Consider the following 115,343-nt stretch of genomic DNA (forward strand, 5'->3'; position numbering starts at 1 on the left):
CCTTACTCCTCTCTTTTGTTCTTTCTGATTAATAGCTAAATGTAGAAAATGTAAACTTAAGGCGGTTTGGCACAATAGCTACATTTACAATAAATAACAACGTTCGATTTTCCGCTGAAAAATCTTATCTTAGCAAGAAATAATCGTTCACGCAGCCGCTACTGCGCCAAGCCGCGGAACGTTAGCTGTAATTTTACACAAAAATGGGACTAGACTACTCAATTTTGACATACATAAAAAAAGAAAAATTAAAAGATTCTTTTAATTGGCTTTTAAGCAATACTGATGATGATGAAAAAGAAATATCTTTGAATCAAGATTCTTTATTAATAAAAGGTCACAACTTTTCAAGCAACGTTGAAGACAACAGAGTTAACTATTCTACTTCAATTATTTTTGATATAGACCTACCAATAATTGAAACACTATATGAAAAATACTCGACACGTAAAGTTGAAATTTTCAAAGAAAACTTTGTTTCAACATATTTAGGAAACGGTAAAATCAGAATTGGAAATTTCGACGTAAGTATTACATATTTAACTGAAAAAGAAATATACAAAATTGAATTTACTGCTGTTACTACAGCTATGAGCTGTATGCTAGACGAATCTGAATCAGTAAAAAACTGGATAAATGAATTTTCACAAATATCAGACTCAATTCTAAGTTGCATTAATGAGGAAAATAATGCATACATAATACTTTTTGAAGGAGGCAATAAAACTTATGAAAAGTTAACCGATGATAAATATATTGATGACATTGTAATAAAACTAATTGATAAAAAAAACTACAGCTAACAGGCGTTTGGCAAGATTCCTAAGGTAGTCGCTGCGCTCGTGTGCGAATTTTATAGTAAATACACGTTTATTTCTCGCAAGAAATTTTATCTTTAATAGAAAATAATTGGTTCCGTAGCTCGCAACCTCGCCAAGCGCCGGAACGTTACAAGCAAGCTTCACAAACATTCTGCAAAAAATGAAAACTGACAAATCGATAAAAGAAATAACTATTGCAGCGATAAACCGAAGTGTAATGAATCCTGAAAATTGGTTGTATTCGAAAGTTTGTGTGGAAGATAAATCTACAGAATTTGTCTTGGAAGAAAATGAATTGCCAATCTTTGAAATAAAAAGCCAGAAAGCAAAAACAATAATTACAACTCGACGCATAATTGAAAAAGAGAATGGAAATCTAAACTTTGTGAGTTTTGAAGAAATTGATGACGTAGTTTACGGAGATTTTAAAAAGCAAGTAAACAAACCTGAATTGTCGAAATTCAGAATTGTAGATATGTATGGAGACGAATTTGATTTTCAAATGGAAACTGGAAAAGCATCAATTGGACTGATTAAAAGTGTAAATACGATGTTGAGATTAAAAGCCAGCTTGTAACAGCCATTTGGCAAGATTGGGGTTTCAGGCTGAATTTAAAGATGGTTTTGCATTTGTGAAATTTGTGTTTAACCGAAAAATCTCGCATCTTTAATCCCCAACCTCGCCAAGTGGCGGGACGTTGTGCGACACCTTGAGAAAAAGTATGAAAGAAACTTATGAATTAGAAATGGGATATATTGAAATTGATGCTTACTTTTCCAAAATGGGTGTTGATTCCGTAAAGGAACTTGTTATAAAACGTTTCAATAATCGCGAAAAAAACCAATCTTATTATAACTTTATCAATTGGCAGAAAAACGAAAGACAGATTCTGGTCGCAACTTTTCGAGTTCCCCAACAATTACTCATACATCAATTATTAGATTGTACATTTAATATAGATAATCCTGACGAATCAGTAATTAAAGAATATAAAATAATTCATTCTTTGGTTAATGGCTGGATTCCTGCCGAAGAAATAGAACAAGGAAGAAATCATCTATTTGTGTTAGAATTTTTTGAAGAAATCCCAAATATATTTTTAAAACTTTATGAAGAAAATCAATATTCTCCAACTGCACATATCAAAGGTAACCGTTTAGGATTATGCTTGAGAAATGAATTCTCATCAATATCAACTAAAATCAAAAAATACATAACCGAACGAGATAAATAAAAAAGGTGATCGCACAACAGCGGTTTCACGAAACAGCGAGATGTTTAAATGCCTCATGTTTTTTCTTCACGAAAAAACAGTAAATTTAACCGAAAATAAATCGTTCGCTAAATCGCCACTTCGTGAAGCCGGCGGCACGTTGTATGCTATGTTACCATACAGAACTTAATAGATGAATTGGATAATTAGAAATACAAAAAAAATTAAACTTCATACTAATTTAAGTGAAACTTTAAAACCCATTTTGGAGATTATAGAAAACTATAACTGGTTTTTATGTGATTTAGATTTTATGGCTGACAAATCTTTGCCGATAAATTTTGACGAGGATTATTTTAAATTAAACAATGAAGAATTTCTAAAAATTGTTAATTCTCAAACTCAAATAATTTGGGGTGTAATATCAGCTGTTCCGAAAAATACTGAAATTGAAATTGATGAGAATAACTTACCATTCGTTGAGGGAAATGAGTTGATATGGAAAAACGATAATTTTCAAGTTAAAAATTCTGAAATAGAAATAATTGCTTTTGATAGTTCATACACAATCGTAAAGTTTAAAACATACTTTGACGAAGCAATTGAATTGGAGAAATTCAAATAAACACAGCATACAACAAGCGTTTGGCAAGATTCCTTCGGCAGTCGCTGCGCTCATGTGCGAGTTTTGTAGTAAATTCACGTTTACATTTCGCAAGAAATTTTATCTTTAACAGACCCGAGGCTGAGAGCCGAACCGATGAAATAAAATAATCAGTTCCGAACTTCGCAGCCTCGCCAAGCACCGGAACGTTAGTGGCAATATTACAAGCAAATCGGTTAAAAATTGAAATTGAAAAATGACAGAAATCAAACTCTATAAAAAACCATTAAAAGGACTAAAAATTTTTGCCCTGTCAATTCCTTTCATTACAATTGGAATTTTTGCAATAAGTAAAGAACCTTTTGGAACAACAGATTATATAATGGGCTGGATTTGTACTTGTTTTTTTGGACTTGGTATTCCAATTGGACTTTTTCAAACTTTTGACAGACGACCACAAATAATTATAACCGAAAATGGTATTTGGGACAGAACCACAAAACAGGACGAATTCAAATGGGAGCAAATTAAAAGTGCCTATCCATTAAACATTCATCAGCAAAAATTTGTGTCGCTCAAACTTGACAAGTCTTTTGTCATGAAGAAAAAGTTATATAAATGGGCTGCTAAACTCAATAAAGCGGTTGGAGCACAGAATATTAATTTACATGTTAGTCAACTTAAAATAGACGAAAACAAAATGACTGACTTTATCACTGAAATGATCAATGCCGAAAGAGAAAACAGAGCTAAAATCATAAAAAAGCACTTTAATTAAAATAAATACTACCACTAACAAGCGTTTGGCAAGATTCCTTCGACAGTCGCTGCGCTCGTGTGCGAATTTTGTGGTAAGTTCACGTTTATTTCTCGCAAGAAATTTATCTTTGATAGACCCGAGGCTAAAAGCCGAACGGATGAAATACAATAATCGGTTCCGAACTTCGCAACCTCGCCAAGCGCCGGAACGTTAGCCGTTATTTTGCCTTGAAAATAAAATATGAAGAAAACCGTTAAAATAATTCTAATAATAATTCTGATTTTTATAATCGGCCTTTTTATTCGTCCTCAAAAGGTTTTTTATGAAGCAAAAGTTATTGGGAAAGTAATTGATGAAAGTGGAAATCCAATTTCTGACGCAATTGTTTATAGAATTGAAGAAGAATATTTTAAAAACAAAGAAATTGGCGCAATAGAATCTATAGAATTCAGAACGCAAACTGTCAGAACTGATAAAAATGGCAACTTTAAACTAGACGAAAAGTCACGAATTGAATGGTTCCATACACCATTAGATTTGCCATTTGCTTGGTGTTTTGCTGACTTTGAGATAATTAAAAATGGTTATAAGCCTTACCGAACAGAGTTTGATGAATTTCAAGAATTTCATAAAGAGAATTGTTATGCTTGCGAAAAAATCGAATTTAAACCCATTATAACTCTGAAAAAAAAGGAATAGAAAAACTGAACAGAGAAAAAACAACAGCTAACACACGTTTCAATCGATTTGCGGATTTAGTGGAATTACCGTATTCAGGTTAAGCAGAAAACACTCTGCTTCTAAGCCCACAAACCGCTTAAAGCGTGGAAACATTGTGTGCTATTTTCGAGCGAATAAGATTTAAAAAATGAAACTATTTAACACAATCGAAATAAGTCCATATGCTTACTCTGATAGTGAGTATGAGTATCCTAATGGTAGCTCATCTGAACTTCCGGATGAATGGAATGAATTTTGGATAAGATGTATTTCAGACAAAAGATTAGGAAATTTAAGTGCAATTAGAAAAGGATCTTATTTAGTTGACATTGAAACAATTAACGACAACGAGCTTGAAGAAATAATTAGAAATGAGCTAAAAGAAGTTGATTTGGATGATTTTGAGGAACAAGTAACCAGAATATACGGAGGAATTGTTGTAAGTGACGATAATGTTTTACTTATTGAACCTACTTGCTGCGGAGATATTGGGAATATTAAAGAGTGGGAAAGCATTTTTGATGAAAAATCAAATGGCTGGATACAATTATGGATTGGTCATCCTTGGATATTTTACAAAAAAGAAAATGGCAAAGTTGAGTTTTCTGACTATACTGATTTAAATCTTGAAGATTTTAAGGATATAAAAAGTAAATTTCAATTTTCAGAAGAAAAACTAAAAAAAGAAATAGAAAAAATTAGAAGCCAACAAAACAAATTTGAGCTTAGAATTCGTAAAACCCTTGACAAAATAGGGATAATTAATTCTGAACGTATAGCAAAATTAATCACAGGAAATGATTAAAGCAGCACACAACAGTGGTTTGGAAAAAGGGGTTTTAGTCATTAATTTAAACATTGTTTTGCATCTTTGAGTTCAGTGATTAATGGAAAGTTCTGGATTACTAAATTCTCAACTTCTTCAAGCCGGCAGGATTACCAGCAATGATAGAAGACCACACAAACAAATAAGACAACGTGTAAATGTTTGACAAAACTAACATTGGCAATTTATATGATAAAGACTGTAAATAAGATTATAAAACAATTATCCTCAGAACCAAAAAAACTTTTCTTAATAGACAGTTTAGGTGCTTTGACTACTGCGTTTTTATTGTTTGTAGTATTGGGAAATTTCAACGAATATTTTGGAATGCCTAAAAGAATATTGACTTATCTTTCTGTGATTGCAGTTTGTTTCTGTATTTACTCAACGACTTGTTTTTTTGTCATTAAAACGAACTGGTCACCTTTTATTAAGGGTATTAGTATTGCTAACCTACTTTATTGCGTCTTGACTATTGGTCTTACAATTTTCTATAACCCTCAACTTAAAACTATTGCTATAGCATACTTTTTAGGGGAAATAGCCATTATTTTCGGGCTTGTATATATTGAAATTAATGTTGCAACTGAAATTAACAAAAGTAGAATAGATAACAACACGAATGACTGACAAGGTAACACAGCTTGTAACAATGGTTTTGCGTCAGGCGGTCTGACGTGCAAACTTGGAGCTTTGTACATCTAATGAACTTTAGTAATAAATTGAAGCTTTGTACTCCGAACGCAAAGCCCGAAACCGTTATACGACATAATTTCAAAACACTTACAATGAAAAACATAATCATCCCAACTCTTCTCCTATTTGTTTCTTGTAAAAAAAAAGAAGTGGAAAAGTTAGAAAAATTAGACGTAGCAATGAAAATTGAAAACGTTGTAGGAACTCCTAATTTTCATAAAATTGATTACAACTTAAAAGAAAATTATTTGGACAGTTTAGCGAAATATATAAAACCTAATCGAAACTATCAATATTGGCAATACGCTACCTACAATCAAAACTCAAGTTCAGAAACCTATACTGTTTTAAAACAAGGAGGAGATTCTTTATTAAGAAAAAAAATAAATGAAAAACCAAGACCAAATTATACCATTGGAATTTTCTTTGGAGGGCATCCAAATTTTCGTTGTAATTATGTTGTGACAATTGATAATGGCAAAGTAAACAACTTAAAAACTGAAGAAGAATTCCGTGATTTTTTAGGGACAATTGACAATCTTGAAGAAGCGATGCTTTTAGCAAGAACTTATGGTTATCAGTTAGATAATGATATTAGAGGAAGCGAGTACAGAAACTTGCAAAATGGTTTCGAATTGCATCTAATGAAATACCATGAATTTCCAACTCGAAGAGAGTCGGTTGAAATAAAAATTAGTAGAGAAGGATTTATTAAGACAAAGAGTCTTGGAATATACTGCGAAGGTTTAAATTGCCGTTGAAAAAATATTACGTTGCATAACAGCTACTACTTCGGATTTGGGCATTTGGCTTAATGGGATGTTGGTTTTGTATTTGTCAGTTTAGTGATAACCGAAAAATAAATCTTAATTTAGTCCCAAACCTGTTATGTTACCAGAACGTTAGAAGAAATTTTACAACCGCAAAATCCTAAAATAAAATAAAGAAAGAAATCAAAATAGTGAAAGTCAAAAACCTTGAAATTGATAAATTAGTAACTGATAGATTAATCCTAATTCCATTCACAATACAAATTTGTAGAAATTTATTAAATGACGACTTTAGTGATTTGGACATATTGAATTTAAAAAAAGGGAGAAGTTGGCCAGATGCTGATGTTGTTGAAACATTGCCAAAAATAATTAATAACTTATCAAAAGTTGAAACACCAACTGGCTATGAATCTTGGATGATAATCAAAAAAGAAACATTAGAAATAATTGGAGATTTGGGTTTTAAAGGATTTAATTATAATGAAGGAAACATTGATATTGGTTATGGGATAATTAAAGAAGAAAGACGAAAAGGTTACGCTGAAGAAGCTGTAAAAGAAATTATAAAATGGGCTTTCTCAAATGAAATGGTAAAAGAAATCACAGCTAACTGTTTGGTAGAAAATACAAACTCTATAAATCTACTAATTAAATTTAATTTTACAGAATTAAGAACTGAAAATGGAATGAAATATTGGACTTTAGTAAACAAGAATTTAAAAAAGAATTAATATAAACTACTGCTAACAGCAATTTGCCCTATTAGCCACTTATCAATAAATTTAACTTTCGATTTTGCTTAGCCTGTTCGCAATTCTTGCTTGAATCTGTTGGAAAATCTTATATTAGTTAGAAATCAGTCTATCTAAATCTCCAATTTCTTCAATTATAAATATTGAAAATCGACATTAATTAGGAACTTTAAAATTTTAATTTTTTGTTAATTTTAAAATTCTGAAACGATTATTCCAAAATATAATTATATTTGCATTGTAAATTTAGATTTCATGGCACGTTGTGTAGAATTTAATGAGAGCGAGAAAATAGATGCGGCAATGAATGTCTTTTGGGAAAAAGGATATAATGCCACTTCTATGCAAGATCTTGTTGATGCTATGCAAATTAATCGAAGTAGTTTATACAATACATTTGGTGACAAACATAATCTTTTTTTGAAATGTTTGACAAGCTATTTTGACAATGCCATGGTTGAATTGAAAGAAAAAGTAGCACTTGAAAAATCTGCCAAACAAGCACTTATTAACATCATTAGAGATAAAGTTTCTTGGATTGTAGATTGTGAAAAAGGTTGCTTAGGGATGAAAACAATTTTTGAAATTGCACCTGAAGATTTACAAGTTAGAAATCAGATGCAAAAGAATAACGAAATTTATCTTCTTTTTTTGTCGGAAGTTGTTCAAAAAGCAATTGATAACAAAGAATTGGATGGAACTTCAGATGCAAAATTAATTGCAGAATACATTGTGACTTCGTTTACTGGATGGAAGCAATCTTACATATTAGAGAGAAATCCAATTCGAATCAAAAAAATGTCTGAGTTTTTAATTAAGACTATTTTACCATAGTTTTTTTTTACTTTTTTTCTGGAATGATTGTTTCAGAAAAAGTTTCGTAAAATATAATAAATACAGTCTATTACAGATTTAATTCTGAAACGATTATTTCAAAATAAAACATAAGTACTAACCATTTTTAATATAAAAAGCAGCATGAATTCTGAAACGATTATTCCAAAAATAAAGAATGATTTCCCCTTTAAATTAATAATAACAAATAAAAAAACGATTATGAAAAAGATCATACTATTTAGTGTATTGTCTATCCTATTAATTAGTTGCTCAGGAAAAAATAATGAAATGCCTCCTGTTGTGGCACCAACATTACCTGTTTTAAATATAGCGGAATCTGATGCACAAACTTCAACAGAATTTCCTGTAGCAATTCAGGGAAAAGCAGATATTGAAGTACGACCACAAGTGAACGGTACTTTAGAAAAAATATTTGTTGATGAAGGCGCTTATGTTACTAAAGGACAACCCTTGTTTAAAATCAATGACAATGTATATCGTCAACAATTCAATACTGCTAAAGCAAGTTTAAGAGCAGCTGAAGCTTCATTAATCAATGCACAAATTGAAGTGGATAAATTAGTCCCATTGGTACAAAGTAAAATGTATTCTGATTATCAATTAAGAACGGCCAAATCCAACTTAAGTATTGCAAAATCTAATGTTGAACAAGCCAAATCAGTGTTAAATAACGCTCAAATTAATTTGGATTATACTTTAATACAAGCACCTATTAATGGTTATATAGGTAGATTACCGAGAAAGCAAGGCAGTCTTGTTGGTCCTCAAGATCCAGAAGCATTGACAAAATTATCCGACATCAAAGAAGTATATGCCTATTTCTCTTTAAGTGAAAATGATTTTTTGCACTTTAAAAAACAATATGAGGGAAATACTATCGCTCAAAAAATCAAAAAAATGCCAGCAGTTTCTTTAGTATTATCTGACAATACTGAATATGATCATAAAGGAAATGTTGATATGGTAGATGGTCAATTTGATAAGACCACCGGTGCAATTACTTTAAGAGCAAAATTTCCAAACAATAATGGCTTATTACGTTCGGGTAATACTGGAAAAGTTAAAATAAATGTAAATCACGCCAATGCAATAGTGGTTCCACAAGAAGCTACAATTGAAATACAGGATAAAGTATATGTCTTTTTACTGGATAAAAACAATAGTGTTATGCGTCAACCAATCGTTGTTTCAGGCAAAAGCGGAACCAATTATTTAGTAGAAGAAGGTATCAAAACCGGAGACAGAATTGTATTAAAAGGTTTTGAAAATTTACCGGATGGAGCAAAAATTATTCCTGACCCGAGCTTTAGCGAACAGGCGAAGCAAAATACTAAAAAAGAAGTGGCAAAAATTTAATTTCTAAATCCAACTCATTCAATATGTTACAAAAATTTATTGATAGGCCAGTACTATCAACAGTCATCGCTATACTTATAGTTATCCTAGGAAGTATAGGATTATCTACCCTTCCCCTGCAACAATTTCCTGATATTGCACCACCAGCGGTTCAAGTTGTTGCTTTGTATCCAGGAGCAAATGCAGAAACTGTACTTCGTTCTGTTGCGCCTTCATTAGAAGAGGCAATTAATGGAGTAGAAAACATGAGCTATATGAGTTCAACTGCCAGTAATGATGGATCATTGGTTATTACGGTAAATTTCAAATTAGGAACTGATCCTGATCAAGCTTCGGTAAACGTTCAAAATAGAGTTTCTCAAGCTACGAGTCAGTTGCCAGCCGAAGTAGTTCAAGCTGGAATTTCTACAACCAAAAAGCAAAATAGTCTTTTAATGGTAGTGGATTTATATACTGAAAATGAAAAACAATACGATCAAACTTTTTTGGCTAATTATGCGCAAATAAATATCATCCCTGATCTTAAAAGAATACCGGGTGTGGGTCAGGTTGTGACTTTTGGAGGTAATAAAGATTATTCAATGCGTGTTTGGTTGAATCCTGCAAAGATGGCTGCTTATAATTTGACACCAAAAGAAGTTATGGGTGCAATTCAGGATAAAAACCTTGAAGCTGCTCCAGGTAGATTTGGTGAAGCGAGTAAAGAGGCTTTTGAATATGTTATCAAATACAAAGGAAAATTAAACAATCCGGGAGAATACGAAAATATAGTAATTCATTCTAATGCTGATGGATCAGTATTGCGTTTAAAAGATGTAGCTCGTATTGAATTGGGTTCTTACACTTATGCCAGTAGTACTAGAATTGATGGAAAATCAGGTTTAAATATTGGTATTTTCCAATTACCAGGATCCAATTCAAGTGATGTTCAGATAGCGATCAAAGCAATGATGGAAAAAGCTTCAAAGGATTTTCCTAAAGATGTGAAACATTTGATTTTATACAATACCAAAGATTCTTTGGATATGTCAATATCACAAGTAAAATCGACTTTAATTGAAGCTTTCCTATTAGTTTTTATCGTTGTATTCTTATTTCTTCAAGATTTCAGAGCAACTTTAATTCCGGCCATTGCAGTTCCAGTATCTATTTTAGGAACGTTCTTTTTCATGCAAATATTTGGATTCTCAGTAAACTTATTAACTCTTTTTGCTTTAGTATTAGCTATTGGTATAGTTGTAGATGATGCAATTGTTGTAGTGGAAGCCGTTCATGAGAAAATGCATAGTAAAAAACTGAGTGCAAAATCAGCTACAACATCTGCAATGAGTGAAATTACTGGAGCGATTATCTCGATTACTTTAGTGATGTCGGCAGTATTCTTGCCAGTAGGTTTCATGGAAGGTTCAACAGGAGTTTTTTATCGACAATTTGCCTTTACGTTAGCAATTGCCATTGTAATTTCGGCAGTAAATGCGTTAACATTAAGTCCGGCTTTAGCGGCATTGTTTTTAAAAGATGTACCACATGATGACCATCATCGTGAGGATGAAAAGCCTAAAAACTTTAAGGAAAAATTCTTCATCGGATTTAACACCGGGTTCACTAAATTGACAGATAAATATGTAAAAAGTCTTCAGTTTTTAATCCAAAATAAATGGTTGAGTTTGGGTGGATTAGCGGTTGTGATAGCAGCAACCTTTTATATGGTAAAAACAACTCCAACCGGTTTTATTCCATCTGAAGATCAGGGATTTATTGCCATTTCACTTTCAATGCCTGCTGGAGCTTCTTTAGAAAGAACACAGGATGTAATGAAAGAAGTTGAAGGAAAATTGGGGAACCTACCCTCTAAAAAAGTATTGAATGTCATTTCTGGATTTAATATGCTCACTTCATCTACCAGTTCTTCGGCAGGCGTAGCTTTTATATTATTGAAACCAGCAAAAGAACGTGGAGATGTTCAAGACATCAATGCGATTATGGATGATGTTCGCGGAAGATTGTCAGGTATAAAAGGAGCCAATTTCTTTGTATTTACCTTTCCAACTGTACCTGGTTTTAGTAATGTAGATGCATTGGATATTGTATTGAAAGATAAAACCGGTGGAAGTATCAGCAAATTTAGTGGTATCAGTACTCAGTTTATTGGGGAGTTAATGAAAAGACCTGAAATTGCTTTTGCTTTTACAAGTTTCAAAGCTGATTATCCTCAATTGGAAATGGAGGTTGACGATGTGAAAGCAGAGCAGCTAGGTGTGAATGTAAGAGATATTCTCCAAGCAATGCAAACCTATTATGGAAGTGCTCAGGCTTCAGATTTCAATCGTTTCGGAAAATATTATCGTGTTATGGTTCAAGCAGAAGCCGCTTCCAGAAATACTCCTGAAACCATGAATGCTATCTTTGTAAAGAATAGAAATGGAGAAATGGTTCCGGTGAACTCATTAGTGAAACTAAAATCTGTAAATGGTTCAGAAACTGCTTCGAGATATAATCTTTTTAACTCAATTGGTGTTAATGCAATTGCAAAACCCGGATTTAGTTCTGGTGCAGCAATCAAAGCGGTTCAAGAAGTAGCAGAAACAAAATTACCAAAAGGCTATACGATTGAATTTTCTGGGTTGACCAATGAAGAAATCACTTCTTCAGGACAATCGGCTATAATTTTTGGATTGAGTTTACTATTTGTATTCTTCTTGTTAGCAGCACAATACGAAAGTTATATTTTACCCGCCGCCGTATTATTATCTATACCAACTGGTATTTTAGGTGTGTTTTTAGCCATAGGTTTTGCAGGAATTGAAAACAATATTTATGTGCAGGTTGCCTTGATAATGCTAATTGGATTATTGGCTAAAAATGCCATTCTAATTGTAGAATATGCAGTTCAAAGAAGGAATGCAGGAAAATCACTGTTGGCCTCAGCATTAGAAGCAGCCAAATTACGCTTACGACCAATTATTATGACCTCATTTGCATTTGTAGTTGGATTGATTCCAATGATGCGAGCAACTGGACCATCAGCCTTAGGAAATCATTCAATAAGTATTGGTGCAGCTGGCGGTATGGTTACTGGTGTTCTTTTAGGAATTTTTATAATTCCGGTATTGTTCATTCTATTTCAGTATTTACACGAAAAAGTTTCCGGTAAGCCATTGGCTGTAATTCATAATGAAGAAAAACAATCCCACTAATTTATAATTGATTACTATGAAAATTTTAAAAATAACAATATATACAGTTCTCACACTTTTAATTAGTGTGAGGGCTTTAGCTCAAAATAAAACTAATATAGAAGTTCCACAAACTTATAGGAGTGTTTCGAATACAGACACAACTTCTATAGCATCAATCCAATGGAAAGATTATTTTAAGGAAAAAGAATTAATTCAATTGATTGATGAGGCTTTAAAAAAGAACAATGATTTATTGATTGTCGAAAAGACTATTTCTATTGCCAATCTGCAATACAAACAAACTAAATGGGGTAATGTTCCACAAATAAATGCTTTTGTCAATGCATCATCGAATAGATTATCAGAAAATAGTTTGAATGGTGTTAGTACTAATTTGTTTTTGGGCCAAAACCACATTGAAGATTACTCAGCAGGTGTAAATCTTTCTTGGGAAATAGGAATTTGGGGTAAGGTAAAAAATCAGAAAAAAAGAGCTTTAGCCCAATATTTACAGTCCGCAGAAGCTAAAAAAGCACTTCAAACCAGTGTGGTTGCAAATGTTTCTAAAAGTTATTATAATTTGTTAATGCTAGATGCTCAGTTAGAAATAGCTAAAAAAACGGTACAGTTAAATGATAGTATTTCTCGTTTTGTGACACTACAATATGAGTCTGGTATGACAAGTTTATTGGCTAAAGAACAAACAGAAGCACAACGTTTAATTGCTGCAAAATTAGTTCCTCAAATTGAACAGAATATCCAAATTCAAGAAAACACTTTAAGTATTTTATCCGGTAATTTTCCCTCTGAAAAAACTAGAATTGAAAAATTAAATTCAATCGTAACTGATGCAAATTTATCAGTAGGTATTCCCTCTCAATTGCTTGAAAGAAGACCTGATGTTAAAAGTGCAGCATTGGCTCTAGATGCAGCTAATGCGAAAGTCGGAATTACAAAATCTAATTTTTACCCAACATTAAATATTACAGCAATTGGAGGTGTAAATTCTTTTGAAGCAAGTAATTGGTTTACCATACCTGCGTCATTATTTGCAAATTTCGCTGGTAGTTTAACAGCGCCAATTCTTAATAGCAAAAAAATCAGAACACAATATGAAGTTTCAAAGCTTGAAAGGGATCAAGCCGTCGATCAATTCAGACAAACTGTAATGGTTGCTGTTGGAGAGGTTAGTAATGCTTTGGTCAGTATTGATAAATTAAAAATGCAATATGAATTAGCTAATGAAAGACAACTCAAATTAGAAAGTGCGCTCAAAAGTGCAACAATGTTGTTTAAAAATGGTGAGGCTTCTTATTTAGAAGTAATTGTTGCCCAAAGTAATTTGTTACAAGCGGAACTTGAACTTGTAACAATAAAAAAAGATTTACTATCTGCTTATGTTGATTTATATAGAGCTTTAGGTGGTGGATGGAACTAATTGATTATTAATTAAAATCTATTTTTATGAAAAACAACCAAATAAATGAACTCGAGGAATTTATTGTAAACCTTGTCATTGTAATTGATTTTATTGCAATTGTATCGATGAGTTTAATTTACATGATGTAATAGTATTTGAATTATGATTTATGCAGTTTTGTATTTACTGTCATTGCTTCCTTTAAGGATACTGTATTTTTTTTCTGACTTGACTTCTTTTATTTTATTCTACATAATAAGGTATCGAAGAAAAGTAGTGAGAGCGAATATTGAAAAATCATTTGCCTATCGAAACAACATTGATAGAACTAAAATTGAAAGGGAGTTTTACACGAATTTTTGTGATAATATTTTTGAAACCATAAAATTGTTATCAATAACTGAAAATGAATTGCAATCCAGAATAGAGTTTAATTATTCTGATTTACAACAACTCATTAAAAACAAACAAAACATTCATATTTACTTAGGCCATCAATTCAACTGGGAATGGGCAAATGCTCATATTGCATCAGTTCTTAAGAGCGTAAATATAGTCGTTGCATATAAGCCTTTGAGAAACAAATCGTTTAATAAATTTATGCTGAAATTGAGAAGTAGATTTGGTTCTAAGATGGTTTCTTCTAAAAACATGAAAAAAGAAATTGAAGACTTGAAAGTTAAAGAGCATATTTTAATAATGGTTGCCGATCAAAATCCCAAAACCCCCGAAAAAAGTTTTTGGACCTCATTTTTGTCACAACCTACAGGTTTTATAAGTGGTTCTGAACTTTATTCTGCCTCAAAAAATACACCTACCTTCTTTGCCAAAATTGTTCGCATTAAAAGAGGCAAGTACAAATTTGAAGTTGCTCCAATTTTCAATTTTGAGGAAGAGTATCATTTAGGGAAAATTACGAGTATTTTTACTAGTAAACTTGAAGATGCAATTATTCATAATCCTGAAAATTACCTTTGGAGCCATAAAAGATGGAAACATAGTTATAAAGAACAGTATAAAAAACGTTGGATAACTAACTTTGAGTTGTCGAATTGAAACCAAATTTATAGTAAATAAAATCATGATATTTAGTACAACAATTTTAATTCTAATTGCTTTGATTGTTGCTTTTACAATTCTTTTCTTAAAGCAACCTCAATTTGGAAAAAAGCCTTCAGACGAGAGATTGGAGAAGATAAAAAAATCTCCTCAATTCAAGAACGGTAAATTTGAAAACATTTCTTTTACACCTACATTAACTGAGGGGCATTCTATGTTGGGTATTCTTTACAAGCAATTATTTGGCAATAATCCCAACACAAGCCCATCAGTCAAAATTCCATCAGTAAAGACTAATTTGAAAGAGTTAAATCCTGAAGATGAAGTTTTGGTTTGGTTTGGACATTCGTCTTACTTTTTTCAAATTGAAGGGGTCAGATTTTTAATTGATCCCGTATTTAGCGGTAATGCCTCACCTATTCCTGGTGTCGTTTCTTCATTTGATGGAAGTAACCCTTATCAAGTTTCAGATTTGCCGGATATCGATTATTTATTGATTACTCATGATCACTATGATCATTTAGATTATAAAACAATAAAGGAATTAAAAGGTAAGGTCAAACTTATTGTTTGTGGCTTAGGAGTTGGTTCTCATTTTGAACATTGGGGATTTAACAAGGAAATGATTGTTGAAAAAGATTGGAATGAAACCGTACATTTAAACAAAAAAATAAAACTACACACAACACCTGCACGACATTTCTCAGGAAGAGGATTGAAGAGAAACAATACACTTTGGTTATCATTTGTAGTAGAAACCTCAAATAAAAAAATATTTTTAGGAGGTGATAGTGGATATGATAATCATTTTAAAGAAATTGGAGATAAATTTGGCCCTTTGGATTTAGTTCTTTTAGAAAATGGACAATATAATGCTGCTTGGGAAGCTATACATTTACTGCCGGATCAAGTTTTAAAAGCGGCTACCGATTTAAAAGCAAAACAATTAATCCCAATACATTCATCAAAGTTTAAATTAGCAATGCACCCATGGGATGAGCCTTTAGAAAAAGTATCCAAATTGTATCGAGAAGGAGAATTTAATTTTAAGCTTCTAACACCTAAGATTGGAGAAAAAGTTGTTTTGGGAACTGAAAATCGAAATTTTGAAGAATGGTGGAAAATGGTTTTTTAAATTGAAAAATTAAAGAAGAAAGAAGAATTTGAAAATAGGTTGTCCAAAAAGTTCAACTCAATACGAAGTTTATTTTTTAAAATATTTGATGAACTCTTCTTCAATTGATACAGGATACTATTTTTTTAAAATGGATACTAACTATCTCTGCGTTAATTTCATTTTATATGTTACTCTTGCGGCTCATAACGGCGGCTTCATAAAATGGAAGGAATATTGCTAAATTCATATTCCTTTTTCGCTATTATATTTTAGCTTTGTGTAAAATATATTCAGCTAAAAGTGAGCCACTTCATGAAGCCGGAGTAACGTAGTACAACATTATGAAAAAAATATCCCTATTTCTAGTTTCAATCATTATTGCATTCACTCAAACCTCTTGTGACCAGAAAAAAGAATCGAAAATTAGCTTCAAAGATTTTCAAGTTGACTTAGCTAAAGATGAGGAGCCACCATTAATTTTTGAACTAACTTCAGAGAATAGAACCGAATACTTTATAGAAAATCAATCCAAAAAATGGACGGGTTTAGATAAAGGAACACCAACAATAATTAGTGTTTATGATTGGAAACTGTTCCCCCACAATAATATTCAATTTGAATATCCAAGAAACTATACTTTCGAAGCAGATTTATCAACCACCAATGACATTTGGACTTTATCAGGCAACGATTTTAAAATTATGATCATACGACCACTAGTTGAATTGGACGTGAAAACATATGTCAATGAAATGATAAGTCAATTCGGAGAGTCGAACTGCTCAACAAAAAAGATTACTAAGAAAATAAACACCTATAGATTAGATGGAATGAAGTTATCTGCAATGCTTTCTGGTGTTCCCATTGAAATAGACGTTTTTGAAATAATTGACAAAAGCGGAAACAAGAGTTTACTTGTATTTCAAGATGCACTGACCGATAATAACGAGAATAGTAACGAATCTAGAAGCACAATGAAAAGAATAGAGCAGACTTTACAAATCAATTAGTACCATTTAAAAAAATGCTATATGTAATTACTTCTACTCACCTTCATTTGAGAATCCTAAATAAGTTAATCGATTTCAGCATACTTATTTCTGGAAACCTAACTTTTGACTAAACAGAAAAATGCTAACACTCTTTTCACTATTTTTACTATTCATCCCATCAATTTTTCAATATAAAGTTGGAAATAGATCATTGAATAAATCTCTAAAAATTAGATTTATCATTGTGTGTATTATTAGTTTACTTCTACAGTTCGCCATAACCATTTTAAGTTTTGTTCTCTCTATATATTCATTAAAAGACACTGGAAATAATTGTGCTTCTGGTGCCGTTGCAATTTTCTTCTTTAGCTTAATAATAACCGTATTAATGCTAATTATAATGCTATTTCAATTTTTTAGCAGAAATAAATTCAATATAAAATAAATACATCATCCGAAGCGGAACAGTGGTATGGCACAATAGCTACAAATCAGTATATGATTCGCCTATTTTGCTTCAACTTTTTGCAATTCTTGTTCATGTATGACAGAAAATCTTATTTTAGCCAGAATTAATCCTTCAGAACATTCGGCTACTACGTTAAGTTTCGTAATATTAAGCATTCTTTAAAAAAGACCACAACAATGAAAAACTTACTTCTAATCATTACATTTTTACTGACAACATTGATTGCAAGGTCACAAGAAGAATCTCAAAAAGCATTTAGCGAAGGGATAACTCTTCTGAAAGCAGAAAAATATAGTGAAGCAGAGAAACACTTTTCAATCGCAATACAAAATGGAAAAACGAAGAACGGACTTAAAATGTCCTACATTTACAAAGCATTTTCCTTAAATGGTCAAGGAAATTACGACAATGCAATCTTGTGTTTTAATCAAGCAATCAAACTTGATTCAATTGATCCAGCTACTTATATTGACAGAGCTAAGTCGTATTCTTATTTAAACAATTATGACATTGCCATAAAAGATTACAACAAAGCATTGGAACTTGACCCTAAAGGAAAATCAGCAGAAGCGGCATTCTACTACTTAGGTCGAATAAAAATGTTACTTCATAAGAACGAAGAATCTATACACTATTTTGACAAGTTATTAGAATTAGTTCCCACCGACTTTGAAATCTACTTTTTACGTGGCACCGCTAAAAGTAACATTATGGACGTTGATGGTTCAATTAAAGATTTTGATCTAGCAATACATTATAATCCAGATTATAAGGAAGCATATGCCAATCGGGGTGTTCAGAAAATTAATAAAATACCCGCAAGTGAAAAGCTAAATAAGAAAACCGATTGTTTTGAAAACCCATGTGCTGACCTTTTGAAGGCAAAAAAATGGGGGACAATAACGTTGACGAAATGATTTATTTATACTGTAAGAAATGTAAATAAAAAAAATTACCCCCTAGCAAAACAGCATGGTTATGAAATAACCATTGCAAGTCCAAAAGGTGGAAATACACTGATCGTCCTTGAAACTTTAAAACCAATGGTATTGGATAAAGTAACCAAAAGGCATTGAGTTGATAGTTCTTTAAGAGAGTTGTTGAAACATACAAAAGTGAAAGCGAAATTTTAAGTAATCAATATGATTATTTGTATTTAGCTAGTGGACAGGGCTTGATCTTGACTTATAATACAACTTCAAACAACATTTTTCTTTACTAATAACACTATGTTTGATAATTTGAGCAATCATTTTGTATTTTTGCATTCTCTCCTATTGAAAAGTTCGAAATCAGAATTTCAGCTTCATAAAATTGGTGTAATAATAACACTATTCGCATAAAACTAAATTTTAAATAATGCCAAAAAAGAAGAAAAGAAACTTTATTTTAATAGTAATGTTGGTATGTACTAACTTTATTTTTGCTCAAAACTATCTGTTACCTAACGAACAATTGATTTACAGTTTCGAAACTCAAAATGGAAAAAAAATGGTTTTGGCAAAAGATCAAAACCATAAATACATTATTTATAGATTTGGAACTAAGTCAAAAGTGGACTTTGAATTTCCGGATAAAACAAAAGAAAGTTGGAACAAATTTACTTATTCATTTTATCTTCGAGGTGGTGGTAAACAAAATGAAGGAATGGATTTGAATTATGTAACCTTCACTAATGAAAACTTTAAATATGTCATATACAACACTTATTATGCCGTTGAAAATCATACATTAATAGGGATAAAAGTGACCGATCTAATAGAAAAGAAAACAATTGATATTAAAGGAAAAAAAAATACTCGAAAAGGAAGTTTGGTTGATTTTAGATTTGATAAGTTATTGAAAATTGAAGATCAGCTTGAAGAATAATTTCGATACTACATTCTAGCCTCAAGTAAAATATAATTCTTCTTTACACGCATCTGAAGAGTCAATTCCAATTTTGCCTCCAATCCTTTCTAAATAGTTTCAAAGAAAAATTTTCTTTACGGCATAAAACCATCTCATCTTACCTCAAATTTAACCCGATTCTCTTTCAAATAATGCAATCCTCTGACAATACCACGAGCAAGAAATTAATGATTATAGGAATTACACTTATCCTATCTTTTTTAATTACTTCTACTTTTATAAACTCATTGCTCTCTACCTGGGTATTCCAGATTCAAAAACCAACTATAACAACACTTATCTCATCAAGGATTTTACACTGGATTGGTTTACTATTGGTTTGGTTCTATGCAATTCGCATTGAAAAACAAAAACTATTGCTTTGGGAAAATCATAACTACAAACTATTGCATTTCATATCCCATATTATAGTGGTTTGGATTGTAATCATTGTATTCATGATACCTATTAAAATTGCTCTTTCGTTTGCAGGTCTGAGTCAGGTGAGTGAAAAGTTAAAGGCATTGAAATCAATCATTTCTCAATGCAAATTATTAATTCCTGTAGTTGCAATAACCGCAGGCGTAGTTGAGGAATATATTTTTCGTGGTTATATTCAGCCTCGATTGGAAGTAATTTTCAAAAATTCGTGGGTAGCTATTTTACTTACATCACTACTTTTTAGTGCCTTGCATTCAGGATATGGAACATTCCAAAATTTAATTGGACCTTTTGTTATCGGTGTACTGTTTTCCATTTATTACTGGAAATATAGAAATATTTACGTCCTAATTATTTTGCACACATTAATTGATTTGATAGCTTTAAGCGCAATCCTAAGAAGTTCAACTTTTTAAAAAACACTACTTAAATGAAAACAACCCTATTCATTGCAACAGCATTAATACCATTTCAATTGTTTCAATCATGTAAAGAAAAAGATACATCCTGCAATTATTTAGCGAAAGGTGAAGTTTGTATCGTTTTAAAAAATCGAAGTGGTAAAAATATCCAATCTGTAGAATTACTCCATGAAAACGGTAAAAGTGAGATTGTAACTATTAAGGATAATGAGAATGGAGCTATTTCTTTTAACTCTCCGGGAGAAAATGCCTATACGATTACTGCTACTTTTGACGATGGAAAAAAGGTAAAATCAAAAGAAACGTATATTGAGAGTGGTTACAAAATGATTGAGACCATTCACAAAGACACAATTGTTACAAAACATGCAATTTGGTAGAATATAACAAAAAAACACATCTCTTTAACTCATAAAAAATAAAATACTTTTAGGAATTGCTCGACAAACTGGACATTCATGGACTTTTGTAGGGTGATTTTTTTTATTTGTTTGACTATGAGTGCACAAAGCAAAACTCCGGGTTCATTAGATGGTATCGAAAAAGCAAAGAATTAGAGGAAAGCAATAGATGTAGCTTTTTGGAAATTAAAAATTCATCTATCCAAAAGCTCTGTTCTTTTATTTACTACTTTCTAAATTTAGTTTTCAAATATAGGTTTGTAACAATCCAATTTTGTATTATATTTACGAAAAAGACTACAAGATTAAATATTGTTCCATTATATTTAAAGACTTGAATAATGAAAAGTAAACAATTATCCGAAGTTCTACTGAAAGCTATTGACGAAATGGAAGATTATGCCTTTTTCTTTCTTGATATCAATGGAAATATTCAATCTTGGAATCCTGGAGCCCAAAAAATTAAAGGCTATTGGAGTGAAGAAATCATAGGGAAATCTTTCAAATGTTTTTACAATCAAGAAGATATTGACAATAAAATTCCTGATCTACTCTTGGAAAATGCCCGAAAAAATGGTAAGTCATTGGTTGAGGGATGGCGAATCAAAAAAAATGGTTCATCCTTTTGGGGCAGCGTTTTAATAACTGCTATACATGATGAAAACGGGACTGTAATTGGCTTTGGAAAACTTACTCGTGATCTTACCAATCAAAAATTAGTAGACGAACTCAATAAAGAATATTGTCAGAAGTTAAAAGAAATGCTTACAATGACATCTCACCGAGTTAGAAGCCCTTTAGTACGTTGTTTGGGGATAATGAATCTTATTGAGGATGGCGCTGAACTTAAACATGAAGACATGAAAAAATTAGTCTCTAACCTAAAATCAAGTGCAATCGAACTCAATTTATTTACGGAAGAATTGACGACACATATGAGTCAGTTGGAAAAAAAATACAGTCTTTAATTCCAGCAACTTTAAAATCTGACATCTAAAATTCTAGCTACTTAACCCTACTACTGAGTATTTAACTCCTTGATTTTCTTTGCTGTAAATTCTTACCAATTCCTGAAATTTTGTAAAAAAGTTTGAAAAAAATTGCGAAACCAAAAAGTTGCACATATATTTGCAACTGAATAGTTTCATATTTAAATCAATCGCAAATGAGACGAGACATTTTTCAAGCTGTCGCAGATCCAACAAGACGAGCCATAATCGTCTTATTATCTTTACAAGCTTTAACACCAAACGCTATCGCCGAAAACTTCAAAATAACACGACAAGCCGTTTCTAAACATTTACGCATTTTAACAGAGTGTGAACTTGTAAAACAACAACAAAAGGGAAGAGAAATTTATTATTCTCTTGAAATTGACAAAATGAAAGAAATTGATCATTGGATTGAGCAATTCAGATCCATTTGGGAAAAGCAATTCAATCAATTAGACAACGTATTAACAACACTTAAAAAAAAGAAACAATGAGCAATTTACTTTTTGATTTTACCGTAGACAAAGCTACCAAAACAGTTGTGGTAGAGCGAGAATTTGATGCAGCACTTTCGTTGGTTTGGGATGCGTTTACCCTACCCGAGATTCTTGATCAATGGTGGGCTCCAAAACCTTTCGAATCCAAAACAAAAGTGATGGAATTTAAAGTAGGTGGCCGTCGGTTTTATGCCATGGTGAGTCCCGAAGGACAAGAATTTTGGCAAATTCAAAAATACACAGCAATCTCACCAAAAACCAACTTTAAATATTTTAGTACTTTTGCAGATAAAGACGAAAATCCTGACCCACAAGGCTCGGATTGGGATTTGAACTTTAGTGAACAAAATGGTATAACAAAAGTGACTATTACCATAAAAAATGACTCTTTGGAACGAATGCAAAAAATGATTGAAATGGGCTTCAAAGAAGGATTCACAGCTACATTGAACTATTTGGTTGAACTATTGGCAAGCAAAAAATAAAACGTACGTCATGGAAAAAACAGCATCTACATTCTTTTCTACGAAAGGGCTTTTTCTTTTTGTACTTCTAATTAGTGTCGCTTTTCCCTCTTTTGGACAAAAAATGAAACCGAAAGAAAGCGGATTTGCCTCAACCAATGGTACCAAAGTATATTATGAGGTATATGGAGAAGGACAACCTCTCTTTCTTCTACATGGTGCTTTTTATACTATCGAAATGAATTGGTCTGAATTACTACCCGAACTAGCAAAAACCAGAAAAGTAATTGCCATTGAATTCCAAGGACATGGTCACACACCCTATTCCGATAGAAAATTAGAAATTACTACATTGGCAAAAGATGTGGAAGGTGTAATGGATTACTTAAAAATAGAAACGGCAGATGTTGCAGGATTTAGCATAGGTGGTTCAATTGCTTACCAATTTGCCATTCAAAGTCCTAAGCGCTTGCGAAAATTAATTATCATCTCTTCTACTTACAAAACCGAAGGTTGGTTACCCATTGTGAACAATGCTTTTGAAGGTTTTAAACCCGAATTTTTCGACAACTCGCCACTAAAAACAGCCTACGATGCAATTGCTCCTGATAAAACAAAATGGCGCCAATTTTTAGAACAAATGTTTGTTTTTGCTAAAGAACCCTTCAACTGTGGTGATGCAAACATTGCAAAAATTACGGCTCCAGTCTTACTTATTGCTGGAGACAATGACGGACTCGATAAAGTGGAATTAATGAAAACCTATCAACTATTGGGTGGTGGTATTACAGCAGATATGCAACCCATGCCCAAATCGCAGTTAGCTATAGTTCCTGCACAAGGACATTTGAGCGTAATGATGCAAACCAAAACAATTATAAATTACATAGAAGATTTTTTAAAGTAAAAAAGTTTACACCGATCCTAATACCTTATAAAAATAAAAATGAAAGATATAAAAACCGAGATTATACTTATTGCAATACTTTGGATCAATGTTATCTCCTCTTTGTGTCTCAATCTAGAATTGGATATTTATTTTATATTCGGAATAATCGGATTATCATTAGCTACGATCACTTATAGAAAATCCTATGATAATAGTTTAGCCATTTTAATCGCAATTTTACTTTTTTCTACTTTTAACCTACTGAAATTCACACTGATTTTTAACTTATCAATAGGTTTGTTGAAGTACATTGAAATAAATATTACAGATAGTCTTTATTTAATACTATTAGTTTATAAGAGACGAAATGAAGTGATACACTTAAAAGAAAAATGGTTTGCTCCTTCAGTCGAAGAAATGGAAATCGGAAAAAACACCCGAATCGAGTTTTTCAAACGCGAATTTAAAAATTTATCCGAAGACGAGCTGAACAGAAAACTTAATCAAGAATACTTAACTGAGGAAGCCCGAAAAGCAGTACTTGAAGTACTTCAAATGAAAAATAGTACAGAAGTATAAATGCAATTATGCAATAACTATTTACTTGTTTTATTCTGTAAAATGTTATCTTTATCTGAAATTTATTACAACTACGTTGTAAAAATGTGAATTAGCAAACATATAGTGTACTTGCAATTTCTGAAAGCACTAAAAAACTAAGATGAAGAAAATAAGTATCCTATCCTTTATACTTTTAACAGCCATAGGCTGCAAAAAAGAGGTTACATTCAATCTGAAAAAGCAACAGGAAATGATTGCATTGAGTGAAAAAATATTTGCCTTAAAAAAAATAAAATCTGAGGAAATCAAACAATTAATTGCACAAAATGCAACTGAAATTTTTGAAGATACTTCCAAAACAGAATTCACCCCAAAACCTATTATCTATAACAACTTAGCAGCAAAAACCTTTTTTAAAATAGATGAAAAGCCAAAAGGAACAATCCGTTCAATTTCCTTTTTTAAAAATGATATTGAAATACAATCTAATGAATATTACAGTAATGGCCAAGTGCAATGCCTTTTTACTAAAAATACGAATGGATTGAAAAACGGTAAATACAATTGCTTTCACAAAAATGGTAAAATCAGAAAAACCGGCGAATATTCAAATGGTAAAGAAATCGGAATCGAAATTGGTTACGATTCAATTGGAAAAACAACACATAAATTCAATTATAACACGTTCGAATATATTGAATAATTAAAGTCATTTTTTTAATTGTTAATGTATCTCATTAAACTAAATCCTAAATGAAGAATTTTTTTTTAACGCTACTTCTATTATCTGCCCTACTTTGGTTGGGTTTACGTTACTATAACCATTTGAATTCAATTACATTATTCAGCAATCAAGCCGTTTTCGAAATCAATCTTGCTATCAATGAAAATGAAGTCGATGCTTTTTTTGGTCTTCCTTCAGGAACATTTGACAAAAACAAACATAGCATAATCTGTAAATTACCTGTTACTGTTCCTAGTTTTACAAAACCAATGAATAAAATTGTATCGTTAGGTCCTATAAACATGAATTGCAATGAAAAGTACGACAATAAAATACATACCAAATATGACAATGCAGAATTGAATGACAATAATGCGGTCTTGATGATAGTTGGCAACACCGGCTTAATTGAAATAACCGATTTTGATTTACCAATTGCTGGAAAAGTATATGCCACTAAGATTATACATTTGAATTATAAAAAAGGAAAAATCAATCATTTTGTCATTTCAAAAGATGGAATTTCTGATTATTGCAAGTAATTTTTAAACCATAATTAATCACCCAAAACAACAACTTTACTTTTGACTCATTTTTTAAATTCCCTTTTGCAAAACGATATTCCAATCGATGAAGAATTCAATTTGTTTTTATTTGCAATGTTACTCTTGGGTATCGCATTTATCTGTATCTGTGTGATTGCAGCAATTGTCGTAACAGTTTTGGTGCTTGTACTACTATTCTGTGGAATAACCTTCGGAGCTTTATCAACTTCAGTACTTGTTGGAATACATCAAAAGTCGGTCACGGCTGGGTTTCGGACATTCATGATGGTTTTTTCCACCTTTTCTTTTGCAGTAATTGGCATGGTAGCATTTTGGCTTTTAAATCAAATTATACATTGGTGGAGCACCACAAAAGCTATAATTGTCGGATTGACAACAGGACTTATCGGCGGATTAATTATCGGTATAGTATTAGCCATCGTAATTCAAAAAGTTGCAACACTATTAAAGAACAAATTGTTAGAAAAAAACAATCCCAACGGATAACTATTTACACTTAATTAGAATACATTTAAACCAATAAACAGATAAACATGAAACCAGAAAACTTCACAGAACTGAGCGACCAAGAACTTGTACAAAAATTGAAAAAATTGAAAACCAATAAAATTGTCGATGCGGTGGTCATTGGGATTACACTTGGAATTGCCATTTATAGCGCTGTAAAAAATGGCTTGGAATTTTTCACTTTCTTCCCTTTGATAATTACTTATCTCATCCTCAGAAATTCAAGAAATAATAAAATTTTGGAAAGGGAAATGCAAAAAGAAATGGATTCTCGTAACTTACAATAATACAAGTTTCCTTCTAACGTTAGCAATACATGTAACAATATTTCTATATAGATACTTATAATACGAATTCTATTCCAAAATATAAAATTATGAAAAAAAGACAATTTCTTCAATTCGCAATGGTAAGCTTGCTTTTAGTAACTACTTCGTTTTTACAAAGTTGTAGTTATGCCAAATCCAATCAGCAAGTAGTTGTTTCGAACGACTGTGGTATGAATTGGGAAGAAATCAAAGCGGGCGAAGCGGTTCCAAAAGGAGGATTAAATGCTTGCTATATGAAAGTCGTTATACCGAATTACCCAATGCAAGGTGAAAGTAAATTCATCTCCAATCTAAAAGACAGAGTCAGAGCCAAAGTGCATATCGATTATGATTATTCGATCACTTCTCCTTTGGCTTTTATCAAACAAGCAAAATTTCTGGGTAAAGCAAATACGGATGCCGATAACGAAGAAGCAATAGGAAATGCTTTCGAAGGTGCCGAAAACATGGTCATCGACAAAAGAATTAAAGATGTGGCAAAAGGGGTTTTCATCAATGCCGATATCGTAGAACTTGATCAAAGCGATATGGAAGCACATTTGTTAGCTGAAAGCAACAAAGTACTGGAACCGCTTGGTGTACATTTGAATTTCATAACACTAACATTCGATTTGGACGAACAAACCCGACAGGCAATTGATGTAACTACAGCCATGAAAATTTATCAAAGTAAAGGCTTGGAAGATATCGGAAAGCAAGTAATGACTCAAAGAGCGGGTGCAACAAAAATCATTATTGAAAACGGAAAAGCAGAAACAGTGCAACCAGCAACTGAAGAGTAAAACAAAGTAATAGTCGCCACTAACTTATTTATTTCATGAAAAGACTACTAATTCTATTGGCATTGTTCTTTTTCCAATTTATAAACGCCGAAACCACACTTACTGAATCCCAAAAATTAACTACAACCTGTAAAGTTTGGGGATTCCTAAAATATTATCATCCCAAAGTAGCTAATGGTGATTTTAACTGGAACGCTCAATTACTGGAAAATCTGCCAAAAATAGAACAGGCAAAAAACAAGAAGGAGTTTTCGCTTGTTTTGGAAAACTGGATTAATTCGCTGGGCGATTTACAAAAGACTGCTCCTATCCTACCAAAAGAAAAATTGGAATATTTCGATAAAAACTTTGATTTATCCTGGTTAGACGATTCTAAAATGTTTACCAAAAGTTTGTCAGAAAAACTCAAATTCATAGAAAAAAATAGGTTCCAGGGAGAACATTTCTATGTTGGAAAACATATGGCTGGGAACATTTTTATCAAAAATGAAGATTTTACGAATTTCAACAGCACGGACAAAAATGATCGAATTTTAGCATTGTTCACCTATTGGAATTTGATCGAATATTTCTTCCCTTACAAATACGTAATGGATGTGAAATGGGATGCTACTTTGGAACAAATGATTCCTCGTTTTTATAATGCGCAAACGGAAGACGAATTTTATTTGACTATGCAGGCTTTAACTGCAAAAATCAATGATTCTCATGTGGTTTTTTACAGATATACACGTAGACACTTCCTACCGATGGTTGCTAAAATTATCGATAATAAAATGATTGTGACCGAAATACTGAACCCGGATCTCACCGAAAGCAATGGGGTTAAAGTGGGCGATATAATCACCAAAATTAATGACAAAAGTATTGAACAAATTATTGCAGAAAAAACAGATTTAATCAGCGCATCAAATGATTCCCGCTTTTTACACGACATCATTGAACCCATTTTATCAGGTAAAGAAGACACTATCAAACTGGAATTTTTAACCGATGGCAAATACTTGTCAAAAACGATCAATTGGGCCGATTATAATCAAAACAGATATGTATTAAAATCAATTCCAAAATACAAAGCATCCAAAGTAAAATTCAAACAAATTGAAAATAATATTGGTTATGTAAATATGGCTTTTTTACATATCAAAGATATCCCTGAAATGATTGAAAAATTGCAATCTACCAAAGCCATTGTCTTCGACTTAAGAAATTATCCGAATGGAACCTATGAAGCTATTTCAGCTTTCATAAACTCTAAAGAAAAATTATTTGCCGTTTACACAGCTCCCGATTTGAGCTACCCGGGTAGGTTTTTTTGGCAAGAAGGCACTACATCAGGCACTCAAAACAACAATAATTATAAAGGCAAAGTAATTGTCCTAATCGACGAAGCATCGTTAAGTCAATCCGAATGGACTGCCATGTGCTTTCAAACTGCCGATAACACCACCCTAATCGGTAGTCAGACCGCAGGCGCCGACGGAAATGTGACCGATATCGACTATATGAAGGCTTTTCATTCCAGTTTTACCGGCTTGGGTGTCTATTATCCCGACCGTCGGGAAACACAACGAATTGGAATAATACCAGACATTGCAATCAAACCCACTATCAAAGGAATGCTCGAAGGCAAGGATGAAGTATTGGAACGCGCATTGCAGTTTATTGAAACTGGAAAATAATCGCAAATACCTAAAACTCCACTTTAACTGATGAAATATACAATCATTTTGCTTCTTTTTGTCAATGCTACTTTCGGACAGGAAATCATTGAAAAAATCGAAAAGATTTACTATTCCGATTCTGATACCTTAAAAATTCGTTTCTCTGATCAATCTGAAATTCTAAAAGTTGACTTAAGCAAACGAGATACCATTAGTCCGGGTACCAACAGTGGAAAAGGATTGATCACTTCGGCAATCATCGGAAAGGATACACTTCGAATCAAAGCGGATAATTATCCCTACGCCCGAAAAAGTTATGTTACAGTGGTTACTCCAAAGAAAAAAACGGTTGTCGCTTTCAGATACAATGCAGCTCCGTCTAATTTTTCTCAGGATTATATCGATGCCAATCAGGGAAAAATAACTATTGAAACACCCGAAGTATATGAATTGGCCAATATTCTATTGTCTTTATCGCCAAGTGCTAACAAAATAGCACATTTACATAAAAACACTGCATATTACAAAGCCGTTGAAAGCTACTTCAAACCGTATTTAAATCATCCTATTTTTGAGAAATTAAACTTCTCTGATAACACCAAAGCATTGCAACTGTATTATGAATTCAGGGAAAACAGTTTTATCTATGAATTCCAAAACAATAAAATTGTAAAGGAAGCAACATACAATTATGTTTATGGAAAAGACTATAAAAGCTTTACCAATTTATTTACAGATTTATTGCCCTTAGTTCAGGATTTTGCAGAGAAATCTAATTTCAGAAAATTCTATAAGAAAAATAAAAAATACTATGCTGTTGATACCGATAGAGTAAAACAACTTTTACCAATACAAAACATGTGGACGTGGCTTGAAAAAGAATTTCCAAATAGATATAATGCTTACAAAGTAATCTTTTCACCACTCATCACAGGAAGTCATAGCACACAAAATTTTGTGGTTGCCAACCCAAAAACAAAATCGCTGTTTGGCGAAACCATTATGTTCATTTGCAATGCCGATAGGTATGACCAAAGAACGGAACTGACCGAAAAACAAAAAGAAGCGCTATTTTCGGGAGTAGTTTTCACAGAAATAGATCATAATTACGTCAATCCTGTCAGCAATAAATACAGAAAAGAAATTGCTGAAGTTTTTAATGCGAACATCTGGTCTAAAAAAAACAATCATTACAATAATCCACAATCGGTTTTCAATGAATATATGACACATGCGGTTTTCAATATTTGGGTTTTGGAAAATTATGATGCGGAAACCGCTAATTTGGTTATCGCTGAAAAAATAAAAATGAATACAGAAGACAGAGGTTTTCTAAACTTCAAAGATTTTAATGATAAATTTAATGCGCTCCGAAATGAATCCCCTTCTAAAACAATAACCGAACTTTACCCACAAATCATTGAATGGGCAAAAGTTCAAATTAAAAGCAGTAATTAACTTTTTAACCAACTTTTCAATACATTTACCAACCCAATCTAAAATCATTACTTATGAAACTATTCCAATCCATCTCAATTGTCTCATTATTATTTGTCGGAATCAACAGTTTTGCACAGGAAGCGAAAGCTACTGACTGTAAAATACTGAAAGACATCAAAATGAGATATACCGAAGAAGCGAATAAAAACAGTTATGTAATCATTCAAGGGAATACACACACCGAATATGTAGAGAATGGTAAATACATCATCAAATCTACCTTAAATTGGATCAACGACTGCGAATATGATGCAACACTTATCGAAACTACGATACCCAATTTTTTGAAACCAGGAGTGGTCATGCACGTTACGTTTGAAAAAATTGAAAAAGGAATCGTAACCGGTCATGCCTCAATTGATGGAAATGTCTTCCCAGTAGAATTCAAAATAATCAAGTAAAATAAATCAAAAAATTATGAAGAAAATCCTTTTCATAGCATCAGTAACTTTCCTATTCACAACAGCCACTTTCAGTCAGACTAAATTTGATATTCCACAAAATGTAAAACTAGAAGCTCCGGCCGATTTTGAAACTTACGAAAATGATGTCGTAAACGCTGCAACATGGTTGGAAGAAACCGATTTGGACAAAGACAAGGTAAAAAGACGTGAAGTGAATACTTTTGTTTTACAATGGTTAACAGGTAGTCCAACCGTTACTGTAGAAGTAAGCGAACCTCTTATCAAGCTTTATGATAAAAACGAACAACTTCTGGGTTTGTATTTAGCCAGCTATGCCAAATACAACATCCTGAACAAAACCAATACATCCAAATTTGAAGCAACGAAAGCCGCAATTGTTTCAATGATTAAAGTATACAAAAAAGGCATTGACATTGTAAAAAATAAAGAAATGGAGAAAGCCGTAAAATTATTCGATCAAGGCAAAATTGATGATTATATTAAAAGTAAGTTGTAACCACTCGCTAAAAAAATAAAGAACTCATCATAGAAAACATGGAAGCTCTGGGATTATTGTTCGAATTCATAATCATAGTTGTTCTTTTTATTTTTGGAAGTATCAACTTGGTCAAAAGCCGAATAAAAAAAGATAAAACAAGTGCTGTCATATGTGTACTTCTAATGACTATGCCAGGATGCTTCTTCTTTTTCAGTGAAATAATCAGTCCATTTTCCCACAAACCTACTATAAGTGAACTGGTAGGCACTTATAAAATTGTAGATGGAGGTGGTGAAATCCCTAAAGAAGATTTTGATAAATACACCCTGATTCTCAAAGTTGACCAAACATTCGAGTTCACTCCAAATCCTTCTATTGCACTTTGTGAAAAAGGCCAATATAGTCTCGACTATACTTATGAATACAATGAACTGACGTTTCAATGTGGTGACGCATGGACGCCAAAACGCATCAAAAGAAAACTTTTTGGTTACGAAATTGAATTTTTCCAAGGCGATAGAAGTATCTGCTTCGCTAAAGTGGAGTAAACTACATTAGAAATGTTTCCCAATAGTCTTACAATCTAAGAAGTCTAATAATCTAACCAATCTAATAATCTAATCAAAAACACGTACTTCTACTCATCAACAAGAGTCTTTATCGCAGTAAGTTTACAGTTCAAATACTAAACTAAAAACTATGCAAACCAATCAAGATTCCGGAATTCCAAACGGATGGGTGGGCGGATTCCCTCCTGCCAACTCTCCAATGCAATATCCAACAGCAGATTTGTCTTCTTTGCCCATGCTCGGCAATATGGATAACATCAATTTCCTACAACGTCAAATGGGTGTCAGATGGCCTGAATTCAGCTGGGAAACACAAAAAGGAAGTGCCGATCCGAAAAGATGCTACCAACAGTTTGCTCCTTATATCTCCAGAATTGGATATACCGATGAAGGAAGGGTATATTCTATCATTTGTCCGCAACAGGGTATCTGGCTTAAAGATGAACTTTGCTTGAATGTGGAAGTTACCGTAACCGGCCAAAGAGGATGGGTCAACGAAAAACCTGCCAATAAAAACGAATACCTGGCAGCCGATATGACCGTTGAAGGCAAAATCTGGTTTTCACCCAGCGAAAAACAAGGCGATACTATAAATGAAATTTGGCCTTTATTGCACTACTCAATGCCAAAATTCCCTTTAGATAAAGACAACGCCATCCGAGTACAAACGTATCTCCCTGGAAATCCTAACCAACCTATCTTCCCGGTTCGCGGTGGAATCTCCACACTTTTCGAAAACCCTTCTTTCGCCTTACATCCAGAAGCCTTTGCTACCGGTAACATCGCAGTTGAAATTGGTGACATCAAGCTTACCAAAGATCCCATTGTGGACGATTTCAACCAACTGGTTATGGACGCTTTCAATCTGGGCTCCGGCAATATGCTACAACCCGGAAATGTATTGTCGTGGAATCTTTGGTTCGCAGAACCCGGATTGGTCAATGTTTTAGAATGGAAAAACCACGCCGAATTTTGGCGCAAATCCATCGATGCACATCATGGCTCGCCAACGGGAGACGGGACAAATCCTCGCTATTTCGATGGCACTCTCTTCAATCCCGAGCAAAATGCAGTCGATGAAATCCTCCAAAAAATCATCAATTATATCAAATCTCACATTTAGAGTAATATATACAAACAATCTGAGGTTGGGTTGGATTTCTTCTTGAAATACTAACCCAACCTTCTTTATAAACAATTCGCCCAACTTCAATTCACTATTCAAAACAATGGCGTGCCCCTACGGGTCGCGTGTTCCGTTCTATCTTTAGTAAGTCGTTTCGGATCCCTCAATCTCCTTACTAAAGGATGCCACTACACCCGCTCACGCGGACCCTCCGTACCATATAATATCCTTTTTCTATCGTAAACCCCAACAATCTAAGAAGTATAACAATCTAATAATCTAGGAAGTCTAAAAATTTAATAATCTAAGAAGTCTAATAATCTAAGAAGTCTAATAATCTAAGAAGTCTAACAATCTAATATTCTAAGAAGTCTAACAATCTAATAACCCAAGAAGTCTGAAAATTTAACATTCCAAAAGAAAAACGGCATACATTTTGTAATACAATTCTGTCAAATTTAAAACCGTAAAACGAATCAATACGGTCAAACAAGTACTACAAACTAAAAAAACAAAAAAAGTATGTCATCATCAGCAGAAACGGGACACGCAAAAAATCTTGCTAATTTCCAAACACTTATCGAATTTGTATCGGGCTATGGCAACAACTACAACCCATCAAAAGACACTCTGAAAATTCCCCATCTCAACCTAATCGCGACAAATGCACAGGCAAAATTGGCAGATGTCATCCAAAAAAATACCGAATACAACAATGCGGTCAACAACCGAATCATGGCGTATCAAAATCTAAGAACTTTGTCAACCCGACTCATCAACGCCTTACAAGTAACAGATGCGCCTAAAGAAATGGTGAACAACGCCAAAGTATACCACCGAAAACTACACGGAAGAAGAGCTACCTCTATTAATCTCATCACCGACCTCAACGTCCCCGCTCCTGTAAAAATAAGTGTGAGCCAACTCTCATTCGACCAACAGGTGCACCACTTCGCATCACTAATATCGGTGCTAAAATCGGAACCAAGTTACACTCCAAACGAAGACGAATTGAAAATTAATTACTTACACAACAAAGAAACTGATCTCTTGAACAAAAACAAAGAGGTGTCAGTTGCCTATGTCAATGTCAGTAACTCCAGAATAATGAGGGACAGAACATTGTATGACGACACCATCGGTCTCGTAGATGTGGCCACCGAAGTAAAAAAATACGTCAAATCAATTTATGGCGCCGGTAGTCCTGAATTTAACATGATCAAAGGCATACGATTCAGAAAAGTATTGTAATCTATTATCTTAATTCCAAAATACAGCTTCCTTTAATTCATTCCCTTAAAGTGATTTAGAGGAAGTTGTTACTTCAATCAGAAAACAAGCTCCTGTAAAATAGTAATTCATTCCTGTCAAGTTGGAATTTCTTCCTGCTGAATAGAAACTCCCTCCTGTCAAGTTGTAACTTCTTTCTGTCAAATAGAAACTCGCTCCTGTCAAGTTGGAATTCCTTCCTGTCAAGTTGGAATACCCTCCTGTCAAGTTGGAATACCCTCCTGTCAAGTTGGAACTTCTTCCTGCTAAATAGAAACTCCGTACTTACAAAGTAAAATTATCTTCCTGTAAAGAAATATATAGTCCTTATCGCAACAATTTCACCTCCACCAAAAGAAAATTGAACACTAGCTTTAGGAATTGAACAATTGCAATTTGGAATTTAATACCTGAAATTGGGTATTTAAACACAACAAACCATCAACAAAAAACCAAAAACAACAAACTCGTAAAAAACTTGAAAATAAATTTGGTCACCAATTAAAATATCCTTTACTTTGTTTTTCAAAGTACTTTAAAATGGACACACAAAATTACTTGCAGGACATTAAAGACATCAAACAAATGATGTCTCAATCTTCCCAATTCATTTCCCTGAGTGGATCATCAGGTATTTTAGCTGGTCTGTATGCCATTGCCGGTGGATGTTATGTAAATCATTTAATCGATACGAACATTGGCAGGTACATTTTGTTGGAATCCGACACATTCAAAAAAATAATCATTACTGCTGCTGTTGTACTTTTGGCTTCATTGGTTACCGCTTACATCATGACGGCACGTAAAGCCCGTAGTATGGGTGAAAAAGTATGGAACCCGGTTTCAAGACGATTGGTTATCAATTTCGCCATTCCATTAGTTACCGGCGGTGTTTTTGCTTTGCTCTTACTTCGCCACGGCTATTACAATCTAATCGCACCAATCACATTATTATTCTACGGTTTGGCTTGTCTCAACGCGAGTAAATATACACTGAGAGATGTTCGCTATTTGGGCATCACCGAAATTGTTTTAGGCTTGTTGGCGGTCGAATTTTATGGTTTTGGTTTGCAATTCTGGATGATTGGATTCGGTGTTTGTCACATACTATATGGTACAATGATGTATTTCAAATACGATAGAAAATAATTCATGAAAAAGATATCCCGCATAGCTATTATTGTTTTCTTGGGAATTCTCTTGGTATTTTGTGGTTTGCATTTCTACAACAAATCCAATATATCTGGCGCTATTCCAAGAAATAACGGTATGGAAATTGCCAAAGATGGAGATATCATCTTTCAAACTTCCGAATCATCACAATGTGAAGCGGTACGAATTGCAACTCGTTCTAAATTCTCCCACTGCGGCATCATTTTTACCAAAGACAATGAGAAATTCGTATTAGAAGCCGTTCAACCCGTAAAAATAACTCCATTACAACAATGGATTCAACACGGACGCGACAACTGTTATATGATTAAACGAGTTAAGGATACACTCCTACTCAACAATCAGAAGCGCACCGCCATGCGATTAGAGGGCACAAAACAATTGAATAAGGATTATGATTTGTATTTTGAATGGAACGATGATAAAATTTATTGCTCCGAATTGGTTTGGAAAATCTATCAAAAAGGTGCCAACATTACATTGTGTAAAGAAGAATATTTACAATCCTTTAATTTAAAAGATCCGAAAGTAACGGCAATTTTGGAACAACGTTACGGAAAAAACATACCTTTGCGCGAAAAAGTTGTTGCACCATCACAACTTGCAGCATCAACATTATTAGAAACCGTTTTTGACAATTATACCTTTTGAAAAATATTATTCAAAATATCAATAAAGCCTTTGACCATCGCATCCGATTGGGCATCATGTCTGTATTGATGGTCAATGAAAGCATGGACTTTACAGCACTCAAAGAACTCTTGGGCGTCACCGACGGAAACCTTGCCAGTCATGCAAAAGCACTGGAAAGTGAAAATTACATCGTGGTTGAAAAACAATTTATTGGAAAAAAACCCAATACCAGCTACAAAGCCACTGTTTCAGGAAAGAAAGCATTTCAGGATCATATAGATGCTTTGGAAAAATTAATCGCAAACAATTAACCTTTTTTTTATCCATTTACTTTGAAATGCAAAGTACTTTTAAATAATTAAAATGAAAGATAGATTCATCGAAAAAATGTACGAAATGAGTAAGAAACCGTACCAAAAGTTCATAAAAAAGAACCAACCCTGGAATATCACCAAGGAAGAGCTTGTCTCCTACCCTGAACTTTCCTTAGGTAATGATTTGGGGCGCTTCCTGACGTCAAACCAATTTGATATTCAAGAGAAACTAGAAGATCACGATGTGATTCACGTTCTTACAAACACAGGAATTACTGTTGCTGATGAAATTGCTATGCAATATTTTTTATTCGGAAATGGGAAAAGAAGTCTGTATCTCTATATGGTCATGATAACTGGTACTCTATTCTATCCGATGTTATTTGACCAATTTAAACTTGCATTTCAAAAAGGAAAAAAAGCGCACATTTTCTATCATTTAGATTTTTTGAAATTGCTTCATCTTCCCACATCAACTTTACGTCAAACTTTTAATATTAATTAAAATGGATATGATTATTAAAACAGAACACCTATCATTCCCAACAAAAGTTGCAATAGGATGTTTTCTGATTGGCACTTTTTTGTTTTCGTTCAACCAATTATTCCCAAATGACATTGTAGTCTTTTTAGGCTTCTATTTTGTAGTGTTTGCAATACCTTTCAATACAACAATACTCCTTTATTTGCTTATTCAATTGTTACTTAAGCCAATGGAAAGACAAGCTAATCTAATACGAATTTTGATTGTCCTCTCCAACATCCCGATTGCACTATTTTATTTCACAATAACTGTTAATCATTAAATCGATCAATCCAATGGAAACACAAAACAGTCCATCCAATCTTTCATTTTTACAATCCAACACGGTAAAAATGATTATGGTAGGTTTTTTAACCTTATTCCTGCTTATCCCTTTGCAATTAGTCAAAGAACTAATTACTGAGCGTTCAGAACGTAAAAAAGAAGTTGTAAACGAAGTTACCCAACTCTGGGGGAACGACGTTGTTTTTTATGGACCAATTTTAAAAATCCCATTCAAAAGGTATGAGGAATTCAATGTTTCGAATGGCAAAGTCATAACAGTTCAAAATAAAGTCATTACTGATTATGCTTATTTTTTTCCTGAAAAGCTCAATACCAAATCCAATGTGAAAAAAAACACTTCTTTAAAAAGAGGTATTTACAACAATGTAGTCTATACTGCGGATATGCACTTTCAGGGACAATTTGGCACTACTCATTTCGAAAAATTAGGAATTAAACCAGACGATGTACTCTGGGACAAAGCTACAGTTGTCGTAAAAACTACCAATCTTAAAAGTATCAAAAGTGATTTAGTACTAAATGTTAGCAATCAAAAATTACAATTTGAATCCAAAGACGAGCAGGATACATTTTACGGCACTCTAGAAACCAATCCGTTCAACTATAACGAGTTGGTTAAAAATGGAACTGTTAATTTCGAATTTGACATGAAATATAACGGTAGTAATAGTATTAAATTCATTCCGATAGGAAAAACCAGTACGGTAAATATTGATTCCGACTGGGATTCACCGAGTTTCGAAGGTGCATTTGCGGCCAATGACACTACTAAAATCATGAATAAAAAAGGATTTCATGCAGAATGGAAGATTTTAGACATTAACAGATCCTTTTCACAGCAACATAAGAGTAAAATCCCCAATTTGAACGAGTATTCCTTTGGTGTCAAACTAATTGATACTGTTGATGAATATCAGCAAAACGAGCGTGCTTCCAAATACGGCTTTTTAGTTATTGGATTAACCTTTTTGATTTTTTTCTTAATCCAATCAATTAGTAAAATCAGTATCCATATTTTCCAATATTGTATGATTGGTTTAGCCTTGATTATGTTTTATACACTATTAATTGCTATTACTGAACATTCCAGTTTTACTTTGGCTTATTTAGTTGCTGGTTCATCCGTCGTTGTCATGATAACTCTATATTCCATTTCCATTTTGAACGACAGAAAATTTCCATTACTCATTGGAGCCGCGTTATTAGGTTTATACACATTTATCTATGTTATTATCCAATTAGAAAGCTATGCTTTATTGGTTGGTAGTATTGGATTATTCTTAATACTCGGTACTGTTATGTACTTTTCAAGAAAAATTGATTGGAATAACAACTAAGTAATAAATACAAAACGGCTCAATTTAGTAATTGAGCCGTTTCCATTTATATAGATTTAGATTCCGTATTTATCGATAAGATAAATTAACGATGTCATTGTTGCTGCACCTAATTCCAATTCTCTTTTATTTACTGCATCAAATGTATCATTAGCTGCATGATGATAATCAAAATAACGTTGAGAATCCGGTCGCAATCCTGCTTTTACGATTCGTTTGGATGTCAGATCTTGTATATCAGAACCTCCATGACCTTTAATAAAACTATGAATTAAATAGGGTTCAAAAAGTGTTTTCCAACTTAAGATTTTAGCGAAGGAATTTTCATCTGCTTCCAAAGCAAAACCTCTTGGTGTAAAACCTCCTGAATCACTTTCCATCGCAAAAATGTGATTTTCATTATTTTTTAATGAAAGTTCCTGATATTTATCGCCGCCTTTACCACCATTTTCTTCGTTCATAAATAAAACCACTCGGATCGTATTTTTAGGTTTGTAACCTATACTTTTAAAAATTGAAGCCACTTCCATACTCTGAACACAACCTGCTCCATCATCATGTGAACCATCGGCTAAGTCCCAAGAATCAAGATGACCGCCAACAACCATTATATTTTCAGGTGTTTCAGAACCTTTTATTTCTCCTATCACATTATAAGACAACACATCAGCTTCTTGATGACAGGATTGTTTCATGAAAAATTGCAACTTCGGATTCTTTTTTAAGGTTTTACTCAGCAATTCTGCTCCATTGGTACTAATAGCACAAGCGGGAATTTTTTGTTCTTGAGTAAGAGAACCATAATTAGTATTACCCGCATGTGGAAAATCGTCCAATCTAAAGTTCAAAGAACGAACCACAACAGCAACAGCTCCATACTTTGCAGCCTCCTTAGCACCTACCCTTCGCTGATCACCAGCGTCACGATACGAATGAAACGCTTCTATATTAGCAGGGTTCATCGGGCGGTTAAAAAAAACAATTTTTCCTTTTAGCTTCGCTTCACCTAACTGTTGTAGCTCCTCTATCGTTCTAACTTCCACTACTTCGGCTGTAATACCTTTATTTGAGGTTGCCACCGAACCTCCTAAAGCGCAGATAGGGACATTTACTTTTTTCTTTCCATCAGCTATATATGCAGTTTCTTTCTCACCTCTGATCCATTTTGGAACCATAACTTCTTGTAGGTATACTTTATCAAAGGCACCTAAACTTTCCATTTGTAATTTCGTATAATCAACCGCCTTCTCAGCACCAACGGAGCCGGAGAGTCGGTGTCCAATGGAATTGGATAAATAATCAAGCCATCGATAACATTTAGAATTAGTGAGCGCTTGATTATAGATTGCCTTTAGTTGTTCTTCATCTGAGTTTTGGGAAAATCCAATTGTAGAAATAAGTAAGAACAAAACTGCTATTTTCTTCATTTATTATTGGTTTAGTTTATTCAAAAATAAATCAGATTTCGCAATTTGACTATTCTTTCGTTATGAATTTTATAGTAGCAATAAAGAAATAAAAAAGCCTCAAAAAATGAGGCTTCAAAATTTAGTTTTATTAATTTACTTATTGATTCGTTAGGAAATTTACTCTTTACCGTCTACATAATCCTGCAAATAGTTGAATTTATCTGTCAGTTGTCCGTTTTTACAAATTGTCGCTCTTGCCAAGATACCATCCTGATCATTGTTATAAAATGCAGGAATTACATGTTCTAAGAACATTTCTCCGAAACCTTCACTGGCATCTTTTGGCAATTCGCAAGGAAGGTTATCCACGGCCATTACCACTATTGCAGCTGGGTGATTGATATCTACTTCTTTATTTTCACTTGGATAATACCCATAAAGTGGATCAGCAATAGTTGACGCTCTTAAAGTACAAGCAATTGGTCCTGCAACATCACAAGAAATATCAGCCACTACCTTAATTTTATTATCCGCAGCTCTTAACATATCACGAGTTAAAATTTCTGGTGCACCATTTCCATAGAAATGACCCGCCATAAAAATATCAGACACTTTAGTAAAACGCTCAAAATCTGAAGTATACTCTTGAGGATTCGTATAAAAATCATTCTTATCTGAAGGTTTTCCATCAATTCGTTTGTTGTAATCCAATACGTCAATTTGGGTATATACCGGTTGTGTATACGTTTTAGACAGGTAATCATCAATAGAAACCTGTTTGATTTTCATATCATCTAGAATTTCTTTGGCTCCCATACCTACTTTTCCATGACCTGTCAATACAATTTTGATTGGAGGTAAAACAGGGCGGCGCAAACGTTCCACTAATGCAGCTTTATCCGGTAAAGTTTCTGCTTTTGGCAAATTGAACAATTCAAATTTAATACCGAAGGCTCTAAAACCATTGTAAGCTCCAACTATTCCTGCATAACGACCAAAACCAATCAAACGGTGATTGCGAGCATTCACAATCGTTTCGTGATCGATTAATTCAATATTCTTTTCCAAACAAGCCACTAACAGTTTTCTATTATAAGGTTGTTTTTTGATAGTATGAGAAAAGAAAAAATATTTTTTATTTGGAAGTAAGGCATCAACAGGAACTTCTTTAACCCCAATCAAAACATCACAATCCGTCACATCATTTGTTACATCAAAACCTAAATCTGTATATTCTGCATCGGGAAAAATTCTAATATCAGAGGCCTCCACAGCAATTTCGGCCTGTGGAAACTGTTCTTTTAGTTTCACCAATTCATCAGGCGTAAAAACGACTCTTCTGTCTGGCGGGTTCTTTCTTTCTTTGATTATTCCGAATTTCATAATTTGTTGTTGGTTAATTAGCGGTTTAAATAAATAATCACTATTTACTTTAAAATTGTTGCAAATATAACTTTTAAAAGACATAAATCAAGTAGAATTAACATGTAAAAACTATTCCTCAAAAAGAGAACTTTAATTATATTTGCCCTTCTATCATTACACCATGAATTATTTAAAAGCATCAAAATATATCGCAATAATTGCGACTGGAATTGCCGTTCTTTCATGTACGAAAGAAAAAAAAACACCTTTAAAAACTAAAGAAGAATCCAAAGTTAACGGCATTTATGCCTTACAACCATTTGCCTTTGAGAAAACCAATTTAAATACTACCAAAAAACAACAGATTGTTGATAGTCTTAACTATTTATACAATAAAGAGTTTGCCACCAATGATTTTTCGGGAAGCATTTTGGTTGCGCAAAACGGGGAAATCATTTATGAACATTACAGCGGCATGAGTGATTTCAAAAAGAAAACTCCAATAGAAGCCAATACTCCGTTACATATCGCTTCAGTGAGTAAAGTACTTACCGCAACGGCTACACTTTTATTGATTGATTCTAAAAAAATTCAATTAGATCAAAAAGTAAATACTATTTTACCTGATTTTCCTTATGAAGACATTACGGTCAGAACATTGTTAAATCACAGAACTGGCTTGCGCAATTATAGCTATTTTGTTGATAAAAAGGATGTTTGGAATAAACGTGATACATTACATAATAGTGACTTAATTCCTATTATCAACAAACACAATATACAACTAGAGTTCAAAACCGATTCCCGTTTCAGTTATTGCAATACGAACTATGCCATTTTAGCTTTAATCATTGAAAAAGCTACCAAAATGGATTACAGAACTGCTATGAGCAAGTTGATTTTTGAACCTCTTAATATGAAAAGTACTTTTGTATTTGACATGAAAAAGCATGCCGATACTACATGCAATTCCTATAAAGGGAATTACATAAAATACCCGTTAAATCATTTGGATGATATTTATGGTGATAAAAACATCTATTCTACTGCAAGAGATTTATTAAAATTTGATTTGGCCACCTATAATCCTTCTTTTTTGAATAAAAAACTATTACAAGAAGTCTATAAAGGATACAGTTATGAAAGCAGAGGCAAAAGAAATTACGGTTTAGGCATTCGACTTTTAGAATGGGAAGACGGAAAACAATTATTTTATCATAACGGCTGGTGGCATGGAAATACTTCTGCTTATGTAAAACTAATGAAGGAAAAAACTACATTAATCTGTCTTTCAAACAAGTACACTCGAAAAACATATTACTTAAAACTAGCGACCGGATTGTTTGGTGATTATCCTTTTCACATTCGAAAAAAAGGAGAACCGATTTTGGAATAATATTTGATAATAAATTAGTAGATTTGCAATCTTACTGGGGCCGACTGGTTTTGACAGCGAGTGGAATTAATCTGTAAGCATGTTGAGCATTGGGGTGTTGCTCATAAATATAATGTCCCGAACTTTTACACGGCGAAAATAATTACGCTTTAGCTGCTTAATCCGAATTATAGTACGATTTGCCTAGTTCTCACAAGGTGGGAAAGCTAGATTCTCCTCAGAAGCCTTGGTTTGTGGCGTTTGATTTAGGGGAACCGTAAAAATAAACCTAGGAAAGGTAATGCTTTAAATCCTTTCTGACATTAATAAAGCTAAGCGAAAGGTTGCTGTTCCTGGCATCGCCTTTTGTCGAAAATCTAATCAGGAACTAAACATGTAGAAAGCTTTTTGATTGCTTGTTTGGACGAGAGTTCGATTCTCTCCGGTTCCACTAAAAAAACCCTGTAAAAACTAATTTACAGGGTTTTTTCTTTCTTTTCAAAGATTAAAATTAAAGCCAATTAAAAACCCTCTGCTATTATCGACAATAATTTGGGATCTATAATTTCTAACGAGCGTCCTTTATTTTCAAGGATTCCTTGAGATTCAAAAAAACCAATTACTCTAACCACTGTTTCTTCAGATGTTTCTGAATACCTTGCTATATCTGATTTTGTAATGGTAATTTCTGATTTCTCATTTTCCTCTTTATATTTTTCATTCAAAATCAATAATATTAAAGCGATTTTTTCCTTGGCTGATTTATGGGACAAAGAAGAAATCAAATTGATCCAAACATTGAATTCAAAACTCAGAATTTTAACCAAATTAAAAGATAAATTAGGTGCTCTCTTTGAAATATCTATAAACTCCTGACCTTCATAAACTTCAATTTCGCTTTCTTCCAAAAATATTGCAGTTACAGGATGTTTCTCATTACTAAGTAAAGGACGAAAACCAAAAAACTCACCCTGTGTATAGATGTATACTATTCTTGTCTTACCATCTTGATTGAGCTGTTCAATTTTAACCTTACCTTTGGTTAGTCTGTATACCGCTTTAGGTTCACTACCTTCTTCATACAAAATATCATTTTTCGCAAACGACTTCAAACTTTTAATTCCTTCCAATTCTACCATAAATTCAGGCTTAACATTATCTAAAAGCTCATTACTCTTAAATGAATATTTTGAAAGTATAAAGGACATAGTTAATTATTTTTTATTGATTGACGATCGTCAATGTTTTACAGTTAAAGGTAGTCTAACTTTGTAACAAAGCGAAATACTATTACAAAATTATAACAAAGAAATCCTTTACCCTATTTACATCACCAAAATAGATAAAAAATAGGCCCTAGTCCCAAAAAGTAGAATCAGAAAATAAATTATTGAAATCATATGAAGAAAATTATTTTTTTATCACTCTTAATTGCAATTCCGACATGCGCTATTAAAGCACAAACTAAAACCATCTCAAAAAGTATAATTAGTCCAACAGCAGTCCTCAAAAAGTATCATGAAAAAAATGAACTTGAAAGAATGCAAAAAGGGGATTTAGTTGACTTGTACATTGAAAGAATAAATGTAATAACTAATAAACTACCATTTATAGCTTTAACAAACAAAAGAGGTGTTACAATAAATGATGTTGGAATTCCAGATAATACCGAGAACAATAAACTATTGGACAAACAACAACAAACGATAAAGACATTTATGTCTGAAACGGATACATTCGAAAGGAAATTAACTCCATTTGCAGATAAATCAGATATTGTAGATGCAATTTTATTTTGTGAAAACATTCTAAAGGAATTACAATTAATACGTGAATAAGACACATCCGGAAACTAATTCGATGCTATAGAATACTAATTAAAATTTATGATATGGAATATTCTATTAAAAACATTTTGGTTCCCACAGATTTTTCAGAATCAGCCAATAATGCCTTAACTCTTGCAATAGCTATAGGAGAAGTTCATAATGCTACATTACATCTTTTGCATGTGGTTGAACCATTAGTCTTGGGTAAATTTGCTACCATAAATGGCAAAACAGTAAATATCCAAAAGCAACTCATGCAAAATGCTAAAGAAAAATTGAACATGCATGCCACTTATATTGAAAAAACAACACTCCTTAAAATTGCAACGAATGTGACTATTGACAGCGTAGCTAATGGTGTGGCAAATTATGAAGAAGATAATGGTATCAATCTTACAATTATTGGAACTCATGGTCAATCTGGTTATTACGAATTATTAGCCGGAAGCAATGCCATGAGTATTATAAAAAAATCAAATGTTCCAATTCTTTCAATTCCACCTTGTTTCAACAAAACAAAATTTAAAAAAATACTCTACCCTATTCGAATTGTAGAAGGCACTGTTGAAAAATATGAATTCATAAAGCCTATACTAAAAAAATACAATCCAAAGCTACATCTACTAGGTGTGTATGAATTTGAAAAGATAAATGAGGTTAATACGCTATCTGAAAAAATAAATGAAGTTAGAAATTTAGCCCAATATTATGATTTAGATGTGAGCTATGATCTGATTCCATGTAATGGAATTGAGCAAAGAATTTTAGACAAAGCTGAAGAATCTGAATCCGATTTAATTGTAATTAACGCAACTTTAGATAAAAAATGGTATCATTTATTCATGGGTAATACATTTACTGATGAAATTATAAACAACGCAAAAATTCCAATTTTAAGCATCAAACCTAAACTTTTAATTGGAGATCCCGACAACTACTCAGACACATGGTTTGAGGATAAAAACGATTATATTCCTTTAAATTTACATTCTTTGTAAATTATTACCACTAAAAAAAAGTCCCGCTTAAGCGGGACTTTTTTACATCTATGAACAATTACTATTCGATTATGATTCTTCTTGCTTCTTTTTTACCAGCACTTTCTACATTTAGTATATAAACGCCTGAAGTCAATGAATTCAAACTAATTTCTTCATTAAAAACAATTCCTTTACTTGGGTACGATTGTTGATAAACAGAACGACCTCTAATATCATAAATTGTCACTTTTACCTCTTCAGTTGTGGACAACACAACATTAAACTTACCTTTTGAAGGGTTAGGATAAACTGAAAACTTCTCAAAACTGTTTTCATTTGTTCCTAAAGTTCCTTGAATAACAAAGTTATCAATAAATACTCCTTCCTGATTTGCGGCATCATCAGACACAAATGTAAATCTGAAAATTGCATTTGAAGGATTTCCAAGAGCTGCTAAGCTATGAGTATAATTACGCTTATTTCCATTTACCCCTGTACCACCCACAGGTGCAGTAGCATAATCACCAGTCCATTGTTTTCCTATACAGTTAAAACAATCTGTTCCATCAGGAAGTCTTGGGCTATTATACCAGTTAGGATCAGCAGAAGTTCCTAAAACATCCCATGTAGCTCCAGAATTGGTAGAATATTCGAAATAGATAATATCCCAGTTGGATTCAAGATCAAAAGCCATATCAAAACTTACGCTAGCATTTGAAATTGAAGATAAATTATAACATTGTGACACCAAGTACGAAGTAGTTTTATCAGGATAGTTACCAACCAATTTCGTGGCATATCCAGGTGAATTACCCGTTGCAGTCGATGATAATAACGTCTTATTAACCGTACCTCTTTGCCAAACAGAATTGGTTTTCCCGTTGGAATCAATAGATACTAAAACATCGCCAGCAGCATTAAATCCGTTAACAGCTCCTACTGTACCGATATCATTTACAACAACTACCAATGATTTTGTATTATTTACCGCATTTCCATCACCAGAAGTGGTAGTCGTTACATTAATGGTATGATAACCTCTAGTTAATCCACTTACAGGAATAGCTTGAGTAGCTTGAGAACAATTTGATAAATTTCCGTTCCAGTTAATTACTGTATTAGCACCGCCATCTACATTGTATGTAATTGTTACCGAAGACAAAGTTGAAGTTCCACCATTCTCCAAAACAATAGATGGACTATAAACACTTCCGCAAGCCACATTACTATTACCTCCTGAAATTGCTTTCAAAGCAACATCATTTGCTGGAGCAGAAAATGCACTACCAACGTTTACAGCATACCAAGCATTTGTAACCGATTGAACTTCAGGACTAGTTGCACAATACAACGAACTTGCCACAGCAATTGTTGCATTACGAGCATCCATAAAGGTTGAGTTTGGAGTCAAATAATCTCTTTCTGCATAATATGCGATTTGTGAAGATTTTGTCAAGCCAATCCCCGAAACGTTATAGGTGTAAGGAGTTGGGGCAGTATTTGTTCCTGATTTTCCAGCAGTAACAATATAAAACCAATGATTCAAAACACCACTATTGGTATGAACCCCGCAACTGTCGTTTGTGTCTGGATTAGGTGTACATGTACCATCATCGGCAGTAGTCACATAAAAAGTTCCACGGAAAGTATCCGGTTGGGACTTTGTTCTTGGATAACTCATAGAACGCAAATAACCACCAGAAGTGATATCCTCACCTATCTTCCATACCGCCGCAGTTCCTGGTGAAGCGGTATCCACAGGAGAATTTAAGTTCCCGTTTCTACCATATTGTTCAATACAAACTCCCCAAATATCTGAAAAACCTTCATTAAGTGCTCCAGACTGATTTTGATATGCCAAGTTCGCTGTATAAGAACAAATTGCATGTCCAATTTCATGTCCACAAACATCAATTGAAGTTAAAGGTCCTGTAAAAGCACTAAAACCATCACCATAAGACATTACGCTACCATTCCAAAATGCATTATCCAAACCTCTGTTTGGAGGTGTCGGGGTATCGTCATAATGCACATAACTTTTAATTTGTGCTCCTTTATCATCAAAACTATTTCTGTTGAAAATATTTTTCCAGAAATCATAAGTCATCATTGCACCCCAATGTGCATCTAGTGCTGCATTATCTCTAGTAGCTGAACCAGAAGTATAATTTCCATCATTCCAAACATTATCTGTATCTGTAAAATGCGTAGAAGGGTATGTATTTGTTTTACCAGAATTATAGGTAACAATTCCATTACCTCTAGTGTTGTCCTGTAGTACATATCGATTCAAACCAGCATTAAACGATGTTTCAATAGTTTTGGTACCACTATAGCGAGTTGCTGCTGTTCCCGCAACAAAAGGACTCACAAATACCGATTCCATTTTTTTTGCATTTTCTTGCATTTCTTCATTAGAAATCAGACGGTTGGCATGCTTTATAATTGGATTCTTGTACAAAATCTCTCCTGAATTTGCATCAACATAAATCTCTTGTCTTGAAACTGGTTGAGCAGCGTAAATATCATACTTATAGGCTAATCGAACTTCACCTTTGTTCACTAAAGGAAAAACAACCAATTCACCTTCGGGCTTCTGATACTCCATCATTAAAGCAGCCTCTGGGTCTTCCCATAAAAACTTTTCTGCAGGAACCATTTCCAAAGCCTTCTGAAAGCCTTGTGACGGCGTCAAAACAGGTTTAAGATCCAAATCAGCTGGATTATACAATTCCCCATTAACACTTTCGACGATACCATCTTTTGTATGTGTAATAACAGTACCGAATTCTACTTTCATCCCATTAAAATACTGTTGGTATCTCTGATGTGTAAATCCAGAAAAATCTGAAGTTTCAGTATACATCTGAAAAGTATTACGTTTATCCAAGCCGTAGTTTTTGGCAAACTCCTGAAGTGCTTGAATTCCGGTACCCGGCGTAGTAATTTTTATTGTTTTTTGAAAAGCAGATGCGGGATCATACTTTTCGCCCTTCTGAGCATGTAAACTAAAAGCCGATAATAATAAAACCGACTTTAGTAAAAGATAATTTTTCCTCATAATTCTTGGTTTGGTTGTGTTTTCATGAAATTTTTGCGAATGTACTAAAAAAAATGTTAAAACATTTTTTTTTAGTACATTTGATTAATCATTAAAATACGTAACTATGTCTAAACAAACTACTTACATTTTAGGCATTATCCTCACTTTGGTGATTGGAGCCTTTTTTTATTCTAAGTTCTGTTGCTTGGAATGTCATCAAAAAAAGGAAGAAGCAACTATTACTACCTCAGAAGCAAAAATAGAGTTACCCAATAATCAGCTAGAGCTCATTAGCAAAGACTTCAACTACCGCAGTAAAAACAACTTCAATTTCGCATTAGAATCATTCAAAACTTCATTACCCATCCATAAAGACATCAACAGTGGCATTGAAAAATTAAAATTGTATTTTGAAACTAATCCCAACAAGCGATTAACTATTACTGGATATGCCTTGAAAAGTGAAGAAAATCATTCCGCTTTTCCCAATTTAGCATTTGCAAGAGCTTACTTTGTTAAAAAATATTTTATTAGTAAAGGAATATCTTCCAATCGTTTTGAAATTGATGGAAAAATTGTCAATTCATGGACAATACAGTCGGATACTATTTCAGGACCGATAAATTATAGCATCACCGATAATCAGATTACAGCCAAAGCACAGGACTGGAATGCGATAAAAGACACTATAAACGGAAATCCATTACTATTATATTTTAATCCGAATCAATCCGAAATTGCCCTAACTAATGATGAAAGACAACGTATTGCTGATTTCGCTGAGTATTTAGACAATGTTCCAGATGCAGTTATAGTTTGTACCGGTTATACAGACAACACAGGAAATAAATACCAAAACATTCAATTAGGGCAAGATCGTGCAGATTTTGTCAAAGCGTATCTTGTGCAAAACGGAATCAGCGAAAAAAGAATACAAGCCTTTTCAAAAGGTCAGGATGATCCGATTGCTGATAATTTAACACCTGAAGGTAAAGCCAAGAATCGCAGAACAGTTATTACACTTAAATAAAACAATCCTAAAACAATTGATTATGATACCATGTTTTTTAATTCCCATAATGGTTGGACTTATAAGCGCATTATTAGGCTATTTGTTAGGAAAAATGATGGCTGGCGGAAATATCTTGAATATAACTTCAAAATTACATACCTGTGAAACTGAAAATGACAACCTCAACAATAAATTGTATTTACTACAGAAAGAATTGGCAGCAGCAAAAACTGAATTTTCAAACTCCGATCTTCAAGCTGAATTAGAAGCCTGTCGTAGTTATAACACTAAATTGGAAGAAGAAATTGATCTCTTGAATGCCAGAACAAAATCAGTTCATGGTTTTACATCAGTAGTTATAATCCCTTTTGACGCAGCAGAAGCAACTTCAATTTTAAGTAAAAAAGTAGTCGAAAATGATTTGAAAATAATTGAAGGAATTGGTCCAAAAATAGAAGAACTTTACCATGAAGCAGGTATCAAAACATGGAAAGATCTAGCTGAAACCTCAGTAGAGACATCCCAAAATATTTTGAATGAAGCTGGTAGCCGTTATGCCATGCACAACCCAGAAACATGGTCAAAACAAGCACTTTTAGCCTATCAAGGAAAATGGCAGGAACTTAAAGACTATCAGGAGTCATTGAATGCAGGAAGAGAATGAAAATCAACCAATTAATCACTCTATTTCATAATGTGAATTCTATAAATCTAAATCATATTCCTATAAGATTTGAGCAAAGTTTCACCATAACTTTACTAAACTTTAAAACACACATTATGAAAGCAATACATTTATTATTGACAAGTACAGCATTTTTAGGCGTGTTAGCTTGCACAGAAAAAAAAGAAACCATTCATGAAACCACAACAATTGAAAAAGACACAATTATTGTTCAGGAACAAAATGACCAAGATCCAGTAGAAAATAACACCGAAAAAACAGAAGACGGAACCTCTGTCAGTATAAACAAAGATGGTGTTGAATTTTCTACAAAAAGTGGTGAAAACAGTACCGAAGTTGAATTGAAAAATAAAAAGTAATTTCTTCGTACAATTAAAAAAAAACAGGCATAAAGCCTGTTTTTTTATGTTATAAATTTACATCCCAATGCACCGTTGGATTGTAAAAAAGTTGACCCTTATTCACTTCTAATGGACAATCAAAATTGTTGAAATATAGAGCGCCAGTACCTAATCCTTGAGGCATTGAATTTTGCTTCAAAAAGGTATATTGCGAGATAGCATTCAATCCAATATTTGATTCTAAAGCAGAGGTAATCCACCAGCCAATTTTGAACTTTTCGGCTAAGAAAATCCATTCCTCTGTACCGCGAAAACCACCTATAAAACTTGGCTTTAAAATTATAAATTGTGGCTTAATTTTTTGTAATAATGCTTCTTTTTCTTCGAAAGAAAAAACACCTATCAACTCTTCATCCAATGCTATTGGTAAAATGCTGTTTTTACATAAAAATGCCATTGTGTCATGTTGATTCTTTTGGATTGGCTGCTCAATACTATGAATTTGAAAACCAGTTAGTTTACTCAATTTACCTAAAGCTTCAATTGCAGAAAATGCACCATTCGCATCAACCCTAATTTCGATCTGTGTCGGAGTAAAATTTTCACGAATAAATTGTAATAATTGGAGCTCTTTTTCAAAATCTATGGCGCCAATTTTTAGTTTAATACAAGAGAACCCTTGTGCAATTTTCTCTTCAATTTGCTCCTTCATAAAACGCTCGTCTCCCATCCAAACCAATCCATTAATCGGAATTGACTTTTCACCCGAAGTAAACTCGGAAGGGAACAATAGAAATGGATTTTCTGACTCTAAAGAACGGAAGGCCATTTCGACACCAAACTGAATTGAAGGAAATTCATTAAGCGACTCCCAAAGCAACTTTTCACCAAGGGAAATATTGTCACAAACCCAACGCAATTTCTCTTCATAATCAGGTCGATCATCAGCTGATAAACCTCTTAAAATTCCACACTCGCCAATGCCTTTTTTTCCTTCTTTTTCCAAGAGTAGAAACCAAGTTTCTTTTTGCGTTAAAATTCCTCTTGAAGTTCCAGAAGGTCGTTTAAAATCGAGTATATATTTTTGGTAAGTTGCTTTCAATTGAAATAGTAAATACTACCTTGTTTTTTAATTATACAATTTCCAGATTCTACCTATATTTTCTTGAGGCAAATTGGTTTTCTTAAATCCATCCAAATCATTAATCGCTTTGTTTTTCCAAGTTTGTTTTGCTGAAACGTTTTGGTTCCTATATTTTTTATGAATTTCTTTCGAAGCACTCACGTTATCCATAAACATATACACGTGTGCCAAATTCATTTGTACTTTCAGTTCACTTGGGTCAATGTTTTCGGCATTTTTAAGTGTTTTAAGCGCTTTTTCAAATTGTTTTGACTTCATATATAACTCAGCCAACGAATTGTAATTTACGGCCTTTGCTGTCGGTTTTGAAGTTACTTTACTTTCAATCATCGCTATTGCCTCATCAACATTTCCTTTTTGAGCTAATAGATTCGCTTTGTAACAAATCATCTCATAGTACAAATTCAATGCATCATTTTGAATGAATGCCTTTTCTTCCAAACGCTCTATTTCAAATTTTTGCTCATCTGCAGACAAAGCTTTAAAATCCTGGTAACGGAACTTTTCTTCCACTTGATTAAACAAACTCAAAGCAACATTGCGGGATGTTTCTTTTTTTAAGTAACTCAAACTAGCCGTCTTCATAAGATTTTCAACTACTTCATTTTTCCTTTTGGCAGTCCAACCACGGCTTGCAATTTTATCAACCCATGGTACAATTTCCAGAACAATTTTTTCATTCATCATCCAATTTTCATTTTTGAATGCGAACCAAATTGTTTTTACATCATCATCGAGACAAGTATTTTTAGCCAAAGAAATCAATTTAGCGTCTTTACTTACCGGGTTTTTCTGATAAACACAAGCATTATCGAATTTGCCAGAAACGGAGAAATCAGCAGCTTTTTGCTGTTCTTGAAAAACGGCATAGGTACATTTATCAGTCCCTGAAATTCCTGAAAGTAATGTTATTGCTCCACCAGTACCTTTTCCAATATAATAGGGATCCGGAATCGCTTTTAAAACCGAGGCAAGATCGTTGACCATTTTCTGATTTTCATCCAAAAGGGTAATTCGGTAAACAAATTCTGTAGTTCCAACCGGAAGATCTTCTGATTTTACGATAATTTTTTCGCCTGCCGACAACTTGATTTCCTTATTGGTTATTCGCTGATTATCCCAGTAACCATCAGCACTTTGAGCAAAAGCACTAATCGTACCAATAAGTAAAAAGAAAGGTATTATTTTAGATTTCATGTTCTATTTTTAAATTGTATCGGCAAATTAAATGCCAATTTTTAACGAACTCCCCTAGCCCCGACTGAGACAAGTTACCGTGCAATCTCATCCGTCATTAGAAAGAAAGTAAAAAGCTACTACAAATCAATACTTTGACCAATTTCAAGCAACATAAGGTCTTTTCCTGCATCAAAGAATTTTTTGATGGATTCTTCATGATTGATTTCAATAAAACCAAATGTATCAAAATGATACCCTAAGATTTTATCGCAATCCAGAAAATCTGAAGCAACAATTGCGTCATCAACATCCATCGTGAAATTATTTCCAATGGGTAAAACTGCTAAATCCAATTTTGTACGCATTGGAATTAACTTCATATCCATAGTAAGCGCTGTATCGCCAGCGATATATATGTTTTTATGTTCTCCTTCGATGACAAAACCACCGGGTTGTCCGCCATAGCTTCCATCGGCGAATGAACTTGTATGAATTGCATTCACATACTTCACATTGCCAAAATCAAAATCCCAACTTCCACCGTGATTCATAGGATGGTATTGCAAACCTTTTGCGGCGTAATGCATGGCGATTTCGTAGTTAGATACTACAACTGCATTCGTTCTTTTACCGATCGTTTCCACATCCAACACATGGTCGTTATGTGCGTGAGTGATCAGAATATAATCTGCCTTGATTGTGTTGATATCGATATGATTTGCTTTAGGATTACCTGAAATAAACGGATCCACTAAAATATGTTTTCCGGAAACTTCGATACCCAAACAAGCATGACCGTAGAATGTGATTTTCATATTTTTAAAATGAGTTTTAGAATTAAAAAATTAGCACCATTGCTAAAATTACAGATAACAAAAAAGTACTGAGAGCCAATACTTTGAGTTGTGGATCTAATCTTCGATTGTCATCACATAAATAAACCACTCTCAAATGTCTTAGTAAAGGAAAATACGCCACCAAAAATGCATATTGATCCCATCGAAACCCTACACCGTTGTAAATCAGCGCAAAAACAAGCACCAAAATCATAGCACCCACCACAAGAAAATAATGGTACAGTTTTGCTTTATCACCACCCATTTTTACAACTAAAGTATTTTTTCCTGCTTTTGCATCCGATAATTCATCGCGCATATTATTCAGATTCAGGACACCAGTACTCAACATTCCGATAGCACAAGCAGGAAGAACCAGCTGCCAGTCGAACTGTTTTGAATACAAAAAATTAACTCCAAGTGTACTAACCAATCCAAAAAAAACAAAGACAAAAACATCTCCAAATCCTTTATAACCGTATGCAGAATCGCCAACGGTATATTTAATTGCCGAAGCGATGGCTAAAATTCCTAGGATTAAGAAAAACAAAGAAAATAGCAAATGTTTATCCGAAAAGGCGATATAGATTAATAAAACAGCACAAATGAAAGTCAACAATGCTGTTAAATACATTGCTTTTTTCATGGCTTCGGGAGTAATTACACCACTTTGAATGGCACGCTCCGGCCCTACTCGGTCTTCATTATCTGTTCCCTTCACACCATCTCCATAGTCATTCGCAAAATTAGACAACACTTGAAAACCAACAGTAGTTAGAATTGCCAGAATAAAAATTCGCCAGTCAAAAACTTGCGTTGGTGTTAAAACATCATTAGTTGGGTTATTCAAGGCATACAAACTTCCTACCAAAATTCCGGAAACCGAAAGTGGTAAAGTTCGTAATCGGGCAGCTTCAATCCAGTGTTTCATATATTAAAATAAACCATAAATTATTAATCCTCCAATTGTAATTGAAACTGGAGCCGAAAATTTCAAATAAATAGGTTTTAGTGTTTTCGATGCCATAACAGAAAATCGATTATGAAGTTCAACAGGAACAAACATCAAGACAACAGCAGTTACCATCAAAAAAAGTCCTGTCAATTCATAAACAATTCCGTATTGACTAACTATTTTAGTAAAACAAAAACCAACAATCAATCGAATTGTTAATTCAGCATAATTGATCAAATAAGTACTTCCTGCTTTGGCAATAGTATCTTTTACAGTCTGTGGTTTTAAAAACATCATAAAACCAGACCAAACCATAAAAAGTCCGAATAGCACAATTATTATTTTATACACTAAAACCATAAATCATTTTAAGGCAACCATTTCTTTTCGAAATTCGGTTTACGTTTTTCAAGAAAAGCATCTCGCCCTTCTTTAGCTTCTTCGGTCATATAAGCCAAACGGGTAGCTTCTCCGGCAAAAACTTGTTGTCCCACCATCCCATCATCGGTTAAATTCATAGCGAATTTAAGCATTTTAATAGATGTTGGTGATTTCGCTAATACTTCCTGAGCCCATTCGTAAGCAGTATCTTCCAATTCATCATGAGGGATCACAGCGTTAACCATACCCATTTCAAAAGCTTCTTGTGCAGAATAGTTTCTTCCTAAAAAGAAAATTTCACGGGCTTTTTTCTGACCTACCATCTTTGCTAAATACGCAGAACCATAACCACCATCGAAACTCGTCACATCGGCATCCGTTTGTTTGAAAATGGCATGCTCTTTGCTAGCCAAAGTCATATCACAAACCACGTGCAATGAATGTCCTCCACCCACAGCCCAACCTGGTACCACGCAGATTACTGCTTTTGGCATAAAACGAATTAAGCGTTGCACTTCTAGAATATTTAATCTATGGTAACCATCGTCTCCGACATAACCTTGATGACCACGTGCTTTTTGGTCTCCACCACTACAAAAAGACCAAATACCGTCTTTAGAAGATGGACCTTCGGCAGATAACAACACCACTCCGATTGAAGTATCTTCTTGCGCATCGTGGAATGCCATTAATAATTCGGCAGTAGTTTTAGGTCTGAACGCATTGCGTACATCCGGTCTATTGAATGCAATTCTAGCTACACCATTGCATTTTTTATACGTGATATCTTCAAACTCACGAACTGTTTTCCATTCTATTTTACTCATCTTATAACTTTTCTTTCTTTATCAATTTGAAATGTAAAAGTACTACTTTTGCCAAACTCCATTAAAACTTTCGTGCCCCATGAGAAAAAAAATATTAACAATCTTATTAATACTAATCTGTGCCATTTCTTATTCCCAAAATGACACCATTATCGATCATAAATTAAATTACAAAGTTGTTTTTCTTTCGAAGTCACATTTTTCGTCAAAAAACTCTGATTCCGCTTTGGGTAAAATTAATTTCTACCGTTATAATTCTATATATGAGGGTGACATATATGCAATTAGCATGAGCGAATTTACAGAATTAAAACATAAGCTATCTGAAAAAGAAGTAGCTGCTATGGTCGTGGGTTTCAAAAAAGGTTTTTCGAATAGTTTAACTAAGGAAGGACGAGAATGCAACTTCATTTCTGAAAAAAAATTCAAATTCAAAAACGAATTTGAAGCTATCGAATTTCTGGGTAAAATTAACAATCAAATCGATTTTAAAATGAATTTCATTTTGAAAGGAAACATAACTTATACCCTCTTAGTAATTGGCCAAACTGAAAGTACAAATGCACAGTTTTTTATGAATTCGTTTGATTTTATCGATTCCAATGGGAACTAAATCCATTTCAGACAAATGTTAAAATTTAAAAATTAACATCCTTTTTTTTGAAAACTACTTTCATTTTACATAACTTTATACAACTGAAAATCAACATTTTACATGTTGCCTTTTAAGTTCACTGATTTATTAATTTAAAATGAAATTTTTTGAAAAAAACTGTTTTAATTGTCGCTCTTACATTTAGTGCATTGCTTACAAGTTGTAACAAAAAAGTAGAGGAATCTACTCAAGAACAAATGCCTATTGAGGAAACTACTACGCAAGTTGTTGATAGTATTCAAACTGATACAGTAGCCCCTATGGATGAACCAATAGATACAGTTAGCAAAAAATAATCAGCTACGATCTATATACTCAATAAATATATCCACAGGTAATAAAGCGAATATTGGTTTTTGTATTATAACAATCCCCCCGAGTTGTTCTGACGACAAAAACACAAAAATTACATAGAATAAGAAAGAGTATAATAGTAACGATTTGCTCTAGTGAAAGAAATTATTCTATAAAAAGTTTATTTAATTTTTTGATTTGTAAAGATGCTATTATCGCTTTACGTATGTTATCGGTTATTTCAGAGAATGAGAGCTTAAAGTAATCAGGATTTGAGATAACAAGAGGGAAATGCCAATCTAAAGTAAGATTGGCATTTTTCATATAGATAACCTTCACTTAACCTTTAAATAACACTATATCACTACATTTAACTTTAATAATTAAGAAAGGAGTTAAATGATGATTGAAATTATTTTAAAAATAATAGCTGGATTGGTATTGTTCCTTTTTGCAGTCAACAGTTTATCCGAAACTGTACAAAAAGCACTTGGAGAAAATACCAAAAAGTGGATTTTAAAATTTACTTCCAATACCTTTATGTCTGTCATTACCGGAATCGTTGTTACCGGTTTATTGGATTCTTCTTCAGCTGTCATCATTATCACCATTGTATTTGTTAATTCAAAACTACTAACCTTCAAACAATCAATGGGAATTGTACTTGGTGCGAATATAGGGACGACTATAAGCAGTCAGATTATCGCCATGGACATTGGGAAATATTCTCCAATACTATTATTGATAGGTTTCTCGTTGTTACTACTCTCCAAATCTGGAAAAATCAACAATTTTGCAAAAGTAATCTTGTATTTTGGGGTGTTGTTTTTCGGTTTATTTACCATGGAACAAGCTGTAGAGCCTTTGAAGGAAACTTCACGCTTTGCTGAATTTTTAAAAAATACAGATACACCACTTTATGGCACTTTCATTGGCGCTATAATTACTTTAATCATTCAATCATCATCTGCAACCGTAGCTATGGCTATATTGTTGACCAAAAAAGGATTATTAACCCTAAGTGGGGCTGTCGCAATAATGCTTGGTGCTGAATTAGGCACCTGCAGTGATACTTTACTCGCTACCATCAATGGGAGCAAACAAGCCATCAAAACAGGGTTATTTCATCTTACGTTTAATATTATATCAGTAGCGGTCGGATTATTATTCTTCACACCATTTGTAACTTTAGTTGAAAGCATGGGTTATGGATTACCAATTGAAAGATCAGTGGCCAATGCCCATATGTTATTTAATATTGGCGGTGCTTTAGCTTTTGTTTCTTTTTTACCTTTGGTAGAAAAGTTACTCAATAAAGTTTTTCCTGAAAAAGAGAATCAATTGGAAATTCGTTTAAACTAAATAAATTCCGTCTTCTTTGATTTCGATTAGCTTTTGTTTGTAAAGTGTACCGATAGCTTTTTTAAAAGTCTTTTTACTCATTTTGAGTACTGTTTTGATATCTTCAGGGTGCGAATTATCGGTTAGTCGTAAAAAACCACGACTAGCTTTCAATTCATCAAGAATATATTGCGCACTTGGTTCAACTTTATCAAATCCGATTTTAGTTGCTGAAACATCAATTTTACCATCAGGACGTATGTTCTTGATATAACCAATGATACGATCACCAGTACGTAAATCGTCGTATACTTCATTTTTATACAACAATCCCTTGTGTTTTTCATTAATGATTACATTGATCCCAACTTCCGTAATATGAGAAACAATCAAATCGACTTCTTCCCCATTCTCCACGGTAATTTCGGAATTATCCAAAAATTGATTGGTTTTGCTCGAACCCACCAATCGATTTGTTTTTTCATCCAAATACATATAAACCAAGTAACGTTTGCCTTGTTCCATTGGTCTCGCTTGCTCTTTGAACGGAACAAACAAATCCTTTTCCAGTCCCATATCAACAAAAGCACCAAAATTATTGGTATAATTCACTCGAAGTAATGAAAATTCATTCAAGTAGATATAAGGCTCCAATGTAGTAGCCACAGGTCTTTCTTCCTGATCCAAATACACAAACACTTCCAGTTCATCTCCTATTTCGAATTGTTCAGGAACATATTTGTTAGGTAATAGAATGTCGGTTTTTCCATCCGTTAGATATAAACCAATTTTTGTATCTCTGGCAATGGTAAGTATGTTGAATTTTCCTATTTGAATCATTTTTCTTAGTATCAAAGCCGCAAAGGTACAAAGTTTACGACTTATAGCAATAAAAAAAGCGTTCCTGAAGAAGAACGCTTTATCGGAATGTCATTTTTACATCTTATTTGTAAACACTTTCTTTTTTAAAATGTAAGGTCAATAGATAATACACTACCGCTCTATATTTATTCTTATTGGATTTTCCATATTTTTCAAGAACCGCATCAATTCCTTTGTCTAAATCGGCTCCGTCACTTAACCCTAATTTTTTAATCAGGAAATTATTCTTAACTGTATCCAATTCCGATTGCTGTGAACCCGAAACTGTCGCGGCATCTGGGTTATAAATAGCCGGTCCGCAACCTATTACTACTTTTGTCAATAAAGCCATATCTGGTGTAACCCCACATTTTTCTTTAAGATCGGCTGCATACTTTGCAATTAAATCATCTCTCTTGCTCATAGTTTTGTTGTTTAATTAATTCTATTTCTATTATAAACAGAACTAACGATTTTACAAACTTTTTATTGCAACCTAGTTCAATCATTTCAAATTTTTAAAATAATTTAACAGTACACTATCATTTTCTTTCTCAGGCGTGAAAATTTCGAAAATAATTGGTTTTCCCGAAGATTGAAAAGCATTCCAATTCGAGGAAATTCCTTCTACTGATTCAGCTGTTATATAGTTAAATCCGTACATTTTAGCCAAATGCTCTGCTGTTAAGTGATGGGAAGTCTCAAAATAAGTATTGAAGGTCTTCGTCTCTTGATGACCTGGTAAAATCCTAAAAATTCCACCACCTCCATTATTAATCAAGATGATTTTGAAATTTTGCGGTATATAATTATTCCAAAGTGCATTACTATCGTAGAAAAAACTAATATCACCGGTTATAAAAACTACGGGTTTATCGGTTTGTACTGCAGCCCCAATAGCTGTAGTCGTACTTCCATCAATACCGCTGGTACCGCGATTGCAAAACACATCAATATTTTTGTCTATTGAGAATAGCTGAGCATAACGTATAGGAGAACTATTGCTTATTTGTAATTGTATTGCTGTTGGCAATTTACCTAAAACAGTTTCAAATACCTTCAAATCAGTGAAAGGAGCTTTTTCCAAATAAATTTGATGCATTTTTGCCCGTAACGCTCTTATCTTTAAAGCGTTTAACTGATAGTCACTATCGATAGAATTGGTTTTAGGCAAAAAAGTAGAGAAAAACTGATTTGGAGCTACTTCAAAATGCTGACTCAAACAACCAAATGTATTATAGGCACGCAATTCATCAATATGCCAATGGTGTTTGGGCTGGTACTTTCTCAAAAATGCTTTAATACGTTTCGATACAATCATACCTCCAATAGTTACTAGGATATCAGGCTGAAACGCTTTGAAATCTTCATCCGTAAACGGAGTAATAATGGTATCTATATTGGTAATGAAATTAGAATGATGGGCATTTGAAGTCACTTCTGTCATAACCACAACACTGGAATCTTCTCCTAATCGATTTAAAAACTCTTGCGCTATTGCATCCGGATAATTTCCTCCCAAAAGAATCAGCTTTTTCTTTGATGCATTCCATAAATTTACAAATTCAGTGGTTGCAGGCTCTTCTTTAGCTTCAGTGAAAAGATTCACGAGTACAGGTCGAACAGATAAGTCTTCAACCGTTTCATACAATGGTTCTTCGAAAGGAACATTAATATGCACAGGCCCTTTTTTAGCATTGGCCACAAACAATGCTTCTTGAATTTTAAGATCGTTTTCTTCTGATGCTTCTTCGGTCAAATTAGCACTATATAGAATATGATTGGCAAATACATTTTCCTGACGAATCGTTTGACCGTCACCAATATCAATCTTATCATGAGGACGATCGGCAGAAATAATTACCAATGGAATTTGGTTATAAAAAGCTTCAGCAACCGCTGGGTAATAATTAAGCAATGCCGAACCCGAAGTACAAACAACTGCGACAGGTTTTTGAATTTGCTGTGCCATTCCCAAAGCAAAAAAAGCTGCACAACGTTCATCAGCAATACTATAACATGTAAAAGCAGTATTGTTAGTAAAACCAATTGTTAACGGAGCATTTCGTGAACCGGGAGATATCACTATATGTTGTAGTCCTTTAGCTAAAGAAATTTCAAGAATACTTTGAGCCAAAGGTATTTTAGGGTAAATCATTTTTTTAATTTCAGTATCGCAAAGTTACGAAGTTGCAAATTGATTTTCAGCATCATTTTCCTTCTCTTTTAAAATCAGAAATTGATAAAAAGCAAAGTGAGAAATGCCATACGATAAAATCACCATTTGATAAATCGCTTCATTCTTCAGATAAAATTTATTGATAAAAAAAGCACCTATTTGAACAATAAAAAAGATAGAACTCACTAATAACCAATATTCTTTCGAACCTGAATTATTGATATAATTAATGATCGCTACACCTCCAAGAAAAGAAGTTAAAAAAGCATTTACTATCCATATATAATAAGATTCACCAAGATATTCGACCACAAAATTGATGATATAGAGATAAATCACAAAAAAAGGCACCAAAGCAATACCAATAGCCAATCTGTTTTTAACAGTGACTAAGTCCAACACCAACAACGAAAGGCAAAATTTAAACAAAACTGAAGAAAAAGTGCCGTAAACATATAGTGAAGAATCTTCAGTAGCAAAAAAAACAGATGCTACCTGATACAATACTAAAGCGACAAAATACAGTATAACTTTTTTACTGGAAGTTATATAATACAGAACCAACAATATGGGAATTCTGACAAACCAGAAAAATTGTTCGAATTCCTCAATTTCCAACAATGACGAAAAACTATACAGCAATAAATTTACAAAGTATAGAATTATCAGTACTTTTGAGGAATCTTGTAACTTCATGTATACTATTTTTCGCTGATTGGGGTAACAATATATAAATTTACAACTTAAAAACCATATTCCGGATACAATGTCTATTATAATTAGAGAAGCCAACATTACTGATATGGACGCCGTCCTTGAAATCGTTAATTATGAAATACTGAACACTACAGCTATTTGGGATTACGACACAAGAACATTAGTTGAGCAGGAAGCAATATTTAACGAGAAGCAAGAAAAAAAGTTTCCATTTTTAGTGGCAGAAAAAGAAGGGAAAATTATTGGATTTGGTACTTATGGAACATTCCGATTTAAAATTGGATACCGATTCACTGTCGAACATTCCGTATATATCCATAAAGATTTTCACGGAAACGGTATTGGAAGTCTATTAATCAAAGAACTTGTAGAAATAGCCAAAAAACAGCAACTTCATACAATGATAGGAGTTATTGATTCCGAAAATCTTGGTAGTATTATTTTTCACGAGAAATTAGGGTTCAAAAAAGTAGGACACATTAAAGAAACCGGTTATAAATTCGATCGTTGGCTGGATTCTGTATTTATGCAGATAGTATTAGAATAATACTTACGAAACAATTTCAAAACATCTTAACATTTAGGTAATTAACATCTAATGATTTCCTATTTTTAAATTAAACTTATTTTAAGATTTCTGATTGACATTTGTGCGAAAATCAAACAAACTCATGTCAAAAATTTACTATCTTATTAAAGTTGCATGTATTATTGCTGTATTTACACAATATACCAATAGTAATGCACAAACCGCTTCATTTGCTTCTACTATGACAGTTGCCAATGAAAATCAAGGCACAATCAATGTAAACATCACTCTAACTTCTCCAACCACTTCATCTGTTGATGTAGTTGTAAAAGGTAGTCCATTCAGTACGGCAAATACGAGTGACTTTACATATTCTACTCAAACATTACAATTTACATCTGGAAGCTCTACAACGCAAACCATCACCATACCTGTTATTGACGATTCGATTCACGAACAACATTCAGAATATTTTGTACTAAGCCTAGAAAACCCATCTGGGCTAACTTTAGGTTCAAATGTTTTCACCACTATTTATATTAAAGACAATGATAATGTGGTTCGAATTCCAAACAACAACATAACTTTAGACTATGTGGGAAGTTTTGATCCTTCAGGAGTGAGCAATAGTACTTGTGAAATTGTAGTTCATGATCCTACTTCTCAACGATTATTCACCATTAGTTCTGTATCCAAAAAACTGGATATTGTTGATTTTTCAAATCCGGCAAATTTAAGTTTAGTTTCTTCAATTGATATGACTCCTTATGGTGGAATTACTTCGGTTGCTGTTAAAAATGGAATTGTTGCTGTTGCCTCCCCAAATACTAATGAACAACTGAACGGTTCAGTAGTTTTTTTCAACACCAATGGCGTATTTCAAAAACAGGTTACAGTTGGCGCATTACCTGATATGATTGTATTTACTCCCGATGGAACTAAAGTCATGACAGCCAATGAAGGACAACCCAACGATGCCTACACAATAGATCCTGAAGGTTCTGTATCTATCATTGATATTTCAGGTGGAATACCTTCGCTATCACAATCCAATGTTAGTACTTTACTTTTCACTGATTTTAATTCACAAGAAGCTTCCTTGCTCGCTTCAGGCATAAGAAAAACCAAAAACACAAGTACGCTTTCACAAGATTTCGAACCGGAATACATAACCATTAGTCCTGATTCACAAAAAGCATGGGTAACTATTCAGGAAAACAATGCGATTGCAGAAATCAATCTTACCAACGCAACAATTGCAGATGTTTGGGCTTTGGGAACAAAAGATGTCAGCCAACCCGGGAATGGTATGGATATTTCGGATAACAACGGTCAAGTAGTAATTGCAAACTGGCCTATCAAAGCCTATTATATTCCTGATGCCATTGGTAATTATTCGGTAGCAGGCAGTACCTATCTTGTAACTGCAAATGAAGGTGATGAAAAAGAATATACCGGTTTGAATGAAAGAACAACCATTGGCGCCAGTACATTGGATCCGGTTAATTTTCCTAATTCGATCATGCTGAAAAACAACAACAATACAGGCAGAATGCGAATCACCAATCTGAACGGAAATACAGATACCGATGCTGCTTATGAAGAATTGTATTGTTTAGGAAGTCGTTCTTTTTCGATTTTCAATACCACGACAAAAGCATTAGTTTATGATAGTGGGGACGATTTTGAAACCTATATCGCATCAACAAGCCCGTTTAATTCGCTTTTTAACGCCGATCATACTAGTTCGAATGCGACCAAAAACAGAAGTCGTGCCAAAGGTCCAGAACCAGAAGGACTAACCATTGCTGAACTAAACGGTCAAACCTTTGCCTTCATTACATTGGAAAGAACCGGAGGTGTAATGGTTTACGATATCACCAATCCTGTTGACGTCAAATTTGTAGAATACAAAACAAGTCGTAATACATCTGCCTATGGAGGAGATAACGGACCGGAAGGCATCACTTTTATACCGGCAGGAAATAGTCCTACAGGTAAAAATTATATTGCAGTTGCCAATGAAATCAGTGGAACAATTGCACTTTTCGAAATCAATACGACGAATTTATCCAATGATGAATTCGAAACTGAACCAAAAACATTGACATTGTTTCCTAATCCGTCTGAAAACGGTATAGTCTATTTCAATAGAATGGCAACTTATGAATTGTTTGACGTTACAGGAAAACTGATTTCTTTTGATACAAATACTTTAACAATCAATACTTCTAAATTAAAAGCGGGAATCTATCTGGTAAAAACTAATGAAGGTGTAACCAGAAAACTAATTGTGAGGTAAAACAACCTAACCGTTAAAGTAAATAAAAACAGCCAGATTCTTCTGGCTGTTTTTTACTTATCTCTTTTGAAATCGTATCTTTGCAAAAAAATAATTTATGTCAAACATATATATCGGATATCATTTCACTGTAGAACCAAAAGAATTAGGCTCAGAGATTTTAATTGCAGAATTAGGTGAAAAACCTTTTGATAGTTTCATCGAAACAGATCATGGTTTTTCTGCTTTCATTCAAAAAGATCTTTGGAATGAAACTATTTTGGATGACATTTATATTTTAGAAAATCCAGAATTCAAAATCACTTATACCTTCGAAGAAATCGAGCAAACCAACTGGAATGAGGAATGGGAAAAAAACTTTGATCCAATTGACGTTGACGGTTTATGCCATGTTCGTGCTCCTTTTCATCCAAAAACAGAAGCTCAATTTGATATTGTAATCGAACCCAAAATGAGTTTTGGAACAGGCCATCATGAAACCACTCATATGATGATTCAACATTTATTGGAAATGGATGTAACCGGAATGAAAACTCTGGATATGGGATGTGGTACAGCTATTCTAGCTATTTTGGCAGAAATGAAAGGCGCACAACCTATTGATGCTATTGATATTGATAATTGGTGTTATTTGAATTCAATTGAAAATGCGGAAAGAAACAACTGTAAACACATCAGTGTCTATGAAGGTGATGCTGCACTATTGAAAGGAAAAAAATACGATTTGATTATTGCTAATATCAACCGAAATATTTTGCTAAACGACATGCAAACCTATGTGGATTGTTTGAACAAAGACGGAATCATACTTTTTAGTGGTTTTTACGAACAAGATATTCCTTTCATCGATGCATCATGTACTGAAAAAGGACTGACCTTTGTTAAAAAAATAAACAGAAACAACTGGGTATCACTAAAATACGTAAATTAGTAATAGTAAATTCCCTTTAAAAAAATTTGACAATACGTTATGGCAACTATAGAAAAAACACAAATCAAAACGACAGTTCTAGAAGAAGTAAGCATTAATCATGAGATAGTTCTTTATAATGATGATGTAAATACATTTGATCATGTGATTGAAACTTTGATAAGAGTATGCAAACATGAGGAATTACAAGCAGAACAATGTGCAATTTTAGTTCATTATACTGGAAAATGTGCTGTAAAGACGGGATCTTTTGACGAGTTAAAACCTCAATGTACAGCTTTACTAGACGCTGGATTAAGCGCTGAAATCATTTAACAATAAAAAATAAATTTGTTAAATCCTGAAATCTGCATATCTTTCCATTTTAAATTTTAAAATAACATGGTAGAATACGGAAAAATACTTATCATAGCAATGCCTTGCTTCTTGCTATTAATTATCATTGAGAAATTATATGGCTATTACAAAGGAGTGGATCATGTTCCGTTAATGGATAGTGTATCAAGTATCAGTTCCGGAATTACCAATGCCACAAAAGATGTACTTCAATTAAGCATTACCATTTTTGCCTATGGTGAAATGGTTGATCATTTAGCAATCTTCACAATTAAGGAATCTGCTATAGCTTACATTATTGCTTTCATTGCAATTGATTTCCAAGGCTATTGGACACATCGTTGGGCGCATCAAATTAATTTTTTCTGGAACAAACACGCTATTCACCACAGCAGTGAAGAATTCAATTTATCTTGTGCTCTTCGTCAATCCGTATCAACATTTATCAATTTATTTACCTTTTTGTTATTACCCGCAGCACTTTTGGGAGTTCCTGCCAAAGTAATCGCCATAACACTTCCTATTCAGTTTTTTGTACAATTTTGGTACCATACTAAATACATCAACAAGATGGGATTTTTGGAAAAAATTATTGTAACACCTTCTCATCACCGTGTACACCATGCTATAAACCCAGAATACATGGATAAAAATCATTCCCAAGTTTTCATCATTTGGGATAAAATGTTTGGTACGTTTCAAGAAGAATTACCCGAAGTTCCAGCAGTATTCGGTATTACACGCCCCGCAGAAACTTGGAATCCAATCAAAATCAATTTTCAGCATTTATGGGTATTGATTAGAGATGCATGGCGAGCAGAAAAATTTTCAGATAAATTAAAAATCTGGTTTATGCCAACAGGATGGAGACCTGAAGGATTTGATGAAAGATATCCATTGCACAAAATTGACAATGTATTTGATTTCAAAAAATTCGGAACCGACAACTCCAAAACTCTGATTGGTTGGTCAATCACTCAATTATTGATCACACTTTTACTAATTACTTATTTCTTTGACAATATTGCTCAAATTATGGAAGCCAGCAAATTTGGAATCTTCTACTATGGTGCTTTTGTATTCATTACAGTATACAGTTATACCGAGTTGATGGATAAAAACAAATACGCATTCGTTTGGGAAAGCATTCGATTCTTTTTTGCAATGGCAATTATCACCTTAACTGGTAGCTGGTTCGAAATAGATAGTACAATTCCTTATGGAACTTACATTGTCACAGGTTATCTTACTTTATCACTTTTGGTTAGTATTTACTTTGTCACTTCTGAATTCAAAACCTTAGATCAACCAGTTTTAAACGCATAACATGAACAAATTTTTAAACTATTTTGTAGGGATTAGTGCATTCTATTTATTGTTAATTGCTATTGGTAAAGAAGACTTAGCTTGGTTTTTCAAGCCTTTATTATTACCCGGATTACTTTTGGCGACCAATAGTTACAACAGTTTTCCTACTAAAAAATGGCTCCTACTTGCTTTAGGATTCTCATGGTTAGGTGATATTATTTTAATGTTTGCTGATAAAGGAGAACTGTTTTTTATTTTTGGTTTGGTTTCTTTTTTAATCGCCCATATTCTGTTTATTGTATTATTTATAAAACAAGACACTCAGTTTAGCCCCAATAAATTACTTTTCGGTCTCGGAATACTTGCCGTTGCTGGTTATCTATATACCATGCTAACACTATTAATACCTTCTCTAGGTGAACTTAAAATTCCCGTATCTGTTTATGCTTTTATCATATCATTGATGTTGATAATGGCTATACGAGGTTCATTAACTTGGATAAGACCTATGAACATATTGATTTTAAATGGGGCAATTGCATTTGTAACTTCAGATAGTATTTTAGCTATCGACAAATTTTACAATCCATTGCCGAACGCATCATTACTTATCATGTCAACGTATATTATAGCGCAATTTCTAATCACTTTAGGGATTTTAAAATTAAACCACGAATAATAAAAAAAGGCCTAAAGGCCTTTTTTTATTATTGTTTTAGTGTGGTAATTTATCTTTTACCAATCCATATATAAACGTTCCTAAAAGAGCTCCAAAAAGCACTATAGCAACTGCAGGAATGCCAGCTCCCAAAAGAATGAAAATCGGTCCAGGACATGATCCGACTAAAGCCCAACCCAATCCAAAAAGAAAACCTCCAATAATGTAACGAGCAAAACCTTTTTCCTTATCAAGGATTTCAATCGGTTGCCCTTTAAAATCTTTAATTCCTTTTTTCTTGATAATCATCAAACCAATTACACCGGTCATTATTGCTACACCAATAATTCCGAACATATGGAACGATTGAAACATAAACATTTCATAAATACGATACCAAGAAACCGCTTCGGCTTTGGTTAAAACAATTCCGAATAACATCCCAACTGCAAAAAATCGAAATAACTTCATCATCTAAAAAATTAACGGAATTAAAAAATGAGCCATAACCAATCCGCCTAAAAAGAAACCGATTACAGCAATTAAAGAAGGTAACTGCAAATTACTTAAACCTGAAATGGCGTGACCAGAAGTACATCCTCCTGCATAACGCGTACCAAATCCGATTAAGAATCCACCAAAAATCAGAATAAAGAAACCTTTACCGCTAAATAGGGCTTGCGTTCCGAAAATAGCATCTGGCGCTAATTTACCGTTTGGCGCATCGATACCAATCGCATGTAATTGAACAATTGTTTTCGGATTTATACTGATATTATCCGGATTGCTTAAAAAATGGTAGGCAATAAATCCTCCGGCTATAGCACCCAAGACCACAGCAAGGTTCCATTTTTGTTCTCTCCAGTCAAAATCAAAAAACGAAGCACATTTTCCGGCACCAGCCATCGAACACAAAGTCCTTAAGTTTGAGGACATACCAAATGATTTCCCAAAATAGGTTAAGAGCAGCATGATCATACCGATCAAAAAACCGGAAACTGACCAGTGCCACGTTGTTGTAATAAACTCCATCTAAAAATATTTTTCTACAAAAGTATAAGTTTGTCACTATATTTGTTACACATCAAATGAAAAAGTAAAATTAATCCCGAATGAAGACTAAACTAGTATTGATTATTTTCTCATGCATTCTTTTAACTTCTTGCATTAGTACAAAATCAACTATTAAAAACATTGACGACAGTGTTCCTGGACCCGCTTTAAACGAAGCTTACAACAGTTTTGTTATTACACTAAAAGCGACTGATAAAAAATATGGATACCACGAGGATTACCCAGTAAATGTTGGCTTCACGAATTTAAAAGACGGACCTAATAATCAAATCCGCTTTTTAAATGCCTTAGCCGGACCGAATGGTGAAAAAGTAACGTATGTAAAAAAAGATGCTTGTTGTCCTTTTCCAACCAAAAAGAGTGAAATGGGAGCCGGTACAATTGATATGTTTGAAGTCACTTGGGAAGGAAATAGCAAACCCGTAATCTTATACGTTAATAAATTCGAAAAAGGAGTTTTAATGATTCCGATGGGGTTTTCAGCAAGAAAATAGCATTATGATTGAATTAAGACCCTACGCTTTCGAGCATTTGGAAAATTTTGTGTTGCTCCGAAACAATCCTAATATTGCCAAAAACGGATTCGACAGAACACCCTATCCTTATACTACTGAATACGCTACCGAATTATTCAGCAAACATGTTGGTAAAAATCCTGCGGAACGCTTTTTATTATTTTATAACAACCAATTGTGCGGAGAAATAGGTATTTGGCTCAGAGATGACATTTACCGACTTAATGCCGATATAGGTTATTTCATTGCTGAACCATTTTGGGGAAAAGGCATTGCTACCGAAGCCATTAAACAAATGACCGAATATACTTTCAACACCTTTGATGTTATTCGGATTGTTGCAGGCGTATTTGCATTCAACAAAGCTTCGATGAGAGCCTTGGAAAAAAACGGTTATATCCTGGAAGCTATCCATAAAAAAGGAGTAATCAAAAACAATGAAATCATAGATGATTGTATCTGGGTGAAATTCAAAGAAGGATTTTAAATAAGAAGTCCTTATTATCGTATTAAAGAATACGCTTTCCATAAACTTTAAGATTATTTTCTGAAAAACAGAATGGAACCCAATTCCTAATTTGTTCGGGATTCAGTATCTTTGTGTTTTGCCATATATATGCAACATTCAGAAGAAACTATTGAAATCATTGGCGCGAGAGCGCATAATCTCAAAAATATCGACGTTACTATCCCAAGGGAAAAACTAGTAGTGATAACCGGGCTTTCGGGATCAGGAAAATCCTCTTTGGCCTTCGATACCATTTATGCAGAAGGTCAACGCCGTTACATCGAAACGTTTTCAGCTTATGCCCGACAGTTTTTAGGCGGATTGGAACGTCCAGATGTAGATAAAATCGACGGTTTGTCTCCTGTTATTGCCATCGAGCAGAAAACCACTAGTAAAAGCCCTCGATCAACAGTAGGCACTATCACTGAAATTTACGATTTTCTTCGCTTGCTTTTTGCCCGAGCTGGTGACGCCTATAGTTACAATACGGGTGAAAAGATGGTTTCATACTCCGATGAACAGATTAAGGCATTAATCATTGAGAATTTCAAGGGAAAAAGAATTAATATTTTGGCGCCGATCATCCGCGCACGTAAAGGACATTATGCTGAATTATTCCAACAAATAGCCAAGCAAGGCTTTGTAAAAGTACGTGTCAATGGCGATGTTCAGGATATACTTCCAGGAATGAAACTGGATCGTTATAAAACGCATGATATTGAAATAGTGATTGATCGCTTGGTGATTGACGCTTCTGAAGACAATGAAAAAAGATTGAATGAAAGTATCAAAACGGCCATGTATCATGGAGAAAACGTATTGATGATTTTAGACCAAGACACAAATGAAGTCCGCTTTTTTAGTAGAAATTTAATGTGTCCGTCTACCGGAATCTCTTATCAAAATCCGGAACCCAATTTATTTTCATTCAATTCCCCAAAAGGAGCTTGTGAACATTGCAACGGATTGGGAACGGTGAATGAAATCAACATTAAAAAGATTATACCGAATACAAAATTATCTATCAAAAGTGGTGGTATTGCTCCTATCGGAGAATACAAATCGACCTGGATTTTCAAACAATTGGAAACTATTGGAGAAAAATTTGGGTTTAAATTGACCGATGCCATAGAAACCATTTCGGACGAAGCCATGGAAATGATTTTGAATGGCGGCAAAGAGAAATTCTCTATAGAATCGAAAACGGCAGGAGTTACCAAAGAATATAAAATTGATTTTGAAGGCATATCCAATTTCATCAAGTCACAACATGACGAATCAGAATCAACTTCGATTAAACGTTGGGCAAAAGATTTTATGGATGAAGTTAATTGTGGTGAATGTGGAGGTTCACGACTGAAGAAAGAAGCCTTGTATTTCAAAATCAATGAAAGAAATATAGCCGAATTATCCAATATGGATATATCGGAGCTAACTAATTGGTTTTTGGATGTTGACCAGCATTTGACAGAAAAGCAAAAAATTATTGCTACAGAAATTCTAAAAGAAATTAGAGCTCGTTTACAGTTTTTAGTAGATGTGGGCTTGAATTATTTGGCTTTAAGCAGAAACTCAAAATCCCTTTCAGGAGGTGAAGCCCAGCGTATACGTTTGGCCACACAAATTGGTTCACAACTTGTTGGTGTCTTATACATTTTGGATGAACCCAGTATTGGATTGCATCAGAGAGATAATGAGAAACTGATTCATTCATTGGAACAGTTACGTGATATTGGAAATTCGGTGATTGTTGTAGAACATGACAAAGATATGATTGAGAGAGCCGATCATGTAATTGACATTGGACCGAAAGCCGGAAAATATGGTGGACAAATCATCAGTCAGGGAACTCCAAAAGAACTTCTCAAAGAAGATACGATCACCGCACAATTCATGAGTGGCAAGATGAAAATCGAAATACCGAAAGAAAGAAGAAAAGGAAATGGAAAATCCTTGAAACTTACCGGAGCTACCGGGAATAATTTAAAAAATGTTTCAATTGAATTACCTTTAGGTAAACTCATCTGTGTGACAGGAGTTTCCGGTTCAGGAAAATCGACATTGATTAACGAAACCCTATACCCTATTTTGAACGAACACTTTTTCAATGCGGTTAAAAAACCACAACCGTTCAAAAAAATAGAAGGTTTAGAACATATAGACAAAGTAATTGACATCGATCAAAGTCCAATTGGAAGAACACCGCGTTCAAATCCGGCAACGTATACCGAAGTATTTACAGAAATTCGCAGTTTGTTTACACAGACACCTGAAGCGATGATTCGAGGATACAAAGCGGGGCGTTTCAGTTTTAATGTAACCGGCGGAAGATGTGAAACCTGCGAAGGAAGCGGCGTACGAACTATCGAAATGGCCTTCTTACCGGATGTTTATGTAGAATGTGAAACCTGTCAAGGAAAACGTTTCAACAGAGAAACCTTAGAAATACGTTACAAAGGAAAATCTATTTCTGATGTGCTGAACATGACAGTGGATGAAGCAGTACCATTTTTTGAAAACATTCCGAAGATCTACCGCAAGATTAAAACCATTCAGGATGTTGGATTGGGCTATATCACTTTGGGACAGCAGAGTACTACACTTTCCGGAGGTGAAGCACAACGTATTAAACTGGCAACGGAATTGTCCAAGAAAGATACCGGAAATACTTTCTACATTATGGACGAACCAACAACCGGTTTACACTTTGAAGATATTAGAGTATTGATGGATGTGATTCATCGATTGGTTGACAAAGGTAATTCGGTGTTGATTATTGAGCACAACATGGATGTAATCAAACTGGCTGATTATATTATAGACATTGGATATGAAGGCGGAAAAGGTGGTGGCGAAGTCGTTGCAAAAGGTACTCCAGAGGAAATTGTAAAAAATAAAAAGAGCTATACAGCGCAGTTTCTAAAAAAAGAATTATTTTAGTCGGCTGATTTTTCTAGCCCCGATGGAAGTGGCATCCTTTTTTTGCTTTAATAAATGGCAAAAAAAGATAGAACGAACAGCGGGAAACAGCTCCTAATAACAATAAAAAAGTAAAAGATAAATGAAAGAAGAGTTTTTAAATGAAGATGATAGAATTCAGGACAAATTAAAACAAAAAACCTGGAACGAAATACGTACCAACGATTCATGGGCGATTTTTAAAATCATGTCGGAATTTGTGAATGGATATGAATCTATGGCCAGAATTGGTCCTTGTGTATCTATTTTCGGTTCGGCACGTACCAAACCAGAAGACAAGTATTATTTATTAGCAGAACGAATTGCTTACAAAATCAGTAAAGCAGGATACGGCGTAATTACTGGTGGTGGTCCTGGTATTATGGAAGCAGGAAATAAAGGCGCACATCGTGGCGAAGGAACTTCTGTTGGGTTGAATATAGAGTTGCCTTTTGAACAACACTTCAATCCTTATATTGACAAAGATAAAAACTTAAATTTCGATTATTTCTTTGTTCGCAAAGTAATGTTCGTGAAATATTCACAAGGATTTGTGGTTATGCCGGGTGGATTTGGAACCCTAGACGAATTGTTTGAAGCGATTACACTAATCCAAACGAAGAAAATTGGAAAATTCCCTATTATCCTAGTTGGAAGTCAGTTTTGGAAAGGATTGATTGATTGGGTAAAAGAAATCATGATTGATCAGGAAAAAACTGTGAGTCCGGGTGATATGGATTTAATTCAAATCGTAGATACGGAAGAAGAAGTAGTAGAAGCATTAGATAATTTCTACAAAAAATACAATTTGAGTCCGAACTTTTAATACAATAACGCCCCAATTGGGGCGTTTTCTTTTACAACTGTTATCTTTACTTTTCGAACTTTAAACAAACCAAATGACAAAGAAACATCGCATTTCCATTATGGTATTGATTTTATCGATATCTACTTACCTACTTGTTTCCACACAAAAAAAGGAATTGGAAGACGATCGATTCGTTACTTATATAGTCAATCCTAAAAAGAAAAAAGTTACTTTCTTTTGGAAAAATGAAAACAATGAAAATTTCAAGAATGCCAAAAATTTAAAGTCATGGCTTGCACAACATAAAAAGCAATTGATTTTTGCAACCAATGGTGGGATGTATAAGAAAGATGGATCACCGCAAGGCCTTTACATAGAAAATAGAAAGACAAAACAAAAAATAGATACTGCAAATGGTAACGGCAACTTCTATCTAAAACCCAATGGCATTTTTTATATCACTGCAGATCAACTGCCGCATATCTGTTCTACACAAAAATTTATAGACAACGGTATAGTTCAATACGCTACACAATCGGGACCGATGCTAGTGATTAATGGAGAAATACATTCATCTTTCAAAGAAAAATCAACCAATGTCAATATACGTAATGGTGTTGGAATTTTACCTGATAATCGTATCGTTTTTGCTATATCAAAAAAAGAAATCAACTTTTATGATTTTGCGAACTATTTCAAAAAGCTTGGCTGCAAAAACGCTTTGTACTTGGATGGTTTTGTATCCCGAACTTATCTACCTGAAAAAAAATGGATTCAAACTGATGGTGAATTTGGAGTTATCATTGCTGTAACTAAATAAATTCACAACCAGTCAGTATTGATAAAAAAAGGTTGAAGTCCAAAAAAGCCAATTTTCTACAGTAAAATCATAAGCAAATAAACTTTATATTTGTGAGTACTAAAATCAATAAAAATGCAACATATCATTGATCGTTTTATCAGCTATGTAACTATCGATACTGAAGCTGATCCAAACTCCAATACCACTCCAAGTTCTGCTAAACAATGGGATTTAGCCAATAAATTAGTTGAAGAATTAAAAGCCATCGGGTTACAAGATGTTAGTATTGACGACAAAGCCTATATTCAGGCTACTTTACCAAGTAATATCGATAAAAAAGTACCTACAATTGGATTTGTTTCCCATTTTGATACTACTCCTGATTTTACTGGAGCCAACGTAAAACCTCAAATTATACCAAATTATGATGGTGGAGACATTATTCTGAATAAAGAACAAAACATCATATTATCACCTTCTTATTTTGAAGATTTGTTATTATACAAAGGACAAACTTTGATTACTACTGATGGTACAACACTTTTAGGCGCAGACGATAAAGCAGGAATTACTGAAATCGTAACTGCGATGGAATATTTAATCCAACATCCGGAAATTAAGCACGGAACTATTAAAGTTGGTTTTACTCCAGATGAGGAAATTGGTCGTGGTGCCGACTTCTTCGATGTTGAAAAATTTGGTTGTGATTGGGCCTACACAATGGATGGAAGTCAGATTGGTGAATTGGAGTATGAAAACTTCAATGCAGCTGGTGTAAAATTGAAATTCAAAGGAAAAAGTGTACATCCAGGCTATGCAAAAGGAAAGATGATCAACTCAATGCTTTTGGCCAACAAATACATTACCAAGTTACCCAAAAAAGAAGTTCCGGAGAGAACCAAAGACTATCAAGGATTTTTCCATGTCGTTCATTTTGACGGTAGCATCGAAGAAACAAATGTTCAGTTGATTATTCGTGATCATGATCGCAAAAAATTTGAGAAACGTAAAAAATTAGCGCAAAAAATTGCCGATAAAATCAACAAAAAATACGCAAAACAATTTGGCGAAGATATTGTTGAAATTGAGATCAAAGACCAATATTACAACATGCGTGAAAAGGTTGAGCCGGTTATGCATATTGTTGAGATTGCTGAAAAAGCAATGAAAAACTTAGGCATTAAACCACTTATTAAACCCATACGTGGTGGAACTGATGGTTCGCGTTTGTCATATATGGGATTACCGTGTCCAAATATTTTTGCAGGTGGTCATAATTTCCACGGAAAATACGAATATGTTCCGGTAGAAAGCATGCAGAAGGCAGTAGAAGTGATTATCGAAATTGCCCAACTTACGGCGGATCAATAATTCATTTCATTCCAATATTGCAAATTCAACATGGAAGAAAAAAAATCATGGCAGCAAAATGATCTTTGGGAAAAAGAAATTGATTTTCTTAAAGCCATTATCAATACAACTCAATTAGTAGAATCCACTAAATGGGGAGGAATAGTGTACACTCTCAACAATAAAAACGTATTGGGAATTGGTGGATTCAAATCCTATTTTGGTTTGTGGTTTTTCAATGGTGTTTACTTAAAAGACGAAGCCAATTTATTGGTGAGCGGCAATGAGACTACTAAAGCCCAACGTCAATTGCGTTTCAATTCGTTGGAGGAAGTAGATGAAAAATTAGTGTTGAATTACATCAATGAAGCCATTCAGTTGGAAGAAAAAGGTGTCAAACACAAAGCTAAAAAATCGCCATTGGCACTTTCGGCTTACTTTGAATCGTTTTTAGATTCCAATAAAGAAATAAAAAAAGCATTTGAAGCATTCAGTCTAACTAAGAAAAAAGAATTTGCAGAGTATATCGATACCGCTAAACAGGAAAAGACGAAAGAAACCCGTTTAGAAAAGATTACTCCTTTGATTTTAGAAGGCATAGGACTGAATGACAAATACAGAAAATAAGTTCCATTTTTGGACATAAAAAATCCCAAACGTTGTTTGGGATTTTTTTATATTATTAAGAATAGTATTATTTAGCAGTTAATGCGATACTTTTTTCTACAGAAACCGCAGAACGCTCGATTTTAAGCTTTCCTGACATCGTTTCAACTACTAATGTAGTTTCTGCTACTTCTACAATTTTAGCATGAATACCACCAATGGTAATAATCCTGTCGCCTATTTTAAGTCCATTTTGGAACTCTTTTTCTTTTTTAATTTTTCGTTGTTGTGGAATAATCATGAAGATGATCATTACAACAAACATCAATAATAATGGTAAAAAACTTTGCATAATTATTTTGCTTTTGGAGTTACATTCGCCTTGAAGTGAATTACTTCATGACCAGTTGCAGTATTTGTTGTTAAATTAATATGTTTACTTTGTTGTCCAGGTTTTCCTGCTGAATTGAAAACAATTTTAACCTCACCCGTCTTTCCTGGCTGAATAGGTTCTTTTGTCCATTCAGGAACGGTACAACCGCAGCTAGGTTGAGCGTTTACAATCAGCAAATCGGTTTTTCCTGTATTTTTTATTACGAAAGTATGTTCTACTTTATCTCCTTCATTAATAGTTCCGAAATCGAATTCCCCTTTATCTTGAAGCTCAGCGATTGGGTAATCCGCAATATTCATTTTTTTGTGCTCCTCTGACATTTGACTCGCAGGAATCATTTCCTGAGGTACCACCATATTACGATCATCGGTTTTAATAACAGCTAATTCTGATTTGTCTTTACATGACGTAGCCACAAACAAAGAAGCTAAAACTACTACAGTTGTTACGTTTTTAATCATAAAAAATATTTTACATTAATCCGCGGCCTACTTTTTTCAGTTTATCAGCTGCGGTAAAATCTTTAACTAAATTATCTAAAATTCCGTTGATAAATATAGAACTTTTTGGAGTAGAATATTCCTTTGCCAATTCTAAATATTCGTTAATTGTAACTTTTACGGGAATAGATGGGAATTTTAAAAACTCACATATTGCCATTCTTAAGATAATATTATCGATTTCTGCAATACGTTCTGCTTCCCAATTTGGTGTTTTATCTGCATATTCCTGAGCTAATGCTTTCTCATTCAGAATAGTTCTTCTGAACAATTGCGATACAAAGTCTTTATCATCAACATCGTTGTATAATTTAGGAACTTTAAAACCACCATCTTCTGAATTGGTAATTGTTTTCAGTTGTTTTAGAATCAATGTATTCACTAGTGGAATATCATCAATCCAAGTCAGCTTATGATCTTCCAGATATTCGTACAATTTCACATTGGGTGCGATCAAATCAGTAAAAACAGCAACAACAAACTCTTTATCTTCTTCAAAAGTAGAAGTAGATTTGCTCATATATTGTTTGTACAAATCACTTTCTTTAATATCGTTAATCAGAATTTGAATGTATTCGTCATTAATCTTCCAATTATTAATTTTACGTGTTTCCAAGGCAATAGAAAGCGAGTTATTCTCAGATAGAATATGCAATACTTTATTGTTGACGAATTTTAAATTGGGATTTTTCTCTTCTTTAGTAGCCAAGTGTTTTTTACGGGAAATCTCAATAAAAGCTTCTTCTTTTGCTTTTATTTCAACCAAGGTAGAAATCATGATCAAGTACAGATCTTGTACATTTTCGATACTTTGAAACAAGAATTTTTCTTCTTTTTCAATACTATCTGAACTGTTTTGATGCATAGAATAGAGAGTTTGCATCACTTTTACTCGAATATGTCTTCTGTTTAACACTGGATAAGAACTTTTAAAAATTAATGAAGCGAAAGAATCTCTTTCGCTTCACAAAAATACAATTTTATTTATATTTTTCTAGAATAGTTAGAAATTTAGACTCTTTTGAAATAAGTCTAAAAACATAACCATCTGATTATCTTACAATTATTTAGCTAATTCTTTTTTTCTCAAATCGATACGATTTTGAGCAATTTTGAAAGCCGCTTCGTGAGTTGTGATATTGTTAGCATCTGCATAATCAAAAATTTCCAATGTAGTATTGTAAATATTTTCAGTTTTACGCATCGCTTCTGCTTTATCATATTTTACGATTTCAGCATACACATTAATAATACCACCGGCATTGATTAAGAAATCTGGAGCATATAAAATACCTCTATCTTTCAACATTTGACCATGTTTAATTTCGTTAGCCAACTGATTGTTCGCAGCACCAGCAATCACTTGTGCTTTCAATTTTCCGATAGTTTCGTCATTGATTGTTGCACCTAATGCACATGGAGCGTAGATATCAACATCTGCACCATACAAATCGTCACCAGTAAAGATTTTAGCACCGTATTTGTTACCAATTTCTTTCAAACGATCTTCATTAATATCTGAAATAACCACTTTAGCACCTTCAGCAGTCAAATAATCAACTAAAGTTTCCCCTACGTGACCGATACCTTGTACTAAAACTTTTTTACCATCTAAATTATCGGTACCAAATTTATATTTAGCAGCCGCCTTCATTCCCATGTAAACACCATAAGCTGTTACCGGTGAAGGATTTCCAGAACCTCCGATAGATTCAGAAATTCCTGTTACATGTTCTGTATATTTACGAATTAAATCCATATCCGCAGTAGTAGTTCCTACATCTTCTGCAGTAATATATCTACCACTTAATGAATTTACATACTGACCGAATTTTGCGATCATTTCAGGAGTTTTATCTACTTTAGAATCTCCGATGATAACAGCTTTACCGCCACCAAGATTTAATCCAGAAATTGCCGACTTATACGTCATACCACGAGACAAACGCAATACGTCGTTTAAGGCTTCCCATTCGTTTGTATATTTCCACATTCTAGTTCCGCCCAAAGCTGGTCCTAAAACTGTGTTGTGGATACCAATTATTGCTTTTAAACCAGTATCTTTGTCGTTACAAAAAACAATTTGTTCGTGATTATCAAAAGAAACTTGACCAAATACTGGGTCAACTTTATGAAGTTCACTAGCTTTTAAAGATTCAGTAATCATAATGAATGTTTTTATAGTTTTGACCTTTTAAAAAAGTCGGTGCAAAAGTACGCTTTTAATTCAAGATTTTGCAATTTTAACACAATTTTTAATACTCAATTGCAAAATATGTAATTTTATTATCAATAAATTTGAAGCTTATTTTAATAAAAATATTAAATATTTCACAACATAATTAGCGTTTTATAAAATAAATGAAAGAACTTCGATATTTAAACCCCTATTTTCTAAAATACAAATATCACTTTTTTGGAGGCATCATTGCAACCATAGTTGCACAAATTTTCTCACTTGTTTCTCCGAAATTAATCAGTGATTCTATTGCTTCTCTCGAAGACTTTGTGAAAAACGACAAAAGCAACACACAAGCAGTCAAAGACTTACTGATTGAAAACATCATTTGGATGGCTTTAGCTGTAATTGCATCGGGAATTTTAACTTTTATCATGCGTCAAACCCTAATCGTAATGTCTCGACATATCGAATTTGACCTAAAAAATGTAGTTTTCAAACAGTATGAAGTTTTAACCCAGAATTTTTACAAAAAAAACCGTACTGGCGATTTAATGAATCGCATTAGTGAAGATGTAGGTAGAGTTAGAATGTATGTTGGTCCGGCAGTAATGTACACTATTAATACCATTATCCGTTTTACCGTAGTAATTCTTTATATGGTAAAAGTATCCCCAAAACTCACCCTACTAACCTTACTTCCCTTACCTATTCTAGCGTATTTCATTTTCAAACTCAGTACTGAAATCAACAAACGAAGCTTAACCTTCCAAAAAAATCTTTCCACTCTTTCCAGTTTCACACAAGAATTCTTCTCAGGAATCAGAGTGGTAAAATCATACAGTATTGAAAATTTCAAGCAATCGGAATTTGAAAAACTTTCCAACGAAAGCAATCAAAAAAGTCTAGAATTAGCCAAAGTTCAAGCCTTTTTCGGTCCATTGATGTTATTACTGATAGGAATAAGCAATTTATTAGTGATTGCAATGGGCGGTTTTATGTACAGTAACGGAAGTATTGACAAAATTGCTGTTATTGCAGAATTTATCATTTACATCAATATGCTGGTTTGGCCTGTAACATCCATAGGCTGGGTTTCTTCCCTAGTACAAGAAGCCGAAGCATCTCAAAAAAGACTGAATGAATTTTTAAGTATTCAACCCGAAATTACGAACGAAAACCAGGCACCGATGTCTATTTCCGGACACCTCACTTTTAAAAATGTTTCTCTTACTTATGAAGATACCAATATAAAAGCGTTAGACAATGTTAGTTTTGAAGTAAAAAAAGGAGAAACACTTGCGGTTATCGGAAGAACAGGCTCTGGAAAATCTACCCTACTCTCTTTAATTGGACGATTGTACGATCCTACCGAAGGACAAATTGAATTGGACGGCATAGACTTAAGAAAAGTGAACTTAAAAGCCTTACGCAATAGTACCGGAACCGTTCCTCAGGATGCATTTTTATTCTCGGAAACCATAAAAAACAACATCATGTTTGGCAAAGATGATGCCAGTGACGACGAAGTACTACAAGCTGCAAAATATGCTGCAGTTCATGAAAACATCATTGCATTTAAAGATGGATACGATACCATTTTAGGCGAAAGAGGAATCACATTATCTGGAGGTCAGAAACAACGTGTATCTATTGCACGCGCTTTGATAAAAAAACCTGAAATATTATTACTAGATGATTGTCTATCAGCTGTTGACACCGAGACAGAAGAAGAAATCTTAAACAATTTAGAAGTAGTTTGCAAAGGAAAAACCACAATTATTGTCAGTCATAGAGTTTCATCTGCAAAAAATGCTGATAAAATAATCATATTAGAAGATGGAAAAATCATCCAACAAGGCACTCATAATCAATTAGTAAACCAAGAAGGTTACTACAAAGAGTTATATTTGAAACAAATTGCTGAAAAAGAATTGCAATAAATTGTTGTTTTGTACTATTTTTTTTTTCAAATTTGGAAAAATAAACAACCCAATTATTATTGATAGAATGAATAGGAACGAAAATGACATGTTAGAAAAAGAAGAAATTTTTTCTAAAGTACTAAGAGCTGGTAGAAGAACATATTTTTTTGATGTACGTTCAACAAAAGCCGATGATTATTATATCACAATAACAGAAAGTAAAAAATTCACGGAAGAAGACGGATCTTTTCATTTCAAAAAGCACAAAATTTATTTGTACAAAGAAGATTTTGCCGCTTTTAGAGACATCTTAGATGAAATGACTGATTTTGTTTTAAGCCAAAAAGGTGAAGAAGTAATTTCAGAAAGACATCAAAAGGATTTCAAAAAAGAATACTTATCCGAAAGAGATCAAGACGAACCAAGAAATAACTTTACTGATATCGATTTCGACGATATTTAATAAATCATTACTTCTTAAAAAACAAAAAGCCCAAATTTACATTTCGGGCTTTTTGTTTAGCCAATTCTAAGGCCATTCTCTACTTTAATATCGCTTGTAAGCAACACAATATCATTTTCTGGAGCTACCGAACCCAAAACTAAACATTCGCTTCTAAAAGGCCCAATTTGCTTTATTGGAAAATTGACTACAGCTATAATCTGCTTTCCTTCTAAATCAACTTTAGCATAACGTTTGGTAATTTGTGCCGAAGATTTCAGAATACCCAATTCGGAACCAAAATCAATCGTAAGCTGATAGGCTGGTTTACGAGCTTCAGGAAAATCGTTCACTTCTATAATAGTCCCAACCCGCATTTCTACCTTTTCAAAATCATCCCAAGTAATAAAGTGTTGCTGCATAAAAAAAAATCATAAAAAAAGTCCCGATCACTCGGGACTTTAAATATATTTAAAAACTTCTGATTATTTATTCAATTCAGCGTGTCTATTTTCAATTTCTTCTTTATCTTTTTTAGATAAAGTATCCACTAATACCGGAGTAGCAATGAATAATGACGAGTATGTACCTACAATAATACCTACTAACATTGCGAAGATAAATCCTCTGATAGATTCACCACCGAAAATAAACATGATTGCCAATACTAAAATCATTGTTAATGATGTATTGATTGTTCTTGACAAAGTAGTATTAATTGAATCGTTTACGATATGATTGAAATCACCTTTTGTTTTACCAGCGATAAATTCACGAATTCTATCGAATACAATTACAGTATCGTTCATAGAGTAACCAATTACCGTCAAAATAGCAGCAATGAAATGCTGATCCATTTCCATATGGAAAGGCATGATTTTGTACAATAAAGAGTATAAACCTAATACAAAAATAACGTCGTGAGCAACAGCAGCCAAAGCTCCTAAAGAGTATCCTAACTTACGGAAAGACACCACTAAATAAAGCGCAACAACTAACATCGCACCAATAACTGCCCAGAACGAGTTTGTTTTGATATCATTAGAGATAGCAGCACCAACTTTTGATCCCGATAATAATCCTACAGTTTTACCTTCGTATAAAGTAATGAATTTCTCATAAGACATTCCTGGGAAATGCTTAGACAAACCTTTGTATAACATTTTGTTTACTTCTTCATCTACAGCAACACCTTCAGCCTCAATTTTATATTTAGTAGTAATTCTTAACTGATCTGAGTTACCAAATACTTTAGCCTCAGTTGGCACACCATAAATAGCAGATAATTCTTCTGAAACCACAGACGGTTCAACCGGTTGTTCAAATTTAACTTGGAAAGTTCTACCTCCAACAAAATCAACACCTTCATCTAATCCGTTTACGAAGAAGATCGAAATTAAACTCACAACAGTTACAGTCAATGAGAAACCATAAGAGAATTTTTTGATTTTTAAGAAATCAAAATTGTATCCTGTAAACCAGTTTTTCGACCAACTGTTCGCGAACGCTAAATTCACTCCATTAGAAACTGCTCTATCCAATAACATTCTTGTGATGAAAATTGAAGTAAATAATGAAGTAGCAATACCGATCAATAAAGTCGTAGCGAAACCTTTGATTGGTCCTGTTCCGAACATATATAAAATAGCTCCTGTCAATACGTGAGTAACGTTTGCATCAATAATTGAACGCATAGCACCTGTCCAAGAGAACGATTTTTTCACTGCTTCAGCTAAACTTAAACCGTGACGCAATTCTTCTTTCGCTCTTTCATAGATAATAATATTCGCATCTACAGCAGTACCTAATGTTAATACGATACCTGCAATACCTGGCAACGTTAATACAGCATTCAAACTTGCTAAGATTCCGAACAAGAACAATAAGTTCACAAGAAGTGCCAAGTTAGCATACCAACCAGCTCTTCCATAATAAACAATCATCCATAATGATACCAATAACAATCCAACCAAAGCTGAAGTTGTACCATTATCAATTGCTTTTTGTCCTAATGACGGACCTACTACCTCTGATTGAACGATTTCTGCAGCAGCAGGTAATTTACCAGCACGCAATACATTCGCTAAATCCTTTGCTTCTTCCACTGTAAACGTTCCAGAAATTTCAGAACGACCACCAGCAATTGCTCCATTAGAAACACCAGGTGCAGAATACACCACATTATCTAAAACAATAGCAATATTACTTTGTTGTGTATAAGCTCTACCTGTTAATTCTTCCCAGATTCTAGCTCCAGCACCATCCATTTGCATAGAAACCGATGGTTTACCCATTTGGTCGAATGATTCTTTAGCATCCACTAAAACACTTCCACTCATCGGAGGAGTATTTGTTCTATTTCCTTTTAAAGCATACATTTCAACAGCAACTGCGTCATCATCTTTCGCTTTACCATATACGAATTTAACATCAGCTAAATTTGAAGGCAATAATGCTTTGATATCTTGTCTTTTCAAATAGGCATTAACTGCAACAGTATCTTTAATCGCAACCATACCCAAAATTGGTCCTGAGTTTGGAGAAGGGATTAATTTATTAAATAATGGATCATTTCCTTTTGCAGCACTAGCTGAATCTTTTGCTGCTTTGTTAACTAATAAAGCCTCAACATCATCTTTTGCTTTTTCAGTAGTAGCAACTGGCGCTTTTTCCGTTTTCTTCAAAGCTTCATTAACCGTCATTAAGTAGTTACCTACTTCTTCTACTTTATACGTTTCCCAGAACTCTAACTGAGCTGTAGAAGATAATAATTTTTTAGCACGATCCACATCTTTTGCTCCTGGTAATTCCACCAAGATACGACCTGTGTTTCCTAATTTTACGATATTTGGTTGTGTTACACCAAATTTATCAATACGCTTGCGTAATACACCAAAAGCACTTTCAACAGACTCATCCACTTTTTTGCTGATAACCGCTTTCACTTTGCTGTCAGACACATTGAAATTGATTTCATCTGCTAAATTTTTGTTACCAAAAACATCTGGAGAAGACAATTTTGTGTTAGTTCCCGCCGAAGCCGCGTCAAAAGCATCAAAGAAAGCATCCAAATACGATTGGTTACCTCTTTGGTTTCTCTTAGCATCCGCTAAAGCTTTATTGAAAACTGGGTTAACTGAATTATTAGCCAAACCTTTCAATACATCTTTAACAGAAATTTGAAGAGTAACATTGATCCCTCCTTCTAAGTCAAGACCTTTATTGATTTGTTTGTCGGCCACTTCATTGTAAGTGAAATCAGTAAACCCTAAGTTGAAAACTTTTTGTTTCCCGATTGAATCAAGATAGTCAATTTCTTTTTCCTGATTTCCATTTGCAAATGCTTTTGCATCACTTTTAACCTTATTGGCTACAAAAGTGAAAGTAAGCTGATAAATACTTACGATAGCAAATAAAATTGCAAAAAATTTAATAAGTCCTCTATTCTGCATTCTTTGTAAAAATTAATTAATTCTTTTATTTGGTTTTTGGTTAGTTCATCGAAATAAGGCGCAACGACAATGCCCCATTTTCGGAAAACGTGCAAATATATAATTCTGAAAGTGATTAACCAATTTATTTATCGATTAATATCAAAAAAAAGACTGCAAAAAAGCAGTCTTTTCGCATTTATTTTCAAAAGATTATCCTAAAACTGTTGCTAAGGCATCATTCATGCTTCGAACTGCATCCGCACTCTTCGCAAATAACGCTTTTTCAGCATCATTTAATTGAATATCGATAATTTCTTCAATTCCGTTTTTACCAATAATACACGGTACACCGATACAGATATCATTTTGACCGTATTCACCTTCCACAAAAACAGAACAAGCAATCATTTTCTTTTGGTCGTTCAAAATTGAATCCACAAGATAAGCCACAGAAGCTCCAGGAGCATACCATGCCGAAGTTCCTAATAATCCTGTTAAAGTTGCTCCACCAACCATAGTATCTGCAGCCACTTTATCCAATTGCTCTTGTGATAAAAATTGAGAAACAGGAATACCATTATACGACGCCAAACGAGTCAACGGAATCATGGTAGTATCACCGTGACCACCGATAACCATAGCAGAGATATCATTTGCTGGTTTATCCAATGCTAAAGACAGATACGTTCTGAAACGAGAACTATCTAAAGCACCACCCATTCCAATAATTCTATTTTTAGGCAATCCTAGTGATTTGTAAGCCAAATACGTCATAGTATCCATAGGATTTGATACAATTACAAAAATTGCATCTGGAGAATGCTGCAATAAATTTTCAGCAACCGATTTTACAATTCCGGCGTTAATACCGATTAATTCTTCACGTGTCATACCTGGTTTTCTAGGAATACCAGAAGTAATAACCACAACATTACTCCCTGCAGTTTTAGAATAATCATTCGTAACACCAGTCACTTTTGTATTAAAACCTGTATTCGTTGCACACTGCGTAATATCCAAAGCTTTACCTTCTGCAAAACCTTCTCTGATATCCAGCAAAACAATTTCGCTTGCAATTCCTCTATAAGCCATAACATCAGCACAAGTAGCACCAACATTTCCAGCTCCAACTATAGTAACTTTCATTTTTTGTATAATTTTTTGGTTGTTTTTATTATTGGTTTAAAATTCAATCAAAATAACTTCAACAGTGATTAATTTATTTTTTCGATAACAGCATCAGTAACAAAATCAGAAAAATTAGAGCTAAGCCTTACATGAACCATGGCATTCTCAACTTTTAAAATTTCAACCTTAACAACATCTGTTGGATTTCCTTCATATCCCAAGTCGCCTTGCAATACTCTTTTCGTTTTCAATTCATAATGACAATCATCGGTCCAAACCACATCATATTCAGCTTTAAAACCCAACTTATCATTTGTTTCAATCTGTTTATTTTTAGTTCTTTCAATTGTGGTTACCCCATATTCTCCAGAATCTATTTTAAAAGTACCGACATGCGCCAATTTACAATCATTACTCTGAGCTTTCAAACTTAATGAAAATACTAAAAGACAACATGCTACTAAAAAATTTTGTTTCATAAAACTTTACTCAATTGATCGAAGCAATTACGCGTCAATATTAGCATACACAGCATTTTTCTCGATGAATTCTCTACGAGGTGGTACTTCATCACCCATCAACATCGAGAATACTCGATCAGCTTCTGTCAAACTATCAATATTTACTTGACGTAAAGTTCTGTATTCAGGATTCAAGGTTGTTTCCCATAATTGCTCCGCATTCATCTCTCCAAGACCTTTATAACGTTGAATGTTGGCACCACCACCCATTCTTTCATTGGCCTGATCACGTTGCGTTTCATTCCAGCAGTATTCCTTTTTATTTCCTTTTTTCACTAAATACAAAGGAGGCGTTGCGATATACACGTGACCTTCTTCTATTAACTCTTTCATGAAACGGAAGAAGAAAGTTAAAATCAAAGTAGAAATATGACTACCGTCGATATCAGCATCACACATGATTACTACTTTATGATAACGTAACTTTTCAAGATTTAGAGCTTTACTATCATCTGCAGTTCCTATAGTCACACCTAAAGCCGTAAAAATATTTCGAATTTCTTCGTTTTCGAAAACTTTATGATGCATTGCTTTTTCCACATTCAAAATCTTACCACGTAATGGCAAAATAGCTTGGAATGCACGGTCACGACCTTGCTTAGCCGTTCCACCTGCCGAGTCTCCCTCGACAAGGAAAATTTCACATCTTTCCGGATCTTGTTCCGAACAATCGGATAACTTACCAGGCAATCCTCCGCCACCCATAACGGTTTTACGCTGTACCATTTCACGAGCTTTTTTCGCCGCGTGACGTGCTTGAGCCGCAAGAATTACCTTTTGAACGATAATTTTCGCATCGTTTGGATTTTCTTCCAAGTAATTTTCTAACATCTCAGCCACAGCTTGAGAAACCGGAGAAACTACCTCTCTATTACCTAATTTGGTTTTAGTTTGACCTTCGAACTGTGGCTCACCTACTTTTACCGAAATAATAGCAGTCAAACCTTCACGGAAGTCATCACCTGAAATTTCAAATTTCAATTTATCCAATAAACCCGAAGCATCAGCATACTTTTTCAACGTACGAGTTAATCCCATACGGAAACCTTGCAAATGCGTTCCTCCTTCGTGAGTATTAATATTATTTACATAAGAGAAAATGTTTTCGGAATAACTTTCATTATAGATTAAAGCTACTTCAACAGGAATTTCCCCTTTGTCATTTTCCATAGAGATTACGTGACCAATAATAGGCACACGGTTTCCATCCAAAAACTTAACAAACTCTTTCAAACCTTCTTTAGAATGAAAAGTTTCTGCTCTAACTACACCTTTATCATCCACATCACGTTTGTCTGTCAATGTAATTGTAATTCCTTTATTAAGGAAAGACAATTCACGCATACGTGCTGCTAAGGTATCGTAAGAATACTCTAAAGTTTGCTGAAAAATAGTTCCGTCCGGTTTAAAAGTAACCGTTGTTCCTCTTTTATCAGTAGTCCCGATTTGCTTAACTGGATATAACGCTTTTCCTCTTTCGTACTCTTGCTCGTATACTTTACCATCTTTGAAAACGGTTGCACGTAAATGATCCGATAACGCATTCACACATGATACACCCACTCCGTGTAGACCACCGGATACTTTATAAGAATCTTTGTCGAATTTACCTCCAGCACCAATTTTAGTCATTACAACCTCAAGTGCGGAAACGCCTTCTTTTTTATGAATATCAACAGGAATACCACGACCGTTATCTTCAACCGTGATGGAATTGTCTTCGTTTATAGCTACATAAATAGTATCACAATGTCCGGCTAAAGCCTCATCGATAGAGTTATCTACCACCTCGTACACTAAATGATGTAAACCTCTAACACCCGTATCTCCAATATACATCGAAGGACGCATACGTACGTGCTCCATTCCTTCTAGCGCCTGAATACTGTCTGCGGAATAGTTATTCTTTTTTACTTCTTCGCTCATAATATCTTTTTCGAAATTAGTCCCGATACCTCGGAATTTTGTCAAACACGCAAATATAATGAAATACTATTTTTTATTGCGATAAAAAAGCGCAAAACACATTGAAGTTATTAACATGTGTTAATAAAGAGATAATCCCTTAAATCGATTAAAAAGCATCTTAAAATAGATTTTCAATCAAATTTCAAAAATGTTAAAATTGTGATTTTACAAAAGTGCGTTAAATCCATTTTAATAGATGAAAATAAAAAAGGTATTTGCATTAATTTTAAAAAAGTACATACAAATTTCCAGTTGTTTGACAAAAAAAAAGCCCAATCTAAAGAAATCATTTTACTAATAAACACTGTAAATTGTAAAGTATAGATTTTGAATATCTTTAAAAACATGGCTATTTTTGTTTTAATTCATTCAATAAAAAATAGCACCAAAAATTATCCTAAAAATTAACAAGAATCTAGAATTTTGACTTAACGTTTTATAATCTGTAACTTTTAGACATCTTCACAGATTTAAAAGGCTATACCGAATATAGTTTATAAGCAATTGCTATAATAGATTTTAAAAAAAATAATGCAGTAATTAAGTAAAAAATGTATTTAAAGATATTTTTTCTTATTTCAAAATAAACACTTAAGATGATTGAAAACAAAACAATTTCAGAAAAATATTCCAAAATTAACGACAGTGGCTTAATTAATCTATGGAAAGAAAACCACAAGCTAACCGATGAGGCTAGAGAAATACTTAAATCGGAATTAAAAAAAAGAAATCTGGAGTTTGAAGAAGATTTCATAAATGAATCCGAGGATAAAAAAACAGCTACGTACGAAGGTTTTGAAATTCTTCAAAATGAGTCAAATCATGACGAAAATATAAAAACCCATATCAAAGAATATGTAAAAAGTGATTATAGCAAGGAAGAAATTTATAAAAAAATTAAAGATGAGTATGATGTAGACGACGAATATATAGATAAACTTTATTCTTCATTAAAAAATAAATCCACTTTATACCTAGTATTTTCATTCTTGTTATTATTAACTTCAATATTCAGAATACATATACTATCAATTAGTGATTCTAATATTGAATGGCATCTTTTCTATCTTTTTGTCACTGGATTGAGTTCTATATTATTTTTCCTTCAAGGAATTGAAGTTAGAAAAAAATACAGATAAAACTACAATATAAATTGCAAAAAAAAACCTCAATAGTTTTTGGACTATTGAGGTTTTGATTTCCTATTCAACGTAATGTGAATTTATCTGGAAATCATTATTTACATATCAAACCATTATGCAATTGTTTCTTTTTCGTATGCTTCCTCATGAACATTAGCAACAGCTCTTCCTGAAGGATCATTTAGTTTTTTAAATGCTTCATCCCATTCCAAAGCAATTTTTGTACTACAAGCTACACTTGCTTCTTGCGGAACACATAATGCAGCCGTATCGCTCGGATAGTGTTCAGTAAAGATCGTACGATAATAATATTCTTCTTTATTCATTGGTGTTTGAATTGGGAATCTGAATTTTGCATTCGCTAATTGTTCATCCGATATTTCTTTATTCACCATTTCTTTCAACGTATCAATCCAGCTGTAACCCACACCGTCACTGAATTGTTCTTTTTGACGCCAAGCCACACTTGCCGGTAACATATCTTCAAATGCTTTACGCAAAACCCATTTTTCCATTCGTTCCCCATTGATCATTTTATCCTGAGGATTGATGCGCATAGCGACATCCATAAACTCCTTGTCTAAAAAAGGTACACGTCCTTCAATTCCCCAAGCGGCTAAACTTTTGTTTGCTCTTAAACAATCATACATATGGAGTTTACTCAATTTACGCACTGTTTCTTCATGAAATTCTTTTGCATTGGGTGCTTTGTGGAAATACAAATAACCACCGAACAACTCATCGGAACCTTCACCAGAGAGTACCATTTTGATTCCCATCGATTTGATAACACGTGCCATCAAATACATTGGTGTACTAGCGCGAACCGTAGTTACATCATAGGTTTCCAAGTTATAAATCACATCACGTATCGCATCCAATCCTTCTTGAATAGTGAATTTAATTTCATGATGAATCGTACCTAAATGATCAGCCACCTTTTGAGCTGCAGCCAAATCCGGCGAACCTTCTAACCCAACGGCAAACGAATGCAATTGCGGATACCAAGCTTCGGATTTATCATCAGTTTCGATACGACGACTAGCATACTTTTTAGCAATAGCTGAAGTAATTGATGAATCCAAGCCTCCAGAAAGCAAAACGCCATACGGCACATCACTCATCAATTGACGATGAACCGCAGCTTCAAGCGCTTCACGAATTACCTGAATACTGGTTTCATTTTCTTTAACCGCTTCAAAATCGGTCCACTCCCTCTCATACCATTTTACTAATTGTCCCTCTTTGCTATGCAGATAATGTCCAGGTGGAAACAATTCAATTTTTGAACAATATCCTTCCAAAGCTTTTAATTCGGAAGCTACATAAAATGTTCCGTGTTTATCCCAACCAATATAAAGTGGAATAATTCCCATGTGATCTCGTGCAATGAAATACTCATCCTTTTCAACATCATACAAAGCAAATCCAAAAATTCCATTCATTTCATCAACAAAAGTTGGACCTTTTTCTTGGTATAATGCCAAAATCACTTCACAGTCACTTTGCGTTTTAAAATCATATTTCCCTTCAAACTGTTTGCGCAATTCACGGTGATTGTATATTTCACCATTAGCAGCCAAAACCAAAGTCCCATCCGGACTAAACAAAGGTTGTTTTCCTGAAGCCGGATCAACAATAGCCAAGCGTTCATGCGCTAAAATAGCTTTGTCATTAGAAAAAATTCCACTCCAATCCGGTCCACGATGACGGATAATTTTAGCCATTTCTAGTACTTGAGGACGCAATGATTCAGTTTTTTGCTTTATATCGAAGGCACATACAATTCCACACATATTCTATTCTGTTTTATTATGATTATTTTATTTCTGAAACAAAATTGAGGTATTAAGTTTTATTTGTAAACCATAAAGTATTTTTTAATTATAAATTGAAACTACAAATCAAATAAACAAACCAAAGTATAACTAAAAAGGTTGGAATTTCCATTCAAAAGTTTGAGATTGTAATTTAAACAAAAAAACCGGCTAGATAACTAACCGGTTTTTCATTACTTTAACTGTATTTATTGAGAAGACAGTTTCGACAAAATATAATCAGGCATAGTTGCAACCGCCTTAGCTATTCTATCAGAATTTACTTTTTTCTCAGTATCATCTTGGAGATAACTGTTATAGTTCAGAAATAAATAGTACATCATTATTCTGTTATAACTATCCAATTCCTTGTCTTCAATATATTCCAGCATTCTTGCTTCCAAGGACTTCCTGTCTTTACTTTCACTTAACGCCCTCCCTATTCTTCCTATACTAGCGAAATAATGATTTTCAGCAGGATTATCAATTCTAAAAACGGTTCCCAATATCAAATCAGGCACATTAATGTCCAACACTTCCAATTCTTTAATGTAAGTGTTTCTAGCGCCATAGGCATAGCTTCCATCACTAACACGGTCAAATCTGTCATTCATGATATTCAAATGTGATTTTAAGAACACTTCCCACTTAGCCGTTTCTGCGGATAAAATAGCTATATTTTTTGCATGAATCCTTGGACTTTCATCCATACTGCATCCACCTATCACTCTTCTATTTCTTTTCAACTCCAAAGCCGCCTCTTTCGAGATATAAATCCCAACTATTTCTTCGAAACTATCATCTGATGAAACATTCTTAACTCCATCTTCATAGCCTTCTTTGAGCAAAATCATGAAATTTTTATCGGCATTTTTCAATGAGTCGATACGAGTAAGTCGTTTCGATTTCCAATCAATTATTTTTTCTCGAATTACTTCAAATTCTGCTTTAATTTGTTTTTTTAACTTATCTCTTTCAGCCTGTTCTTTCTTATTTCGTTTCTCACCCTTATTTTCATCATAACCATATAAAATCTCCATTTTTTTAACATCAAAGGAAGGTATCTTAAGTTGGTTACTTAAATAGTCATTGAACTTAGTTATTTTATTGGGAATTGTATCTCTATAACGAATACCCGAGTTTTTAGAATTTTCATAGAAAACACCAGAAGTGATATCAATAAGACATTCCGAATATTGAATTAATTTAGCGTATTTATCTGCAATTTTATTGGAACTAAAATTTTCGATAAAGAAAAAGGCTCTGATAGATTCTTCAGAATAACTCGTTTTTTTACTGTACTCATAAATCCATTTTCCCTTCAACTCTTTATTAAATGTTTCCAATTCCATATCAATAGAGTAATTATCAAATTTCCCCATTTCAAGGCTAACCACATTGATATATTTTCTTTTTGGATTGTTATAACCTTCATCAAGAAATGCGCAAACCGGAAGTTCATTGACCGTTTCTGCTTTTGGGTATTTTTTAATAAAATCAGCATATGAAATGCCCGAATCTAAATCTTTTTTAGCCTCATTAACGTTTACCTTTTCTAGTATAACATAGTTTACCACCGATTGTTTTACACTATAAAACGATTGCGGTTGGCAACTTTTGTATTTGAGTTCCAATGAATCGACACACTTTTTTAGTTTTTTGATAGTGAAATCGGAATAAATCAATCCGTTGTCATACATCTTAAATTCAGAATCCTGTGAAAATGATGTAAAACTCATCAAAAAAAGGCACCCTAATTTTAGCGTTTTGAACATAATAAAACCGTATAGTTAATTATTTAACGCGAATTCCTTTGATAAAAGTATTCACCGGTTTCACAAAAGGGATAGCATCGATGTCTTCGGTAATTAAATCATTATCAAAAATGATAAAATCGGCCCATTTACCCACTTCAATGCTTCCTTTTTCATTCTCTTCAAAATTAGAATAAGCTGCCCAAATCGTCATTCCTTTCAAGGCTTCTTCACGTGTTAATGCGTTTTCAGGCTGAAAACCTCCTTCTGGAAAATTCTTAAGATCTTTTCTCGCTACGGCTGCATAAAAAGTATACATTGGATTCACTTCTTCAATTGGAAAATCGGTTCCCAAGGCAATAATACCAGCTTTACTTAACATTTTTTTATAGGCATAGGAATTTTTAATACGTGCTGCACCTACCCTTTGTTCAGCCCAATACATATCTGAAGTGGCATGGGTTGGTTGTACTGATGGAATAATATTCAGGCTGAAAGCATCAAAATCCTTTTCCTGCATGATTTGTGCATGTTCTATTTTCCATCGACGATTGGGTTTGTCTTTTAAAACCTCTTTGTAAATAGACAATAAAACTGTATTGGTAGAATCACCAATGGCGTGCGAATTCATCTGATAATCAGAATCTGCAATTTGTTTTGCCATTTTTTTGATATCTTCAACCGAAGACAATAAAGCACCAAAATGATGTGGCTTATCTGAGTATTCCTTATGCAAGCAAGCTCCGCGTGAACCCAGCGCACCGTCACCCATAAATTTAAATGAACGTACATTTAATTTATCGGTTTGGTACACTCCCAATTGCGTATAAAAATCCACATTATCCGGTGTCGCTTTCACCATCGCATAGATATTTATATCCAATTCTTTATTTTGTTGTAAGGTATCGATCAAATCGATGATTTCTTTTTCCAATCCAGCTTCATTAATAGTGGTCAATCCGTAATCGAACATTATTTTTTGTGCCTCTTTCAATGCTTGAACCTGTGTTTCTCTTTTAGGTTTTGGAATCACAGCATTAATCATTTCCATTGGATTATCTACCAAAATTCCGGTTAATTCACCATTCTTTATTTCGATTTGCCCACCTTCAATTTTAGTATCTTTCGTAATTCCTGCCAGTTGTAAAGCTTTGCTATTAACCAACATTGCATGACCATCAATTCGCGTTAATGCCACCGGTGTGTCGGGAAATAATTGGTCCAATTCTTTTTTGGTTGGAAATTCTTTTACTTTCCAATCATTCTGATCCCATCCCCGACCTTGAATAAAATTGACATTCTTTTCTTTTTGGAAAGCCGTTACTTTATCCAAAACTTCCTGAAAACTTTGAGTTCCTTTAAGATTTACAGTTTGAAGGTTCATTCCAAAACTGTAAAAATGTGCGTGAGCATCATAAAAACCTGGATAAATGAATTGCCTCTCTGCATTGATTGTTTTGGCCGCTTTGTACCTTTTTATCAACTCATCGCTTTTACCTACAGCAATTATTTTTCCTGACTTGACAGCCATGGCTTCAGCAATTTCAAATTTTGAATTTACGGTATAAATCGTAGCATTCGTAATTAATAAGTCGGCGTTCGCTTTTTGTGCAAAAATGACTTGTGATAACAAAAACAAGCCTATTGAAAGTGTTTTTTTCATATTATTCTATAGAAAGTATTTGGTATTCGACGTTATTCAATTGGAAGGAATGATTCATTTCATTACCCAATAATAGAGTTCCTAAAGGAGATTGTGGAGATACACCAAAAATAGTTTGGTTTTCGATGATTAGCTTAGGCAATGCAGTTGCAATAAAAACAGTCAATTTATTGGTTTTAACCAAACTCCCTACCGCCACTTTAGTATGAATCAAAGTAGGGTTAATTTTATCTAAAATTGCTTTTTGATCGATTGCTTCCCGAAGTTTTGCGGTAAGTTTTTCTTGTTCCAAATGCATCATTGACAATGCCGTTTCGTGCTTATCGCCAGCAGAACCTTTTGCGTCATTTTGTGCATCTTCGGCCAAACCAGAAATCATGTCTTGAAAGACATCGATTTTATCTTGAATGATTTGATTGTACTTGAAGTGAATTTCTTGTTTTAAAGACATCGTGGATTTTTAGAATTCAGAGAACTGCAAAGTTATCCAAATGTATCTAAAATTCCACGAAGTCTAAAATTCTGATTTTAAAAATCAAATTTGTAGCTAGCACCTAAAATAGCTTGAGCGCCTTGTACCGGGTAATTCAACCATCGTTGGTAGTTTTGGTTTGCCAAATTATTTCCTTTTAGGAAAACTGTCAAACGTTCGTTATGTTTATATCCAACATGAGCATTGATATCGAAATAACTTTCCAGTTTTTGCTTCGAATCAGGATTTGGAAACGATTGGTAATTGGTAAATGCATCAAAACGTTCGCCTACATAGAACAATTGAGAACCTGCGTACCATTTTTTTCCAATATTGAAATCGGTTGTGAAACCCGCTTTAACTGTTGGCATATTCCAAGCTTCTTCCTGGTTTTTAGTATTATAACTGTTTACTTGAGCATTTATTCCCAAAGTGACATTTTTATTCACATCGGCTTTTAATTCACCACCAAATGATATCGTTTTCACATTGTCATACACGACATTGTATGAATTTCCGTAACTGTAATTTTCGGAAGGATCAGATAAATAGGGATTAGAAACAAACAACGGCATATTTTCGGTAGAATCGTATCCCACTTTTAAATTATACGCAATTGTATTGGCTAATTTTCCACGCAAACCAGCATAGATATTGAATTGGTTATTGGTTGGTTCCAACAAAAGCGTTGGCGACAAAAATTTATTCTGACTCACAAAGTTTTCATATGAGTTTTGCTTTAAACCTCCTTCAGCTCCTGCAAAAAGCACCATAATATCTTTAACTACGTTGTAGGAAGCTTTGATTTTAGGAAAAATAAAAAATTCATTGTTCAAATCAGTTTCTACACCATTGTACACATCTTTCATTCTTGAAAAATACGTTACTTCGGCACCCAATTCGATAGACAAATCATCTTTTAAAATAGTAAAGCTAGGATTCACTGAAAATATCAAATTGGATTTTTCAATAGTTGTTGGCACACCTGGTGTTGGAGTTGCCAAATTATAGACCGTTTCGAAACTTGAATTCAGGTAATCCAATCCGAATTTAGTTTTAACGGCAGTATCTCCAAAATTGAAATTAAAGGCTGGTTTGATAATAAAACGATTCTCTTTCGAGCCATAATTATCTGTAAAACCAATAAAATTCAGATTTACTTTATCAAAAAAACTTTTCGTAATTGCCAATTCTGAACCAACTGTAAACGTATTGTATTTATGACTTGGGTCAATATTTTCCAAATCAGCAGGATCAAAATTGGGATTTTCCAAAGGAGCGCCGTACCAATTGTACGCCTCGTTTTTATAGCCTAAATCCAATTTAAAACTAGTTTCATTACGATTGTAACCATACATCGCATTAAAAGCTGTTTCTCCAAAAGCGTCGTCTAATTTCACCCCATCAATTCCACCTTGTGAAGAACGATGGCGAAGCATTCCGCCTGCATATTGAAACTTATCAATTTCATGGGAAATGAACAATTCACCCAAAGCCGTTTTGTAATTTCCGAAGCCGAAAGTTACATAATTAGGAAATAACTTCTCTTGTTTGGCCTTATCTACAGCTGCAGCCTTTCCTTTGGCAGGAACAAAGGTTGAAGCCACCGGAAAAGAAAAAATTTGGTATTTCACTTCTTCTTTTTTAGTCGTTTCCTGATCCTCAATAACCGGAACTTCTTTTATTTTATAAGCATCCGAAATAGTTGGTGTATAGGGTTTCACAACATTCACTACTTCCGTTCCGATATTTTCGTCTTTCTTTTGTGCATTTCCAACTTGGATTGCACCTAAAACTAAGCTTAACGATGTATATATTTTGATTCTGTTCATACTGTATCTATATAAATGAGAATGAGACTGATTATTTCCCTACCGAAGAATTCGTTTTCGCTTCTTCTGCTCTGATTTTGGCCAATTCGGTTTTTGCTTCCGTTACAACATCGTCGAATTGTGTAAAGTTGGTAATTACACTTTCCAAAATGTAGGTGGCCTGGAAACTATCTTTCAAGCCATAGAAATTTTTGGCCATAACCACCAATCCTTTAGCTCCAAAATATTTGTAACCTGAATACTCTTTGGCCAGTTTTTGAACTACAGTATTGGAAACCTCAAATTTTCCTTCTTTGTGTTTAAAATAGGCATCATAATACAAAGCTTCGGCTGCTAATTCTCCTTTCGCTATTTTCAACAATTTAGCGTAAGCCTCTTTCGCTTTCGCTTCATCACCAACCTGAATAGCCGATCTTGCTATAATAATTTGTGCATCACTCTTAATTTTATTATCCGTTTTAGGATTGGCCAATACTTTATCAGCATACACAACCGATTTAGCATAGTCTTTTGTATCATAATATCCTTTCATCAGATTGGCCTGAGCATAGGTTTTATTCTGTGGGTAATCCGCTTCTGCTTCCAATCGTAACAATACCGGAATGGCTTTCGTATAATCGCCTTTTTTGACAAAAATCTCACATAAACGACTTAACGATTGTTCCGTGAATTCATTTCGCGATTTTGCAATTACATTTTCATAATTTGGAATCGCTCTTTCTGTTGCGCCGGTTTTGTATAATGATTCCGCCAAATAGAAATTTGCTTTTAACGAATGTAAACCGTTCGGGAAATTTTTAACGTAGCTTGATAAACTTTCAATTGCTTGTTGCGTATTCCCCATCGAATATTGTTTTTCGGCAGCTTCCCACGAGTCGTTATCCAATTCGGCATCGGATACTTCCACATAATCCAATGTTTTTACCCAAGTGGCATATTCTTCCACTCTTCCACTATCAACATATATCAAACGAGCCGTTTTAACCGCTTCCAACGCCTCTTCCGTTTTTGGGAATTCGGCTGCTACTTTTTTGAATTTAGTCAATGCCAAATCGTCTTTATCGCCATTATAGTAAATCAATCCCTGACGTAAAATAGCTTTAGCCGTATAACTACTTTTTCGGTATTCGGAAATTAACTGATCATAGGTTTTAATGGCAGAAGTCGTTTCATTGATTGTTGTATACGTATTGGCCAATTCGAACATGGCATCATCGCGATATTGGGAATCCGGATAGTTTTTGATAAAACTGTTGAACTCGGCTATTTTTTTATCATTTTTACCAGCAAAACCGTATGAAATTGCTTTTTGAAACGCTGCATAATCCACATCAACACCTTTCAATGCAATGACTTTATCATAGGCTTCAATAGCTGAAGTGTATTTGGATGTTACAAATCGGCAATCAGCCAAACGAAGGTATGCATCCACTAAACGGGTTTTGTCTTCTTTTGATGTTTCAGTGTATTTCGCGAAATAGGTCGCTGCTGGTTCGTATTCTTTTAATTTAAAATGCGAGTAAGCAATATTATAATTCACCGTTTTAAATTCGGGAGTTTCTTTAGCTTCTGGATACGCCACAAATTGCTTGAAAGTCAGCAATGCATTTTGGAAATCATCCAACACATATTCAGTTTCCGCTTTCCAGAATGTAGCACGAGCTGAGAATTTAGCTTCTTTCTGTTCGGCGATTGATTTTTTGAAAATAGCCAACGCTGCGTTGTAATCACCATCGGTAAACAATTCCAAACCTCTGTAAAAAGCTACTTTCTGGTAAGCTCCTTTCGCACCTAATGCTTTGTTTTTCTCCAATAAAACCAATGCTTCTTTATAATTTTTAGAAGTAATGTAAGAGTTAACCAATAAATTTTCGATTTCCGGTTTATTTGGATTATTAGGATACTTTGTCATGAATCCGTTCAATACTTCCGGAACACTTTGGTAAGAATTTCCGATATCATAGCTCAAACGGGCGTAATTCAGATAGGCATCTTCCTGAATTTTTAAATCGAAAGTCATTTCCGAAGCATTTTTGAACGCATTCAAGGCTTGTTGTTTCTTATCCGTCTTTAAATAACTTTCTCCCAAGTGATAATAAGCATTTTGGGCAACGCCGTCATTACCACCGATAATTTTATTGAATTGCGCAATGGCATTTTCGAAATCATTTTGCTTGTAGTAAGCATATCCCAATTGGTAATAATCCGTATTGTTCCACTTCCCTTTTTTTCCTTTGTATTCTTTCAAATAGGGAATTGCTTTATCGTATTGTTTCAAGTTAAAATAACTTTCGCCAATGATTTTGTTTAGTTCCGATTTTTCAGCAGGAGATGATTTTGCCATAGCGGCCTGGCCTAATTGAATTGCTTTTTCAAACTTCCCAGCTTTAAAACTCATATCAGCTTGAAAATACGACAATTTTTCTTTGTATTTTTCTTCACCCGAAACCGCATCAAAATACTGATTCGCCTCTTCATAATTATCGCCTTCATAGGCTAAATAACCAATGTAATATTTTGCTTGTGAACCGTATTCAGCCGAATTTTCGACTTTATTAAAATACTGACGCGCTTCTTTTTTCTTTCCTGAATTGAAGAAACTATAGCCTTTATAGAAATTATATCGATCCAATTCATCACTGGTCAAACTGCCTTCATCCACTTGGTCGAACATTTCCAAAGACTTCGTATAATTGCCTTGTTCGAAATAATAGGTAGCGGCATCAATGTGAGCCAGATTTTGTTTCGTACTCGTTGGATAGTTTTTTATGAAAGCCTCAATCTTTTCATCTGCATTCGACTGATTCATCTGCAAAGCACAATTCGCACTATAATAAGCACAATCCGCTTCCATATCGGTATTTCCTTCTTGCTTTATTTTATCAAATAGTATCTGAGCCGACTGGTACTGCTTGTTCTTAAACAAAGTAAGCGCTCTGTTGTATTCCACTGATGTATTGGTATAGATTTCAGATTGTTGCGCCGACAATGACATATTGCCAATTAAGAAAATGAAAATTACGGAGATTGATAATTTCTTCATAAGTTGGATTTTGCATTCAAATATAGAACATTCTTATTGGGTTTAACGGGTAAAAAAAGCGTTTAGTATCTTAATTTATTCACAATGCCAAAAATTTATTTTGCATTAGAACGTTAACTTATTACTTTTACGAAATAAATCACAAAACTTATGTCACAAACCATTCTATCGTTACAAAACGTTACTATATATCAAGAACTCAATGCTGTTTTATCGGATGTTAACTTAAGCGTCAACCATGGTGAATTTCTTTACATCATCGGGAAAACCGGTTCTGGAAAAAGTAGTTTCATGAAAACGTTGTATGCCGATTTACCTTTAAATCACGGAGAAGGAACTATTGTAGACTATAATTTAAATGGATTGGTCGATAATGACATTCCGTATTTGAGAAGAAAAATTGGTATCGTATTTCAGGATTTTAAATTATTACCGGATAGAACTGTAAATGCCAACATGCATTTCGTTTTAAAAGCAACAGGTTGGGAAGACGAAGGTGCGATGCAAGCAAAAATTGACGAAGTTTTGGAAAAAGTAGGCATGGGTGGTAAAGCCAATAAAATGCCACATCAATTATCAGGTGGAGAACAACAACGTGTTGCAATTGCTCGAGCATTATTAAACGACCCGGAATTGATTCTTGCGGATGAACCAACTGGAAATCTTGACCCGCAAACCAGTGTTGAAGTTATGGAGGTTTTACGTAAAGTAAACCAAAATGGAAAAACAGTGATTATGGCAACCCACGATTACGCACTATTAATGAAGTATCCGTCAAAAACACTCAAATGTGAAGACGGTGCCATTTTTGAAGTCGTACAAAAAAGTGTATAAAACCAAAAGAGAAGTGAAAGCTTCTCTTTTTTTATATGATAAATATCATTTGGTTACTTAAAGCAACCTCTTACTTTTGAAACTCAAAAAACCATTATATGTCAGTTTCATTACTACAAAAATACAACGTTCCTGGACCACGCTATACTAGCTACCCGACTGTACCCTACTGGGAAGAAACCAGTTTTAGCTCCGATTTATGGAAACAAAGTTTACTTACCGCTTTCAAAGAAAGTAATTCAACAGAAGGTATCAGTTTGTACATTCATTTGCCTTTTTGCGAAAGTCTGTGTACTTTTTGTGGTTGTCATAAACGCATTACCAAAAGACACGAAGTTGAACATCCTTACATAGAAGCTGTTTTAAAAGAGTGGAATCTTTATTGTCAATTGTTTGATGAGAAACCGATTATCAAAGAAATCCATTTGGGTGGTGGCACTCCTACATTTTTCTCTGCAATGAATCTCGAATTGCTAATAAAAGGTATTCTCGCCAAAGCTGACATTGCTCCCGATTACGAATTTAGTTTTGAAGGACATCCAAACAATACAACACGAGAACATTTACAAACATTATACAATTTAGGTTTCAGAAGAGTGAGTTTTGGCGTTCAGGATTACAACGAAAAGGTACAATTGGCCATTCATCGAATTCAACCCTTCCACAATGTGGCTAAAGTGACTTTTTGGGCCAAAGAAATTGGTTATACTTCGATATCTCACGATTTGGTATTCGGATTACCATTTCAAGCGATTGAAAACATCATCGATACCATTGAGAAAACCAAAGTACTTTCTCCAGACCGATTGGCATTTTACAGTTATGCGCACGTTCCTTGGATGAAAGGTAACGGTCAACGCGGATTTAAAGACCATGATGTTCCCAAAGATGATGAAAAACGTAAACTGTATGAAATTGGCAAAACGCTACTAACCAAAAAAGGATACCACGAAATAGGTATGGATCATTTTGCGCTTAAAAGTGACGCTATGTATAAAGCAGCACAACAGGGAAATCTTCACCGTAATTTCATGGGATATACTGCTTCAAAAACAAAAGTGATGATTGGTTTAGGTGCTTCATCAATTAGCGATAGTTGGTACGGTTTTGCACAAAACGAAAAAGAAATTGAAGCCTATTATACCATTTTGGATAAAAACCAACTTCCGGTTTGTAAAGGTCATATTCTAACCTCCGAAGACCTCATCATCCGAAAACACATATTGAATTTAATGTGTCGCTTCAACACACAATGGAGTACTACCGATTTGTACTTTGCGGAACTACCTGCAATAGTGGAAGAGTTACGAGAAATGGAGTTGGATGGCTTAGTTCAGCTTCTTCCGAACCAGATTATGGTTACCGAAAAAGGCAAACCCTTCGTACGCAACATTTGTATGGCATTTGACCTTCGAATGAAACGAAAAATACCGCATACTCAATTATTTTCAATGACGGTTTAAAAATTTAATTATTGTAAGAAAAAAGCTCTTTTTATATCTTTGAGTTTCGTAAACAACATACTATGCAACTCAAACATTACTTATTGGCAGTACTGCTATCCTTTGGAATTCTGGCGTCATTCTCTTTGGCACCAAAGAAAAAAATTGTCAAAGACTCAACCATTACAGGGATTGACATTTCTCATTTTCAAGGAGACGAAATTGATTATCTGACCAAAAAAGGGAATCAATTGGAATTTGTGATCTGTAAAGCAACCGAAGGTGTTACGTATACCGACCCTGATTTCAAAAGCAATTGGTCGATGATTAAACAACAGGGATTTGTCAGAGGCGCTTATCATTTTTACCATTGTGCCGACGATCCGACGCAACAAGCCAACTACTATCTAACAACCATAGGTGATTTATCCTCAACCGATTTCCCTCCTATTGTTGATTTTGAGGAAAACAGTATCGATCAAGGATGCAGCAAATCAACAATACAGAAAAACTTATTGCAGTTTTTAACGATTTTGGAGCAAAAAACAGGAAAAAAACCCATTTTGTATACCGATACCAACATTGGGAATGCAGAACTTAATGATCCCGCTTTTGCGAATTACAAACTATGGATAGCCGATTATAACCCGGGTACATCTCCTACTGTTCCATCGGTTTGGAAGAATAACTCTTGGACAATTTGGCAAAAAACACAAAACTATTCATTGGACAATTATACCAATGACTTTGATGTATTCAATGGTGATAGTGATTCCTTTGCGAAAGTAATCTTAGGGAAGTAAGCGCTAATGTAGCTCTATACTTCATTTGTTCATTCACAGACAACTAAACACAAGTGAAGCATATTTCCCGCATCATTTTTTAACCTTCTACAATTCAAATAAAGAACTATGCCTCTCTTTAATTGTTTTACGATTAAGCCTGAATTTAATGCCTTCAATTAATTTAAAAATAGTTACGTAAAAAAAAGAGGGTTATTCTTACCACTCTATTTTTTTTGGTGATTCATTTGGTTTAATTTCGTGATCTAAATAAAATCCCTAATGCACTATTTCATTTTTTCCCTGGCTCTTATTGGACTTTTAGTTTCTTCAAATTATTTTACTAATGCCGCAGAAGCTATCGGAAAATATTTAAAATTACCTTCTTTTGTGGTTGGCGTTTTTATAGTCGGAATAGGAACCTCATTACCCGAACTTATCTCAGGTATCCTCTCGGTAAATAAAGGAGCATCAGAGATTTTATCTGGGAATATCATTGGGGCAAATATCTCCAACATTCTTCTTATAACCGGTCTTGCTGTAGTTATCAACAAGAAAAACATCTCGTTGAAAAGCGGCTATATGTATATTGACTTAAACTACCTTATAGGAAGTTTTTTATTTTTCTACATGATCGCTTATGACGGCAAAATGGACGCGGCCGAATCCTTTTTTGGATTATTAATCTTTATTGTATACAGTATCTATCTTATAAAAGGAGAAGCAAAAAGTAAAGAAGATAGCAATGCAAAAACTGAGAAATTCCCAATCGTCTCTTTGTTACTATTGCTAGTATCGGCAGTAGGAATCTATTTCGGAGCTGATTATACTATTATTTCCCTTGAAAAAATAGCCTTTGATTTATCAATCCCAAAATCTATTGTAGCATTAACGCTATTATCCCTCGGTACCACCCTACCGGAACTTGCCGTTAACATTAGTGCCATCAAAAATGGAAAAGCAGAAATGGCTATCGGAAATGTGCTGGGTTCGTCAATTTTTAACACATTAGTAATTCCTGCAATCGCATCCTTTTTTGGTACCATCGTTGTTACCAATAACTTGTTACAATTTTCATTACCGGTAATGGCAGCATGTGGTCTTTTGTTTTATTTGCTTACCCAAGACAAAAAAATATCCGTATGGGAAGGTTTATTGTTTATCTGTTTGTATTCCCTTTTTATTTTTAAAACGGCTACGGTTTAAGTAAAAATCCACGCTAAAAAGGAATTGATTCTAAATTACTAAGGTTTCGTATATTTGAGAGTTATAGCACCTATTATGAAACAGCTATTATTAATCCTATTTTTTTTACTAAATGGGCTTCTGCACTCACAGGAAAGTCCAAAAAAATATTCTGCCAAATATCCTCCTAAAAACATTAAAGAAGCAATCGAATACATGGAGTTCAAATGGACAGATGAAGAAAAAGAGAAGTTCAAGAATAAAAATGAAAATGCCGCAGCTTTAGAATTACATATGGGTTACGGTATGTGGATAAGAAATAGTTGGTTGAGAAACGGAAATCCTAAACTTTCAAAATATTTTTACAAAAAAAAAGTTTTTCACATAGATGATATGTCTTCGATCATTCTAATTTTCTATCATAGAATGTTAAATAATAAAAAACTCGGACTAAGAAAAACATTTAAACCTTACAGTGAAAAATGGCGAAAAGGAAAACCTTATAGAAAAATATATCAAGACAGTATCAATAGAATATTTGATTCATATAAAATCAATGATACCATCACATGGAAATATTACACAACTGTAATTGGAGTAACTCCTGAAGAAATTGAAAAGTATAAAGATTGTAAAGTAAAAGCAGTGATACTGAAAAGACGAAAAAATGCAGAACAGTTTTTTATCAAACTAATTTCCTGCTGTGATGGCAAAGGAATCGATGTTGGAATTTACGGAAAAAATTTTGGTATATCTAACATTCCAATTAACAAAACTGGCTGGACAAGCTATTGGGAGTGGGAATCAAAATAACACGTGCTATAACAAGCGTTTGGCAAGATTCCTTCGGCAGTCGCTGCGCTCATGTTAGATTTTTGTGATAAATTCACGTTTACATTTCGCATGAATTTTTATCTTTAACAAACCTGGGGCAGAAAGCCGAACGATAAAATAATCGGTTCCGAAGCTCGCAACCTCGCCAAGCAATGGAATGTAATATCCAATCCTGCCAAAACGCGTAAACAATATGAAAATTTCAAATATCTTCTTTTCAATTATTACGGCTCTATTTGCATCATACTTCATAAATATAGTACTGACATACAAAGAAGAAAATATTATATTTTCCTTATTATCAGTTTTCTTTTTCCCAGCATTTATAACGATTATATTAATTTACATAACCTCCCAATTTAAGATCGATAAAGTTGGAATTGAGGCAAAAAGGATTTTAACTATTTTTTCTTTTTTACTTATATGTTATTCAATTATCGGTATAATTTACACAATATATTTTCGTGAATATGGACCTTGGACAACTAGAACTGATGCAGTTTGGTTAAATTCTCCAGAAACTAAAAAAGTTTTGGCTTTTCCTATTGGTATGTTTGGCTTGCTAGCTACATTAGCAACTTGGTTTTTTTTATATCTAACCTCGAATAAACAAATTAAATTATTGGGGTACATTCTTTATGTTATACTAGTACTACTGATATTTTTAGCCAATAACAAAGCAACAACAATTTTAAATGGATAAAAAAGAATGGCTATAGCAGCGGTAACCGTCACGCAACTACCCTATTTTCAAAATAACGCCAAAAAACTTATTAGTAAACCTCTTTTAAAGGCATTTATACGAAAGTATTTCAATTATATTTGATGGTGTTTGTGAAGTTTTTTCACAGACTGACCTTGTGCAGTACTCGCCAGCTCCTCCAAAAAATCGTTAAAAAAAATTGTCAAAATACCAATACTTGGTATATTTGATAAAAATTAAAAACATGGCACGAAATACTTCAATATTACTAGGCGATTATTTTGAAAATTTTATCAACGAACAAATTGCTTCAGGAAAATACAATTCTGTTAGTGAAGTTGTTAGAACAGCTTTAAGAGTTTTTGAACAAGAAGAAAACAAGAAAAAATCCTTAATCAATGAACTTAAAATAGGAGAAAAAAGTGCTAAGATTAAAAATTTTGATCGCAACAAAAATCTTGAACAACTTAAAGCAAACTTCAGAAAATAATGTCAGCATATATTATTAGCGAAAAAGCACTTGATGACATTAACAAAATCTGGATTTACACAGCAGAAAATTGGTCTGTTGAACAAGCTGACCGCTATTATAACTTAATTTTTGACGAAATTGAATATATTGTAATCAATTTCGAAATTGCTCGTGACTTTGGAAACATTAGAAAAAACTACTGTTGTTCAAAAGTAAAATCTCACTTAATTTTTTTCAAGAAAACAAAATCTAATGAAATAGAAGTCATAAGAGTTCTACATGAGAAAATGGATAATGAAAACCAATTGAGCGAATAACAACAGCTACGCAAAACACCGGTAACTGTCGCACAACTATCATTTTTTAAAAATAACTCCAAAAAACTTACTAGTAAACCTCTTTTAAAGGCGTTTATAGGCAAGTATTTTAGTTATATTTGACAAGGTTTGTGAAGTTTTTTCACAGACTGACGTTAGCGGTCATTTCAGGACGACACGTGTTAAACATAATGAAAAATATAAAAATATGACACCAAAACAATTAGTTAGAATTAGTAATATTATAGGAATTGTAGCAATTTTATTATTAGTTTATTGGGTTTTTATTTTCGTAACAATAGAAGTTTTTGGACTTAAAGTTTTCAAAAAAAATATGACCGAAACATTTTATCTAAGTGTTCTTGGGATATTAGCATTAATGGTAGGAGCATTAATTATAAACGTAATGTTTAACTTAACAAGAATTGCTCAAAAGAATGACATTGCAGAAATTGAAAATAAACCAAATAGAATAATATTCTTAATTCTAATATTGCTTTTCCCGATTATTGCAACTTTATTATATTTTGGAGACTTTATAACTAAACAAAAAAAGGAAAAATTATTAATTCAATCTGCAAAATCAATTATTGAGTACAATAAAGTTAAGAGTGATAAACTACTTGAGTATTCATTTTCAGAAAATTACATTAATGAAAGTGCTAACATTCTTGAACTCTATACAAAAACAGACACTTACTTTCCAGAAGTTTCGATAATTGTTAAAGACACAGTTGACAATTCACCAGTCTATTTAAGCATCAACAGTTACAGTTCTGAAAATCCAAAGGACTCAATTCCTGCAAGAAAACAAGACTATATTAGAAAAACAACAAGAATAGAGAGAGAATATTTAGAAACAGTTTTTATCCAAAATAATAGTGAAAAAAGATATACCTCAAGCGACGGAAATTATGAATTATTTTATCCATATATAAAAAACAACAAAAAAATCGTATTATACTTTTCGGACTATCAGAGGTACGGAAAATAAAAACGTCAGCTAACAACGGTAACTGTCTCACAACTACCCTATTTTCAAAATAACCCCAAAAAACTTATCAGTAAAGCTCTTTTAAAGGCGTTTATACGAAAGTATTTTAGTTATATTTGATGGTGTTTGTGAAGTTTTTCACAGACTGACGTTAGCGGTCATTTCAGGACGACACTATGAAACAAAACAGTAAAGCCATTTTAATTATATCAATCACCTTAGGACTTATCCTGCTGGTTGAAATTTTGGTCGGAGAGTTTTTTCCTAACTTGACCTTTGTGAAAGGTAACTTGACGATTGCCAACAGAATTCTTGGTTATTTTGCTTTTTCGGGTTTCATATTATCGATTCCAATTTTCTTCAAGGCGACCAAAATAGTGACAATTCCACTAGGAGTTATTCTGTTTCTAATTTTTTTTATCAATTCATGCGCTGCAATATATCCCATAGACACGACAACTCAACCTCAAGACATTTCCGTTTTGCAAACAAATGAAGATGGAAGTAAGTTAATTGTGAGGGAGCGAATCAACGCAAAGACAAATCGAAGTATTAGAGACACCACTTTAGTAAAAGACAATTTCATATTTCGACAAGTAATTGAACCCAGAAAGTAAACAACAAACCGCTAACAAATGTTTTGCATTTGTGGGCGGACAGTAAGAACAGGAACATTTGAGCAATTAATAAACGTTGGTGCTGGCAGACAGTTTACGGTTTCAAAAGCCCACCTACGCAAAGCACGAAACCGTTGGCAGTAATAATCCAAAACTGAACAAAAAAATCATGTCTTTAATAATTGGTATAATTTCTTTTATTTTTACATTCTCTATGAGTGTCTTTCAATTACACAAAGTGCTAAGAAATGACAGAAATTACAAAGTAGTATTTACAATTGCTACATTATTACCTTTACTCTCTTTAATTGATTACTTGATAGGTGATACTATTGCTATTTTTAATTTTTTATCATTGGGACCAATATGCTTTTTAGTTTTATATAAAGTTTTTGATAAAATCATTTTATTAAAACACAATAGGCATATCTACTTTTACACAAAACATTCACAAGCCAAAGAATCAATAGAGTCGACATGGGAAGAATTCTTTTATCAAACATTTCTGTTTTTTATTCCCTTTTTTCTTATTGGTATTGGTCAATGGATTTTGCGGATTATTTAAAAATATTACCGCTACTAACAGCGAGATCTTAGTCTCATAGAACAGTACAAAATATGAGTAGAAAAGAGAGGGGATTATCACTGTTAACAGAATCTGAAGTTCCTGCGGTTATCGACAACCTTACTCCTCTCTATTGTTCTTTCTGATTAATAGCTAAATTTAGAAAATGTCAACTTAAGGCGGTTTTAGGAAATTGGGGTTTCGGTGTTTAATGGAACGAGCTTTTTGTATATTTGACTTCAGTCCTTACGGAATGGTTCGGGAATAAAAATCTCCGCCTTCACAAATCCTCCGGATCGTTATGCGCAATGCTTAAAAACTGTGTAATGAAAATCTATACTTCTTTATTGCTTTTACTTTTATCTTACTCTGCAAAAGCAGACACAATTACAACTTGGAATGTGTATTACAATCATAAATTGATAAAACAATTCAAAGCAAACCCAGAGGTAAAAGAAATCCAAATTAAAGCATCCGATTATTCGAGTGGAGACTATTTAGCAATCCAATATGGGGACGACATGCCTTGCCATACATGCTCTTACGAACTGACCGTCGTTGCTGAAGGAAAAGATCCGATTTTTACTTTGACTACTAAAGATAAGTACAAATTTATGACAATAGATTTGAAAGCTATACTCTCCAAATTTAAATCTAAAAATGGGAATCGTTTTTTTGTAGTCTACTTTACAGAGATTGATGAAAAAGGCAAACGAAATTCTGGCTCGAGACTTTTCAACATAAAAATCAGTTAGCACTTCGCACAACCGCCAATTCAAACCATTGCTGGTTTTGAGTGAATTGTGCGTCTATTTTATTAACTTCGTCTCGGTCGCAGTAGAATACGATCTCCAGTTCGACGAAACGGCGCAAATCGGTCAACATAGCATCAATAAAATGAATTTCGATCAAATCATAGATAAAATACATCCTATTTCTTCTTCGGCTAAACTATTGCTAATAGAAAATGTGGAAGAAGTTACTTTTCCTAAAAACACTATCGTTATTAGAGCTGATAAAATTGAAAAAAACATCTTCTTCATTAAAAAAGGGATTGCTCGAACATTTTTTGAGGTTGATGGTACAGAAGTTACTTTTTCTTTTGGGAAAGAAGGTGATACTATAGCTTCCTTAAAAAGCTATATCGACAATCAAAAAGGCTACGAAAGCATCGAACTTCTAGAAGATTGCGTACTTTATAAGCTTACTACCGAAAACCTTAAAAAGCAATTTCAGGAGAATATCGAAATTGCCAACTGGGGCAGGAAATTTGCCGAATATGAACTCTTAAAAGCGGAGGAACGACTTATTTCGAGACAATTTGGGACGGCTACAGAACGTTATGACGAACTTTTAAAAAACAATCCCAGCATTATTCAAAGGGTACAATTGGGTCATGTTGCCTCATATTTGGGCATAACTCAGGTTAGTTTGAGTAGAATACGCAACAATAGCAAATAATATTCTTTTTTATCATTTGTAAAATTTTTACAGAAAGCAAATGCAGAACTTTGTAAAAAAATGAAACATGGATATTACAATTAGAAAAATAACTGTAGGTGATTTACAGGATTTACAGGAAATAGGAAAACGTACCTTTCAAGAAACTTTCGCTTCTGAGAACAGCGAAGAAGACATGAAAAACTATTTGGAAACTAGTTTTGCAAATGAAAAGATCATGGCAGAACTTGAGGATGAAAACTCCGAGTTTTATTTTGTAGAACTTGAAGAAAAAGCGATTGGTTATTTGAAAGTAAATAGCGGATCATCGCAGACAGAAATAAAAAGTGAAGACGCGCTGGAGATAGAACGAATCTATGTTTTAAAAGAATTTCACGGTAAAAAAGCAGGACAAATTCTTTTTGATAAAGCCATTCAAATAGCAAGAGCCAACAATAAGAAATATGTTTGGCTTGGCGTTTGGGAAGAAAACCAAAGAGCTATCCGATTTTATGAGAAAAACGGATTTGTAGCTTTTGACAAACACATTTTCAAACTTGGGACTGATGAGCAAACCGATATAATGATGCAACTGAAACTGGATTAAAGTATATTCCGTTTCAAACATCGGTTTTTATTTCATTTTTTACAATTAACACTGCACCGTTACTCTCAAAAAAGTAGCTGCGATATCAGTAGCATTAGATCCTCCTTGGTTTTGCGAGGTAAATAAATCTTCCAATTCTTTTTGTAAATCAGCTGCTTTACCATTTTGTTCAGCAGCATCAAAGGCATTCATCGTTGGACCGTAAAAGTGTTTGAAGCGCGTTAAAAATTCAGAAGGTGAAAAAGGCGCTTTGAAAGTAAAAGTTGCTCTCGCAAAGGCTATATTTTCTTTAGCTATTCCGGCACTGCTAAAGCGCTCGATCACATTATCTTCGACACCCCATAGCATAGGACTTACAAAACCCTCAGGCGGTGGTGGCGTATACGCAGACGATATCTTGAGGATTTGCGCCACGAAAGTAGGATCACCCGGAATCCAATTGCCCATAACTATTTTTCCTCCCGGTTTTGTCACACGCACCATTTCCTTGGCAACATCAAACGGTTTTGGCGCAAACATAGCCCCAAATATACTAATGACCATATCAAAAGTCTGATCACTCAAGTCATGCAAGTCGGTGGCATCACCTTCTTGAAAAGTGAGGTTCGTTAGCTGTTCTTCCTTGGCACGTTGATTTCCCGCTTCCACTAAATTTTGTGCAATATCGACTCCTAGCACTTTTGCCGCCAATTGCGCTGCCGGCACGGCTGTAGTTCCATCACCACAACCCAAATCAAGAAGATAGGTGTCTTTTGTGATGCCTAAAGAATCCACTAGTTTAGCACCGCTTTCACGCATCGTTGCAGCAATTTTAGTGAAATCCCCTTTTTCCCATAATGCTTTGTTCGGATTCATATCTTTCGTTTTTTTAACTATTAAAGATACGCATTTTAACGCATTGAAAATAAACTACTTACAATGCGGTGTGTTTTGCACAAACAAACTTATATTACCCGGTGAAACCATCGGGATATCCAATCCCATGCCTCGTAAAACAAACAATATACCGATACCAATGATCAAAATGGGAATGATTTTCTGAATGCTTGTCCGAACCGGTACTGTGAGCACATTGGCAACATAAACAACCAAACTCATCATAGGAATCGTCCCCAGTCCGTACAATGCCATATATGCAACACTCCAATGTACTTCTTGCATGGCAATAGCACCAAAAAGAGCAACATAAACGAGTCCGCAGGGTAAAAAACCATTAAGCAATCCAATGGTAAACAAAGAACGGTAGGTTTTCTTTTTGAACTGTGCGCCAAGTTTTGATTTCAACCGACTAATAATTGCGAAAACGGGCTTTGAAAAATTATAACGAGCGAAAACTTTTTCGGGTACAACTACCGCAATAATCATTAAAACACCCACTACAATTGAAATTTTTTGCTGAAAACCTGCCAGAAACAAACCTCTTCCCAACAAACCAAAGAAAAATCCTAAAATAGAATACGCCACTATTCTACCCGAATGATATGTGAATAGTTGTGTTACTTTTTTAGCCTCATTCGTTCTATCCAATGGTAACATAATGGCAATAGGGCCGCACATGCCCATGCAATGCAAACTGCTTATCAATCCTAAAATAAAGGCTGTGATCATTTGGAAGTTAGGAGTTAGGAGTTATGAGTTATGAGTTAGGAGTTATGAGTTATGAGTTATGAGTTAGGAGTTATGAGTTATGAGTTATGGGTTATGAGTTCAACCTTTTAGGTTCTAATTTCAACCTTTTAGGTTCTAATTTCAACCTTTTAGGCTCTAGTTTTAACCTTTTAGGTTCTAATTTTAACCTTTTAGTCTTTAATTTTAACCTTTTAGGTTCTAATTTTAACCTTTTAGGTTCTAATTTTAACCTTTTAGGCTTTAATTTTAACCTTTTAGGCTTTAATTTTAACCTTTTAGGCTTTAATTTTAACCTTTTAGGTTCTAATTTTAACCTTTTAGGTTCTAATTTTAACCTTTTAGGTTCTAATTTTAACCTTTTAGCTATTAATTATAACCTTTTAGGTAGTAATTATAGCCTTTTAGGTAGTAATTATAACCTATTACGCATTCGTATCAACCGTCAACTATAAATTAACGGTTTCTTTGTTGAGAAATTCTTTACCGTTATAGTTCCAATCGATGGTAATGTCCCAACGGCCGCCAGCCAACTTGGTTTTAGGTATGAGCAAATTGGAAGAAGATAACGATATTGGTATATCGAAATCTAATTGCTGGTTTGACGGCCGATAAAGAGACACTTTCCCTTGTATTTTATTCCAATCGAAAGATTTTGGAAAATGAATTTCCAGTCCTTCGGTTGTGTTTTTAACTGCTACTCTTTCGGATAAATCCATTGCATTTTGTTGTTTGTCCAACTGCGTTTGGAATCCGATTTCTTTTTTATAATAGTCTTCAGTGACCATTTCGTGGTCGTACTTTGCATCGCCCTGAACTTTCAGGACAAAATATAGAATGAATGTGATGAATAGTGCGAATGCCATCACGATTCCGGTGCTCCAATTTGCTCTCATATCCTGTTGTATTAAATGATTATCATTACCTCAACTCTTTTAATTAAAGTGTCTTGGTCCTAAGAAATTTGTGGTCGTCACTTCCAATAATCTGTTACCGTTATAGACTTCAATGGTCACTTCTGTTTTATCTCCTTGGAGAACAGCAGGATTCATTTCTATAAACAAAGTCCCTTGCGTGAGATTGTCTTTTTTGACTTTAATCTGTTGATTTCCTACTAATTTAATTACGCCTTTGGGGTCTACGATTTTAAAATGGATGTGATCAAAATCATTCATCGTTTTATTCACGATTTTATAGGTGAACACATTACTGATAGTATCCCCTTTGTATTCGTACAATTGCCCTGGCAAACGCAATACCGTTGCTTCCACATCATTTCGGAGGAACAACATTCCGAAGAATATCCCGGTCAGGATAAGCAATACCGCCGCATATCCTTTCATACGATTGGTAAACACAAACGTTTCTTTCTTTACAATTTCGTCTTCGCTGGCATACCGAATGAGATTAATGGGCAAGTCCACACTTTTCATGATACTGTTACACTCATCGATACAAGCGGTACAATTGATACACTCGAGTTGGACACCATTGCGAATATCGATTCCTGTGGGACAAACATTTACACATTGATGGCAATCGATACAATCCCCTTTACCAGAAGCCAATCGATCTTCTCCCTTTTTAAATTTCCCTCTACCCTTTTCGCCTTCACCACGCACATGATCGTACGCCACATTGATGGATTTAGTATCAAGTAACACTCCCTGCATTCGTCCGTAAGGACAAGCGATAATACACACCTGTTCCCGGAACCACGCATAAACAAAGTAGAAAACAGCGGTAAAAATGATTAAGGCGATTAGCGTACCGGTGTTATGAAACGGCCCTTGACGTACCATATCTAGAACATGATCGCTACCCACGATGTACGCCAGAAAGACATTGGCTATTAAGAACGATAGTAAAAAGAACAACAGATATTTTAAGGATTTCTTTCTGATTTTTTCAGTATTCCATTCCTGTTTATCCAATTTGATTTGCGCGCCTCGATCGCCTTCAATCCAGAATTCGATCCGGCGGAAAACCATTTCCATAAAAATAGTTTGCGGGCAGAACCATCCACAGAAGATGCGACCGAATGCGACTGTAAACAAAGCCAGACCAACAACGCCAATCACCATAGAAATTACCACCAAGTGAAAATCCTGAGGCCAGAACGGATTTCCGAAAATGGAAAACTTCCGTTCTAGAATATTGAATAAAAGGAACTGATTGCCGTTGATTGTAAGGAATGGAGACGTGAATAGAAACGCCAAT

At 33.8% G+C, this 115,343-nt stretch carries 119 protein-coding genes and 1 other RNA gene (1 of these 120 running past the window's edge); 84 read left to right on the top strand and 36 right to left on the bottom strand.

Going from position 1 to position 115,343, the window contains the following annotated elements; all coding sequences use genetic code 11:
* The first annotated feature begins 203 nt into the window (after positions 1–203).
* The 38 genes from ACFO7M_RS05740 (at position 204) to ACFO7M_RS05925 (ending at position 34,094) form a co-directional block, all read left to right on the top strand.
* Complete coding sequence (locus ACFO7M_RS05740; protein ID WP_379734509.1) at positions 204–803, top strand: hypothetical protein; 600 nt, start codon at positions 204–206, stop codon at positions 801–803.
* Between the two features lie 178 nt (positions 804–981).
* Entirely contained in the window at positions 982–1,398 is a 417-nt protein-coding gene (locus ACFO7M_RS05745; protein ID WP_379734511.1) for a hypothetical protein, read from the top strand.
* A 145-nt stretch (positions 1,399–1,543) separates the two neighbouring features.
* The gene (locus tag ACFO7M_RS05750; protein WP_379734513.1) at positions 1,544–2,056 is read left to right on the top strand and encodes a hypothetical protein; all 513 of its coding nucleotides are present in this window, start codon (positions 1,544–1,546) and stop codon (positions 2,054–2,056) included.
* Between the two features lie 172 nt (positions 2,057–2,228).
* Entirely contained in the window at positions 2,229–2,660 is a 432-nt protein-coding gene (locus ACFO7M_RS05755; protein ID WP_379734515.1) for a hypothetical protein, read from the top strand.
* Between the two features lie 235 nt (positions 2,661–2,895).
* Positions 2,896–3,417 carry an STM3941 family protein gene (locus ACFO7M_RS05760; RefSeq protein WP_379734517.1) on the top strand — a complete coding sequence of 174 codons (522 nt, stop codon included), beginning with the start codon at positions 2,896–2,898 and terminating at the stop codon, positions 3,415–3,417.
* Positions 3,418–3,639: 222 nt separating this feature from the next.
* Positions 3,640–4,098, top strand: coding sequence for a hypothetical protein (locus tag ACFO7M_RS05765; protein ID WP_379734519.1), 459 nt, complete (start codon positions 3,640–3,642; stop codon positions 4,096–4,098).
* A gap of 169 nt (positions 4,099–4,267) precedes the next feature.
* Positions 4,268–4,924: a hypothetical protein gene (locus tag ACFO7M_RS05770; protein ID WP_379734521.1), complete on the top strand. Its 657-nt coding sequence runs from the start codon at positions 4,268–4,270 to the stop codon at positions 4,922–4,924.
* Positions 4,925–5,134: 210 nt separating this feature from the next.
* Positions 5,135–5,575 carry a hypothetical protein gene (locus tag ACFO7M_RS05775; protein WP_379734523.1) on the top strand — a complete coding sequence of 147 codons (441 nt, stop codon included), beginning with the start codon at positions 5,135–5,137 and terminating at the stop codon, positions 5,573–5,575.
* A 158-nt stretch (positions 5,576–5,733) separates the two neighbouring features.
* Positions 5,734–6,402: a hypothetical protein gene (locus tag ACFO7M_RS05780; protein WP_379712071.1), complete on the top strand. Its 669-nt coding sequence runs from the start codon at positions 5,734–5,736 to the stop codon at positions 6,400–6,402.
* Positions 6,403–6,602: 200 nt separating this feature from the next.
* Positions 6,603–7,145, top strand: a complete 543-nt coding sequence (locus tag ACFO7M_RS05785) for a GNAT family N-acetyltransferase (RefSeq protein WP_379734525.1) — start codon at positions 6,603–6,605, stop codon at positions 7,143–7,145.
* A gap of 276 nt (positions 7,146–7,421) precedes the next feature.
* Positions 7,422–8,000 carry a TetR/AcrR family transcriptional regulator gene (locus tag ACFO7M_RS05790; protein WP_379712061.1) on the top strand — a complete coding sequence of 193 codons (579 nt, stop codon included), beginning with the start codon at positions 7,422–7,424 and terminating at the stop codon, positions 7,998–8,000.
* A 222-nt stretch (positions 8,001–8,222) separates the two neighbouring features.
* Entirely contained in the window at positions 8,223–9,380 is a 1,158-nt protein-coding gene (locus tag ACFO7M_RS05795; RefSeq protein WP_379712059.1) for an efflux RND transporter periplasmic adaptor subunit, read from the top strand.
* 23 nt (positions 9,381–9,403) lie between these two features.
* A complete protein-coding gene (locus ACFO7M_RS05800) occupies positions 9,404–12,577 on the top strand; it encodes an efflux RND transporter permease subunit (RefSeq protein WP_379734527.1) in 3,174 nt (1,057 codons plus the stop codon).
* A gap of 16 nt (positions 12,578–12,593) precedes the next feature.
* On the top strand, positions 12,594–13,997 hold the full coding sequence (locus tag ACFO7M_RS05805; protein ID WP_379734529.1) for a TolC family protein: 1,404 nt from the start codon (positions 12,594–12,596) through the stop codon (positions 13,995–13,997).
* A 144-nt stretch (positions 13,998–14,141) separates the two neighbouring features.
* Positions 14,142–15,035 carry a lysophospholipid acyltransferase family protein gene (locus ACFO7M_RS05810; protein WP_379734531.1) on the top strand — a complete coding sequence of 298 codons (894 nt, stop codon included), beginning with the start codon at positions 14,142–14,144 and terminating at the stop codon, positions 15,033–15,035.
* A gap of 61 nt (positions 15,036–15,096) precedes the next feature.
* Entirely contained in the window at positions 15,097–16,173 is a 1,077-nt protein-coding gene (locus ACFO7M_RS05815; protein ID WP_379734533.1) for an MBL fold metallo-hydrolase, read from the top strand.
* A 323-nt stretch (positions 16,174–16,496) separates the two neighbouring features.
* Positions 16,497–17,165 carry a hypothetical protein gene (locus ACFO7M_RS05820; protein WP_379734535.1) on the top strand — a complete coding sequence of 223 codons (669 nt, stop codon included), beginning with the start codon at positions 16,497–16,499 and terminating at the stop codon, positions 17,163–17,165.
* A gap of 627 nt (positions 17,166–17,792) precedes the next feature.
* Entirely contained in the window at positions 17,793–18,533 is a 741-nt protein-coding gene (locus tag ACFO7M_RS05825) for a tetratricopeptide repeat protein (RefSeq protein WP_379734537.1), read from the top strand.
* A gap of 442 nt (positions 18,534–18,975) precedes the next feature.
* A complete protein-coding gene (locus ACFO7M_RS05830; protein WP_379734539.1) occupies positions 18,976–19,485 on the top strand; it encodes a hypothetical protein in 510 nt (169 codons plus the stop codon).
* 173 nt (positions 19,486–19,658) lie between these two features.
* A complete protein-coding gene (locus tag ACFO7M_RS05835; RefSeq protein WP_379734541.1) occupies positions 19,659–20,363 on the top strand; it encodes a CPBP family intramembrane glutamic endopeptidase in 705 nt (234 codons plus the stop codon).
* A gap of 14 nt (positions 20,364–20,377) precedes the next feature.
* Complete coding sequence (locus ACFO7M_RS05840; RefSeq protein ID WP_379734543.1) at positions 20,378–20,749, top strand: hypothetical protein; 372 nt, start codon at positions 20,378–20,380, stop codon at positions 20,747–20,749.
* Between the two features lie 362 nt (positions 20,750–21,111).
* The gene (locus ACFO7M_RS05845) at positions 21,112–21,738 is read left to right on the top strand and encodes a PAS domain S-box protein (RefSeq protein ID WP_379734545.1); all 627 of its coding nucleotides are present in this window, start codon (positions 21,112–21,114) and stop codon (positions 21,736–21,738) included.
* Positions 21,739–21,935: 197 nt separating this feature from the next.
* The gene (locus ACFO7M_RS05850; protein WP_379734547.1) at positions 21,936–22,256 is read left to right on the top strand and encodes an ArsR/SmtB family transcription factor; all 321 of its coding nucleotides are present in this window, start codon (positions 21,936–21,938) and stop codon (positions 22,254–22,256) included.
* The gene (locus tag ACFO7M_RS05855; RefSeq protein WP_379712043.1) at positions 22,253–22,744 is read left to right on the top strand and encodes an SRPBCC family protein; all 492 of its coding nucleotides are present in this window, start codon (positions 22,253–22,255) and stop codon (positions 22,742–22,744) included. Before ACFO7M_RS05850 ends, ACFO7M_RS05855 begins: the two co-directional genes overlap by 4 nt.
* Positions 22,745–22,754: 10 nt before the next feature.
* Entirely contained in the window at positions 22,755–23,630 is an 876-nt protein-coding gene (locus ACFO7M_RS05860; RefSeq protein ID WP_379734549.1) for an alpha/beta fold hydrolase, read from the top strand.
* A 39-nt stretch (positions 23,631–23,669) separates the two neighbouring features.
* A complete protein-coding gene (locus ACFO7M_RS05865) occupies positions 23,670–24,191 on the top strand; it encodes a hypothetical protein (protein WP_379734551.1) in 522 nt (173 codons plus the stop codon).
* Positions 24,192–24,333: 142 nt separating this feature from the next.
* Positions 24,334–24,876 (top strand): toxin-antitoxin system YwqK family antitoxin, encoded by a 543-nt coding sequence (locus tag ACFO7M_RS05870; protein ID WP_379734553.1) that lies wholly within the window; start codon positions 24,334–24,336, stop codon positions 24,874–24,876.
* 50 nt (positions 24,877–24,926) lie between these two features.
* Positions 24,927–25,439, top strand: coding sequence for a hypothetical protein (locus ACFO7M_RS05875; protein ID WP_379734555.1), 513 nt, complete (start codon positions 24,927–24,929; stop codon positions 25,437–25,439).
* Positions 25,440–25,481: 42 nt separating this feature from the next.
* Entirely contained in the window at positions 25,482–25,949 is a 468-nt protein-coding gene (locus tag ACFO7M_RS05880; protein WP_379734557.1) for a hypothetical protein, read from the top strand.
* Positions 25,950–25,996: 47 nt separating this feature from the next.
* A complete protein-coding gene (locus ACFO7M_RS05885) occupies positions 25,997–26,257 on the top strand; it encodes a hypothetical protein (RefSeq protein ID WP_379734559.1) in 261 nt (86 codons plus the stop codon).
* Between the two features lie 89 nt (positions 26,258–26,346).
* Positions 26,347–27,081, top strand: coding sequence for a hypothetical protein (locus ACFO7M_RS05890; RefSeq protein WP_379734561.1), 735 nt, complete (start codon positions 26,347–26,349; stop codon positions 27,079–27,081).
* 35 nt (positions 27,082–27,116) lie between these two features.
* On the top strand, positions 27,117–28,763 hold the full coding sequence (locus tag ACFO7M_RS05895) for a S41 family peptidase (protein WP_379734563.1): 1,647 nt from the start codon (positions 27,117–27,119) through the stop codon (positions 28,761–28,763).
* Between the two features lie 30 nt (positions 28,764–28,793).
* Positions 28,794–30,203 (top strand): DUF4932 domain-containing protein, encoded by a 1,410-nt coding sequence (locus tag ACFO7M_RS05900; RefSeq protein WP_379734564.1) that lies wholly within the window; start codon positions 28,794–28,796, stop codon positions 30,201–30,203.
* A 53-nt stretch (positions 30,204–30,256) separates the two neighbouring features.
* A complete protein-coding gene (locus tag ACFO7M_RS05905; protein WP_379734565.1) occupies positions 30,257–30,646 on the top strand; it encodes a hypothetical protein in 390 nt (129 codons plus the stop codon).
* A 16-nt stretch (positions 30,647–30,662) separates the two neighbouring features.
* Complete coding sequence (locus tag ACFO7M_RS05910; RefSeq protein ID WP_379734567.1) at positions 30,663–31,166, top strand: hypothetical protein; 504 nt, start codon at positions 30,663–30,665, stop codon at positions 31,164–31,166.
* Positions 31,167–31,204: 38 nt separating this feature from the next.
* Positions 31,205–31,696, top strand: a complete 492-nt coding sequence (locus ACFO7M_RS05915; RefSeq protein WP_379734569.1) for a hypothetical protein — start codon at positions 31,205–31,207, stop codon at positions 31,694–31,696.
* Between the two features lie 151 nt (positions 31,697–31,847).
* On the top strand, positions 31,848–32,840 hold the full coding sequence (locus tag ACFO7M_RS05920) for a hypothetical protein (protein WP_379712017.1): 993 nt from the start codon (positions 31,848–31,850) through the stop codon (positions 32,838–32,840).
* Positions 32,841–33,365: 525 nt separating this feature from the next.
* On the top strand, positions 33,366–34,094 hold the full coding sequence (locus tag ACFO7M_RS05925) for a hypothetical protein (RefSeq protein WP_379734571.1): 729 nt from the start codon (positions 33,366–33,368) through the stop codon (positions 34,092–34,094).
* Positions 34,095–34,139: 45 nt separating this feature from the next.
* Here ACFO7M_RS05925 and ACFO7M_RS05930 read toward each other — a convergent pair whose 3' ends face one another.
* Positions 34,140–34,361, bottom strand: a complete 222-nt coding sequence (locus ACFO7M_RS05930; RefSeq protein ID WP_379734573.1) for a hypothetical protein — start codon at positions 34,359–34,361, stop codon at positions 34,140–34,142.
* A gap of 291 nt (positions 34,362–34,652) precedes the next feature.
* Here ACFO7M_RS05930 and ACFO7M_RS05935 point away from each other — a divergent pair, with 291 nt between their 5' ends.
* The 5 genes from ACFO7M_RS05935 (at position 34,653) to creD (ending at position 38,398) form a co-directional block, all read left to right on the top strand.
* Positions 34,653–35,261: a hypothetical protein gene (locus tag ACFO7M_RS05935; RefSeq protein ID WP_379712011.1), complete on the top strand. Its 609-nt coding sequence runs from the start codon at positions 34,653–34,655 to the stop codon at positions 35,259–35,261.
* A 3-nt stretch (positions 35,262–35,264) separates the two neighbouring features.
* On the top strand, positions 35,265–35,936 hold the full coding sequence (locus ACFO7M_RS05940) for a YiiX family permuted papain-like enzyme (protein WP_379712009.1): 672 nt from the start codon (positions 35,265–35,267) through the stop codon (positions 35,934–35,936).
* Positions 35,933–36,229 carry a winged helix-turn-helix domain-containing protein gene (locus ACFO7M_RS05945; protein ID WP_379712007.1) on the top strand — a complete coding sequence of 99 codons (297 nt, stop codon included), beginning with the start codon at positions 35,933–35,935 and terminating at the stop codon, positions 36,227–36,229. The genes ACFO7M_RS05940 and ACFO7M_RS05945 overlap by 4 nt, the downstream gene beginning before the upstream one ends.
* Before the next feature lie 52 nt (positions 36,230–36,281).
* Complete coding sequence (locus ACFO7M_RS05950) at positions 36,282–36,737, top strand: hypothetical protein (protein WP_379712005.1); 456 nt, start codon at positions 36,282–36,284, stop codon at positions 36,735–36,737.
* A 314-nt stretch (positions 36,738–37,051) separates the two neighbouring features.
* The gene (gene creD / locus ACFO7M_RS05955) at positions 37,052–38,398 is read left to right on the top strand and encodes a cell envelope integrity protein CreD (protein WP_379734575.1); all 1,347 of its coding nucleotides are present in this window, start codon (positions 37,052–37,054) and stop codon (positions 38,396–38,398) included.
* 56 nt (positions 38,399–38,454) lie between these two features.
* Here creD and ACFO7M_RS05960 read toward each other — a convergent pair whose 3' ends face one another.
* Positions 38,455–39,825: a M28 family peptidase gene (locus ACFO7M_RS05960; protein WP_379734577.1), complete on the bottom strand. Its 1,371-nt coding sequence runs from the start codon at positions 39,823–39,825 to the stop codon at positions 38,455–38,457.
* A gap of 159 nt (positions 39,826–39,984) precedes the next feature.
* Positions 39,985–41,190 (bottom strand): NAD(P)-dependent oxidoreductase, encoded by a 1,206-nt coding sequence (locus tag ACFO7M_RS05965; protein ID WP_379734579.1) that lies wholly within the window; start codon positions 41,188–41,190, stop codon positions 39,985–39,987.
* A gap of 163 nt (positions 41,191–41,353) precedes the next feature.
* On the opposite strand from ACFO7M_RS05965, the gene ACFO7M_RS05970 reads away from it, so the two are divergent.
* A complete protein-coding gene (locus tag ACFO7M_RS05970; RefSeq protein WP_379734581.1) occupies positions 41,354–42,568 on the top strand; it encodes a serine hydrolase domain-containing protein in 1,215 nt (404 codons plus the stop codon).
* A 36-nt stretch (positions 42,569–42,604) separates the two neighbouring features.
* Positions 42,605–43,001: a transfer-messenger RNA gene (ssrA, locus tag ACFO7M_RS05975) on the top strand.
* A 67-nt stretch (positions 43,002–43,068) separates the two neighbouring features.
* Here ssrA and ACFO7M_RS05980 read toward each other — a convergent pair.
* On the bottom strand, positions 43,069–43,755 hold the full coding sequence (locus ACFO7M_RS05980) for a Crp/Fnr family transcriptional regulator (RefSeq protein ID WP_379711995.1): 687 nt from the start codon (positions 43,753–43,755) through the stop codon (positions 43,069–43,071).
* A 192-nt stretch (positions 43,756–43,947) separates the two neighbouring features.
* Between ACFO7M_RS05980 and ACFO7M_RS05985 the strand changes: the two genes are divergently transcribed.
* Both ACFO7M_RS05985 and ACFO7M_RS05990 read left to right on the top strand, forming a co-directional pair.
* A complete protein-coding gene (locus ACFO7M_RS05985) occupies positions 43,948–44,385 on the top strand; it encodes a hypothetical protein (protein ID WP_379734583.1) in 438 nt (145 codons plus the stop codon).
* Between the two features lie 53 nt (positions 44,386–44,438).
* The gene (locus tag ACFO7M_RS05990; protein ID WP_379734584.1) at positions 44,439–45,374 is read left to right on the top strand and encodes a universal stress protein; all 936 of its coding nucleotides are present in this window, start codon (positions 44,439–44,441) and stop codon (positions 45,372–45,374) included.
* A gap of 61 nt (positions 45,375–45,435) precedes the next feature.
* Here ACFO7M_RS05990 and ACFO7M_RS05995 read toward each other — a convergent pair whose 3' ends face one another.
* Positions 45,436–48,417, bottom strand: coding sequence for a M4 family metallopeptidase (locus tag ACFO7M_RS05995; protein ID WP_379734586.1), 2,982 nt, complete (start codon positions 48,415–48,417; stop codon positions 45,436–45,438).
* Between the two features lie 106 nt (positions 48,418–48,523).
* Between ACFO7M_RS05995 and ACFO7M_RS06000 the strand changes: the two genes are divergently transcribed.
* The 3 genes from ACFO7M_RS06000 to ACFO7M_RS06010 all read left to right on the top strand — a co-directional run bounded on the left by ACFO7M_RS06000 (position 48,524) and on the right by ACFO7M_RS06010 (position 50,455).
* Positions 48,524–49,429, top strand: a complete 906-nt coding sequence (locus tag ACFO7M_RS06000; RefSeq protein WP_379734588.1) for an OmpA family protein — start codon at positions 48,524–48,526, stop codon at positions 49,427–49,429.
* Between the two features lie 22 nt (positions 49,430–49,451).
* On the top strand, positions 49,452–50,075 hold the full coding sequence (locus ACFO7M_RS06005; protein WP_379711985.1) for a hypothetical protein: 624 nt from the start codon (positions 49,452–49,454) through the stop codon (positions 50,073–50,075).
* Positions 50,076–50,191: 116 nt separating this feature from the next.
* Complete coding sequence (locus tag ACFO7M_RS06010; protein ID WP_379734590.1) at positions 50,192–50,455, top strand: hypothetical protein; 264 nt, start codon at positions 50,192–50,194, stop codon at positions 50,453–50,455.
* Positions 50,456–50,504: 49 nt separating this feature from the next.
* On the opposite strand, the gene ACFO7M_RS06015 is transcribed toward ACFO7M_RS06010, so the two are convergent.
* The 6 genes from ACFO7M_RS06015 to ACFO7M_RS06040 form a co-directional block, all read right to left on the bottom strand.
* Positions 50,505–51,539 (bottom strand): o-succinylbenzoate synthase, encoded by a 1,035-nt coding sequence (locus ACFO7M_RS06015; protein ID WP_379734592.1) that lies wholly within the window; start codon positions 51,537–51,539, stop codon positions 50,505–50,507.
* A 27-nt stretch (positions 51,540–51,566) separates the two neighbouring features.
* Positions 51,567–52,778: a tetratricopeptide repeat protein gene (locus ACFO7M_RS06020; RefSeq protein WP_379711979.1), complete on the bottom strand. Its 1,212-nt coding sequence runs from the start codon at positions 52,776–52,778 to the stop codon at positions 51,567–51,569.
* A gap of 119 nt (positions 52,779–52,897) precedes the next feature.
* Positions 52,898–53,575 (bottom strand): metal-dependent hydrolase, encoded by a 678-nt coding sequence (locus tag ACFO7M_RS06025; protein WP_379734594.1) that lies wholly within the window; start codon positions 53,573–53,575, stop codon positions 52,898–52,900.
* Between the two features lie 22 nt (positions 53,576–53,597).
* Positions 53,598–54,527, bottom strand: coding sequence for a 1,4-dihydroxy-2-naphthoate octaprenyltransferase (menA, locus tag ACFO7M_RS06030; protein ID WP_379711975.1), 930 nt, complete (start codon positions 54,525–54,527; stop codon positions 53,598–53,600).
* A gap of 3 nt (positions 54,528–54,530) precedes the next feature.
* Complete coding sequence (locus ACFO7M_RS06035) at positions 54,531–54,902, bottom strand: hypothetical protein (RefSeq protein WP_379734596.1); 372 nt, start codon at positions 54,900–54,902, stop codon at positions 54,531–54,533.
* A 17-nt stretch (positions 54,903–54,919) separates the two neighbouring features.
* Positions 54,920–55,759 (bottom strand): 1,4-dihydroxy-2-naphthoyl-CoA synthase, encoded by an 840-nt coding sequence (locus tag ACFO7M_RS06040; RefSeq protein ID WP_379711971.1) that lies wholly within the window; start codon positions 55,757–55,759, stop codon positions 54,920–54,922.
* A gap of 79 nt (positions 55,760–55,838) precedes the next feature.
* Between ACFO7M_RS06040 and ACFO7M_RS06045 the strand changes: the two genes are divergently transcribed.
* The 3 genes from ACFO7M_RS06045 (at position 55,839) to ACFO7M_RS06055 (ending at position 58,070) form a co-directional block, all read left to right on the top strand.
* Positions 55,839–56,372 (top strand): hypothetical protein, encoded by a 534-nt coding sequence (locus tag ACFO7M_RS06045; RefSeq protein ID WP_379734598.1) that lies wholly within the window; start codon positions 55,839–55,841, stop codon positions 56,370–56,372.
* Between the two features lie 149 nt (positions 56,373–56,521).
* On the top strand, positions 56,522–56,710 hold the full coding sequence (locus ACFO7M_RS06050; protein ID WP_379711967.1) for a hypothetical protein: 189 nt from the start codon (positions 56,522–56,524) through the stop codon (positions 56,708–56,710).
* A gap of 397 nt (positions 56,711–57,107) precedes the next feature.
* Complete coding sequence (locus ACFO7M_RS06055) at positions 57,108–58,070, top strand: Na/Pi cotransporter family protein (protein ID WP_379734600.1); 963 nt, start codon at positions 57,108–57,110, stop codon at positions 58,068–58,070.
* On the opposite strand, the gene ACFO7M_RS06060 is transcribed toward ACFO7M_RS06055, so the two are convergent.
* The 4 genes from ACFO7M_RS06060 to ACFO7M_RS06075 form a co-directional block, all read right to left on the bottom strand.
* Positions 58,062–58,889, bottom strand: coding sequence for a S1 RNA-binding domain-containing protein (locus tag ACFO7M_RS06060; protein ID WP_379711963.1), 828 nt, complete (start codon positions 58,887–58,889; stop codon positions 58,062–58,064). The genes ACFO7M_RS06055 and ACFO7M_RS06060 overlap by 9 nt on opposite strands.
* A 103-nt stretch (positions 58,890–58,992) precedes the next feature.
* A complete protein-coding gene (locus tag ACFO7M_RS06065) occupies positions 58,993–59,334 on the bottom strand; it encodes a DUF2853 family protein (RefSeq protein WP_379711961.1) in 342 nt (113 codons plus the stop codon).
* Positions 59,335–59,415: 81 nt separating this feature from the next.
* A complete protein-coding gene (menD, locus tag ACFO7M_RS06070; protein ID WP_379734602.1) occupies positions 59,416–61,068 on the bottom strand; it encodes a 2-succinyl-5-enolpyruvyl-6-hydroxy-3-cyclohexene-1-carboxylic-acid synthase in 1,653 nt (550 codons plus the stop codon).
* Between the two features lie 24 nt (positions 61,069–61,092).
* Positions 61,093–61,785, bottom strand: coding sequence for a hypothetical protein (locus ACFO7M_RS06075; protein ID WP_379711957.1), 693 nt, complete (start codon positions 61,783–61,785; stop codon positions 61,093–61,095).
* Positions 61,786–61,855: 70 nt separating this feature from the next.
* On the opposite strand from ACFO7M_RS06075, the gene ACFO7M_RS06080 reads away from it, so the two are divergent.
* The 6 genes from ACFO7M_RS06080 to ACFO7M_RS06105 all read left to right on the top strand — a co-directional run bounded on the left by ACFO7M_RS06080 (position 61,856) and on the right by ACFO7M_RS06105 (position 67,891).
* Positions 61,856–62,353: a GNAT family N-acetyltransferase gene (locus tag ACFO7M_RS06080; protein ID WP_379734604.1), complete on the top strand. Its 498-nt coding sequence runs from the start codon at positions 61,856–61,858 to the stop codon at positions 62,351–62,353.
* A 124-nt stretch (positions 62,354–62,477) separates the two neighbouring features.
* The gene (locus ACFO7M_RS06085) at positions 62,478–64,637 is read left to right on the top strand and encodes a choice-of-anchor I family protein (RefSeq protein WP_379734606.1); all 2,160 of its coding nucleotides are present in this window, start codon (positions 62,478–62,480) and stop codon (positions 64,635–64,637) included.
* Positions 64,638–64,734: 97 nt separating this feature from the next.
* Entirely contained in the window at positions 64,735–65,568 is an 834-nt protein-coding gene (gene prmA, locus ACFO7M_RS06090) for a 50S ribosomal protein L11 methyltransferase (RefSeq protein ID WP_379711951.1), read from the top strand.
* A gap of 39 nt (positions 65,569–65,607) precedes the next feature.
* Positions 65,608–65,883, top strand: coding sequence for an ATP-dependent Clp protease adaptor ClpS (locus tag ACFO7M_RS06095; RefSeq protein ID WP_379711949.1), 276 nt, complete (start codon positions 65,608–65,610; stop codon positions 65,881–65,883).
* 66 nt (positions 65,884–65,949) lie between these two features.
* A complete protein-coding gene (locus tag ACFO7M_RS06100; RefSeq protein ID WP_379734608.1) occupies positions 65,950–67,230 on the top strand; it encodes a sterol desaturase family protein in 1,281 nt (426 codons plus the stop codon).
* A gap of 1 nt (position 67,231) precedes the next feature.
* Positions 67,232–67,891, top strand: coding sequence for a lysoplasmalogenase (locus ACFO7M_RS06105; protein WP_379734610.1), 660 nt, complete (start codon positions 67,232–67,234; stop codon positions 67,889–67,891).
* 36 nt (positions 67,892–67,927) lie between these two features.
* Here the strand turns inward: ACFO7M_RS06105 and ACFO7M_RS06110 are convergent, their stop codons facing one another.
* Both ACFO7M_RS06110 and ACFO7M_RS06115 read right to left on the bottom strand, forming a co-directional pair.
* Positions 67,928–68,341, bottom strand: coding sequence for a DUF6691 family protein (locus ACFO7M_RS06110; protein WP_379714978.1), 414 nt, complete (start codon positions 68,339–68,341; stop codon positions 67,928–67,930).
* A 3-nt stretch (positions 68,342–68,344) separates the two neighbouring features.
* Positions 68,345–68,902: a YeeE/YedE family protein gene (locus ACFO7M_RS06115; RefSeq protein ID WP_379734612.1), complete on the bottom strand. Its 558-nt coding sequence runs from the start codon at positions 68,900–68,902 to the stop codon at positions 68,345–68,347.
* Positions 68,903–68,982: 80 nt separating this feature from the next.
* Between ACFO7M_RS06115 and ACFO7M_RS06120 the strand changes: the two genes are divergently transcribed.
* From ACFO7M_RS06120 to ACFO7M_RS06150, 7 genes are all read left to right on the top strand, one after another.
* The gene (locus ACFO7M_RS06120; protein WP_379734613.1) at positions 68,983–69,438 is read left to right on the top strand and encodes a 2-dehydro-3-deoxyphosphooctonate aldolase; all 456 of its coding nucleotides are present in this window, start codon (positions 68,983–68,985) and stop codon (positions 69,436–69,438) included.
* A 4-nt stretch (positions 69,439–69,442) separates the two neighbouring features.
* Positions 69,443–69,946 carry a GNAT family N-acetyltransferase gene (locus ACFO7M_RS06125; RefSeq protein WP_379734615.1) on the top strand — a complete coding sequence of 168 codons (504 nt, stop codon included), beginning with the start codon at positions 69,443–69,445 and terminating at the stop codon, positions 69,944–69,946.
* A gap of 129 nt (positions 69,947–70,075) precedes the next feature.
* Positions 70,076–72,907 (top strand): excinuclease ABC subunit UvrA, encoded by a 2,832-nt coding sequence (uvrA, locus tag ACFO7M_RS06130; protein ID WP_379734617.1) that lies wholly within the window; start codon positions 70,076–70,078, stop codon positions 72,905–72,907.
* Positions 72,908–73,028: 121 nt separating this feature from the next.
* Positions 73,029–73,751 carry a TIGR00730 family Rossman fold protein gene (locus ACFO7M_RS06135; protein ID WP_379711937.1) on the top strand — a complete coding sequence of 241 codons (723 nt, stop codon included), beginning with the start codon at positions 73,029–73,031 and terminating at the stop codon, positions 73,749–73,751.
* Between the two features lie 73 nt (positions 73,752–73,824).
* Entirely contained in the window at positions 73,825–74,553 is a 729-nt protein-coding gene (locus ACFO7M_RS06140) for a phosphodiester glycosidase family protein (protein WP_379711935.1), read from the top strand.
* A gap of 114 nt (positions 74,554–74,667) precedes the next feature.
* Positions 74,668–75,906 carry a peptidase T gene (gene pepT, locus ACFO7M_RS06145; protein ID WP_379734619.1) on the top strand — a complete coding sequence of 413 codons (1,239 nt, stop codon included), beginning with the start codon at positions 74,668–74,670 and terminating at the stop codon, positions 75,904–75,906.
* A gap of 30 nt (positions 75,907–75,936) precedes the next feature.
* Positions 75,937–76,512 (top strand): YdeI/OmpD-associated family protein, encoded by a 576-nt coding sequence (locus ACFO7M_RS06150; protein WP_379734621.1) that lies wholly within the window; start codon positions 75,937–75,939, stop codon positions 76,510–76,512.
* Between the two features lie 67 nt (positions 76,513–76,579).
* On the opposite strand, the gene yajC is transcribed toward ACFO7M_RS06150, so the two are convergent.
* From yajC to ACFO7M_RS06170, 4 genes are all read right to left on the bottom strand, one after another.
* Positions 76,580–76,843: a preprotein translocase subunit YajC gene (yajC, locus tag ACFO7M_RS06155; protein ID WP_379734623.1), complete on the bottom strand. Its 264-nt coding sequence runs from the start codon at positions 76,841–76,843 to the stop codon at positions 76,580–76,582.
* 2 nt (positions 76,844–76,845) lie between these two features.
* A complete protein-coding gene (locus ACFO7M_RS06160) occupies positions 76,846–77,346 on the bottom strand; it encodes a DUF1573 domain-containing protein (RefSeq protein ID WP_379711927.1) in 501 nt (166 codons plus the stop codon).
* 10 nt (positions 77,347–77,356) lie between these two features.
* On the bottom strand, positions 77,357–78,268 hold the full coding sequence (gene nusB / locus ACFO7M_RS06165) for a transcription antitermination factor NusB (protein ID WP_379734625.1): 912 nt from the start codon (positions 78,266–78,268) through the stop codon (positions 77,357–77,359).
* 180 nt (positions 78,269–78,448) lie between these two features.
* Positions 78,449–79,552: a Glu/Leu/Phe/Val family dehydrogenase gene (locus ACFO7M_RS06170; RefSeq protein WP_379734627.1), complete on the bottom strand. Its 1,104-nt coding sequence runs from the start codon at positions 79,550–79,552 to the stop codon at positions 78,449–78,451.
* Between the two features lie 194 nt (positions 79,553–79,746).
* Between ACFO7M_RS06170 and ACFO7M_RS06175 the strand changes: the two genes are divergently transcribed.
* Both ACFO7M_RS06175 and ACFO7M_RS06180 read left to right on the top strand, forming a co-directional pair.
* Positions 79,747–81,507, top strand: coding sequence for an ABC transporter ATP-binding protein (locus ACFO7M_RS06175; protein WP_379711923.1), 1,761 nt, complete (start codon positions 79,747–79,749; stop codon positions 81,505–81,507).
* A 67-nt stretch (positions 81,508–81,574) separates the two neighbouring features.
* Positions 81,575–81,952, top strand: a complete 378-nt coding sequence (locus ACFO7M_RS06180; protein WP_379711921.1) for a PUR family DNA/RNA-binding protein — start codon at positions 81,575–81,577, stop codon at positions 81,950–81,952.
* A 56-nt stretch (positions 81,953–82,008) separates the two neighbouring features.
* Here ACFO7M_RS06180 and ACFO7M_RS06185 read toward each other — a convergent pair whose 3' ends face one another.
* From ACFO7M_RS06185 to gyrB, 5 genes are all read right to left on the bottom strand, one after another.
* Positions 82,009–82,353: a tRNA-binding protein gene (locus ACFO7M_RS06185; RefSeq protein WP_379711919.1), complete on the bottom strand. Its 345-nt coding sequence runs from the start codon at positions 82,351–82,353 to the stop codon at positions 82,009–82,011.
* Between the two features lie 63 nt (positions 82,354–82,416).
* Entirely contained in the window at positions 82,417–85,383 is a 2,967-nt protein-coding gene (secDF, locus tag ACFO7M_RS06190) for a protein translocase subunit SecDF (protein ID WP_379734629.1), read from the bottom strand.
* Between the two features lie 192 nt (positions 85,384–85,575).
* On the bottom strand, positions 85,576–86,511 hold the full coding sequence (mdh, locus tag ACFO7M_RS06195) for a malate dehydrogenase (RefSeq protein ID WP_379711915.1): 936 nt from the start codon (positions 86,509–86,511) through the stop codon (positions 85,576–85,578).
* A 68-nt stretch (positions 86,512–86,579) separates the two neighbouring features.
* Positions 86,580–86,972, bottom strand: a complete 393-nt coding sequence (locus ACFO7M_RS06200) for a hypothetical protein (RefSeq protein ID WP_379711913.1) — start codon at positions 86,970–86,972, stop codon at positions 86,580–86,582.
* A gap of 27 nt (positions 86,973–86,999) precedes the next feature.
* Entirely contained in the window at positions 87,000–88,940 is a 1,941-nt protein-coding gene (gene gyrB, locus ACFO7M_RS06205; RefSeq protein ID WP_379711911.1) for a DNA topoisomerase (ATP-hydrolyzing) subunit B, read from the bottom strand.
* A 638-nt stretch (positions 88,941–89,578) separates the two neighbouring features.
* Here gyrB and ACFO7M_RS06210 point away from each other — a divergent pair.
* On the top strand, positions 89,579–90,121 hold the full coding sequence (locus ACFO7M_RS06210; RefSeq protein ID WP_379734631.1) for a hypothetical protein: 543 nt from the start codon (positions 89,579–89,581) through the stop codon (positions 90,119–90,121).
* A gap of 116 nt (positions 90,122–90,237) precedes the next feature.
* Here the strand turns inward: ACFO7M_RS06210 and asnB are convergent, their stop codons facing one another.
* The 6 genes from asnB to ACFO7M_RS06240 form a co-directional block, all read right to left on the bottom strand.
* Positions 90,238–91,920 carry an asparagine synthase B gene (asnB, locus tag ACFO7M_RS06215; protein ID WP_379734633.1) on the bottom strand — a complete coding sequence of 561 codons (1,683 nt, stop codon included), beginning with the start codon at positions 91,918–91,920 and terminating at the stop codon, positions 90,238–90,240.
* A gap of 230 nt (positions 91,921–92,150) precedes the next feature.
* On the bottom strand, positions 92,151–93,683 hold the full coding sequence (locus ACFO7M_RS06220; protein WP_379734635.1) for a hypothetical protein: 1,533 nt from the start codon (positions 93,681–93,683) through the stop codon (positions 92,151–92,153).
* Positions 93,684–93,735: 52 nt separating this feature from the next.
* Positions 93,736–95,358: an amidohydrolase gene (locus tag ACFO7M_RS06225; RefSeq protein WP_379734637.1), complete on the bottom strand. Its 1,623-nt coding sequence runs from the start codon at positions 95,356–95,358 to the stop codon at positions 93,736–93,738.
* Between the two features lies 1 nt (position 95,359).
* Positions 95,360–95,809 carry a hypothetical protein gene (locus ACFO7M_RS06230; RefSeq protein WP_379734638.1) on the bottom strand — a complete coding sequence of 150 codons (450 nt, stop codon included), beginning with the start codon at positions 95,807–95,809 and terminating at the stop codon, positions 95,360–95,362.
* A gap of 77 nt (positions 95,810–95,886) precedes the next feature.
* The gene (locus ACFO7M_RS06235) at positions 95,887–97,662 is read right to left on the bottom strand and encodes a TonB-dependent receptor domain-containing protein (protein ID WP_379734640.1); all 1,776 of its coding nucleotides are present in this window, start codon (positions 97,660–97,662) and stop codon (positions 95,887–95,889) included.
* Positions 97,663–97,693: 31 nt separating this feature from the next.
* Complete coding sequence (locus tag ACFO7M_RS06240) at positions 97,694–100,705, bottom strand: tetratricopeptide repeat protein (protein WP_379734642.1); 3,012 nt, start codon at positions 100,703–100,705, stop codon at positions 97,694–97,696.
* Between the two features lie 150 nt (positions 100,706–100,855).
* Between ACFO7M_RS06240 and ACFO7M_RS06245 the strand changes: the two genes are divergently transcribed.
* The 14 genes from ACFO7M_RS06245 (at position 100,856) to ACFO7M_RS06310 (ending at position 111,497) form a co-directional block, all read left to right on the top strand.
* Positions 100,856–101,539, top strand: a complete 684-nt coding sequence (locus ACFO7M_RS06245; protein ID WP_379711895.1) for a cell division ATP-binding protein FtsE — start codon at positions 100,856–100,858, stop codon at positions 101,537–101,539.
* 98 nt (positions 101,540–101,637) lie between these two features.
* Complete coding sequence (hemN, locus tag ACFO7M_RS06250; RefSeq protein ID WP_379734644.1) at positions 101,638–103,002, top strand: oxygen-independent coproporphyrinogen III oxidase; 1,365 nt, start codon at positions 101,638–101,640, stop codon at positions 103,000–103,002.
* Positions 103,003–103,064: 62 nt separating this feature from the next.
* The gene (locus ACFO7M_RS06255; RefSeq protein ID WP_379734646.1) at positions 103,065–103,784 is read left to right on the top strand and encodes a glycoside hydrolase family 25 protein; all 720 of its coding nucleotides are present in this window, start codon (positions 103,065–103,067) and stop codon (positions 103,782–103,784) included.
* Between the two features lie 261 nt (positions 103,785–104,045).
* The gene (locus ACFO7M_RS06260; RefSeq protein WP_379734648.1) at positions 104,046–104,969 is read left to right on the top strand and encodes a sodium:calcium antiporter; all 924 of its coding nucleotides are present in this window, start codon (positions 104,046–104,048) and stop codon (positions 104,967–104,969) included.
* Between the two features lie 75 nt (positions 104,970–105,044).
* Positions 105,045–105,761, top strand: a complete 717-nt coding sequence (locus ACFO7M_RS06265) for a DUF6794 domain-containing protein (protein WP_379734650.1) — start codon at positions 105,045–105,047, stop codon at positions 105,759–105,761.
* 214 nt (positions 105,762–105,975) lie between these two features.
* Entirely contained in the window at positions 105,976–106,485 is a 510-nt protein-coding gene (locus ACFO7M_RS06270) for a hypothetical protein (RefSeq protein ID WP_379734651.1), read from the top strand.
* A gap of 244 nt (positions 106,486–106,729) precedes the next feature.
* Entirely contained in the window at positions 106,730–106,975 is a 246-nt protein-coding gene (locus ACFO7M_RS06275; protein WP_379734653.1) for a type II toxin-antitoxin system ParD family antitoxin, read from the top strand.
* Entirely contained in the window at positions 106,975–107,274 is a 300-nt protein-coding gene (locus tag ACFO7M_RS06280) for a type II toxin-antitoxin system RelE/ParE family toxin (protein ID WP_379734655.1), read from the top strand. Before ACFO7M_RS06275 ends, ACFO7M_RS06280 begins: the two co-directional genes overlap by 1 nt.
* A gap of 208 nt (positions 107,275–107,482) precedes the next feature.
* A complete protein-coding gene (locus ACFO7M_RS06285) occupies positions 107,483–108,268 on the top strand; it encodes a hypothetical protein (protein WP_379734657.1) in 786 nt (261 codons plus the stop codon).
* Between the two features lie 176 nt (positions 108,269–108,444).
* Positions 108,445–108,885 (top strand): hypothetical protein, encoded by a 441-nt coding sequence (locus ACFO7M_RS06290; protein ID WP_379711881.1) that lies wholly within the window; start codon positions 108,445–108,447, stop codon positions 108,883–108,885.
* A gap of 169 nt (positions 108,886–109,054) precedes the next feature.
* Positions 109,055–109,450, top strand: coding sequence for a hypothetical protein (locus ACFO7M_RS06295; RefSeq protein WP_379711879.1), 396 nt, complete (start codon positions 109,055–109,057; stop codon positions 109,448–109,450).
* A 326-nt stretch (positions 109,451–109,776) separates the two neighbouring features.
* Positions 109,777–110,205 (top strand): hypothetical protein, encoded by a 429-nt coding sequence (locus tag ACFO7M_RS06300; protein ID WP_379711877.1) that lies wholly within the window; start codon positions 109,777–109,779, stop codon positions 110,203–110,205.
* 37 nt (positions 110,206–110,242) lie between these two features.
* Positions 110,243–110,911: a Crp/Fnr family transcriptional regulator gene (locus ACFO7M_RS06305; RefSeq protein WP_379711875.1), complete on the top strand. Its 669-nt coding sequence runs from the start codon at positions 110,243–110,245 to the stop codon at positions 110,909–110,911.
* Between the two features lie 67 nt (positions 110,912–110,978).
* Positions 110,979–111,497: a GNAT family N-acetyltransferase gene (locus ACFO7M_RS06310; RefSeq protein ID WP_379711873.1), complete on the top strand. Its 519-nt coding sequence runs from the start codon at positions 110,979–110,981 to the stop codon at positions 111,495–111,497.
* Positions 111,498–111,542: 45 nt separating this feature from the next.
* Here ACFO7M_RS06310 and ACFO7M_RS06315 read toward each other — a convergent pair whose 3' ends face one another.
* Both ACFO7M_RS06315 and ACFO7M_RS06320 read right to left on the bottom strand, forming a co-directional pair.
* Positions 111,543–112,352, bottom strand: a complete 810-nt coding sequence (locus ACFO7M_RS06315; RefSeq protein WP_379711871.1) for a class I SAM-dependent methyltransferase — start codon at positions 112,350–112,352, stop codon at positions 111,543–111,545.
* A 54-nt stretch (positions 112,353–112,406) separates the two neighbouring features.
* Positions 112,407–113,105, bottom strand: a complete 699-nt coding sequence (locus ACFO7M_RS06320) for a sulfite exporter TauE/SafE family protein (protein ID WP_379711869.1) — start codon at positions 113,103–113,105, stop codon at positions 112,407–112,409.
* An 86-nt stretch (positions 113,106–113,191) separates the two neighbouring features.
* Between ACFO7M_RS06320 and ACFO7M_RS06325 the strand changes: the two genes are divergently transcribed.
* Positions 113,192–113,578: a hypothetical protein gene (locus ACFO7M_RS06325; protein ID WP_379734659.1), complete on the top strand. Its 387-nt coding sequence runs from the start codon at positions 113,192–113,194 to the stop codon at positions 113,576–113,578.
* Here the strand turns inward: ACFO7M_RS06325 and ACFO7M_RS06330 are convergent.
* Both ACFO7M_RS06330 and ccoG read right to left on the bottom strand, forming a co-directional pair.
* A complete protein-coding gene (locus ACFO7M_RS06330; protein WP_379734661.1) occupies positions 113,573–114,019 on the bottom strand; it encodes a FixH family protein in 447 nt (148 codons plus the stop codon). The genes ACFO7M_RS06325 and ACFO7M_RS06330 overlap by 6 nt on opposite strands.
* 39 nt (positions 114,020–114,058) lie before the next feature.
* On the bottom strand, positions 114,059–115,343 hold the 3' portion of the coding sequence (gene ccoG, locus ACFO7M_RS06335) for a cytochrome c oxidase accessory protein CcoG (RefSeq protein ID WP_379734721.1). Its footprint extends 131 nt past the window's final position; only the last 1,285 of its 1,416 coding nucleotides appear in the window; the start codon falls outside the window, past its right edge; it ends in the stop codon at positions 114,059–114,061.

Source organism: Flavobacterium sp. GCM10023249, assembly GCF_042653365.1.
GTDB lineage: Bacteria > Bacteroidota > Bacteroidia > Flavobacteriales > Flavobacteriaceae > Flavobacterium.

Bases quoted from the DNA above. Each gene is read 5' to 3' on its own strand.
- ACFO7M_RS06080 (WP_379734604.1), top strand. From the start codon at position 61,856: ATGTCTATTATAATTAGAGAAGCCAACATTACTGATATGGACGCCGTC.
- nusB (WP_379734625.1), bottom strand. From the start codon at position 78,268: ATGCAAACTCTCTATTCTATGCATCAAAACAGTTCAGATAGTATTGAA.
- ACFO7M_RS06210 (WP_379734631.1), top strand. From the start codon at position 89,579: ATGATTGAAAACAAAACAATTTCAGAAAAATATTCCAAAATTAACGAC.
- ACFO7M_RS05895 (WP_379734563.1), top strand. From the start codon at position 27,117: ATGAAAAGACTACTAATTCTATTGGCATTGTTCTTTTTCCAATTTATA.
- ACFO7M_RS05920 (WP_379712017.1), top strand. From the start codon at position 31,848: ATGCAAACCAATCAAGATTCCGGAATTCCAAACGGATGGGTGGGCGGA.
- ACFO7M_RS05980 (WP_379711995.1), bottom strand. From the start codon at position 43,755: ATGTCCTTTATACTTTCAAAATATTCATTTAAGAGTAATGAGCTTTTA.
- ACFO7M_RS06185 (WP_379711919.1), bottom strand. From the start codon at position 82,353: ATGCAGCAACACTTTATTACTTGGGATGATTTTGAAAAGGTAGAAATG.
- ACFO7M_RS05915 (WP_379734569.1), top strand. From the start codon at position 31,205: ATGGAAGCTCTGGGATTATTGTTCGAATTCATAATCATAGTTGTTCTT.
- ACFO7M_RS06005 (WP_379711985.1), top strand. From the start codon at position 49,452: ATGATACCATGTTTTTTAATTCCCATAATGGTTGGACTTATAAGCGCA.
- ACFO7M_RS06310 (WP_379711873.1), top strand. From the start codon at position 110,979: ATGGATATTACAATTAGAAAAATAACTGTAGGTGATTTACAGGATTTA.
- ACFO7M_RS05750 (WP_379734513.1), top strand. From the start codon at position 1,544: ATGAAAGAAACTTATGAATTAGAAATGGGATATATTGAAATTGATGCT.
- menD (WP_379734602.1), bottom strand. From the start codon at position 61,068: ATGATTTACCCTAAAATACCTTTGGCTCAAAGTATTCTTGAAATTTCT.
- ACFO7M_RS05835 (WP_379734541.1), top strand. From the start codon at position 19,659: ATGCAATCCTCTGACAATACCACGAGCAAGAAATTAATGATTATAGGA.
- ACFO7M_RS05865 (WP_379734551.1), top strand. From the start codon at position 23,670: ATGAAAGATATAAAAACCGAGATTATACTTATTGCAATACTTTGGATC.
- ACFO7M_RS06010 (WP_379734590.1), top strand. From the start codon at position 50,192: ATGAAAGCAATACATTTATTATTGACAAGTACAGCATTTTTAGGCGTG.
- yajC (WP_379734623.1), bottom strand. From the start codon at position 76,843: ATGCAAAGTTTTTTACCATTATTATTGATGTTTGTTGTAATGATCATC.
- ACFO7M_RS06265 (WP_379734650.1), top strand. From the start codon at position 105,045: ATGAAACAGCTATTATTAATCCTATTTTTTTTACTAAATGGGCTTCTG.
- ACFO7M_RS05885 (WP_379734559.1), top strand. From the start codon at position 25,997: ATGAAACCAGAAAACTTCACAGAACTGAGCGACCAAGAACTTGTACAA.
- pepT (WP_379734619.1), top strand. From the start codon at position 74,668: ATGCAACATATCATTGATCGTTTTATCAGCTATGTAACTATCGATACT.
- ACFO7M_RS05845 (WP_379734545.1), top strand. From the start codon at position 21,112: ATGAAAAGTAAACAATTATCCGAAGTTCTACTGAAAGCTATTGACGAA.
- ACFO7M_RS06245 (WP_379711895.1), top strand. From the start codon at position 100,856: ATGTCACAAACCATTCTATCGTTACAAAACGTTACTATATATCAAGAA.
- ACFO7M_RS06025 (WP_379734594.1), bottom strand. From the start codon at position 53,575: ATGAAAATCACATTCTACGGTCATGCTTGTTTGGGTATCGAAGTTTCC.
- ACFO7M_RS05850 (WP_379734547.1), top strand. From the start codon at position 21,936: ATGAGACGAGACATTTTTCAAGCTGTCGCAGATCCAACAAGACGAGCC.
- ACFO7M_RS05745 (WP_379734511.1), top strand. From the start codon at position 982: ATGAAAACTGACAAATCGATAAAAGAAATAACTATTGCAGCGATAAAC.
- ACFO7M_RS05905 (WP_379734565.1), top strand. From the start codon at position 30,257: ATGAAACTATTCCAATCCATCTCAATTGTCTCATTATTATTTGTCGGA.
- creD (WP_379734575.1), top strand. From the start codon at position 37,052: ATGGAAACACAAAACAGTCCATCCAATCTTTCATTTTTACAATCCAAC.
- ACFO7M_RS06075 (WP_379711957.1), bottom strand. From the start codon at position 61,785: ATGAAGTTACAAGATTCCTCAAAAGTACTGATAATTCTATACTTTGTA.
- asnB (WP_379734633.1), bottom strand. From the start codon at position 91,920: ATGTGTGGAATTGTATGTGCCTTCGATATAAAGCAAAAAACTGAATCA.
- ACFO7M_RS06125 (WP_379734615.1), top strand. From the start codon at position 69,443: ATGATTGAATTAAGACCCTACGCTTTCGAGCATTTGGAAAATTTTGTG.
- ACFO7M_RS05900 (WP_379734564.1), top strand. From the start codon at position 28,794: ATGAAATATACAATCATTTTGCTTCTTTTTGTCAATGCTACTTTCGGA.
- ACFO7M_RS06260 (WP_379734648.1), top strand. From the start codon at position 104,046: ATGCACTATTTCATTTTTTCCCTGGCTCTTATTGGACTTTTAGTTTCT.
- ACFO7M_RS06180 (WP_379711921.1), top strand. From the start codon at position 81,575: ATGAATAGGAACGAAAATGACATGTTAGAAAAAGAAGAAATTTTTTCT.
- ACFO7M_RS06275 (WP_379734653.1), top strand. From the start codon at position 106,730: ATGGCACGAAATACTTCAATATTACTAGGCGATTATTTTGAAAATTTT.
- ACFO7M_RS05860 (WP_379734549.1), top strand. From the start codon at position 22,755: ATGGAAAAAACAGCATCTACATTCTTTTCTACGAAAGGGCTTTTTCTT.
- mdh (WP_379711915.1), bottom strand. From the start codon at position 86,511: ATGAAAGTTACTATAGTTGGAGCTGGAAATGTTGGTGCTACTTGTGCT.
- ACFO7M_RS05935 (WP_379712011.1), top strand. From the start codon at position 34,653: ATGGACACACAAAATTACTTGCAGGACATTAAAGACATCAAACAAATG.
- ACFO7M_RS06020 (WP_379711979.1), bottom strand. From the start codon at position 52,778: ATGAAATCTAAAATAATACCTTTCTTTTTACTTATTGGTACGATTAGT.
- ACFO7M_RS06225 (WP_379734637.1), bottom strand. From the start codon at position 95,358: ATGAAAAAAACACTTTCAATAGGCTTGTTTTTGTTATCACAAGTCATT.
- ACFO7M_RS05790 (WP_379712061.1), top strand. From the start codon at position 7,422: ATGGCACGTTGTGTAGAATTTAATGAGAGCGAGAAAATAGATGCGGCA.
- secDF (WP_379734629.1), bottom strand. From the start codon at position 85,383: ATGCAGAATAGAGGACTTATTAAATTTTTTGCAATTTTATTTGCTATC.
- ACFO7M_RS05875 (WP_379734555.1), top strand. From the start codon at position 24,927: ATGAAGAATTTTTTTTTAACGCTACTTCTATTATCTGCCCTACTTTGG.
- ACFO7M_RS06170 (WP_379734627.1), bottom strand. From the start codon at position 79,552: ATGATTACTGAATCTTTAAAAGCTAGTGAACTTCATAAAGTTGACCCA.
- ACFO7M_RS06055 (WP_379734600.1), top strand. From the start codon at position 57,108: ATGATGATTGAAATTATTTTAAAAATAATAGCTGGATTGGTATTGTTC.
- ACFO7M_RS06315 (WP_379711871.1), bottom strand. From the start codon at position 112,352: ATGAATCCGAACAAAGCATTATGGGAAAAAGGGGATTTCACTAAAATT.
- ACFO7M_RS05995 (WP_379734586.1), bottom strand. From the start codon at position 48,417: ATGAGGAAAAATTATCTTTTACTAAAGTCGGTTTTATTATTATCGGCT.
- ACFO7M_RS06300 (WP_379711877.1), top strand. From the start codon at position 109,777: ATGAAAATCTATACTTCTTTATTGCTTTTACTTTTATCTTACTCTGCA.
- ACFO7M_RS06060 (WP_379711963.1), bottom strand. From the start codon at position 58,889: ATGATTCAAATAGGAAAATTCAACATACTTACCATTGCCAGAGATACA.
- ACFO7M_RS05765 (WP_379734519.1), top strand. From the start codon at position 3,640: ATGAAGAAAACCGTTAAAATAATTCTAATAATAATTCTGATTTTTATA.
- prmA (WP_379711951.1), top strand. From the start codon at position 64,735: ATGTCAAACATATATATCGGATATCATTTCACTGTAGAACCAAAAGAA.
- ACFO7M_RS06320 (WP_379711869.1), bottom strand. From the start codon at position 113,105: ATGATCACAGCCTTTATTTTAGGATTGATAAGCAGTTTGCATTGCATG.
- ACFO7M_RS06325 (WP_379734659.1), top strand. From the start codon at position 113,192: ATGGGTTATGAGTTCAACCTTTTAGGTTCTAATTTCAACCTTTTAGGT.
- ACFO7M_RS05985 (WP_379734583.1), top strand. From the start codon at position 43,948: ATGAAGAAAATTATTTTTTTATCACTCTTAATTGCAATTCCGACATGC.
- gyrB (WP_379711911.1), bottom strand. From the start codon at position 88,940: ATGAGCGAAGAAGTAAAAAAGAATAACTATTCCGCAGACAGTATTCAG.
- ACFO7M_RS05775 (WP_379734523.1), top strand. From the start codon at position 5,135: ATGATAAAGACTGTAAATAAGATTATAAAACAATTATCCTCAGAACCA.
- ACFO7M_RS06270 (WP_379734651.1), top strand. From the start codon at position 105,976: ATGAAAATTTCAAATATCTTCTTTTCAATTATTACGGCTCTATTTGCA.
- ACFO7M_RS05910 (WP_379734567.1), top strand. From the start codon at position 30,663: ATGAAGAAAATCCTTTTCATAGCATCAGTAACTTTCCTATTCACAACA.
- ACFO7M_RS06120 (WP_379734613.1), top strand. From the start codon at position 68,983: ATGAAGACTAAACTAGTATTGATTATTTTCTCATGCATTCTTTTAACT.
- ACFO7M_RS05800 (WP_379734527.1), top strand. From the start codon at position 9,404: ATGTTACAAAAATTTATTGATAGGCCAGTACTATCAACAGTCATCGCT.
- uvrA (WP_379734617.1), top strand. From the start codon at position 70,076: ATGCAACATTCAGAAGAAACTATTGAAATCATTGGCGCGAGAGCGCAT.
- hemN (WP_379734644.1), top strand. From the start codon at position 101,638: ATGTCAGTTTCATTACTACAAAAATACAACGTTCCTGGACCACGCTAT.
- ACFO7M_RS05820 (WP_379734535.1), top strand. From the start codon at position 16,497: ATGAAAAAAATATCCCTATTTCTAGTTTCAATCATTATTGCATTCACT.
- ACFO7M_RS06280 (WP_379734655.1), top strand. From the start codon at position 106,975: ATGTCAGCATATATTATTAGCGAAAAAGCACTTGATGACATTAACAAA.
- ACFO7M_RS05830 (WP_379734539.1), top strand. From the start codon at position 18,976: ATGCCAAAAAAGAAGAAAAGAAACTTTATTTTAATAGTAATGTTGGTA.
- ACFO7M_RS05960 (WP_379734577.1), bottom strand. From the start codon at position 39,825: ATGAAGAAAATAGCAGTTTTGTTCTTACTTATTTCTACAATTGGATTT.
- ACFO7M_RS06045 (WP_379734598.1), top strand. From the start codon at position 55,839: ATGAGAAAAAAAATATTAACAATCTTATTAATACTAATCTGTGCCATT.
- ACFO7M_RS06255 (WP_379734646.1), top strand. From the start codon at position 103,065: ATGCAACTCAAACATTACTTATTGGCAGTACTGCTATCCTTTGGAATT.
- menA (WP_379711975.1), bottom strand. From the start codon at position 54,527: ATGAAACACTGGATTGAAGCTGCCCGATTACGAACTTTACCACTTTCG.
- ACFO7M_RS05950 (WP_379712005.1), top strand. From the start codon at position 36,282: ATGAAAGATAGATTCATCGAAAAAATGTACGAAATGAGTAAGAAACCG.
- ACFO7M_RS06290 (WP_379711881.1), top strand. From the start codon at position 108,445: ATGAAACAAAACAGTAAAGCCATTTTAATTATATCAATCACCTTAGGA.
- ACFO7M_RS05770 (WP_379734521.1), top strand. From the start codon at position 4,268: ATGAAACTATTTAACACAATCGAAATAAGTCCATATGCTTACTCTGAT.
- ACFO7M_RS05990 (WP_379734584.1), top strand. From the start codon at position 44,439: ATGGAATATTCTATTAAAAACATTTTGGTTCCCACAGATTTTTCAGAA.
- ACFO7M_RS05810 (WP_379734531.1), top strand. From the start codon at position 14,142: ATGATTTATGCAGTTTTGTATTTACTGTCATTGCTTCCTTTAAGGATA.
- ACFO7M_RS05970 (WP_379734581.1), top strand. From the start codon at position 41,354: ATGAATTATTTAAAAGCATCAAAATATATCGCAATAATTGCGACTGGA.
- ACFO7M_RS06115 (WP_379734612.1), bottom strand. From the start codon at position 68,902: ATGGAGTTTATTACAACAACGTGGCACTGGTCAGTTTCCGGTTTTTTG.
- ACFO7M_RS05795 (WP_379712059.1), top strand. From the start codon at position 8,223: ATGAAAAAGATCATACTATTTAGTGTATTGTCTATCCTATTAATTAGT.
- ACFO7M_RS06105 (WP_379734610.1), top strand. From the start codon at position 67,232: ATGAACAAATTTTTAAACTATTTTGTAGGGATTAGTGCATTCTATTTA.
- ACFO7M_RS05940 (WP_379712009.1), top strand. From the start codon at position 35,265: ATGAAAAAGATATCCCGCATAGCTATTATTGTTTTCTTGGGAATTCTC.
- ACFO7M_RS05825 (WP_379734537.1), top strand. From the start codon at position 17,793: ATGAAAAACTTACTTCTAATCATTACATTTTTACTGACAACATTGATT.
- ACFO7M_RS06140 (WP_379711935.1), top strand. From the start codon at position 73,825: ATGACAAAGAAACATCGCATTTCCATTATGGTATTGATTTTATCGATA.
- ACFO7M_RS06040 (WP_379711971.1), bottom strand. From the start codon at position 55,759: ATGAGTAAAATAGAATGGAAAACAGTTCGTGAGTTTGAAGATATCACG.
- ACFO7M_RS05805 (WP_379734529.1), top strand. From the start codon at position 12,594: ATGAAAATTTTAAAAATAACAATATATACAGTTCTCACACTTTTAATT.
- ACFO7M_RS06200 (WP_379711913.1), bottom strand. From the start codon at position 86,972: ATGAAACAAAATTTTTTAGTAGCATGTTGTCTTTTAGTATTTTCATTA.
- ACFO7M_RS06150 (WP_379734621.1), top strand. From the start codon at position 75,937: ATGGAAGAAAAAAAATCATGGCAGCAAAATGATCTTTGGGAAAAAGAA.
- ACFO7M_RS05780 (WP_379712071.1), top strand. From the start codon at position 5,734: ATGAAAAACATAATCATCCCAACTCTTCTCCTATTTGTTTCTTGTAAA.
- ACFO7M_RS06285 (WP_379734657.1), top strand. From the start codon at position 107,483: ATGACACCAAAACAATTAGTTAGAATTAGTAATATTATAGGAATTGTA.
- ACFO7M_RS05870 (WP_379734553.1), top strand. From the start codon at position 24,334: ATGAAGAAAATAAGTATCCTATCCTTTATACTTTTAACAGCCATAGGC.
- ACFO7M_RS06110 (WP_379714978.1), bottom strand. From the start codon at position 68,341: ATGAAGTTATTTCGATTTTTTGCAGTTGGGATGTTATTCGGAATTGTT.
- ACFO7M_RS06240 (WP_379734642.1), bottom strand. From the start codon at position 100,705: ATGAAGAAATTATCAATCTCCGTAATTTTCATTTTCTTAATTGGCAAT.
- ACFO7M_RS06085 (WP_379734606.1), top strand. From the start codon at position 62,478: ATGTCAAAAATTTACTATCTTATTAAAGTTGCATGTATTATTGCTGTA.
- ACFO7M_RS06160 (WP_379711927.1), bottom strand. From the start codon at position 77,346: ATGATTAAAAACGTAACAACTGTAGTAGTTTTAGCTTCTTTGTTTGTG.
- ACFO7M_RS05740 (WP_379734509.1), top strand. From the start codon at position 204: ATGGGACTAGACTACTCAATTTTGACATACATAAAAAAAGAAAAATTA.
- ACFO7M_RS06330 (WP_379734661.1), bottom strand. From the start codon at position 114,019: ATGAGAGCAAATTGGAGCACCGGAATCGTGATGGCATTCGCACTATTC.
- ACFO7M_RS06175 (WP_379711923.1), top strand. From the start codon at position 79,747: ATGAAAGAACTTCGATATTTAAACCCCTATTTTCTAAAATACAAATAT.
- ACFO7M_RS06000 (WP_379734588.1), top strand. From the start codon at position 48,524: ATGTCTAAACAAACTACTTACATTTTAGGCATTATCCTCACTTTGGTG.
- ACFO7M_RS05890 (WP_379734561.1), top strand. From the start codon at position 26,347: ATGAAAAAAAGACAATTTCTTCAATTCGCAATGGTAAGCTTGCTTTTA.
- ACFO7M_RS05925 (WP_379734571.1), top strand. From the start codon at position 33,366: ATGTCATCATCAGCAGAAACGGGACACGCAAAAAATCTTGCTAATTTC.
- ACFO7M_RS06100 (WP_379734608.1), top strand. From the start codon at position 65,950: ATGGTAGAATACGGAAAAATACTTATCATAGCAATGCCTTGCTTCTTG.
- ACFO7M_RS05840 (WP_379734543.1), top strand. From the start codon at position 20,378: ATGAAAACAACCCTATTCATTGCAACAGCATTAATACCATTTCAATTG.
- ACFO7M_RS05760 (WP_379734517.1), top strand. From the start codon at position 2,896: ATGACAGAAATCAAACTCTATAAAAAACCATTAAAAGGACTAAAAATT.
- ACFO7M_RS06095 (WP_379711949.1), top strand. From the start codon at position 65,608: ATGGCAACTATAGAAAAAACACAAATCAAAACGACAGTTCTAGAAGAA.
- ACFO7M_RS05965 (WP_379734579.1), bottom strand. From the start codon at position 41,190: ATGAAATTCGGAATAATCAAAGAAAGAAAGAACCCGCCAGACAGAAGA.
- ACFO7M_RS05755 (WP_379734515.1), top strand. From the start codon at position 2,229: ATGAATTGGATAATTAGAAATACAAAAAAAATTAAACTTCATACTAAT.
- ACFO7M_RS06230 (WP_379734638.1), bottom strand. From the start codon at position 95,809: ATGTCTTTAAAACAAGAAATTCACTTCAAGTACAATCAAATCATTCAA.
- ACFO7M_RS06065 (WP_379711961.1), bottom strand. From the start codon at position 59,334: ATGAGCAAGAGAGATGATTTAATTGCAAAGTATGCAGCCGATCTTAAA.
- ACFO7M_RS06235 (WP_379734640.1), bottom strand. From the start codon at position 97,662: ATGAACAGAATCAAAATATATACATCGTTAAGCTTAGTTTTAGGTGCA.
- ACFO7M_RS06295 (WP_379711879.1), top strand. From the start codon at position 109,055: ATGTCTTTAATAATTGGTATAATTTCTTTTATTTTTACATTCTCTATG.
- ACFO7M_RS05855 (WP_379712043.1), top strand. From the start codon at position 22,253: ATGAGCAATTTACTTTTTGATTTTACCGTAGACAAAGCTACCAAAACA.
- ACFO7M_RS06135 (WP_379711937.1), top strand. From the start codon at position 73,029: ATGAAAGAAGAGTTTTTAAATGAAGATGATAGAATTCAGGACAAATTA.